Source organism: Psychrobacillus sp. Z16_25 (genome assembly GCF_056856695.1).
The window spans coordinates 230687-346029 of record NZ_JBXEOV010000002.1; the positions used below are offsets into that span (position 1 = coordinate 230687).

The 115343-nt window shown below is 38.7% G+C and carries 124 protein-coding genes, 2 pseudogenes, 1 riboswitch and 4 other annotated features (2 of these 131 running past the window's edge); of the genes and pseudogenes, 30 read left to right on the forward strand and 96 right to left on the reverse strand.

The features are described 5' to 3' along the window. Positions 1-193 carry the 5' end (the start) of an aconitate hydratase AcnA gene (acnA, locus tag AC1VU3_RS03820; protein WP_482982820.1) on the reverse strand. It extends 2516 nt beyond the left edge of the window, so the window shows 193 of its 2709 coding nt (coding positions 1-193); the start codon lies at positions 191-193; its stop codon lies beyond the left edge, outside the window. A 116-nt stretch (positions 194-309) separates the two neighbouring features. Beyond that, on the reverse strand, positions 310-813 hold the full coding sequence (locus AC1VU3_RS03825) for a DinB family protein (protein ID WP_480387972.1): 504 nt from the start codon (positions 811-813) through the stop codon (positions 310-312). A 130-nt stretch (positions 814-943) separates the two neighbouring features. Here AC1VU3_RS03825 and yfkAB point away from each other — a divergent pair, with 130 nt between their 5' ends. The 3 genes from yfkAB (at position 944) to AC1VU3_RS03840 (ending at position 3465) form a co-directional block, all read left to right on the forward strand. Beyond that, complete coding sequence (gene yfkAB / locus AC1VU3_RS03830; RefSeq protein ID WP_482982821.1) at positions 944-2053, forward strand: radical SAM/CxCxxxxC motif protein YfkAB; 1110 nt, start codon at positions 944-946, stop codon at positions 2051-2053. A 539-nt stretch (positions 2054-2592) separates the two neighbouring features. Then, positions 2593-3135 (forward strand): cysteine hydrolase family protein, encoded by a 543-nt coding sequence (locus tag AC1VU3_RS03835; RefSeq protein WP_482982822.1) that lies wholly within the window; start codon positions 2593-2595, stop codon positions 3133-3135. Between the two features lie 81 nt (positions 3136-3216). After that, positions 3217-3465: a GlsB/YeaQ/YmgE family stress response membrane protein gene (locus AC1VU3_RS03840; RefSeq protein ID WP_480387975.1), complete on the forward strand. Its 249-nt coding sequence runs from the start codon at positions 3217-3219 to the stop codon at positions 3463-3465. Positions 3466-3573: 108 nt separating this feature from the next. On the opposite strand, the gene AC1VU3_RS03845 is transcribed toward AC1VU3_RS03840, so the two are convergent. The 6 genes from AC1VU3_RS03845 to AC1VU3_RS03870 form a co-directional block, all read right to left on the reverse strand. Beyond that, on the reverse strand, positions 3574-4239 hold the full coding sequence (locus tag AC1VU3_RS03845) for a lytic transglycosylase domain-containing protein (protein ID WP_480387976.1): 666 nt from the start codon (positions 4237-4239) through the stop codon (positions 3574-3576). 15 nt (positions 4240-4254) lie between these two features. Then, positions 4255-5751 carry a putative bifunctional diguanylate cyclase/phosphodiesterase gene (locus tag AC1VU3_RS03850; RefSeq protein WP_482982823.1) on the reverse strand — a complete coding sequence of 499 codons (1497 nt, stop codon included), beginning with the start codon at positions 5749-5751 and terminating at the stop codon, positions 4255-4257. Positions 5752-6081: 330 nt separating this feature from the next. Then, entirely contained in the window at positions 6082-6687 is a 606-nt protein-coding gene (locus AC1VU3_RS03855) for an SCO family protein (protein ID WP_482982824.1), read from the reverse strand. Positions 6688-6783: 96 nt separating this feature from the next. After that, the gene (locus AC1VU3_RS03860) at positions 6784-6906 is read right to left on the reverse strand and encodes a YvrJ family protein (RefSeq protein WP_480387979.1); all 123 of its coding nucleotides are present in this window, start codon (positions 6904-6906) and stop codon (positions 6784-6786) included. Positions 6907-6955: 49 nt separating this feature from the next. Beyond that, on the reverse strand, positions 6956-7168 hold the full coding sequence (locus AC1VU3_RS03865) for a DUF2922 domain-containing protein (RefSeq protein WP_482982825.1): 213 nt from the start codon (positions 7166-7168) through the stop codon (positions 6956-6958). A 14-nt stretch (positions 7169-7182) separates the two neighbouring features. Next, a complete protein-coding gene (locus AC1VU3_RS03870; protein ID WP_480387981.1) occupies positions 7183-7398 on the reverse strand; it encodes a DUF1659 domain-containing protein in 216 nt (71 codons plus the stop codon). Between the two features lie 136 nt (positions 7399-7534). Between AC1VU3_RS03870 and AC1VU3_RS03875 the strand changes: the two genes are divergently transcribed. From AC1VU3_RS03875 to AC1VU3_RS03890, 4 genes are all read left to right on the forward strand, one after another. Beyond that, a complete protein-coding gene (locus tag AC1VU3_RS03875) occupies positions 7535-7993 on the forward strand; it encodes a DUF2621 domain-containing protein (RefSeq protein WP_482982907.1) in 459 nt (152 codons plus the stop codon). A gap of 616 nt (positions 7994-8609) precedes the next feature. After that, positions 8610-9272 (forward strand): TetR/AcrR family transcriptional regulator, encoded by a 663-nt coding sequence (locus AC1VU3_RS03880; RefSeq protein ID WP_482982826.1) that lies wholly within the window; start codon positions 8610-8612, stop codon positions 9270-9272. Then, positions 9208-9915 (forward strand): SGNH/GDSL hydrolase family protein, encoded by a 708-nt coding sequence (locus AC1VU3_RS03885; RefSeq protein WP_482982827.1) that lies wholly within the window; start codon positions 9208-9210, stop codon positions 9913-9915. Before AC1VU3_RS03880 ends, AC1VU3_RS03885 begins: the two co-directional genes overlap by 65 nt. A gap of 4 nt (positions 9916-9919) precedes the next feature. Continuing rightward, entirely contained in the window at positions 9920-10735 is an 816-nt protein-coding gene (locus tag AC1VU3_RS03890) for an SDR family NAD(P)-dependent oxidoreductase (RefSeq protein WP_482982828.1), read from the forward strand. 132 nt (positions 10736-10867) lie between these two features. On the opposite strand, the gene AC1VU3_RS03895 is transcribed toward AC1VU3_RS03890, so the two are convergent. The 12 genes from AC1VU3_RS03895 to AC1VU3_RS03950 form a co-directional block, all read right to left on the reverse strand. After that, complete coding sequence (locus tag AC1VU3_RS03895) at positions 10868-11353, reverse strand: CcdC family protein (RefSeq protein ID WP_480387984.1); 486 nt, start codon at positions 11351-11353, stop codon at positions 10868-10870. A gap of 27 nt (positions 11354-11380) precedes the next feature. Continuing rightward, positions 11381-11743, reverse strand: a complete 363-nt coding sequence (locus AC1VU3_RS03900; protein ID WP_482982829.1) for a response regulator — start codon at positions 11741-11743, stop codon at positions 11381-11383. Between the two features lie 17 nt (positions 11744-11760). Next, on the reverse strand, positions 11761-12471 hold the full coding sequence (locus AC1VU3_RS03905; protein WP_482982830.1) for a cytochrome c biogenesis CcdA family protein: 711 nt from the start codon (positions 12469-12471) through the stop codon (positions 11761-11763). A 95-nt stretch (positions 12472-12566) separates the two neighbouring features. Further along, positions 12567-14351 carry an ABC transporter ATP-binding protein gene (locus tag AC1VU3_RS03910; protein ID WP_482982831.1) on the reverse strand — a complete coding sequence of 595 codons (1785 nt, stop codon included), beginning with the start codon at positions 14349-14351 and terminating at the stop codon, positions 12567-12569. Continuing rightward, entirely contained in the window at positions 14351-16105 is a 1755-nt protein-coding gene (locus tag AC1VU3_RS03915) for an ABC transporter transmembrane domain-containing protein (RefSeq protein WP_482982832.1), read from the reverse strand. The genes AC1VU3_RS03910 and AC1VU3_RS03915 overlap by 1 nt, the downstream gene beginning before the upstream one ends. Before the next feature lie 463 nt (positions 16106-16568). Beyond that, positions 16569-17063 (reverse strand): GNAT family N-acetyltransferase, encoded by a 495-nt coding sequence (locus tag AC1VU3_RS03920; protein WP_482982833.1) that lies wholly within the window; start codon positions 17061-17063, stop codon positions 16569-16571. A gap of 60 nt (positions 17064-17123) precedes the next feature. After that, entirely contained in the window at positions 17124-18584 is a 1461-nt protein-coding gene (locus tag AC1VU3_RS03925; protein ID WP_482982834.1) for a protein adenylyltransferase SelO, read from the reverse strand. 34 nt (positions 18585-18618) lie between these two features. Continuing rightward, a complete protein-coding gene (locus tag AC1VU3_RS03930) occupies positions 18619-19155 on the reverse strand; it encodes a D-glycero-alpha-D-manno-heptose-1,7-bisphosphate 7-phosphatase (protein WP_482982835.1) in 537 nt (178 codons plus the stop codon). A 100-nt stretch (positions 19156-19255) separates the two neighbouring features. Continuing rightward, entirely contained in the window at positions 19256-19873 is a 618-nt protein-coding gene (locus tag AC1VU3_RS03935) for a S16 family serine protease (RefSeq protein WP_482982908.1), read from the reverse strand. 267 nt (positions 19874-20140) lie between these two features. Beyond that, positions 20141-21277 (reverse strand): DNA polymerase III subunit beta, encoded by a 1137-nt coding sequence (dnaN, locus tag AC1VU3_RS03940; protein ID WP_482982836.1) that lies wholly within the window; start codon positions 21275-21277, stop codon positions 20141-20143. A gap of 22 nt (positions 21278-21299) precedes the next feature. Further along, complete coding sequence (locus AC1VU3_RS03945; RefSeq protein WP_480387994.1) at positions 21300-21701, reverse strand: GNAT family N-acetyltransferase; 402 nt, start codon at positions 21699-21701, stop codon at positions 21300-21302. An 87-nt stretch (positions 21702-21788) separates the two neighbouring features. Beyond that, entirely contained in the window at positions 21789-23042 is a 1254-nt protein-coding gene (locus AC1VU3_RS03950; RefSeq protein ID WP_480387995.1) for a Y-family DNA polymerase, read from the reverse strand. Between the two features lie 654 nt (positions 23043-23696). Here AC1VU3_RS03950 and AC1VU3_RS03955 point away from each other — a divergent pair. After that, positions 23697-24707 carry an IS1595 family transposase gene (locus AC1VU3_RS03955; RefSeq protein ID WP_480387996.1) on the forward strand — a complete coding sequence of 337 codons (1011 nt, stop codon included), beginning with the start codon at positions 23697-23699 and terminating at the stop codon, positions 24705-24707. 29 nt (positions 24708-24736) lie between these two features. On the opposite strand, the gene AC1VU3_RS03960 is transcribed toward AC1VU3_RS03955, so the two are convergent. From AC1VU3_RS03960 to AC1VU3_RS03980, 5 genes are all read right to left on the reverse strand, one after another. Then, entirely contained in the window at positions 24737-24940 is a 204-nt protein-coding gene (locus AC1VU3_RS03960; protein ID WP_480387997.1) for a helix-turn-helix transcriptional regulator, read from the reverse strand. Next, the gene (locus tag AC1VU3_RS03965) at positions 24941-25240 is read right to left on the reverse strand and encodes a hypothetical protein (protein WP_482982837.1); all 300 of its coding nucleotides are present in this window, start codon (positions 25238-25240) and stop codon (positions 24941-24943) included. Positions 25241-25401: 161 nt separating this feature from the next. Then, positions 25402-26463, reverse strand: coding sequence for an ABC transporter permease (locus tag AC1VU3_RS03970; RefSeq protein WP_480387999.1), 1062 nt, complete (start codon positions 26461-26463; stop codon positions 25402-25404). Beyond that, the gene (locus AC1VU3_RS03975) at positions 26460-27299 is read right to left on the reverse strand and encodes an ABC transporter permease subunit (protein WP_480388000.1); all 840 of its coding nucleotides are present in this window, start codon (positions 27297-27299) and stop codon (positions 26460-26462) included. Before AC1VU3_RS03975 ends, AC1VU3_RS03970 begins: the two co-directional genes overlap by 4 nt. Positions 27300-27367: 68 nt before the next feature. Beyond that, positions 27368-27931 carry a hypothetical protein gene (locus AC1VU3_RS03980; RefSeq protein WP_482982838.1) on the reverse strand — a complete coding sequence of 188 codons (564 nt, stop codon included), beginning with the start codon at positions 27929-27931 and terminating at the stop codon, positions 27368-27370. Between the two features lie 228 nt (positions 27932-28159). Here AC1VU3_RS03980 and AC1VU3_RS03985 point away from each other — a divergent pair, with 228 nt between their 5' ends. Next, positions 28160-29575, forward strand: coding sequence for an HD domain-containing protein (locus AC1VU3_RS03985; RefSeq protein ID WP_482982839.1), 1416 nt, complete (start codon positions 28160-28162; stop codon positions 29573-29575). 39 nt (positions 29576-29614) lie between these two features. On the opposite strand, the gene AC1VU3_RS03990 is transcribed toward AC1VU3_RS03985, so the two are convergent. The 9 genes and pseudogenes from AC1VU3_RS03990 to AC1VU3_RS04030 form a co-directional block, all read right to left on the reverse strand. Then, a complete protein-coding gene (locus AC1VU3_RS03990; protein ID WP_482982840.1) occupies positions 29615-30451 on the reverse strand; it encodes an alpha/beta fold hydrolase in 837 nt (278 codons plus the stop codon). Between the two features lie 429 nt (positions 30452-30880). After that, complete coding sequence (locus tag AC1VU3_RS03995; RefSeq protein ID WP_482982841.1) at positions 30881-32113, reverse strand: hypothetical protein; 1233 nt, start codon at positions 32111-32113, stop codon at positions 30881-30883. Beyond that, complete coding sequence (locus AC1VU3_RS04000) at positions 32094-32633, reverse strand: sigma-70 family RNA polymerase sigma factor (protein WP_482982842.1); 540 nt, start codon at positions 32631-32633, stop codon at positions 32094-32096. Before AC1VU3_RS04000 ends, AC1VU3_RS03995 begins: the two co-directional genes overlap by 20 nt. Before the next feature lie 232 nt (positions 32634-32865). After that, a pseudogene (locus AC1VU3_RS04005) lies at positions 32866-34068 on the reverse strand (RtcB family protein). 18 nt (positions 34069-34086) lie between these two features. After that, positions 34087-34722 (reverse strand): HAD family hydrolase, encoded by a 636-nt coding sequence (locus AC1VU3_RS04010; RefSeq protein ID WP_482982843.1) that lies wholly within the window; start codon positions 34720-34722, stop codon positions 34087-34089. 10 nt (positions 34723-34732) lie between these two features. Then, positions 34733-35809, reverse strand: coding sequence for a metallophosphoesterase (locus AC1VU3_RS04015; RefSeq protein ID WP_482982844.1), 1077 nt, complete (start codon positions 35807-35809; stop codon positions 34733-34735). Between the two features lie 26 nt (positions 35810-35835). Next, positions 35836-36255 (reverse strand): NUDIX hydrolase, encoded by a 420-nt coding sequence (locus tag AC1VU3_RS04020; protein ID WP_482982845.1) that lies wholly within the window; start codon positions 36253-36255, stop codon positions 35836-35838. Further along, the gene (locus AC1VU3_RS04025) at positions 36248-36931 is read right to left on the reverse strand and encodes an HAD family hydrolase (RefSeq protein WP_482982846.1); all 684 of its coding nucleotides are present in this window, start codon (positions 36929-36931) and stop codon (positions 36248-36250) included. The genes AC1VU3_RS04020 and AC1VU3_RS04025 overlap by 8 nt, the downstream gene beginning before the upstream one ends. 276 nt (positions 36932-37207) lie before the next feature. Next, the gene (locus AC1VU3_RS04030; protein WP_480388013.1) at positions 37208-37777 is read right to left on the reverse strand and encodes a GNAT family N-acetyltransferase; all 570 of its coding nucleotides are present in this window, start codon (positions 37775-37777) and stop codon (positions 37208-37210) included. A 209-nt stretch (positions 37778-37986) separates the two neighbouring features. On the opposite strand from AC1VU3_RS04030, the gene AC1VU3_RS04035 reads away from it, so the two are divergent. After that, positions 37987-38400, forward strand: coding sequence for a hypothetical protein (locus tag AC1VU3_RS04035; protein WP_482982847.1), 414 nt, complete (start codon positions 37987-37989; stop codon positions 38398-38400). Between the two features lie 103 nt (positions 38401-38503). Here AC1VU3_RS04035 and trpA read toward each other — a convergent pair whose 3' ends face one another. The 7 genes from trpA to AC1VU3_RS04070 all read right to left on the reverse strand — a co-directional run bounded on the left by trpA (position 38504) and on the right by AC1VU3_RS04070 (position 46259). Further along, entirely contained in the window at positions 38504-39292 is a 789-nt protein-coding gene (gene trpA / locus AC1VU3_RS04040; RefSeq protein WP_482982848.1) for a tryptophan synthase subunit alpha, read from the reverse strand. Beyond that, positions 39261-40469 carry a tryptophan synthase subunit beta gene (gene trpB / locus AC1VU3_RS04045; RefSeq protein ID WP_482982849.1) on the reverse strand — a complete coding sequence of 403 codons (1209 nt, stop codon included), beginning with the start codon at positions 40467-40469 and terminating at the stop codon, positions 39261-39263. Before trpB ends, trpA begins: the two co-directional genes overlap by 32 nt. Further along, positions 40463-41080: a phosphoribosylanthranilate isomerase gene (locus tag AC1VU3_RS04050; RefSeq protein ID WP_482982850.1), complete on the reverse strand. Its 618-nt coding sequence runs from the start codon at positions 41078-41080 to the stop codon at positions 40463-40465. Before AC1VU3_RS04050 ends, trpB begins: the two co-directional genes overlap by 7 nt. Then, positions 41077-41865: an indole-3-glycerol phosphate synthase TrpC gene (trpC, locus tag AC1VU3_RS04055; RefSeq protein ID WP_480388018.1), complete on the reverse strand. Its 789-nt coding sequence runs from the start codon at positions 41863-41865 to the stop codon at positions 41077-41079. The genes AC1VU3_RS04050 and trpC overlap by 4 nt, the downstream gene beginning before the upstream one ends. After that, a complete protein-coding gene (trpD, locus tag AC1VU3_RS04060; RefSeq protein WP_480388019.1) occupies positions 41862-42890 on the reverse strand; it encodes an anthranilate phosphoribosyltransferase in 1029 nt (342 codons plus the stop codon). The genes trpC and trpD overlap by 4 nt, the downstream gene beginning before the upstream one ends. A 104-nt stretch (positions 42891-42994) precedes the next feature. Next, positions 42995-43209, reverse strand: a binding site (T-box leader). Between the two features lie 471 nt (positions 43210-43680). After that, positions 43681-45054: an argininosuccinate lyase gene (argH, locus tag AC1VU3_RS04065; protein ID WP_480388020.1), complete on the reverse strand. Its 1374-nt coding sequence runs from the start codon at positions 45052-45054 to the stop codon at positions 43681-43683. Beyond that, entirely contained in the window at positions 45051-46259 is a 1209-nt protein-coding gene (locus AC1VU3_RS04070; protein ID WP_480388021.1) for an argininosuccinate synthase, read from the reverse strand. Before AC1VU3_RS04070 ends, argH begins: the two co-directional genes overlap by 4 nt. A gap of 202 nt (positions 46260-46461) precedes the next feature. Here AC1VU3_RS04070 and AC1VU3_RS04075 point away from each other — a divergent pair, with 202 nt between their 5' ends. Beyond that, positions 46462-47487 carry an NADH:flavin oxidoreductase/NADH oxidase gene (locus AC1VU3_RS04075; RefSeq protein WP_482982851.1) on the forward strand — a complete coding sequence of 342 codons (1026 nt, stop codon included), beginning with the start codon at positions 46462-46464 and terminating at the stop codon, positions 47485-47487. Positions 47488-47832: 345 nt separating this feature from the next. On the opposite strand, the gene AC1VU3_RS04080 is transcribed toward AC1VU3_RS04075, so the two are convergent. From AC1VU3_RS04080 to AC1VU3_RS04090, 3 genes are all read right to left on the reverse strand, one after another. Beyond that, complete coding sequence (locus AC1VU3_RS04080) at positions 47833-48639, reverse strand: aminoglycoside adenylyltransferase domain-containing protein (protein WP_480388023.1); 807 nt, start codon at positions 48637-48639, stop codon at positions 47833-47835. Positions 48640-48838: 199 nt separating this feature from the next. Next, complete coding sequence (locus AC1VU3_RS04085) at positions 48839-49483, reverse strand: SDR family oxidoreductase (RefSeq protein WP_480388024.1); 645 nt, start codon at positions 49481-49483, stop codon at positions 48839-48841. A 61-nt stretch (positions 49484-49544) separates the two neighbouring features. After that, a complete protein-coding gene (locus AC1VU3_RS04090; protein ID WP_482982852.1) occupies positions 49545-51158 on the reverse strand; it encodes a catalase in 1614 nt (537 codons plus the stop codon). 243 nt (positions 51159-51401) lie between these two features. On the opposite strand from AC1VU3_RS04090, the gene AC1VU3_RS04095 reads away from it, so the two are divergent. Further along, entirely contained in the window at positions 51402-51995 is a 594-nt protein-coding gene (locus tag AC1VU3_RS04095) for an HD domain-containing protein (RefSeq protein WP_482982853.1), read from the forward strand. Positions 51996-52045: 50 nt separating this feature from the next. On the opposite strand, the gene AC1VU3_RS04100 is transcribed toward AC1VU3_RS04095, so the two are convergent. Next, positions 52046-52507: an NUDIX hydrolase gene (locus AC1VU3_RS04100; RefSeq protein WP_480388027.1), complete on the reverse strand. Its 462-nt coding sequence runs from the start codon at positions 52505-52507 to the stop codon at positions 52046-52048. A 214-nt stretch (positions 52508-52721) separates the two neighbouring features. On the opposite strand from AC1VU3_RS04100, the gene AC1VU3_RS04105 reads away from it, so the two are divergent. Continuing rightward, on the forward strand, positions 52722-52886 hold the full coding sequence (locus AC1VU3_RS04105) for a YjcZ family sporulation protein (RefSeq protein ID WP_480388028.1): 165 nt from the start codon (positions 52722-52724) through the stop codon (positions 52884-52886). Positions 52887-53257: 371 nt separating this feature from the next. Here AC1VU3_RS04105 and AC1VU3_RS04110 read toward each other — a convergent pair whose 3' ends face one another. Genes AC1VU3_RS04110 through AC1VU3_RS04130 form a run of 5 tightly spaced genes read right to left on the reverse strand, consistent with a single transcriptional unit; the run spans position 53258 to position 55429 of the window. Beyond that, positions 53258-53797: an NUDIX hydrolase gene (locus AC1VU3_RS04110; RefSeq protein ID WP_480388029.1), complete on the reverse strand. Its 540-nt coding sequence runs from the start codon at positions 53795-53797 to the stop codon at positions 53258-53260. Between the two features lie 31 nt (positions 53798-53828). After that, positions 53829-54248: a hypothetical protein gene (locus AC1VU3_RS04115; RefSeq protein ID WP_480388030.1), complete on the reverse strand. Its 420-nt coding sequence runs from the start codon at positions 54246-54248 to the stop codon at positions 53829-53831. A gap of 36 nt (positions 54249-54284) precedes the next feature. Beyond that, complete coding sequence (locus tag AC1VU3_RS04120) at positions 54285-54623, reverse strand: zinc ribbon domain-containing protein (protein ID WP_482982854.1); 339 nt, start codon at positions 54621-54623, stop codon at positions 54285-54287. A 24-nt stretch (positions 54624-54647) separates the two neighbouring features. After that, a complete protein-coding gene (locus AC1VU3_RS04125; RefSeq protein ID WP_482982909.1) occupies positions 54648-54896 on the reverse strand; it encodes a phosphotransferase family protein in 249 nt (82 codons plus the stop codon). Then, the gene (locus tag AC1VU3_RS04130) at positions 54833-55429 is read right to left on the reverse strand and encodes a phosphotransferase (protein WP_482982855.1); all 597 of its coding nucleotides are present in this window, start codon (positions 55427-55429) and stop codon (positions 54833-54835) included. The genes AC1VU3_RS04125 and AC1VU3_RS04130 overlap by 64 nt, the downstream gene beginning before the upstream one ends. Before the next feature lie 128 nt (positions 55430-55557). Here AC1VU3_RS04130 and AC1VU3_RS04135 point away from each other — a divergent pair, with 128 nt between their 5' ends. The 3 genes from AC1VU3_RS04135 (at position 55558) to AC1VU3_RS04145 (ending at position 57945) form a co-directional block, all read left to right on the forward strand. Further along, positions 55558-56619: a hypothetical protein gene (locus AC1VU3_RS04135; protein ID WP_482982856.1), complete on the forward strand. Its 1062-nt coding sequence runs from the start codon at positions 55558-55560 to the stop codon at positions 56617-56619. Between the two features lie 510 nt (positions 56620-57129). Then, positions 57130-57227, forward strand: a riboswitch (guanidine-I (ykkC/yxkD leader). A gap of 64 nt (positions 57228-57291) precedes the next feature. Then, positions 57292-57630 carry a DMT family transporter gene (locus tag AC1VU3_RS04140; protein WP_480388034.1) on the forward strand — a complete coding sequence of 113 codons (339 nt, stop codon included), beginning with the start codon at positions 57292-57294 and terminating at the stop codon, positions 57628-57630. Further along, on the forward strand, positions 57631-57945 hold the full coding sequence (locus tag AC1VU3_RS04145) for a DMT family transporter (RefSeq protein ID WP_482982857.1): 315 nt from the start codon (positions 57631-57633) through the stop codon (positions 57943-57945). Between the two features lie 138 nt (positions 57946-58083). Here the strand turns inward: AC1VU3_RS04145 and AC1VU3_RS04150 are convergent, their stop codons facing one another. The 4 genes from AC1VU3_RS04150 to AC1VU3_RS04165 form a co-directional block, all read right to left on the reverse strand. After that, complete coding sequence (locus AC1VU3_RS04150) at positions 58084-58821, reverse strand: HAD-IIB family hydrolase (RefSeq protein WP_480388035.1); 738 nt, start codon at positions 58819-58821, stop codon at positions 58084-58086. Then, entirely contained in the window at positions 58784-60007 is a 1224-nt protein-coding gene (locus AC1VU3_RS04155; RefSeq protein ID WP_480388036.1) for a glycosyltransferase, read from the reverse strand. Before AC1VU3_RS04155 ends, AC1VU3_RS04150 begins: the two co-directional genes overlap by 38 nt. 260 nt (positions 60008-60267) lie before the next feature. Next, positions 60268-60678 carry a VOC family protein gene (locus AC1VU3_RS04160; RefSeq protein ID WP_480388037.1) on the reverse strand — a complete coding sequence of 137 codons (411 nt, stop codon included), beginning with the start codon at positions 60676-60678 and terminating at the stop codon, positions 60268-60270. Positions 60679-60775: 97 nt separating this feature from the next. After that, positions 60776-61276, reverse strand: coding sequence for a TetR/AcrR family transcriptional regulator (locus AC1VU3_RS04165; protein ID WP_480388038.1), 501 nt, complete (start codon positions 61274-61276; stop codon positions 60776-60778). A 111-nt stretch (positions 61277-61387) separates the two neighbouring features. Here AC1VU3_RS04165 and AC1VU3_RS04170 point away from each other — a divergent pair, with 111 nt between their 5' ends. From AC1VU3_RS04170 to AC1VU3_RS04180, 3 genes are all read left to right on the forward strand, one after another. After that, positions 61388-61726 carry a VOC family protein gene (locus tag AC1VU3_RS04170; RefSeq protein WP_482982858.1) on the forward strand — a complete coding sequence of 113 codons (339 nt, stop codon included), beginning with the start codon at positions 61388-61390 and terminating at the stop codon, positions 61724-61726. Continuing rightward, positions 61719-62432, forward strand: a complete 714-nt coding sequence (locus AC1VU3_RS04175; RefSeq protein ID WP_480388040.1) for a Type 1 glutamine amidotransferase-like domain-containing protein — start codon at positions 61719-61721, stop codon at positions 62430-62432. The genes AC1VU3_RS04170 and AC1VU3_RS04175 overlap by 8 nt, the downstream gene beginning before the upstream one ends. A 151-nt stretch (positions 62433-62583) precedes the next feature. Further along, positions 62584-62733 carry a Spo0E family sporulation regulatory protein-aspartic acid phosphatase gene (locus AC1VU3_RS04180; RefSeq protein WP_480388113.1) on the forward strand — a complete coding sequence of 50 codons (150 nt, stop codon included), beginning with the start codon at positions 62584-62586 and terminating at the stop codon, positions 62731-62733. An 83-nt stretch (positions 62734-62816) separates the two neighbouring features. Here AC1VU3_RS04180 and AC1VU3_RS04185 read toward each other — a convergent pair whose 3' ends face one another. From AC1VU3_RS04185 to AC1VU3_RS04195, 3 genes are read right to left on the reverse strand one after another with little or no spacing between them, the layout of a single operon-like run. Beyond that, complete coding sequence (locus tag AC1VU3_RS04185) at positions 62817-63614, reverse strand: aminoglycoside adenylyltransferase domain-containing protein (RefSeq protein ID WP_482982859.1); 798 nt, start codon at positions 63612-63614, stop codon at positions 62817-62819. 10 nt (positions 63615-63624) lie between these two features. After that, positions 63625-64377: an SDR family NAD(P)-dependent oxidoreductase gene (locus AC1VU3_RS04190; RefSeq protein WP_482982860.1), complete on the reverse strand. Its 753-nt coding sequence runs from the start codon at positions 64375-64377 to the stop codon at positions 63625-63627. Beyond that, positions 64364-65308, reverse strand: coding sequence for an MBL fold metallo-hydrolase (locus tag AC1VU3_RS04195; protein WP_482982861.1), 945 nt, complete (start codon positions 65306-65308; stop codon positions 64364-64366). Before AC1VU3_RS04195 ends, AC1VU3_RS04190 begins: the two co-directional genes overlap by 14 nt. 119 nt (positions 65309-65427) lie before the next feature. Continuing rightward, positions 65428-65639: a binding site (T-box leader), on the forward strand. A gap of 51 nt (positions 65640-65690) precedes the next feature. Here AC1VU3_RS04195 and proC point away from each other — a divergent pair. Then, positions 65691-66506: a pyrroline-5-carboxylate reductase gene (proC, locus tag AC1VU3_RS04200; protein WP_482982862.1), complete on the forward strand. Its 816-nt coding sequence runs from the start codon at positions 65691-65693 to the stop codon at positions 66504-66506. 233 nt (positions 66507-66739) lie between these two features. On the opposite strand, the gene rnz is transcribed toward proC, so the two are convergent. The 7 genes from rnz to mce form a co-directional block, all read right to left on the reverse strand. Further along, the gene (gene rnz / locus AC1VU3_RS04205; RefSeq protein ID WP_480388045.1) at positions 66740-67687 is read right to left on the reverse strand and encodes a ribonuclease Z; all 948 of its coding nucleotides are present in this window, start codon (positions 67685-67687) and stop codon (positions 66740-66742) included. Positions 67688-68141: 454 nt separating this feature from the next. Next, the gene (locus AC1VU3_RS04210) at positions 68142-69002 is read right to left on the reverse strand and encodes a YitT family protein (protein ID WP_480388046.1); all 861 of its coding nucleotides are present in this window, start codon (positions 69000-69002) and stop codon (positions 68142-68144) included. A 90-nt stretch (positions 69003-69092) separates the two neighbouring features. Then, on the reverse strand, positions 69093-70334 hold the full coding sequence (locus tag AC1VU3_RS04215) for a DNA polymerase IV (protein ID WP_482982863.1): 1242 nt from the start codon (positions 70332-70334) through the stop codon (positions 69093-69095). Positions 70335-70397: 63 nt separating this feature from the next. Next, positions 70398-70871, reverse strand: a complete 474-nt coding sequence (locus tag AC1VU3_RS04220; protein WP_480388048.1) for a chemotaxis protein CheW — start codon at positions 70869-70871, stop codon at positions 70398-70400. A 16-nt stretch (positions 70872-70887) separates the two neighbouring features. Further along, positions 70888-72000, reverse strand: a complete 1113-nt coding sequence (locus AC1VU3_RS04225) for a M20/M25/M40 family metallo-hydrolase (RefSeq protein WP_482982864.1) — start codon at positions 71998-72000, stop codon at positions 70888-70890. Between the two features lie 16 nt (positions 72001-72016). Continuing rightward, on the reverse strand, positions 72017-73564 hold the full coding sequence (locus AC1VU3_RS04230) for an acyl-CoA carboxylase subunit beta (RefSeq protein WP_482982865.1): 1548 nt from the start codon (positions 73562-73564) through the stop codon (positions 72017-72019). A gap of 2 nt (positions 73565-73566) precedes the next feature. Then, complete coding sequence (gene mce / locus AC1VU3_RS04235) at positions 73567-73977, reverse strand: methylmalonyl-CoA epimerase (protein ID WP_480388051.1); 411 nt, start codon at positions 73975-73977, stop codon at positions 73567-73569. Between the two features lie 129 nt (positions 73978-74106). Between mce and prli42 the strand changes: the two genes are divergently transcribed. Next, positions 74107-74202, forward strand: a complete 96-nt coding sequence (gene prli42 / locus AC1VU3_RS04240) for a stressosome-associated protein Prli42 (protein WP_480388052.1) — start codon at positions 74107-74109, stop codon at positions 74200-74202. Positions 74203-74280: 78 nt separating this feature from the next. Here the strand turns inward: prli42 and AC1VU3_RS04245 are convergent, their stop codons facing one another. The 4 genes from AC1VU3_RS04245 to AC1VU3_RS04260 are packed head-to-tail and all read right to left on the reverse strand — an operon-like array spanning position 74281 to position 79615. Then, positions 74281-74721: a BrxA/BrxB family bacilliredoxin gene (locus tag AC1VU3_RS04245; RefSeq protein ID WP_480388053.1), complete on the reverse strand. Its 441-nt coding sequence runs from the start codon at positions 74719-74721 to the stop codon at positions 74281-74283. 36 nt (positions 74722-74757) lie between these two features. Next, positions 74758-75843 carry a methylmalonyl Co-A mutase-associated GTPase MeaB gene (gene meaB, locus AC1VU3_RS04250; RefSeq protein ID WP_482982866.1) on the reverse strand — a complete coding sequence of 362 codons (1086 nt, stop codon included), beginning with the start codon at positions 75841-75843 and terminating at the stop codon, positions 74758-74760. Further along, the gene (gene scpA / locus AC1VU3_RS04255; RefSeq protein ID WP_482982867.1) at positions 75843-77999 is read right to left on the reverse strand and encodes a methylmalonyl-CoA mutase; all 2157 of its coding nucleotides are present in this window, start codon (positions 77997-77999) and stop codon (positions 75843-75845) included. The genes meaB and scpA overlap by 1 nt, the downstream gene beginning before the upstream one ends. Continuing rightward, complete coding sequence (locus tag AC1VU3_RS04260) at positions 77996-79615, reverse strand: methylmalonyl-CoA mutase family protein (protein ID WP_482982868.1); 1620 nt, start codon at positions 79613-79615, stop codon at positions 77996-77998. The genes scpA and AC1VU3_RS04260 overlap by 4 nt, the downstream gene beginning before the upstream one ends. A 175-nt stretch (positions 79616-79790) precedes the next feature. On the opposite strand from AC1VU3_RS04260, the gene AC1VU3_RS04265 reads away from it, so the two are divergent. Next, positions 79791-80291 carry an SRPBCC family protein gene (locus AC1VU3_RS04265; protein WP_480388057.1) on the forward strand — a complete coding sequence of 167 codons (501 nt, stop codon included), beginning with the start codon at positions 79791-79793 and terminating at the stop codon, positions 80289-80291. Positions 80292-80378: 87 nt separating this feature from the next. Here AC1VU3_RS04265 and AC1VU3_RS04270 read toward each other — a convergent pair whose 3' ends face one another. Beyond that, a complete protein-coding gene (locus tag AC1VU3_RS04270) occupies positions 80379-80813 on the reverse strand; it encodes a hypothetical protein (protein WP_480388058.1) in 435 nt (144 codons plus the stop codon). An 87-nt stretch (positions 80814-80900) separates the two neighbouring features. Further along, positions 80901-82895 carry an ABC1 kinase family protein gene (locus tag AC1VU3_RS04275; RefSeq protein WP_482982869.1) on the reverse strand — a complete coding sequence of 665 codons (1995 nt, stop codon included), beginning with the start codon at positions 82893-82895 and terminating at the stop codon, positions 80901-80903. 201 nt (positions 82896-83096) lie between these two features. On the opposite strand from AC1VU3_RS04275, the gene AC1VU3_RS04280 reads away from it, so the two are divergent. After that, positions 83097-83954, forward strand: coding sequence for a manganese catalase family protein (locus AC1VU3_RS04280; protein ID WP_482982870.1), 858 nt, complete (start codon positions 83097-83099; stop codon positions 83952-83954). Between the two features lie 84 nt (positions 83955-84038). Here the strand turns inward: AC1VU3_RS04280 and AC1VU3_RS04285 are convergent, their stop codons facing one another. From AC1VU3_RS04285 to AC1VU3_RS04305, 5 genes are all read right to left on the reverse strand, one after another. Continuing rightward, complete coding sequence (locus AC1VU3_RS04285) at positions 84039-84509, reverse strand: DUF4188 domain-containing protein (protein WP_482982871.1); 471 nt, start codon at positions 84507-84509, stop codon at positions 84039-84041. Positions 84510-84558: 49 nt separating this feature from the next. Then, entirely contained in the window at positions 84559-85122 is a 564-nt protein-coding gene (locus AC1VU3_RS04290; RefSeq protein ID WP_482982872.1) for a TetR/AcrR family transcriptional regulator, read from the reverse strand. Between the two features lie 187 nt (positions 85123-85309). Further along, a complete protein-coding gene (locus tag AC1VU3_RS04295; RefSeq protein ID WP_482982873.1) occupies positions 85310-86113 on the reverse strand; it encodes a PP2C family serine/threonine-protein phosphatase in 804 nt (267 codons plus the stop codon). Continuing rightward, positions 86100-86534, reverse strand: a complete 435-nt coding sequence (locus AC1VU3_RS04300) for an HIT family protein (RefSeq protein ID WP_482982874.1) — start codon at positions 86532-86534, stop codon at positions 86100-86102. Before AC1VU3_RS04300 ends, AC1VU3_RS04295 begins: the two co-directional genes overlap by 14 nt. A gap of 223 nt (positions 86535-86757) precedes the next feature. Further along, positions 86758-86947: a binding site (T-box leader), on the reverse strand. A 95-nt stretch (positions 86948-87042) separates the two neighbouring features. After that, positions 87043-88278, reverse strand: coding sequence for an ATP-binding protein (locus tag AC1VU3_RS04305; protein ID WP_482982875.1), 1236 nt, complete (start codon positions 88276-88278; stop codon positions 87043-87045). 226 nt (positions 88279-88504) lie between these two features. Here AC1VU3_RS04305 and AC1VU3_RS04310 point away from each other — a divergent pair, with 226 nt between their 5' ends. Continuing rightward, positions 88505-88846, forward strand: coding sequence for a hypothetical protein (locus AC1VU3_RS04310; protein ID WP_480388065.1), 342 nt, complete (start codon positions 88505-88507; stop codon positions 88844-88846). Between the two features lie 89 nt (positions 88847-88935). On the opposite strand, the gene AC1VU3_RS04315 is transcribed toward AC1VU3_RS04310, so the two are convergent. The 4 genes from AC1VU3_RS04315 to AC1VU3_RS04330 all read right to left on the reverse strand — a co-directional run bounded on the left by AC1VU3_RS04315 (position 88936) and on the right by AC1VU3_RS04330 (position 93490). Beyond that, positions 88936-89517: a hypothetical protein gene (locus tag AC1VU3_RS04315; protein ID WP_482982876.1), complete on the reverse strand. Its 582-nt coding sequence runs from the start codon at positions 89515-89517 to the stop codon at positions 88936-88938. A 53-nt stretch (positions 89518-89570) separates the two neighbouring features. Beyond that, positions 89571-90389: a DUF2785 domain-containing protein gene (locus AC1VU3_RS04320; RefSeq protein WP_482982877.1), complete on the reverse strand. Its 819-nt coding sequence runs from the start codon at positions 90387-90389 to the stop codon at positions 89571-89573. A gap of 19 nt (positions 90390-90408) precedes the next feature. Beyond that, on the reverse strand, positions 90409-92091 hold the full coding sequence (metG, locus tag AC1VU3_RS04325; RefSeq protein WP_482982910.1) for a methionine--tRNA ligase: 1683 nt from the start codon (positions 92089-92091) through the stop codon (positions 90409-90411). A gap of 10 nt (positions 92092-92101) precedes the next feature. Then, positions 92102-92360 (reverse strand) — a binding site (T-box leader). Positions 92361-92422: 62 nt separating this feature from the next. Beyond that, positions 92423-93490 (reverse strand): citrate/2-methylcitrate synthase, encoded by a 1068-nt coding sequence (locus tag AC1VU3_RS04330; RefSeq protein ID WP_482982878.1) that lies wholly within the window; start codon positions 93488-93490, stop codon positions 92423-92425. A 100-nt stretch (positions 93491-93590) separates the two neighbouring features. Between AC1VU3_RS04330 and AC1VU3_RS04335 the strand changes: the two genes are divergently transcribed. Beyond that, complete coding sequence (locus AC1VU3_RS04335; RefSeq protein ID WP_480388069.1) at positions 93591-94472, forward strand: LysR family transcriptional regulator; 882 nt, start codon at positions 93591-93593, stop codon at positions 94470-94472. Here the strand turns inward: AC1VU3_RS04335 and AC1VU3_RS04340 are convergent. Beyond that, positions 94453-95103: a VC0807 family protein gene (locus tag AC1VU3_RS04340; RefSeq protein WP_482982879.1), complete on the reverse strand. Its 651-nt coding sequence runs from the start codon at positions 95101-95103 to the stop codon at positions 94453-94455. The genes AC1VU3_RS04335 and AC1VU3_RS04340 overlap by 20 nt on opposite strands. Positions 95104-95549: 446 nt before the next feature. Here AC1VU3_RS04340 and AC1VU3_RS04345 point away from each other — a divergent pair, with 446 nt between their 5' ends. Then, positions 95550-96488 (forward strand): sigma-70 family RNA polymerase sigma factor, encoded by a 939-nt coding sequence (locus AC1VU3_RS04345; RefSeq protein WP_480388071.1) that lies wholly within the window; start codon positions 95550-95552, stop codon positions 96486-96488. Positions 96489-97041: 553 nt separating this feature from the next. Here the strand turns inward: AC1VU3_RS04345 and AC1VU3_RS04350 are convergent. Next, positions 97042-97401, reverse strand: coding sequence for a YolD-like family protein (locus AC1VU3_RS04350; protein ID WP_482982880.1), 360 nt, complete (start codon positions 97399-97401; stop codon positions 97042-97044). Between the two features lie 100 nt (positions 97402-97501). Beyond that, positions 97502-98557: a M50 family metallopeptidase gene (locus tag AC1VU3_RS04355; RefSeq protein WP_482982881.1), complete on the reverse strand. Its 1056-nt coding sequence runs from the start codon at positions 98555-98557 to the stop codon at positions 97502-97504. A 469-nt stretch (positions 98558-99026) separates the two neighbouring features. Here AC1VU3_RS04355 and AC1VU3_RS04360 point away from each other — a divergent pair, with 469 nt between their 5' ends. Next, positions 99027-99464 carry a hypothetical protein gene (locus tag AC1VU3_RS04360; protein ID WP_482982882.1) on the forward strand — a complete coding sequence of 146 codons (438 nt, stop codon included), beginning with the start codon at positions 99027-99029 and terminating at the stop codon, positions 99462-99464. A gap of 170 nt (positions 99465-99634) precedes the next feature. Here the strand turns inward: AC1VU3_RS04360 and AC1VU3_RS04365 are convergent, their stop codons facing one another. From AC1VU3_RS04365 to AC1VU3_RS04425, 13 genes and pseudogenes are all read right to left on the reverse strand, one after another. Further along, the gene (locus AC1VU3_RS04365) at positions 99635-100645 is read right to left on the reverse strand and encodes a hypothetical protein (RefSeq protein ID WP_482982883.1); all 1011 of its coding nucleotides are present in this window, start codon (positions 100643-100645) and stop codon (positions 99635-99637) included. Between the two features lie 9 nt (positions 100646-100654). Continuing rightward, complete coding sequence (locus AC1VU3_RS04370; protein WP_482982884.1) at positions 100655-101605, reverse strand: hypothetical protein; 951 nt, start codon at positions 101603-101605, stop codon at positions 100655-100657. Further along, positions 101598-102470 carry a cell division protein FtsX gene (locus AC1VU3_RS04375; RefSeq protein ID WP_482982885.1) on the reverse strand — a complete coding sequence of 291 codons (873 nt, stop codon included), beginning with the start codon at positions 102468-102470 and terminating at the stop codon, positions 101598-101600. Before AC1VU3_RS04375 ends, AC1VU3_RS04370 begins: the two co-directional genes overlap by 8 nt. After that, entirely contained in the window at positions 102436-103131 is a 696-nt protein-coding gene (locus AC1VU3_RS04380; protein ID WP_482982886.1) for a cell division ATP-binding protein FtsE, read from the reverse strand. The genes AC1VU3_RS04375 and AC1VU3_RS04380 overlap by 35 nt, the downstream gene beginning before the upstream one ends. Then, positions 103107-103715 carry a hypothetical protein gene (locus AC1VU3_RS04385; protein ID WP_482982887.1) on the reverse strand — a complete coding sequence of 203 codons (609 nt, stop codon included), beginning with the start codon at positions 103713-103715 and terminating at the stop codon, positions 103107-103109. Before AC1VU3_RS04385 ends, AC1VU3_RS04380 begins: the two co-directional genes overlap by 25 nt. Beyond that, a complete protein-coding gene (locus tag AC1VU3_RS04390; protein WP_482982888.1) occupies positions 103708-104340 on the reverse strand; it encodes a phosphate starvation-inducible protein PhoH in 633 nt (210 codons plus the stop codon). Before AC1VU3_RS04390 ends, AC1VU3_RS04385 begins: the two co-directional genes overlap by 8 nt. After that, positions 104337-105128, reverse strand: coding sequence for an ABC transporter ATP-binding protein (locus tag AC1VU3_RS04395; RefSeq protein ID WP_482982889.1), 792 nt, complete (start codon positions 105126-105128; stop codon positions 104337-104339). The genes AC1VU3_RS04390 and AC1VU3_RS04395 overlap by 4 nt, the downstream gene beginning before the upstream one ends. Further along, positions 105112-106824, reverse strand: a complete 1713-nt coding sequence (locus AC1VU3_RS04400; protein ID WP_482982890.1) for a dipeptide/oligopeptide/nickel ABC transporter permease/ATP-binding protein — start codon at positions 106822-106824, stop codon at positions 105112-105114. Before AC1VU3_RS04400 ends, AC1VU3_RS04395 begins: the two co-directional genes overlap by 17 nt. After that, complete coding sequence (locus AC1VU3_RS04405) at positions 106824-107828, reverse strand: ABC transporter permease (RefSeq protein ID WP_482982891.1); 1005 nt, start codon at positions 107826-107828, stop codon at positions 106824-106826. Before AC1VU3_RS04405 ends, AC1VU3_RS04400 begins: the two co-directional genes overlap by 1 nt. 12 nt (positions 107829-107840) lie before the next feature. After that, on the reverse strand, positions 107841-109505 hold the full coding sequence (locus tag AC1VU3_RS04410) for an ABC transporter substrate-binding protein (RefSeq protein WP_482982892.1): 1665 nt from the start codon (positions 109503-109505) through the stop codon (positions 107841-107843). A 222-nt stretch (positions 109506-109727) separates the two neighbouring features. Beyond that, positions 109728-110612 (reverse strand): LysR family transcriptional regulator, encoded by an 885-nt coding sequence (locus AC1VU3_RS04415; protein WP_482982893.1) that lies wholly within the window; start codon positions 110610-110612, stop codon positions 109728-109730. A 189-nt stretch (positions 110613-110801) separates the two neighbouring features. Beyond that, positions 110802-111794: an LLM class flavin-dependent oxidoreductase gene (locus AC1VU3_RS04420; protein ID WP_482982894.1), complete on the reverse strand. Its 993-nt coding sequence runs from the start codon at positions 111792-111794 to the stop codon at positions 110802-110804. Positions 111795-111864: 70 nt separating this feature from the next. After that, positions 111865-112191: pseudogene (locus tag AC1VU3_RS04425) on the reverse strand (IS110 family transposase); the annotation flags it as partial. 560 nt (positions 112192-112751) lie between these two features. Between AC1VU3_RS04425 and AC1VU3_RS04430 the strand changes: the two are divergent. Further along, positions 112752-113171 carry a hypothetical protein gene (locus AC1VU3_RS04430; RefSeq protein WP_480388086.1) on the forward strand — a complete coding sequence of 140 codons (420 nt, stop codon included), beginning with the start codon at positions 112752-112754 and terminating at the stop codon, positions 113169-113171. A gap of 620 nt (positions 113172-113791) precedes the next feature. Continuing rightward, complete coding sequence (locus AC1VU3_RS04435) at positions 113792-114169, forward strand: hypothetical protein (RefSeq protein WP_482982895.1); 378 nt, start codon at positions 113792-113794, stop codon at positions 114167-114169. Between the two features lie 325 nt (positions 114170-114494). Here the strand turns inward: AC1VU3_RS04435 and AC1VU3_RS04440 are convergent, their stop codons facing one another. Further along, positions 114495-115031 carry a DUF6609 family protein gene (locus AC1VU3_RS04440; protein ID WP_480388116.1) on the reverse strand — a complete coding sequence of 179 codons (537 nt, stop codon included), beginning with the start codon at positions 115029-115031 and terminating at the stop codon, positions 114495-114497. A gap of 291 nt (positions 115032-115322) precedes the next feature. Here AC1VU3_RS04440 and AC1VU3_RS04445 point away from each other — a divergent pair, with 291 nt between their 5' ends. Further along, positions 115323-115343, forward strand: partial view of a helix-turn-helix transcriptional regulator gene (locus AC1VU3_RS04445; protein WP_480388088.1) — the beginning only. It continues 186 nt past the right edge of the window; 21 of the gene's 207 nt are visible here — the first part of the coding sequence; the start codon lies at positions 115323-115325; its stop codon lies beyond the right edge, outside the window.

Below are 115343 nucleotides of genomic sequence, written 5' to 3' on the forward strand. Positions count from 1 at the left end.
CAACATGCTCTTCTTTGATAACATAACCATCATATTGACGTAGCACAGATTCTAGTAATACTTTAATTGAATATGGAAGGCGTGAAATATTTGCAATTCCAGCTTCCTCTAAAGCAGCTAGACGATAATAGTTATACTCTTTGCCATTTAGCTCGAAAGAAGTACGACTGTTGTGTAAGCTATTGTTTGCCATTTGTGTTCCTCCTAATATCTATTGAAAAGACTCTATTCAAGTAACTTTTCTCCAAGGATAATAATACTCTAATACGAACGATAAGTAAATTACATTAAAATTATTATAAGTAATAATTATTTCTTATGACCTTTTATTTTTTTGATTATTTTTTCTAATTGTTTCACATGTCGCTTTTCATGTAGACCTACAAAGGGGAACCATTGACCTAACGGGACCCTTCCAAAAGCAGGATGAGAAAGCGATTTATTTTGAAAGGTTTGAAAATCATGCTTCGCATATAATTCCAGCAATTTCATGCGGGTTTGATGAAGCTCCTCCTTCATTACCTGCTTTGTTTCAAATGAGGATGTTGGTTGTGCGTACTTAGGTGCCTTCACTTTAAATATTCTAATTGTTGTAAGCTGAATAGGCTTTTTCTTTACCTTCGGACTAGATGGTTTTGCTAGCTCTAGCTTAATTCCTTCAATTATTTTGGACTCCAGCTTTATTAAATGCTCTAAAATCTGTTTTGGTGACCATGTATTTGTATCTGGAGCTGTATTGAATTCATCGTCTGTCAAAGAATCTATTAAACGAAAAAGATCCGCTCTAATTTGATTATTTTTTTCTAAAAACATATTATGCCCTCCACTTTTACTCTTTAGTATGGATATACCCATATCTCCCCTTATACAATCGTAAAAACCACACGTATTTTCATTTGATTCAAACTATGAGAGAATGGAAGATTGGAAAGGAAGATTAAAAATGCTTAAAGAAATGAAGATGAACCATTTAAACGATCCATGGGAGGCATACAGAGATATTGAGAAGCATGGTAAACTAACTCTTTCTAATATAGAATTTACTACCACCACACTTTGTAATATGAGATGTGCACATTGCGCAGTTGGATATACGCTTCAAACAAAGGATCCAGTAGCACTACCTATTGAGTTGATCATACAGCGTTTAGATGAAATCCCACATTTACAAACGATAAGTATCACTGGTGGCGAACCAATGCTATCGAAGAAATCTGTCAATAATTATGTGTTGCCACTATTAAAATATGCCCATAATCGAGGAGTTCGTACGCAAATTAACTCAAATCTCACTTTAGACCCTGAGAGATACTTGCTAATAGCTCCATATCTAGATGTGTTACATATATCCCACAACTGGGGAACGATTGACGAATTTGTAGAAACAGGCTTCGCTGTGATGGAACGCAAGCCAACCTATGAGCAGCGTGCAAAATTGTTTGAGCGCATGATAGCGAACAGTAGAATGCTTGCAGAGGCAGGTGTCATGGTATCTGCGGAAACCATGCTTAATAAAAAAACACTGCCGTATCTAGAACATATTCACAGACAGGTTGTCGAGGAAATGAAGTGCGCAAGGCATGAAATTCATCCTATGTATCCTTCCGATTTTGCTTCTTCTCTGGAAACACTCACATTAGAGGAGACAAAAAATGCGATTGAGGATATTTTAGATTTTCGCAATGAGGACGTATGGATGTTATTTGGAACGCTTCCCTTTTACCCATGTAACCCCGACCCTAAAGTTACTGCCCTCTTAAAAAGATTTGCTGCAGCTAAAAATGTATCCGTTAGGAATGACCCTGACGGTAGATCCCGTTTAAATGTAAGTATTTTTTCTGGAGAAGTTATTGTTACTGATTTTGGAGATGCTCCAGCGCTTGGAAATATTGTGTCAGACTCACTGCCTGATGTCTTTGATAAATGGCTAGCTTCTCCCCTGTCACAGTCCTTAAACTGCCATTGTCCTGCTGTTAAATGCTTAGGACCAAATCTCCTGGTGAAAAATATGTATTATAAGGATGCACAATTTATAAGTGGCTCAGTCAAATAAAGTTACTGGGACATATCAAATGAGGAGCACTTATGATTCTGTGATTAGAATCGTATGTGCTTTTTTAATTTTGAGACTAGGGTCTCCGCTGCATCGGACACATTCCGTGAGGCCAAAAGGATGTTGGTTAGAAAATTGTGGTCACACGATGTGACGTTCTCAGTTTTCCATCCTTAAAAGGATTCATAACCGAACGCTAGCGCGTGCCGTTGCCAGTTTCACCTATCTCCCTTCGACTCTGCTTCGCTCCAATAGTGTTTCTTACTGTAAATTTTGAACATAAAATTTTAAAAAGGTGGTTTTGTTCAAATCTTTCTTTTAAACACTTTAGTTTACATAATATTATTATTTAAAATAAATTGATTGTCTTCAAATTGATTGCTGTTTACAGGTAGGAATCTGTAGGGATTGTATCTTACCTGTTAGAAAGCATCATCTTAGAGTGACCTATCGATTCTTATTCAATCTTAAAAATAGCAGGTGAAATATTCGTTCTTTTCATTCATACTAGAAATAAAACTGATATAGGGGTGTTATGGATGAAGAAAGCATTATTAGTTATCGATTATACAAACGATTTTGTTGCCGATAATGGTGCGCTAACTTGCGGGAAACCTGGTCAAATGATAGAAAATTATATTGTTCAGCTTACAGAAGAATTTTTACGCAAGGGAGATTTAGTCGTATTTCCTACTGACTTACACGAAGAAGATGACATTTATCATCCGGAAACAAAGCTATTTCCCCCACATAACATAAAGGGCACGGAAGGCAGAACGCTATATGGGAAAATTCAAGACGTTTATACGCAAAACAGAGATCGAGTTATTTGGATGGATAAAACAAGATATAGTTCCTTTGCTGGGACTCCTCTACAGCAAATACTACGTGCAAGAGGAATAAATGAACTGCACCTAGTTGGTGTATGTACTGACATTTGTGTACTTCATACTGCAGTGGATGCATATAATCTTGGTTTTCAACTAGTTATTCATAAGGGTGGAGTAGCCAGCTTTAATGAGGTAGGTCATGACTGGGCGCTCAATCATTTTGCTAATTCATTGGGCGCTACTGTTATCTGAAAATAGTCTCATATGTTTAATATTTCTTTCTTTTGGATATATAACTAATGTCAAGTCATTTAGCCAAAGGAGAGAAAAGCTATGAGTATTATTTTATTTTTAATCATTGGTGGAGTTATAGGATGGTTAGCAGGACTTATTCTAGGTAAGGACGTTCCAGGAGGTATTATTGGTAATATTATTGCCGGAGTAATTGGGGCATGGATTGGAGGAATGATTTTCCCGGATATGGGTCCGGTAATCTGGGATATGGCCATCATTCCTGCTTTAATCGGTGCTATTATCTTTGTAGCGATATTAAGCTTGATCCTTAGAGCAATACGAAAATAATAACTGGAGATTGCGACTACGAAGGTAGGATTTAGCGTTACTACCTAAAAATCTTAGATTTTAAAAGATAAGGGATATTCCATAAGCCTCAGCTTATAGAATATCCCTTTAATTTCTTTTTGTTACTTTCTGTGATTCTTCGTGCTGAGAAGTATAAAGTTCATAGTAATACATAACGTCTTCGACATATTTTTCGCTTCGATTATAATTAAAGACTGCTTTTTCGATATCTCCGTCTGCTGCACCACTAGCTGCTAAATAATTTGCTGCACTGAAAATAGCATCCTCAATATCAAATGGATCAGCAATCCCATCTCCGTTTGCATCAATTCCGTATCCTCCGTACATTTCAATTACTTCCGGATTTACTTTATCTTCTTCAGGAATATCTCCTTTTCCTAAGTCACTACAGCTCGGATGAGACCAGCCAACAAAAGTGCAAGGCATAAATTGCATATGTCCCTCCGCTCCCACAGGCGATACGAGTGTACTCATAGAAGAAAATTTTGTTTCAATTCTATGATGAGCAGCCAATAATGTCCATGGAACCCCAAACTCTTCTTCCGCTGCCATATAAATTTCTAAATATTCTTCAGGGATTTCAACTTGCATCGTACTATCTTTAATTTCAAATGTTAAACGTTGGATGATGGGTACCTTTTGAAGGCTATTCCAGCTGATAATCAGTAAAACATATACTGTGATTGTAATAGGAAGGAGTAAAGCAATCATCCAAGCTTTTTTTTTCATGCTTTTATTGTTCTTTGCTGACATCCTATCACCTCACCTTTAAAGTTGCTTTTGATAAATACTTAATAGTTGATCAATGGAAAGTGGTTTTCCGAAATAATATCCTTGTAGATAATGGCATTCCAATTCCTTAAGACTAATAGCTTGTTGATTGTCCTCTACCCCTTCTGCCAAAACAGTTAGCTTCAAATTGTGGGCTAAGGAAATAATTGACTGAACAATTGCCTTCGTTTTCACATTATGTATAGAACGTGTAAAGCTTTGGTCAATTTTAATGATATTTACCGGAAGCTTTTCCAAATGCTTAAACGAAGAATAGCCCGTCCCAAAATCATCAATAGCAATTTGAAAACCTAAATCCTTTAACTCTTGTAAGGATTTTATTACAAACTCAGTATATTCCATTATAATTGACTCCGTTATTTCCAAAACTATTTTATTTGGATTTACATTCGTTTCTTGCAATATTCGTTTTGTTCTTTCGATGTAATCATGCTGATAAAATTGCCTTGCAGAAACATTTACACTAAACAGAAGTTCTCTTTCTAAAGCTTGTTCAATTATTGGGATATGTAAACAAGTTTCTCTTAATACAAAATCTCCAATTTTTATTATTAGACCACTTCTTTCAGCAATCGGAATAAATTCACTTGGAGAAATCATTTCATCATTATGTTTCCAACGAAGCAGGGACTCTACACCGACCATTTGATTTAGAGAAGATAAGACTTGAGGCTGAAAATGCAAAAACAATTCGTTTTTACCTAATGCATCCTTTAATCCATCCTCTAAGTAAAGTTGCCTATTTGCTAATTCCGATAAGGAAGACTGATATCTTTGATGCATAAATCCGCCTGATTTCTTCGCCTCTTCTACTGCTATTTCAGCAAATCTTATTAATTCAGAGGGATTTTGAGAATCAGATGGGAAATGTACAGAGCCTATGCTTACAGGAATGGTAATATCTTTTTCTTGTATATGAAGAGGAATAGAACAATCAGCTAAAATAATATTAATGAGGGCTTCCAACTCTTCATTGCTCCGGTTCTTTAATAAAACAATAAACTCATCTGCCACCCAACGTGCGATGATATCAGAGCTTTTAAAATTTACATTGTATCTCAGCCGATTAGCTACTTGCTTTAAAACATAATCTCCACTTTCATGTCCATATAAATCATTTATCATCTTGAAGCGATCAAAATCAATGAACAATAAATGGAATGGCTCTTTTTTCGAAAGAAAATTATTTAAATTCGTTTGAAGCGAGCTTCTATTTTCGAGGCCTGTTAGCTCATCCTTGAAATCTTTTAAAAAAAGATTGTTTTGTGCTCCCCATAGCTGTTTCAATAAATATAATAATAACAGAGCGCTAAGTCCTACATATATAAAACCCTTTGAAATAGAAATAGTTTTACCTTCTGGGAAATAATGAAATAACAGCGTATCGGAAAGAAAAATCCAAAGTATGCTTGCAAGCGCATAAATAACTACGATCCGAAATGAGATACTGCGATATGTTTTCGTTAAGGACATTTGGGTTCTCCTTTTCTTCTATCTCTATGAAAACAATATCATAATTTAATAGGGAAAAATATACAAAAACATAAAAAATTCTAAACATTTTTTATTATTTTTTCACCTATTTTTGGTATAGAAACTCTCTAGATAGGAAAACCTAAAACTAGAAGACAACAAAAAAAGGTTTTCGTGAAGAGGATGTGAAGGGTCGACAGCTTCCTACCAGTATCATTACATACGTGAAATACCCTTTATATCTTCAGCACTAAAAACCAATTTATACTTTAGAATCCATGTAAAAGGCTAATGATAATATATTTGCCAGTGCACTCTTTTCATTAGCTATTACTTATTTTCTTTCTTCTTTCCATCCTCAATAAGCGTTTCCACATCAATAACTATTTCTTCTTTAGGCACATTTTCATTTCCTACATAATTTTTGACTGCAATACCATTTTGGTCTACTAAATAAAACCTTACTCCATGAATAACTTGGTCAGAATTAGGGTTATTACGAACAAGCGCCTTGAAAGATTTTTCAGCAAATTGTGATATATGCTCTTGATCATAACCAGTCAATAGATTCCATTTTGATTCATCTGGAACATCATACATATCAAGATATTCTTGTAGCTTTTCTGGTGTATCTACTTCTGGATCAACACTAAAGGCCACTATTTTGTAGTCCTCTATTCCTTTTTCCACTAACATTTCTTGAATTTCTGTCATATTAAAGGTCATTGGAGGGCATACTGTCGTGCAATTAGTGAATATAAAGGTTGCAAGCCAAACTGTTCCCTTCAAGCTTTCTAAGGAAACTTCCTCACCGCGCTGATTATCATAGGCGAAATCACTAACTTGCCAATTTGTTTGAGCTTCAAAGTCACCACTACTTCCACATCCTACGAGAATCAATGTAGTAATAGAAAGTAACACGAAAAATTTTTTCATGGAATCCCTCTCTCTTCCTTTTATAGCATAATCTTATCGAAAGCAGACGAATCCATCAACTAAACTTTCCTGTATATTTTAACAGTTTTGTGTCCATCATCTTATTGCAAGTAGAGCGTTTTTTATCTCTTCTAGCTTGCTTTCTACTCTGTGCATTAAATAGAATGCAACAAAAATAGGAAAGCCCACATCTTGGATAACTGATAAAAATTCCTCCATTTATTATAGCTCCCTTTTTAAAAAAACTCTCCCGAAGGAGAGTTTTTTCTTAGATTATTTCTTCCACATTTCGTTCAACTATCTTTGCAGATTTAATTACTGTCAGTGCAGTTCCCTCTACATGAAAAACATCGCTTGAAAGAATTACCTGAGCACCAGTTTCCACTTGTGCCTGTGTCAATGTTTCCTTAGGGTCATCCACTGAGACTAGAAGACTTTTACCATTTGCTGCTTCAAATTGAATTTGTAACGTCTTTGCCATTTACTTTCCTCCTCTTATTGAATAGACATTGTTTGTACTCTTTCCGCCCCGATATAACCTTTTGCTGAAAAGCCTGCTAGAACATCCGACACTGCCAATAACTGGTCTGCAGTTGCAGCAGATCTCAAATTACGGTACGTCTTACTAGTGAATTTCATTTTTCCTTCCTCTGTGATACCTGCTTCAAACACCAACCTCAGTACTGCTTGCTTGTATTCGAAATTAGCCATTTTCTATCACCTCCTTCACTTATTAAATAGAAACTTTTTCTAAGAAAGGATACATTGTTGATGAAAAAGTTTTTAATAAGTTTTATACTAGATTTAGAATGAGGTGAATAGAGTGGTAACATTATCAGGCTGGTTTATGTGGTTTATCGTTTTCTGGGTAATCATTTTAGTTACTTTAATGGGGATCGGTGGCTTCTTCATGTTTAGGAAGTTTCTAAAATCCATGCCTAAAAATGACGGTAAATCAGACTTAGATTGGGAAGAATATTATGTAAATAAAACAATCCATATGTGGAACGATGAACAAAAGGCTTTGTTAAATGAGCTGACGGCTCCAGTACCTGAGCTATTCAGACCAGTTGCAAAACAGAAAATCGCAGGTAAAATTGGACAGCTCGCTTTAGAGGAAAAGGCAACTTCTATTACACAGGACTTATTAATAAGAGGTTATATAATAGCTACACCCAAGCGGGATCATAAATTTTTACGGAAGAAAATGGATCAGCTAGATATGGATGTGTCACCTTATGAAAAGTATTTTGAACTATCCGTTGACACGAGAAAAGAAGCGTTAGGTAAGCATGCGAAGAATTAAATAATATGGAGAATTCATGGCGTCCCCATTGTTAGATATACAAAACAATGGGGACGCCATTATATATGTATAAAAATTAGGGTTCTATAATTTTTGACGGGTTACATAATAAAAAAAGAACAAAATCACCCCTTTTATACTGTATAGTTGAAAAAAGCAATAGAATGGCGATTTCGTAAATGCTTTGGGTTTCCAATAAACCTCCGGTTCTCCGCTGCCGCGGACGCTTTCCGCGGGCCAACAGTATGTTGGTCAGGAAAACGTTGTCACACGATGTGACGAACTTAGTCTTCCATCCTTTACATGAGCCATAGCCGAACGCTTTCGCGCACCGTTGCTATGTCTCACCTGTCTCCCTACCCTTGCAGGAGTCGCCGACGCTACTACGTACCAATTAGTGTTGCCTACTAAAAATATAAGTCTTGATTAATAAACGATAAATATATTCCAACATGGATTAACCTATCTAGAAAAATAAGCACCCCCACTTCCTATATTTGAACCATTTATAAAAGGTCAGTTCCTTCTCTTTTTTGTCTTTTTAAGTATCCTTTATATGGAAAAAGAGTATAATATAATTAGAACAATCGTTCAATTTGTGGAAAGGAGCTTATAAGTGAACAAAAGGCGCTATGACAGTGAGAATGCTAAATACGAAATTATGGAACAAGCAACCCTTTTGTTTTCTCAAAAAGGGTATAACCAAACCTCTGTTGGAGATATTTCAAAGGCTTCAGGTTATAGCAAAGGACATATTTATTATCATTTTGAGAACAAAGAAAAGCTCTTTGTGCTTTTGGCTCAGAAAACCATGCAAGACTGGCATGACAAGTGGAAGGCAAAAGAGTCTAACTACTCGACTGCATCTGAAAAACTCTATGCAGTAGCAATGCATGTACTTTACAATTACCAAACACCCTTACTAAGCGGAGGTCAAGAGCTTGCCTCCAATCCTCATTCCAGTCCAGAATCTGTGAAGCAGTTATACGATTTAGCTATTATTCCAATGGGTACTTATCAATCTATTTTACGTGAAGGGATAGAAACCGGAGAATTTAAGCCCGGAAATTTAGACCAATGGACAGTTTTACTCGGAACATGGCTAGGAGGTTTATGTCAGCTTACAAATACACAGGATTTTCAGTCGCTTGAACCTTTGTTCAAAGAAGCAATTACAATTTTTTTAGGTTCCATTAAAAAAGGGGGAAATGTACATGAAGAGGACAATCGCTTTAATCGGGGACAGTTTAACGGAAGGACGCCCAGGGGTATCTTTTAGTCGCTTGCTAGAGGAGAAATATCCAAGCATTTCATTTGAGAATCATGGGAAGCCAGGTGAAACGATTAAAAGTTTACATACACGCTTATCTAAAACCAAAATAGACAATCATTATGATTTAGTCTTCCTTTGGATAGGTGTAAATGATGTTTATTCCAAACTGTTGAAAGTCCAGGCACAACCTATCGCAGAAAATCATGAAGAGTTTAAGGAATATTTTATCAAGATTTTGGATATATTAAATCCTTCTAAAACAAAGATAGTCATCGTTTCACCTGCAATAGTAGGCGAAAGTTTAACAAATCCATCTAACAATGAATTAAGGAGCTTATCTTCTATTATTCAATCAATCTCCAATAATTATCCATCAGTAAGCTTTTTAAATTTACAACCTATATTTGAAAATGCACTTTCCGGCATACCTACTTCTGATTACATCAGCACTAATGTGTTAAACGTCATGAAGGATGTGTTCTTTTATAAGCATCCTAACCGGATTGATCGACTATCGAAAAAACGGGGATTACATTTGACGATGGATGGAATTCATTTGAATAGTAAAGGTGCTTCCGTTGTCTCAGAACAATATGCATCAATGATAGATCAAATCTTATTTAGTGATAGTAGCAGCCTGGTGAACTAGTATGGTGGACAATATGAAAATTGCGCTTGTAACCGGCGGTGCCTCTGGAATTGGTAAAGCAATTTGCCAAGAATTAATCACTCAACATGTATTTGTCATAATCACTGATATAAATGAAGAAGCCGGAAAGATACTCGAAACTGAGCTTAATCAAGAAAGTCTTGCTAGTAGGTTTATCTTTTTGAACGTGACAGAATACGATTCTTTCAAGCAGGTAATGCAAGCTGTAATAGAGGAATTTGGTAGACTGGATTATCTATTTAACAATGCTGGTATTGCAATGTATGGTGAATTATATGATATGACGATAGAAGATTGGAAAGAAATTATGGATACTAACTTATGGGGAGTTATTCATGGAACGCAAATAGGCTATAACCTTATGAAGGAGCAAGGATTCGGACACATTGTAAATACCTCCTCTGCTGCTGGATTAGGTCCTACACCTATCTCTTCTGCCTATTCAGCAACAAAGCATGCAGTGGTGGGATTAACTACCTCCCTTCATTTTGAAGCAGAAGCCTTTGGAATTAAAGTAAGTACTCTTTGCCCTACTTTCGTTGATACTCCCATTTTCCGTCAAGCCAAAGCAATCAATATCAACAAGGCCATTTTACTCGATCAACTAAAAAAACAGCGAATGATTTCCCCTCAAAAGCTAGCGAAAATAGCTATTAAGGGTGTTCATCAAAACAAGGTAATCATCTGTCCTATGCCGATGCGTAAAACAATGGATGTCCTTTTTATACTTTTCCCTTCGCTTCACAAGTTAGTGATGAAGTTGGTTTGTAGAGTAAGTCGAGAAGGTCGTTTATCCTGAGCTTAGATATTTCAATAAATAATTTAACTACAAGTCGGTTTCTTGCTGTTAGAAATCGGCTTTTTTATGAATTCTTTTTGGACTAAAAAAACACAGTCAAACTCAAAGTTTCGAGTATGACTGTGGTATTCTTTATAAACCTTCTCTTTGTAGTTTTTTAAATTGTAAAAACATTGCGATTCGCCAGGGAACTATCATTCCGAAGGCTAAAATCCAAAACATGCCACTTAATGCCCCTACATCTATTGAAGAGCTAAGCACAAGTTTGGCAATGATTCTAATAATAAGCAAGCCAATAAGAATAAAGATAAATGCTTTGGATTGCTTTAAATAAATTTCTCCATCTCTTCTTTCAAACTTCGAAGTCCATATAAGAACTCCCGAAAATACAATTCCTGCCACTAACGCTTCTATTATTTGCGCTCCTGTTACGCGGAAAAATGGAAATAGAAACATTAAAGCTCCTGTAGACATAAATAATGGAGGCAATAGAATTTTCTTTGCGCTTGCTGGTCGTTTTGCAGATTTAGCACGTAAAGTCGTCACAATAATTCCCATTCCAATTGCAAACACCGAAGTGACAATAATCATGGTATTGGCTGGAATTGATTCAAACATATAATTACTCCATCTCCATTTTATTTCTTAGGAATCTATTACGTTACGTAATACCTGTACTAGCTGATTCGGATCAAAGGGCTTTGTAAGAAAATCCTTGGCACCGGCATCTAAGGCATCTACGATTAGCTTTTGCTGTCCGAGTGCTGTTACCATCACAATCTTGGCAAGTGGGTCTATTGCAATAATCTCTTGAACCGCCTCAATCCCCGATATGCCAGGCATTGTAATATCCATCGTAACGAGATCAGGCTGTAGTTTTTTATATTGCTCAATAGCCTCTATGCCATTTGCAGCTTCACCAATTATTTCGAATTGGTGTTCCTCCAGCATTCTTCTCATTGTAGCTCTCATAAACATAGCATCATCCACTACTAGCACGGTTGTCATGGAAACTCTCCCTTCTGTTAGAATCCAGTAAAGTCGCCGAATAGAGGACTCAAGATTTGAATAATATAAGTCATTCCATCAAAGAATAATAGAATTCCAAGTGCTATCATTAAGTAACCACCTATTTTCACAATTAGGTTACTATTTGTTCTAATCCACTTCAAACGTGTAACAAAGAAGGAGAGAACGAAGAATGGAATGGCAAAACCAAGAACGTAGGCGAGCATATAGAATACACCAGCGTCAGGGTTTGTGACTCCCATCATTAAAACAGCTGCCAGGATAGGTCCTGTACATGGCTGCCAGCCTGCTGCAAAGGCCATCCCTATTAATATAGTCCCTATAAAACCGGTTGGTCGATTCTTAAACTCTAATCTCTTTTCTTTCATTAAGAATTCAGGTTTAAATATTCCTACAACGACTAACCCAAATATCACAATGAATATTGCTCCAACCTGACGTATTAAGTCGCCATACTGAATAAAGAAGGTTCCAATAAAGGAAGTTGCGTATCCCAATGCGATAAAGATAATTGAAAACCCTAGTAAAAAAAACAAGGTATGAAGCATTCCTCTTTTTTGCATCAGCTTTTTATCCGTTTTTAACTCTTCCAGTGACATCCCTGTTATATAGGATAAAAAAGCTGGGTAAAGAGGAAGGGTGCATGGAGAGATAAAGCTCAAAAAGCCTGCACCGAATGCTAAAAGCAAGTTTACATCAGTACTCACGACAGTCTCCCTTTCCGAATTGCTGTTCCTATCGTATCAAACTTTTAGTCAATTTACTCTATTAAAGCTTGTGACAGCTTTTCGAATCTTTGTGCCTAGGCAATATCCTCTACTACTCCATTTTGCAATAAATACATTTTATGATAAAGGCCTTTTTGATTTAGCAATTCTTGGTGAGTTCCTCGTTCCACAATTTCTCCGTGGTGCAAGACTAAAATGAGCTCTGCGTCTTGAATAGTACTTAATCTGTGTGCAATCGCGATAGTAGTTCTTCCTTTTCTCATTTTTTCTAGACTATTTTGAATCGCTACCTCTGTTTCCGTATCGATGTTAGCCGTGGCTTCATCGAGCACTAGAATCTTTGGATTCGTAGCTATTGTTCTGGCAAATGCGATTAACTGTCTTTGGCCGCTGGAGAAGGTAGATCCGCGCTCTGTCACCTTTTGCTTATACCCATTTGGTAAGTTCTCAATAAAATAATGAGCTTGAACAAATTCAGCAGCAGCCTTTACCTCATCCTCACTCATATCTTTTGCATGTAGCCTTATATTACTTACTATATCCCCGTAGAATAAGAATGGATCCTGTAAAACTAAGCCTATCTTATTTCGCAGCTCCTCTGCCTTAAAGTCCTTTACAGAGTATCCATCAATTTTTATATCTCCATGCTCAAACTCATAGAATCTCATTAATAGATTAATAATTGAGCTTTTCCCTGATCCTGTGTGACCAACTAATGCTACCGTCTGTCCAGGCTCTGCGGTAAACGAGATATTTTTTAATACGTCTGTTTTTCCATCATAAGAAAAGGTGACATTTTGAAATTCAATTTTTCCTGATTGAATAGTTGCTTTTTCTTTGTCCTGTTGAGCAGGAGCAAGGGCCTCTTCATCTAATAAGGTAAATACGCGAGATGCTGCTACAATCGCTTGTTGGAATAAAGACAGCCTTTGCATCACTTGATTGATAGGCTCGAAAAAGCGGTCTATATAAGTTACGAAAGCATAAATAACCCCTATCTCTACTACATTATTCATGGAAGTGATTCCAAAATAACTTAACAAGATGATGATACCCAATGCATATACAATATCAATAGCTGGTCTCAGTAAAAGACTATCTAATTTTATATTTCGTTTTCCCGCGTTCCAATGACGGTCATTTATCTCATTGAATTCATCCTGCAAACGTTCTTCCTGTCTAAATGCCTGTATCATCGTCATTCCTTGTAATGACTCCGCTAGTTTTGCATTTAGCTGGCTTAGTCTTTCTCGAAGATCTTGATAAACAACGGAGCTATATTTTCGGTAATTAACCATAATGACAAAAAGGATAGGCAATAGCACTGTGGTAATCAACGCCAGCTTGACGTTCAATAAGAACATAGCGATGTAAACCCCAATTACCAATACCCCACTTTGAATAAAGCCAACCAATACGCTGACAAACATATCCTTAATAGCTTCGGTATCATTCGTAACACGTGACACGATACTTCCAGCAGGTGTTTTATCAAAATAACGTATACCTAGCTTATGAACCTTTGAGAATACGTCAATCCTCATCTGCTGAATTATCTTTAAAGCGATTTCTTGGAATTTTAGTAGCTGGAAATAGCTAACAATGGTATTAGTAATTTGTATAAATACATAGCCTAGTGCTAGCCCGACAAGTGGACCAGTAGGGAAATACCTAGGTGTCAAATAATCATCCATAAACACACTGATTAAATATGGCCCTAAAATATCAACCGTTACTGTAATAACCAACAAGAATAACGCGATTGAAATTTTCTTTTTATGTGGCTTCAAATAGGTAAGTAAGCGTTTGAATACCTTCCACTGCGCTTTTCCAGTTAGAAGTGTCTGTTTTTCTTCCATTATGCTTCCCCTCCTTGCTCCACAAGCGTTTCTAGCTGCTGCAACTCATACATTTCTTTGTATATACCTTGTAACGCTATCAACTCATCATGCGTACCTTTTTCTACAATTGTTCCGTTTTCCATTACGATAATTTGATGTGCATGTTGGATTGCGCTTAATCTATGAGAGGTGATAATCGTCGTCTCTCCGGTTCTCGTTTCCTTCAAAGCTTCTAGAATAGCTTCCTCAGTTCTTGCATCTACTGCAGATAGAGAGTCATCAAGAATAAGCATCTCAGGTTCCATCATCAGTGCTCGAGCAATCGAAATACGTTGTTTTTGCCCACCAGAAAGGGAAACTCCTCTTTCCCCTACGATTGTATTATAGCCATTTGTGAACTGGAGAATGTCTTCATGAATATTAGCTAGCTTAGCAGCTTCGTAAATTTTCTCCATCGAAGCACCGGCATTAGCAAATGCAATATTACCAGCTACTGTTGTAGAGAACAGAAAATGATCCTGCGGCACATAGCCAATCGCTTCACGTAGAGCTTGCTTTTTATAATCATCAATCGGATGGTCGCCATACACGATTTTCCCTTTATAGCCTTCAAATTCTCTCATCAACAGCTTCAAAATAGCTGTCTTACCTGATCCTGTCTTCCCAACTATTCCAAGTGTCTCTCCCTTTTTAAGCTGAAAATGAACATTATGTAATGCAACACGATCGTCTCCAGGAAACTTAAATTCATCAATTTCAAAATGCAAGTCACCGTGAGGTTTCTCTGTGATTGCGTTTGGTTTATCATCAATTTCAATTTCTTCATCTAAAATGTTACGGATACGATCATAAGAAGCTCTTCCTCGCTCCATTATGTTAAATAGATAGCCAAATGCTAGCATTGGCCAAACAAGAAGTCCTAAATAAGAAGCAAAAGCAAACAAATCTCCAATCGACATTTCTCCATTTAAAATAAATCTTGTTCCAAAAGTAATGGTAAGGAAATAACACATACCTACGATTAACGATATGGTCGGATCAAACAATGAGTCGATTTTGGCTACCGTAAGATTTTTCTTCACTACTTCCTCTGACAGGTTTACAAAGTCCTCTGTATCTTCCTTTTCCTGTCCAAACGTTTTGATAACCTTGACACCTGAGATGCTCTCCTGTGCTTTATCATTTAAATCAGAAAAGGCTTCCTGTGCATATCGAAACCTTTGATGTAGCAGCTTTCCATAATAACTCGTGGATATCGCCATTAAGGGTAGAGGAAGAAGTGCAATGATTGTAAGCTTCCAGTTAATTGTAATTGCCATTGCAGCAATTACAAAGCCTCCTGTTGCCAAGGAATCTACTAGCGTCAAGACACCCGACCCAGCAGTCTGTTGCACTGCGGATAGATCATTTGTAGCATGGGCCATTAAATCCCCTACTCGCTTTTTTTGATAAAAAGAAGGAGCCATCTTTGTAAAATGACGAAATAACTTTTCTCTTAAAAGTCTTGCTAAAAAGATAGAGGATCCGAAAATCATGATTCTCCAGTAATACCTTAATACATACATCCCTATTGCGGCTGCAGCTAAAATGCTTAACCACTTTATCAGGAAATCTCCTGTGAGCGTTCCACTACTAATCTCATCTACAACAAACCCTATAATTTTAGGTGGTATCAGCTGCAAAAAAGCAACGAACAGCAACATCAATATACCTATAAGATATTGCTTTTTCCTAAGCTTAAAATACCAACCCAAATCAAAAAATACCTTCATTTTGATCCCCCATTTACAAAATCAGACTTTTCCATTTTATCAAAAGTTTGAACATTAAGAAAGATAGGAGAAACAAATAATTCGGGAATTGAAATAATTTTTATACTGATGATTCTGTAGAATAATAAAATAAGTATGGCTTTTTACATTTCTATCCACTTCAGACGGAAGAGCAATTTTTATTCATGCTCATCTTGAATCTCAATGTTACTTCTAATAGTTGATGTACGCTATAGGCGGACGCTTTTCGAGGGGGGAGCGATGAGCCGTTGCCGAACGCTAACGCGTACCGATGCAATGTCTCATCTGACTCCCTTTCTCCCTCAGGAGTCGCCGCCTTCCGCTCCCATCAACAGTATATGTAAGTGTAAATTTATCATATTAAAAATCATATTCATAGATGGCAATAAAAAAAGAAATGAGCTCAGAATAGCATCTCTAAGCTCATTTCTTTTTTTAATAGTTAATGTAAAACTTCAAAGGTTTGGACGTAGCATTCCTCTTCCTCGACCATTTTCTTCTCCTCTTTATACTCAAGTCCAAGCTGACTTAGTGCTTTTCTCCAAAATGTCACAGCTGGTTGATTTTTTGCAAGCTCCATTATGACATATTTGCCTTTATTTTCTTGAAAAAGAAGAGTGAGCGCTTTCTTGCCAATGCCCTTTCTCCGGTAGTTCTTGAGAATAAAGAAATCATTTATACAAATATCGTGATCCTTTTTTAAGAACGGTCTTTTTAATAGTAAAAGAAACCCTACTAATTTCTCCCTATCTTTTATTAAGTAGGGCTCGATTCCTTCATTTGTCCATAACATATCAATAGAATCATATACATAGGAGCCATCTGAAGAAACTTCTATTTCCTCTGTATACTCGGAGAGATCATGTAAATAAAGAGAGTACATGTTCTCTAGAGTCTTTTTTTCCATTAACTGGACTTTTTCTATTTTCAGTTCCAATTTAGCACCTCTTTATTTTTGTAAGGGGCAAAGCAAGCTGCTTCGCCCTCTATATTATTTTTACGTACCGCAATAGGTTTGGTATGGAATCGCAGATGGTGCTGGCGGAGAGGTTAATTCTCCATAATCCTTGGTATAATCGTATGGATTTTTTAGCGCCTCTAGTAGCTTATGCATGACGGAATAATCTCCTTTATCAACCGCCGCTTCTAGCGCTTCCTCCACTCGGTGATTACGAGGGATTATCGCTGGATTATGCTGCTCCATTAGTTCACGCACTTCTTCTTGTGTTTGTCCTTGGCTGTCCAACCTTTTCTTCCAGCGATCATACCAGTCGATAAAGGCTTGGTATCTGAATAGATTTGTTTCATTTTTATTATCTAACGTTAATGCTCGGAATGTATTGGTATAGTCCGCGTCGTTTTGATGCATAAGCTTGAGCAATTCGTTTATAAGCTCCTCGTCGGATTCCTCTTCCTGAAACAGACCCAATTTAGCTCGCATACCTGCCAGCCAATGTTTCTTGAACAGCTTTGGAAACTGTTCAATCTTTTCTTGTGCAAGGTGAACAGCTTCCTCTTGATTATCTGAAATAAGTGCTAAAAGGCTCTCTGCGAATCTTGCTATATTCCAGGCAGCCATTCTTGGCTGGTTCCCATAAGCATACCTTCCTTGCGTGTCGATGGAGCTATAAACAGTAGCAGGATCAAACTCATTCATAAACGCACACGGTCCATAATCGATTGTCTCTCCACTGATGGTCATATTATCTGTGTTCATGACACCGTGGATAAATCCTACTAGCTGCCAATCGGTCAGTAGCTTGGCTTGTTTTTTAAAAACTTCTTCTAATAAAGACAAATATTTATTAGGAGCAGATTTAATAGCAGGATAGTGCCGGTCTATTGCATAGTCTGCTAAAGCTTTCAGGTCCTCCTGCTCTCCCCATGTTACTGCAAATTGAAAGGTTCCAACACGTAAATGACTAGCTGCAATCCTTGTCATAATTGCTCCAGGCAACTCTGTCTCTCTATAGACGGTTTCACCAGTTGTAACCACCGCTAGACTTCTAGTCGTTGGAATCCTTAATCCAGCCATTGCCTCACTAATAATATATTCCCGAAGCATTGGACCAAGTGCAGCTCGTCCATCTCCGCCTCGAGAATACGGCGTTCTTCCTGCTCCCTTTAACTGAACGTCGTATCTTTTCCCATCAGGTGTTACTTGCTCTCCAAGGAGGATTGCGCGACCGTCTCCTAGCATCGTAAAGCCACCAAATTGGTGCCCTGCATAGGCTTGCGCTAATGGGATACCTCCTTGAATCGGTTCATTTCCAGCAAGAATTTCTATGCCTTCAGGACTTTTCAGCATCTCTATATTTAAACCAAGTGACTCTGCCAACGATTCGTTTAAAATTTGGAGCTTTGGTGAGCGCACCGGGTTTAACTCCATCTCCGAATAAAAGATAGGTGGGAGTTCACTGTATGTGTTCGTTAACTTCCAGTCTTTGTTGTTTTTCATCTTCTCGCTCCTTTCAAACACTTCTGTCTATATCTTACTTTGTTTCTCCTTTGCTATCCATTATTATCCACTCGGCAGCAGCTCGTAAATCTGGAAAAACAGCATCGGCAAGCGAATCGCTTTTTCCTAGGAAAACACCCTTCGTACCTGCTCTCTTCCCTGCCATAATATCCGTGTCCGTATCTCCGACCATATAGGATTTAGCTAAATCTATCTGATATCGTTCGGCTAAGTCTTCAATTAATTTACTATTAGGCTTTCTACAAGCACAGCCAGCCTTTGGTTTATGTGGACAATATACAGCTTCATCAATGACAGCCCCTTCTTTTTTCAACTCACTAATCATGTACTGATGAATTTTTTGAAGCTGCTCCTCCCTCATATAACCTAATCCTATACCACCTTGGTTCGTAACGACAAACACATGGTCAAAATGAGCATTTAGCATCTTAATTGCTTCTGCTACGCCAGGCAAGAAGTACAGCTGCTTCGGATGATTTACAAATTTGACTCTCTTTGTCAGCACCTCATTAATAACTCCATCTCTGTCCAAAAATACTGCTGTTTTCATGGTTGTACACCTCTTTTTGATCGATGTAGTTACGTTACCCATCTATTTAAAAAGTCATGTACCAAATAAAAAAACCGATAATTTCTTATCGGTCTAAACTCTATTTATTATTAATTTCTTTAATTGTTGCTAGCGCTTCTTCTACACTACTTACCCCGTAGATATTCATTTGAAAATTATATACCTTCTTAATTTTCAATGCCTCTTCTCTATTCTCTTCTGGGAGTATAATATTGTCGATTTCACTAATTGCCGCAGTGAACACCTTTTCCCTAATCATCCCCACTTCTTTCACTTTTCCTTTTTTAGTAACTGCTCCAGTAATGGCGATCTTTTCATCATTTCTTATTTTATTTTCATAGACTAGCTGTGACACTACTAGCATGAGGCCAGCACTATTTCCTTTGTAATTAGCTCTTTTTAAAAATCTCTGAATTGCAGGATGGTTCACTTCTCCTAAGTAAGCGTTAATATGATTAGTCATCATCTCAAAATCCTCTGCACAAATGGTAAGCAGCTGACAATATGCTTTGTTTTTAGCTGTATAAATCTCTAAAGGAGATTGTTTGATTTCTTCTTCTGGAAAATAAGGAAATGTATTCAGCCTTTCCTTCTCTACATTTTTCCTCGGGACCGTTCCCACTGGCAAGCTGAATATGTTAGTTCCCGCAATTATTTCTTCCGGCTCTACGTAATAAGCAACTTCATCTGCCACCATCAAAAAAACACCCTCATAAAGTAATAGGACAAGAATAGCGATTAACGGAAGGAAGAGAGATCGTTTTTGAAAATATTTCTTATTTCTAAGCATTATCAGTAAGTGGCATACCATCAATAATAGGATTGCCGCCACTAGTATATCGCTATTGATATATCCAAATAAATAGGAGAGTAGACAATAAAAATATAAGAAAATGCACAGGAATAGCGGTAGAATTTCATATTTTTTCTTGCCTGTTAATATATTGTTCCTCTCCTTTTTCCCCTAATATGTCCTTACCGGTACAATTAATTGAAGCAACCGATCATCCTCCAGAGAATGAATGACAAATGGTCGCATACTACCGGTAAATTGTATTTTTATCGGCTGATCTCCAAATGCCTTTAGTCCATCCATTATATATTTAGCGCTAAAAGAAATGGTGATATCTTCTCCAGCCAGTGTAGACGCAGGAACCTCTTCCTCTACATGTCCTACCTCAGGTGAATGAGATGATATTTCAATAGACCCTTCACCTATAGCTTTCAAACGAACAATATTATTTCTTTCTTCTCTCGCCATTAAGGATGCACGATCAATCGCTTGAAAAAGATGCTTCCCATCAACCTCAAGTGAGGTTTGAAATTCATGTGGGATTAGTCTAGATGTGTCTGGATAATTTCCCTCTAATAAACGAGAAATAAATACAATTTGAGGAGTTTTAAACATTACCTGCTGTTGATTAAAGGTGATCCACACTAACTCCTCCGTATCCTCTATCATTTTATGTAACTCATTTAGAACCTTTCCAGGAATCACTAGATTATATTCTGTCTCATGAACACTACTTAAGGATATCTTTGTTCTTGCAAGCCGATGACTATCTGTTGCCGTGCAATTTAGCTCATTCTGTTGAAGGCTCCACTTTACTCCTGTTAATACAGGTCTAGTCTCTGAAGTCGACACTGCAAATACAGTTTCTCGTATGATTTTACGAAGGTCGTGTCCCTTAATTGAAAATAATTCTGTATCTTCCGGTTCTCCGATAAGAGGATACTCACTTGGATCCATACCATTCAAATGAAAATCTGACTTTCCAGCACGAATGTGGGTTTGATAATTAGCACCGACCGTAATCGTTACATCATTCGAAGGTAGCTTCCGTATAATTTCATAAAACATCCTAGCAGGAACGACAATAGAACCTTCTTCTACTACTCTGATTACCTGGTCTCCGTTCTTTTCAGCTTTAATGAAGGATTGGATAGTCTTATCTGAATCACTTCCCGTCAACAGCAGTCCTTTCCTATTCAACTCCATTTTTATTCCTGTCAGTATTGGAAATGTCGTCTTCGAGCTAACCGCTCTCATCACGTTATGTAGTGCCTCTACTAAATGATCGCGCATAATATCCAATCTCATATGTATGTCCCCCTAGTCACTTTTATAAGTCTTTCGTACACAAAAACCTTTCGATTCCTGGATATTTTTCGCCTAAACTGGTGATAGTAAATCCGCAATTTTTATAAAAGCCCACTGCATCCTTATCTGTTTCCGCTTTTATTCTTGCAGGCTTGCGTTGCTGACTTATTTGTCGAATCATTTCCCTACCGGTTCCTGTTCCTCTATATTCTAAAGCAACGGCAATATGGAGAATTTCTATTTCTCCCAATGCCAATTCTCTTATTCCGATACACCCTGCCCATCCATTCCTCTTTTTTATTCCAAACAGCAGTCTTTCTTGTTCTGTCTGATAACGCTTTATTTCGTTTTGAGCATCACTTGCCGCATATGCCAGTAATTCTTCTAGCGATCTATCTATTTCATTCTTTTTTATTTCCTTCATAGCTTCCCTCCCCTTTATTAATTCGCCTAAATTTGGTAAATTCCTTTCTAATAAAAGAAGCCAACTATCTTTACTAGTCAGCTTCCGTTACTTCTTATGTCCTCCAAGCAATCCTGCCCTATTGATTGCTGTGCCGGCATCTGTATAAGAAACGGCTCGCAGAATCGCAGTTGGACCGTATTTATTTCTTAAATAATCCATCGTCTTTCCAAGCTTGTGCTCCTTCCACTTTCTCTCCTCAAAAAAGCTAAGCTGAACGGAGCTCTCGGGCTCTAAGTTTGTAATAGAAATAGCCAGCCTACGAACCGGACGATGATCATAAAATTCATCGAAAATCTTCTCGCATACTCGATAGATTTTCATTGTCGCATTCGTCGGCTCTTCTATAGAACGAGAACGGTTAAATCCTCCTCCAAACGCATTTTTACTATAGCCGACCGATAGATGAATCGTTCTTCCAGCCATATTTGCCTCGCGCGCACGCTTGGCTACGTCCTCACACATCTCCAAAATAACCGCCATTACCTCCTTCTTTGTACGATAGTCGCGGTATAGGACTTGCCCTTTTCCATAGCTAATTTGCCCGTCTACAATCGGCGCACCGAGCTCTGACAAATCAATTCCCCACGCATGGTGATAAAGCTGGTTTCCCATCACCCCAAATTTATCCTCCAAAATGGAAAGCGGCGTCTTTGCCAGCTGTCCCACATTGAAAATCCCCATATTATTTAACGTTTTCTCCAGTCTAGAGCCAATCCCCCACATCTCACTTAAAGGTGAAACTGGCCATAGTTTTTTCGGCACATCCTCGTAAGTCCACTTCGCAAATCCTGTTTTTTTGGCTTCTAGGTCGAGAGCAAGCTTTGCCATCAGCATATTGGGTCCCATTCCCACTGCGCAGGGAAGCTGAAATTGATAATGCAGCCCATCCTGTATATGCTTGACAGTTTTCTCTACTGGTCCCCAGAGCTTTTCAGTTCCTCCTAAGTCAACAAAACATTCATCCACGCTATACACGTGTATGTCCTCCATCGGCACAAACTGATTTAAATAACGCGTAATCTCCATGGACATCCGAACAAAGAATTCCATTTTCGGCTCAATTAAATGAATAGATGGATCGTTTGGAATCTCAAAAAGGCGTGTACCGGTTTTGACACCAAATTTCTTTTTCATAGGTGGCGATGCAGCCAGGACGACACTTCCCTTTTGCTCGAGGTTCCCAATGACCGCTATCGGAGTAGTCATCACATCTAATCCCCTGTCTGCTGCCACACAGCTCGCAAAAAAGCTTCGCATATCAATACAGATAATTTTTCGACTTTCCAATCCTTCATACATCCTCATAACCTCCATAGAACATCTGTTCTTATATTATACCCAAAACATTTGTTCTTATTCAATGGATATTTCAGGGGGAAAGATGACTGTTTTCCAATCTGTGGGAAAATAAAGATAAGCGGTGACCAAATCACCAGTAGGCGTTTCTAACATATTGACAATCGCAAGTAAATTGGCAAAGAGTGCAAGTAAGCAGCTCGTTATCGCAAGTAACTCTTTTGGAAACGCAAGTATTCATTCCACGACCGCAAGTAAGTTTCGTAAAATCGCAAGTGTTTCCTTTTTATTGGTAATGCATTTGAATGTGAGTAGAGCTCCCAAACTTTATTTTCCAATATAATCCGTTTTGCAACTAATTTAGCGATAAGTGCAACTAAATCCGTAGTCACTACGAGTAAATTTGTTGACAAACGCAACTAAATTAACCGAGAGCGCAACTAAAGGAAACGACAGCGCAAGTAAGCACTCCCAATTCGCAAGTAAATCCACAGCAACCGCACGTATTTCCTTTTCACTGGAAATATCACTTAACGGTGAGCCAATCTCTCGGACTCATGTTCCAGTTTCAATGATAAAATAGCTAAAAGCTCACATCTGATACCACCAATCCCCCCTTAAAACAAGGCTGTTATAGGCTTTAAGGAGGCATAGATTATGTGGTTAGACGTTTATGAGGATTTTAGCGAATTAAGTAAATCGGAACAGTTAGCACTATTTGAAGCGATGAAACAAGACTTATTCCCAGAAGAACCAGATAAAATCAATAAACTTCTAAAAAGTATTCGTGAAGCACGATTTTCATCGGGATTAGGCTGTGTTCATTGTGGTAGTACATCTGTTAAACGAAACGGCAAATATCGTAGTCGCCAACGCTATCTGTGTAAGGATTGCAATAAGACGTTCAACGATATGACGAATACTCCATTCTCAGGCTCACGTTATCCTGAAAAATGGGTTAAATATATTGAACTTATGGTTGAAGGATATACGTTACCTAAAATTGCTGACAAACTTCAAATACACATTTCTACCGCATTTTATTGGAGACATAAAATCTTGTACGCATTAGGTAGTCTTGGTTTTAACCAATTACGAGGTATCGTTGAAAGTGACGAAACCTTCTTTCGTGAATCCTTAAAGGGGCATCGTCAAATAAACCATAGAAAACCAAAAAAGCGTGGAGAAAAAGACGAAAAAAGAGGGATTTCCAATCTTAAAATTGCCGTTGTAGTGGCGCAAGACCGTAATGGCAATATAATTGCTCGAAAAGCAGGCACAGGTCGTGTTAAAGCAGAGGAAATCGACAATGTGATAGGTGAGTATATCCACCAGTCTTCTTTGTTGTGTACAGATACAGCGACTAATTATAAGAAGTTTGCAAGAATCAAGGGGTTAAAACACGAAACGGTAAATGAACGACTAAAACAACGTGTGAAAAAAGGGATTTTTCATATTCAACACGTAAATAATTTTCATAATCGCTTAAAAGGCTGGATGGAACGCTTTAAAGGTGTAGGAACTCGTTATTTAGACAATTATCTATACTGGTTCCGTTGGCTTGAAATAGGGAAACATTTAGCATTTGATAAAAGAATAGAACAAATGCTTATTTCAGCGTGTCAAAAATCAAATTATACAACTGTGGAATTATTAAAAAGTGCATAATAAAAGACCTCGATATGAGGTCGATTTTATTATTTTCTAACAGTATCGTTTATGAAAAGCTCGTCTACTGTGGTATCCAGTACAGAGGCTATGTTAAAAGCTAATTGTAAAGTGGGGTCATATTTATCATTTTCAATCGCATTTATCGTTTGTCTTGTTACATTACAAAGTTTAGCCAGTTCTTCCTGAGATAGTCTTACCGATTTCCTTAATTCCCTAATACGATTTTTCATTTAACCGCCATATTTCTTCTTAGATAATAGTAACGAGATTAAATATATAACCGAAATCGTAACAAGAAAACTAAATGGATTCATACCTTCATAAGAACTGTCTGTCCAAGCTGTTAAATAAATAGATTCGATAATTTCTAACAACAAGACACCGATTACAACTGTAAACACGTATGATTGTGCTTTCATTTTAATGTAATTCGTCCTTTCATCACCTAATTTAGGTAATGAAACAAGAGTCGTCACAATTAAAATGAGACATATTGCTAAAATAATTAAAGATAAAATTATCCAATACATATTTCAATCCCCTCCTCATAAATGTAAAAAGTTTTTTACATTTATTATTGTATCTTTCTTTTTTGAAATGTCAAATCATTTTTACATTTTGTTTATTTATTGATTATGACCAATAGCAACAATCTTTGAGAAAACAGCCTAAAACAAAAAGGTCTCGGAACTTAATCCGAAACCTTTTCCTTACTTCTTATCAACTTGTCCTCATCCTGTTTTGTCAACAGCTCCAACTTTTCCTTAAGCTGCTGTCTGTTCCACTCAACAGTCTGCTCAGAGACCATTAGCTGATTTCGTCGTTTTGGAATTTTCACTTGGCCATTCATTGCTCTTGTATAGCCTTCAATCATGCAAGCTACGGAAAGTATTAATAGAGCAAAGCAGATTGCTGGTGCCAATGCGAGCCATGGGACACCCTGCAGATAGCGGAAGGAAGCACCAAAAAGTCCCGCCCATTCGAAGGCAATGGACTTCGGTGGATCACCAAACATCGGGTCGTAGCTCACGTGTGTGCCACCAATATATAGCTGCAGGAGCCCTAAATGTGCAAATACAACAAGCGTTTCCACTACCTGTTGGCCGTATAGCACAAATAACTTTTCTCGCATCAATGGATACAAATGCTTTCGTATGATGCGGAAGCGACTAGCACCAAGCGTACGAGAAGCCAAAATAAATTCATTATGATAAAGCAGATTTGCCTCGTTGCCTATTAGAGCGGCAACAATAGGTACTGTGATAATTCCCATTAAAATAACTTGATAAAAAATACGCTCCCAAAGGGTCGTCGTAAAGCCGCCGGGCGGTTCCCAAAGTATTGGGAAAAGCATAAGATACGAAAAAATCGTCATCGGGATATAATGCAAAGGATCAATAAAGCTATTAATAAGCGAGCGTCTTCTCTGCCAATAAGTACCGATGGCATAACCAAGCGGTATTGCAAACAGCATTCGGACCGCTGCAACACCCATGGCGGAAAGAATGGTAACCTTTGCTCCAACCATGATTTTACTTAGCATCTCATATCCATCCTGATCTGTACCTAAAGGATGCTTAAGGCTTGGGGAAAGAGGTGCGGCCTCTAGTAAAATCCCATTTTCATCGTAGAGAAAGAATGTTTGCTTCGGATCGGGACCAAAAACCCATTCGTATACAAAGCTGCCTACTAGAAAAAAGCTAAATATGAAAAAACCAAACACAAAATAAGGCTGTCTCCAGATAGATTTCATTCTAACGCACCTCCCTTACTCACTTTTCGAAGGAAGTACCATTCCCCAACACTATACATGATAAAAACCGGGAAGAAGAAGCTGATTACGGTAATTAAAAAGAGCTCGCCGGATAGACTGGAGCCTAGATGAAACATAATTCCTGGCATATTAAACATTCTTTCTAGAATAAATAAGTTGGAAAGCATAAACCACATAGTCTTCTTTGATTGAAAAAATACGCTGATAATGGCATTCCGAAAAATATGTCCAATTAGGATAGCAAGCTTACCATAGCCCAATGACCTAGCAAGCTCCACATACATTTTGCGTTCTTCGGCCTCGAAGGTCAGCATACTCAAGCGATAAAGCTGAACCATCGGTAGAATCATTAAGCAAAATACAGGCAGAGCATATAGCTTTTCTCCTCCAGTAACTGCAATAGATAGCGAAATACCGGTGTTCTTATAAAGAAAAATAATAGCCAGTTGCACAAGCATAATGACCAAAATATCAGGTATAGCCTCTAAAAAGAAGAACAAAGACTTAATACGCTGACGAGTTTTTTCGGAAAAAAGCATGGTAAGTATAGTGAAAATCAAAGCAAAAACAACAGCTGCCAATAGAGATAGAAACAAAATCTCTAAAGAGTAAAATATATATTCCCGTATGTGTGTACCGAGATGGAGCGATAAAAAATCAGAAAGTGGGAAAATCCCTGTAATTTGTTCTATGTATTCCTTCCCTAAAAATTCTCTATTTTGAAAGCCTGCTATAAGAGTTGGTAAACCACTGATTAATAAAACACCAATAAGAGCGACCAACAGCTGAAGCATCCATCCTAAAAACTTATTCATGGTCCTTCCTCCTGCTATTGTCAAAACAAGATGCATGTGTTAACAAAATATATTGAATGAACGGCTATTTATTCTAAAAAATTTAACTTGTAGGGGGTTTCTAGCTCTGATAATTTACTTTCTATCTTTGAATGCACCTCTGAGGTAACATAGCCACTTTGGTTTAATCTCCAGCTAGACCCATCCTTGAAATAAAACATAAAATAACGGTCATTCCTATGCTCCTTATAAAGATAATAATCTACCTTTTCTACGTCTTCCCATGCATATACCTGCTTTTCAAAGGAAAAAGGAGACTTAATTGTTATTGCGCCAGGCATGATCTTTTCATACGAGGAGGAAGCTCCGAACAATAAAACAACACATGCCACTATTAGTATGCCAGCAAAAAGTACAGATTTTTTATTGACATCCTTTAACCAAAGGATAATGGATGCACCAGTCAAAAGGATAAAACCAATTGTAAAAAGAATGTAATTTACTGAAGGTGCTTGTATGAGCCAATATCCCCTCTCATAAAATAGGGTTTGAGCGATAAATATTGGTCCAATAATAATGATAAGCGGAGATAATAATAGTGTACAAACGCTAATCGCCAAAAACATATGACGGTTTTCTATAATACCTTCCATTGGTAAAACTCCTTTCATTGAATTTCCTATCTATTTGGATAATTATAACATCTTTCCATGCTGTGTAAATATTTAATTTGGTTAAACTTTTCTATATCCTTTGGACGAACACATACTAACCCGCTCTAAATAAACGGAAAAGTGTATATTTAGTAAATTTTTAAAGTATTCTTTTTATTACTCTGCTACAATGAAAAAAAATGTATTTTCCCATAGAGGAGTAAGACGATGGTCGAGGAACTAAAGAGACGTTTATTAGAAAATAGTAAATACTTGCTAGAGGAAGAATTACTAATAATTGCAGAAGCCATTCAATTTGCAGACATGGCACATAAGGGACAAAAGCGAGCTACTGGAGAGCCCTATATCATTCATCCTCTGGAAGTATGCTACATCCTTACGGAATTTCAAGCAGATTCTGTTTCTTTGATATGTGCTTTGCTTCATGATGTAGTTGAGGACACAGCCATTCCCTTGCTTAGTATTCAAGAAAAATTCGGCAAAGAAGTAGCGTTTATTGTGGAGGGACTTACGAAGCTAGAAAAAGGCGAACTACAAAAAGAAGAATACAGTGCCGCTAACATGGAGAAGTTGCTCACTTCCGCAATTCTCGACATACGAATTGCCGCAGTAAAATTAGCAGACCGGCTACATAATATGCGAACGCTTGAAGTAAAAAATACGGAAAAGAAAATACCTTATGCCAATGAAACACTACTATATTTTTCCCCCTTGGCGGAAAAGGTTGGCTTATTCAAGCTGCAGGAGGAGATCGAGGAGCTAGGTTTTCGTTACTTAAATGAAACGAGATATACACACTTCTACCAATTGATGCTCGAACATTCTACTAACTATCAAGAGCTGTTTGAATTATTTACGAGAAGCTTGATTCAAAAAGATCTACAAAAGCTTGTGCAGCAGATTGAGTGGAAATGTACACCGATTTATAAGGCATACAATCTATTAAGTGAGGATGGAAAATGGGAGGATTTATTTACCATCTACATTTCAACCAAGTCCAGCAAGGAATGTTATACGAGCCTAGGAATCGTTCATTCTATATTTGAGCCAATTTCAGATCATTTCAAGGATAGTATAGCCATCAATATTCACCCATATATGAAGTATTTAAAGACGAAGGTGAAAATGGGAGAAAGAGTGATCAACGTCACGATTCAGGACGAAAGCACGAGCATTTTTAGAGAAAGTGGCCTTTTTGAGAAAATCAAGCAAGTGGACGTCCCAGCTCTTAGCAGTGCCTTATTAGGGAACACGATTCGCACCGTCCAATCAGTAGCAGATAATTCCATCGCCTTTTGTGATTTAGTATCCTTTGAAATGTTTCAGAAGGAGATTATTGTCTTTACCCCTAAAATGGATGTGATTAGGCTCCCTAAAAACTCGAATATTATTGATTTTGCCTATGCACTAAATCCTGAGCTTGCCAATAAGCTAGTGTTTGCAAAGGTGAACGGAGTAGCAAAATCTGTACAGAGTCAGCTGCAGGAATTAGATATTGTGGACTTATATGTGAAAGAGAAAATTACGGTAAACGCCAAATGGCTTCATTATGTACAGACCTCTAAAGCAATCAAAGAAATAGGAGATGCCGTAAGTAATGAAAAAGGCCTGTCGAACGATTAAAAGGTGCGACCACTCAAACAGCTGGTCACACCTTTTTTATTAATCTAACGTTGATTTCACAAAGACTTTAAACTTTTCTGGTTCCTCATCATAAGGAAAATGGTTGCTCTCCTCAAACTTTGTAAACATGGAATTGGGAAGTAGTGCTGCTATCTCTGCCCCATATTTAAAAGGACACTGTGCATCATGTCTACCCGCATACACATATGCAGGTAGATGAACAGCTTTCAATTCCTCACGTAGATCAAATTCCGGAAACTCGACTTTTCGAAAATATTCTAGTCTTGCCCCAACTGTTTTACCGCTATTCGGCGTTTCTAAGCTCTTTTTCAGCTTCTCCTCTGATTGAAAGGACATTAATGCCCATTCATATCCGAGCTTCTGTCTTTCCTCCTGCGAAGTATCCGGGTCACTTAAAAGGTTCATAATCTCTTTCACACGTGCTGATTTCGGGTTTAGGTCATTGTAGATGCTCGTCACATCATAGGCATATTCCCTACTGGCGGCAGCTCCACCTACGATAATTTTTGTCAAACCAGCCGGAGCATCAATAGCATACTTTAATCCAAGCATCCCGCCTGCAGAGTGACCAGCAAATGCCCACCGATCAAATCCTAACGTTTCCCGAATAGTCTCTAAGTCGAGCACCGCGTCACTCATGCTATATTGCTTTTCTTCCACCACGTTTACAGATTCCCCTGCTCCACGCAGGTTTATCAGAAAAACTTGATAATCCTCTATAAATTGATTGGCAAAATGATTGCCTCGCTCATCAAACGCACTATAAAGATGAGTAACAGCTAATGGCGTCCCTGCACCATTTATAAAAACCTCAAAGGCTCCTCGTTGTGTTTGAACAAATTGCTTTACCCACATACACGACATCCTTTCCACTTTTACCTTCTTCTAGTAGTTCTCTCTATACTTGCAAATACCCTTTCTAGTTAGAGAAAAAACGCCTGGGACAAAACAATAGAACAGCTCTTGTGATTTTGAAATCGTAAGTGCTTTCTTACTTTTAAAATGTGTAGTTCTTCACTGCGTCGGAGGCCAACAGGATGTTGGTCACAAAGGCATTGTCACACCATGTGACGTTTTTGCCTTTGTTCCTTTGTCGCTCCGCTTTCGTCGCAAATAAATTTGCTGTTCCCGCAGGAGTCACCGACGCTGTTCCGAACCATTGGTGCTAACTTCTAATAAATAAATCCTGATAAGAATCTTGTAAAAGAATGTGTGACAAATCATAAAAATTGATTTGTACTATTCTCCTTCATGTAAGAATTCACTTCTGTCCCAACCTCTTCGTTATTCCTCTATTAAAAGCAGTTGGTCTGTACCTGCAAATTGATACAGGTACTCAGAAACACCTTCTAGGTTCTCAAATTTCACACTAATCGTTGACTCGCCAACACCAAGGCTTGTAGTGATTTCCTCAAATCGATAAGCGTTAACAAATGGTTCATTGACAAATGCAATGTTAAATCGACCATCTTCATATTGAAGAATACTTACTTGCTTGTCACCAAGTATAAATAATTCATAGATTCCATCATTATTTAAATCATTCACAAGTGGGACCTCCTCTACTGTTTCCACCTGGTAGACACCGTCTGTCTCATTCCAAAAAACAAGCAACCAATTAGATGGTCCCCCAACTGTTACAGTCCATTGAAGATTATCAAAGTATTCACTTTCAAATAAAATCTTCACGTCTTCCATGTGACTATAAATCTCTCCTAAACTAAACACTTTCTCCTCTTTTTCAATGAAGACATCGATGCTACCTTGGCCGCTTTCCACTAGCTTTAAAGTAGACTGGTCTGGAAGCTTCTCCGTCATCAGGATGTCCTCTTCTTTGATTGCAGGGTTGGTGCTTTCGACAACCTGTGGTGGATAGTCTTTATAGGTTAACTGAACCTCTGGAGGAGCAATCATTTTATCAAACGCATGCCATTCCTCGGTAGGATTTTCATAGATTTCTACTTGAACTCCATCCAGTGTATCAAGCCAAATAGAATGAATATATTCGCCTGTTTGTTCTTTGTTTTGATGCACTAGCTTTACCGTAAAGCCAGGTTCTCCCCTACTAGGGATAATTGATTCTATCCGTAAGCTTTGGAAATCTACTTGTTCATATCTCTCCAATAGTATGCTAAGAGAATTGTCCTCTCCAAAGAAAACAGATTGAAGCAACTCCTTTTCACCTTCTTGAAGTCCAATTAGGTAATCTCTAAACACTTGTGCAGCTTTCTCTGATTCCGTTCTTTCCCCAACTACTTTTGCAAGTTCTTCTATATGCGGATATTCATCCTTCGAGGGAGAAGCTTGTTCTGTGGATGGTTGGAACAATTGATAGTAAGCAAAACCTCCAGCAAGTAAGAAAAGCATTACAAGGACAGGGACTAATCTATTGACCGTCTTTTTTGGTTTCTTCTGCTTTTTTCTAGCTTGGACAAACCGTTTTATCAATTCATCGTCCAGCCATCGTTCTTCCCCGATCATTTGATCAATTCCTTTTTTAAATGGAGAATTTTTCATGCAAATCGCCTCCCTGCTCCATCAGATGGTTCTTTAGTAGTTGTCGCCCTCTACGGAGTCTTGTTTTAACCGTGTTTCCAGAGCAATCTAGCAGCTTTGCAATCTCCTCTATCGAAAAATCTTTATAGTAATAGAGCACGATAATTTCCCTATATTTAATCGAAAGCTGCAAAACAGCCTTCCCCAATATAAGCTCGTCATTCCGAGTCTGCGCTATTTCTTCAACCGAATTAGTGCTTTTAAACACTTGTTGAATAAAGGAAGATACTTGCGTATTTTTATAAGACCAGCTTCTAAAATAATCATGACACTTATTAATGGTTATCCGATATAAATACGTTTTATAGCTAGCATCTCCCCTAAAATCATTTCTTTTCTCAAAAGCCTTGATGAATACCTCTTGAACAACGTCCTCTGCAAGTGTCCGATCTTTTAGGTATGTATAAGCCAGCCGTAGCAAATCTTCTCCATACGCTCGAACTACTTCCTCGAACTGTAAGTCATCCTCTATCCCTTTCACTTCATCACCTCTTTAAAATCGATAGTTAGACGGAGCGCTCATTAAAAAGGTTTCATATAAATTCCAAGTTTTCATTTATCTGCACAAAAATCGAAGCATATGAAAAGCACTCACGATTATAGTTTGTTCATCATCGTAAGTGCTTGCTTAAATATTCAACCGGCTGGTTCTCGTTTGCCGCGGAAAGTTATTTATATAAAAAACAAAACCTCTTTGACGCTTCTTTCATCTACTACTCCGTTGCTTTAAAGTTGTAAAGTGGTTTAAGGATGGATGATATTTCAATGGTATCTTTTGTGTTTTCAATAATTTCTTCCATTGTTTTATAAGCAAAAGGAGATTCATCTAACGTCTCCTGTTTAACGCTAGTGGAGTAAACACCCTTCATCGTTTCTGCGAAGTCTTCCAACGAAAGAGTTTGTTTAGCTTTCGATCGAGAAAGAATGCGTCCTGCTCCATGAGGTGCTGATTGATTCCAGTCGTCGTTTCCTTTTCCTTTTGCTAATATTGAGCCGTCTCTCATATTGATTGGAATAAGTACTTCCTCTCCTGCTCTTGCAGAAATGGCTCCTTTTCGCAAAATCATATGCTCTAAGTCAATGTAGTTGTGAATCGTATCAATACGTCCAACCTCTTGAAAGCCCATTGCTTCCATTATTACTTGAATCATGGCAGCTCTATTCCACTTTGCAAAGTTCTGTGCAATCTTCAAGTCATTTAGATATTCATCCATTAAGCTTCCTTCTAAATATGCTAACTCGTCTGGTACATTCGGCTTAGTTGTTTTAAATGATTTAATTGCCTCTTGGATTTCTCTGTGTCTTCCTTCCGCTTTTAATTGTTCAATCACTTTTTCCAAGCCATCTGGATCATTCTTCAAATAATGAATGGCCCTATTTTGATGATAAGTAGCAACCTTCACCCCTAAATGACGAGAGCCTGAATGGACTACTAAGAAAAGACGCCCATCCTCACTTGTATTCATCTCTAGAAAATGGTTGCCTCCTCCTAAACTTCCTACAGAAAGCACTGCTCTATTTTCAGAAAAAGGGGCAATCACTTTCTCTAACTCGATTTGCTTTGCAAATGCATGCGCTTTTCCTCTCACCGATTGTCCAGCAGGGACAAGAGCTCGTAATGCTTCATCTAGTTTTTGAAAATCAACCTTTTGCTTTCGGACTTCCACACATAGCATCCCTCAGCCGATATCCATTCCCACTAGATTTGGTACTACTTTATCCGTGATTTTCATCGTCGTGCCAATGACTGCTCCCTTTCCCGCATGAGTATCAGGCATAATGCGAGTGTTAGCCCCTTTTGCGAAGGGTTGATTTAAAAAATTGGTAATCTGTCCAACCGTTAACTCATCAATATTTTCAGTGAATACCTTTGCGTTATCATATTTTCCATTTAATAAAATCTCCCCCACGTACATTCCTCCTTAGATTGTAGACTAAATTAATAGCAGCTCCATTAATTCTTGAACAGATTGTATCTGTTTATCCGGCTTGATAGTAAATTCAGCAGAATGATATTCAGGAAGCCATTGTACCCCAACCGTAAACACTCCTGCCTCCTTGCCTGCAAGAATATCCGCATCGCTATCTCCTAAAAAGATCGTCTCTTCCTTTGAAACCCCTAGAAGCTCCATGGCCCGCTGAAGACCTTCTGGATGTGGCTTAGGTTTTTGTACATCATCCCCGGTTATCCTCACATCAAAGAAATGCTTCATGTTAAGCGCAGCTAAGGAAATCTCCAAGCTTCTGCTCGCCTTTCCTGTAAATATCCCCAAATGATATCCAGCAGCCTTTAAATCAGATAACAACTGGAGCATTTCTTTATTGGACGGTACCGCTGCTTCGTGATTCTCTGCGTAATGAAGATAGAAGTCCTCAATGGCTTCCTCTACAGACGAATGCAGCAAGTTGTCCTGAATAATACCTACCTCTGACGGACCAAACATCGCTTTAATATCCTCTTTCGTTAGATCTCGTTGGTCATATTTTTTAAAAACCTGCTGAAAAGAATGAAAACAAACAGGCAATGTATTTGCAAGTGTTCCATCAAAATCAAAAATGATTGCTTTCACTTGACCCCTCCTAAACTAAATCCCTTGAAATCCAGCCTACTTCTCCGCTTTCGTTTTTCACTAGTAAGTAACCCTGACAGTCTTGATCGATAATGGAAACAACTTCTCCTGCAGATACAGACAAAAAGGTAGTGCTAACATCTGTTTTACATCTATTATTTTCTTTATCAATATATTCATTTTTCACCCATTGCTTTGTCTGTGCTTGGATGTTCTCGCATAGGGAGAAATGCTCTTCCTCTTGTAGAATACGCAGCTCATAGTTTGGATAGGTAACAGTACCGAATCTATTTAAATTCTCCTCGTAGTCTTTCTTTATGGTGATTTGTTCCGTTAGATCATCCACATATGTATAGCTGAATGCCTTCTGATGATAAATAAGTGCGTTTAGCTGACCTTCCTTTTTTAGTTGATTGCCACCGTCAATTGCTATGATGTTTTTCTCCAAATCAATAAGAGGATTATTTGTACATATTTCCGTTTCTCGATAATTGATTACTGGCCAGTGCCCCACGATAACCGGCTTTGGTGCATGATGGTGCTTTTCATAAAAAGCATCTATGTATAATGCCGTATCCTCATCTGTTTCCTTCCAATTTTCTTTATCGCCTATGCCGGCGTGCACTAAGATAAAATCCTCCGTTTCATAGGCAATCGGAAGGCTTTCTAGCCAATCTAGCACATCCGAGAAATGTTCCTTATAGTAGGCTGATAAATCCTTTAAGGATGGGAAATCGTCTAAGCTCATCCCCTTTATCTCAAGCATTTCCTTTAATATTGTTTTCCTGTTTTGAATATAAGGGCGGATTCGCTCGTTTTCATCCCAAACGTATCGGTGCACCACATCACAATTTCCTTTTGTGATATAGATATTGGAATTGTTCGCTTGTAGCTCGCGAATATAGGCAACTGTTTCAAGAGAGTTTGGTCCCTTTTCGCATATATCTCCATTGATAAATAAATAGTCGTCCTTCGTGAAGTTCACCTTTTCTAGTAATCGTTGAAATAACGCAAGATTTGCATGAATATCGGAGGTGATAATGACCCGTTTGGCAGGATCAACCTCCAGTGTTTCTATATGTATCACTGTTTCATCTCCATCAGCTATAAAATTTATGACTGTTCCCATTGTTGCAAAGAGAAAATATTGTTTTGTTCAAAATCCCGTATGATGTTGGCTGGTAATAATGACCGAGCTTCCTCTTTGGTCGCCCATTTATATTCAGAGTGCTCCTCAGATAGGTTAACTGTCCCTTCCTTTACTGTAGCTAGATAAACCAACATCACCATCTGACGAGCTGGATCAGTTAAGAAGGTAGTAGCATACAAAAGCTCCGTTGGGTTTATTAGTAGAGACGTTTCTTCTTGCGCTTCTCGTACTAATGCTTCCTCTAGTTTTTCTCCAAAGTCTAATTTCCCACCAACTGTTTCCCATGTTCCCCCACCAACTTTATCGCTCGGGACGCGCTTTACTAATAACAATCTTCCTTCTTTAAAAATACAAGCCTTTAAAGCAATCACCATTTTAGACATTACCCATCGCCTCCACTAATTCACTAAGTTCCCTCGGATGACCAAGCTTTGGAAACTCATTTGTTCTATTCCTAATATCTTGCGGCAGGAACCAAGTAGCATGATAGGGGTCCAAGCCAGCCGCCCTTGCTCCATGAAGCTCGTTGGATCCCCCATCTCCTATAAACAGGCATTCAGTAGGATTCACTTCCAAGTGTTCACAGCCAAGTAGGTAAATGGCTTTAGAGGGCTTCGCACATTTAACCTTGTAGGAAAAAATGACATCGTCGAACAGTTCAGCAAAAGGGGAATCATGCCAACCCCCTACCTCCTCAGGTGCGCAGTTGCTAATTAAACCAAGCAAAATATTATGTTCTTTTAACCTAGTAAGCATGTCGAGGATATCCTTCTGTATTTCTCGGAAGGATAAACTTTTACCATGGATCCTTTCCTGCAATAACTTGGTAAGCAGATTCTCGTCAATTGTTAGTTGATAAGCCTGCAAAATATCTCTAATTGCAGATGGATAATTAGGAATAGTTCCATCCATGCGAAAGGGAATTCGTTTATGCCACTCATCTCGGAAAACCTGTTCATCAAGGCCTAACTCATGAGTAGAATAAGTGCCAAGTCTTTTTCCGTCCTTCCATTCGGTAATCAGCGTTTCAAACAGATCAAAAAAGATAGCCTTCACCATGTGCCTACCCTCATCTCCGAAATATTTCGACATATTAAGTTTACCATTAATTACATTTTAGCTAATAGCAATTTTTCCTTTTCAATGAAGATGAATAAGCGCCCACCATAGTCAAGAACGAATGACATCCAATCTACAATAAAAACTCACATAATTTTATCGATGAGTGAGATAAATTTGGCGAGAAATAAGGCTAATAAATATCTTAATACCAATAACCAGGCTAGTTAAGCTAATAAAAATGACAAAAAAATGAGTTGGGATGTATCTCCCAGCTCATGTGGTTACTGTTGTTTGATTATTTACTAATGCCAATTCTGTTCTTAGTAAGGAAAAAATGCAGGCATCGTGCGTTTGATTATTTTGATAGAGGTATCCTCTCAACAAACCTTCCTTCGTGAAACCTAAACGAGTTAATAATTGTATAGATGACTCATTTTGCGGATAAGTCACCGCACCAATTCTAAACAACTCCAAATTTTCGAACGAGTATCTTAATATTTCTTTTACTGCTTCTGAGGTAATCCCTTTCTTCCAGTGTGCAGGATGCAACTCAAATCCAATTTCGGCTTTTTTACTATACATGCTAAGGTTGTTTAAACCTAATGTACCAACAAAATCACCTGTATCTTTTAATACTATACCCCACCTTATCCCTCTTTTACTCTCATACGTGCTTTGAAAGGACTCAACTATTTTGGAAGCCTCTTCTATACTTTTCAAGCTATCCATTCCGTAATACTTCGTCACTTCATCTTTTGACATAATGTCGAAAAAGCTTTGTGTATGTTCCGCTTTTACTTGAACTAAATGCAGTCGATTTGTTTCTAACTCTGGAAATCCCATAAAATCCCCCTCGATTTATCGTCGTTTATCATACTTTTGGTGTGAAATCGGTGTAATTCATCATGAATCTTACACTTAATTTAACATAAATATCCATTAAAAGTTGAAACAATTTTATTAGAAGGGTAAACAAACTGGATATTTATGTTAAAATCAAAATATATTTAGATGGTTTACCATAAGAAAATAAAATTAAGGGGCATAGCTGCTTGAAAAAAATATTATTAATTCTTTCTTTAATGGGTGTCCTGTTAGTTACTTCAGCATGTGTAAATGAAATGATCGGGCAAAAAATAACCGTGCAGAAGCGTACAGGAGAAGAAAATATTTTTGAGGAATTTAGAGAAGTAACTAAACGAAAACTGGTGACGAAAGCGATAGATATAGTGAAAAATGCGAAGTGGGAAGATGCAAAAGGAGAAATGGAGCGTTATGCTGACTATCAATTTCAATTTCCATCTAAGATTAACAGAGAAAACAAAATAGCCTCTTATCAGCTATGGATTAGCCCAGACGGTGAACATTTAGAGATAGTTACCGATAGCGATCAATATGCAAAACTATCCAAAGAGAATTCAGCGGACTTATACGAAACACTAACAGGTGAAGAGCTCATAAAATAATCACCTAGCTTCCTATACTCGCTGCACTTTGTAATAGCCAAGCTAAGTCTTCTCGAAGCACTAAAAAAAACAGATCAGAGGATCATCCCTGATCTGCTTTCTCTTATCGCCCTATCACTAACGGAGTTTTCTTTGCATGAATGAGCTCTTTAATAAAGGCTTTATCCCCTCTATGAAAGGCCTCTACAATAGCACTACCTACTACTACTCCATCAGCGATCTTGTTCATCTCCTGGACATGCTCAGGTGTAGATATGCCGAATCCTGCTAAGACTGGAATGTCACTATATTGTTTTATTGCTCGAAAATGCTGCTCAAGCTCTTCGACAAATCTTTCTCTTACTCCCGTAATCCCGTTAATCGTCACCGCATAGACAAAACCTTCACTTGCGCGTGCAATAGCTTTGATCCTTTCAGGAGGACTAGTTAAAGAGACTAATTGAATCATACTTATATCTGTATCCTGAAATATCTCTCGGATTAATTCACTTTCTTCCAGCGACAAATCAGGAATAATCAGACCGGAGATACCAATTTGACAACAAGCATCTTTGAATCTTTCAAGCCCATATTGCAGGATTGGATTATAGTAGCTCATAAGGATAATAGGTACAGTGAGTCTTTCTTTATTAGAAAGAAGCTCGGACAGTATCTTCGTTAGATTCACACCCAAATCCAATGCTCTTTGACCAGCCGCTTGAATGATTGGTCCATCAGCTACTGGGTCAGAAAAAGGGATTCCTAGTTCCACGGCAGTTGCACCTTGCTCTTGAAGAAATTCAAACCGTTCCATTAAAACTTCGAGCCCTCCGTCGCCGGCCATTATATAGGGGACGAATGCCTTTTCTCTACGTAACATGCTAGTCAGCGATTTTTCTGCCAATGTCTCCACCTCCTAAAGCTTCTCTAACTGTGTGTACATCCTTATCACCGCGACCAGAAAGACAGATGACGAGCACTTCCTCTTTGCTCATTAACTGTGCTAATTGTGCAGCATAATAGATGGCATGGGCGCTTTCTAATGCCGGGATGATACCTTCTGTTTGGGCAAGAAGCTGAAGCCCTTCTAATGCTTCCTTATCTGTAACAGAGGTATAGTGGACTCTCCCAATCTCATGCAAATAGCTATGCTCAGGTCCAATTGCCGGATAATCAAGTCCTGCAGAGATGGAATGGGCCTCCTGAATAAACCCATTTACATCCTGAAGAAGATACATATAAGCTCCGTGCAACACTCCTTCTTTACCAGTAGCTATTGCGGAGGCGTGCTTACCAGAGCTGATTCCCTCACCTGCAGCCTCGACTCCATATAGTGCGACATCTTGATCATCAATGAAAGGATGAAACATGCCGATCGCATTGCTTCCTCCACCAACACAGGCAACGATTGCATCTGGCAGCTTTCCTTCCTTTTGGAGGATCTGTTCCTTCGTCTCCACTCCAATAATCCGTTGAAAATCACGAACAATTTGCGGAAATGGATGTGGTCCTAGCGCAGACCCTAAAATATAGTGGGTGTCCTCCACATTAGCTACCCAATATCGAAGTGCCTCGTTAACTGCATCCTTTAGAGTTCCTGCACCTTGTTCAACAGGTATGACCTTAGCACCCAATAGCTCCATCCGGAATACATTCAATTGCTGGCGCTTGATGTCTTCAATACCCATGAACACGACACATTCTAAATCAAAAAGGGCACATACTGTTGCAGTTGCAACTCCATGCTGGCCGGCTCCTGTTTCCGCTACGATTTTTTTCTTTCCCATACGAACTGCAAGCAAGGCCTGACCGACTGTATTATTAATTTTATGAGCACCTGTATGGTTTAGGTCTTCTCTTTTTAAATAGATTTTCGCTCCGCCTAGCAGCTTCGTCAGTCTTTCCGCAAAATATAAGGGGGTCTCTCTGCCGACATAATCCTTTAAATAATAATTTACCTCTGCAAGAAACTCTGGATCCTCTTTTGCTGATTCATATGCCTCTTCCAGTTCAATCAAAGCCTGCATTAAGGTTTCTGGCACATATTGCCCTCCAAAGCGTCCATATCTTCCTGTTTTTGTCACTACCATACTAAGCTCTCCTCCTTCACTGTTCGAATAAATGCTCGAATCAGTTGCTCATCTTTTCTACCATCTCTCTCTACTCCGCTCGACACATCCACCATGTATGGCTGAACCTGTTGAATCGCCTCTCTTACATTTCCAGCGTAGAGTCCACCTGCTAAAATAAGCTTATCCTTTTGCGGGATTCCCTGTACGTGCTGCCAATTAAAGCTTTTCCCACTGCCACCAGCATACTCCTCACCAGGCGCATCTACTAAAAGATAATCTGACTGGAAAGAGGAAAGCTTCTCGACGTCGCTCTCATCCTTTATTGAAAAAGCTTTTATAGAAGGAACTCCTGCTTGTTCAATAAATTCTGGTGTTTCATTTCCATGGAACTGAGCAAAATCTAATGGAACTGTTTGAAATATTTCTAGCAGCTCAGCTATAGTCGGATTAACAAACACACCTATCTTTTTTACATGGCTTGGTACATGCCTTGCAAGGCTAGCCGCTACCTGGGGAGAAATCCTTCTTTTACTAGGAGCAAACACAAAGCCCACAGCGTCAGCTCCAGCTTCTACAGCAGCACGGACATGTTCCTCTTCCATTAATCCACATATTTTCACCTTGGTCATCGTACAGAGACTCCTTTTGATACCTGCAACTCGCTAATTGCTCTTTCTTTATCACTAGATTTCATTAGGTATTCTCCAACTAATACGCCACTTGCCCCAGCGTTTGCTACTCGAACAGCATCCTGCTTTCCATGCACACCACTTTCACTAATTAATACACGATCTTCATGAAACGGAAAATGAGCTGCTATTTCCTCCAAAGTGGATAGGCTAACTTCAAAGGTTTTTAAATTTCGATTGTTCACCCCAATTAGTTGAGCATTTAATTGAAGTGCTTTTTGTAATTCCTCTATGGTATGGACCTCCACTAATACCTCTAACTCTTGATTACGAGCATACTCGTTGAGCTCTTCAAGCTGAGTGTCCGTTAATGCAGCTACAATGAGTAGGATTACAGAGGCTCCGGCTTGCTTTGCGATGTCTATTTGTATGGGATGGACAATAAAGTCCTTACAAAGGATTGGGATATCTACCGTATTCGCTACTAACGTAAGGTCTTCAAAGCTCCCTTTAAAAAACGTCTGGTCGGTCAGAATAGAAATAGCAGCAGCTCCTCCTCGCTCGTAATGAGATGCAATTTTTTTCACGTCTACCTCGGTGGAAATAATCCCCTTGGAGGGAGAAGCTCGTTTAATTTCTGCTATTACCTCTAGATTGGATGAAGTGCGTAGCTTTTCCAATAAGGATGCCCGCTTTTTATTTCTGAAAGCTAGTTTCGGTTGTTGTAGGATATATTCCTTTATCTCTTGTTTTTTTACCTGAAGGATCTTCTCCAAAATAGTCATGAGACAAGCACCTCTTTCAAAGAGGAGGTAAGCTCCACGATTGCTTCTAATTTTTTCATTGCCTTACCAGAGTTGATAGTATCTCCGGCCAGCATTACCCCTTCTTGAATAGAACTCACGATCCCACTTGTAAATAAACCAATTCCAGCATTTAAAAGGACTGTATCCAAATAAGGTCCTTCCTCACCCTTTAATACTTTTTGAAGTATGCTCGCATTTTCGATAGGGCTCCCTCCCTTAATAGAGGAATTTGAAAAGCTTCTTAAACCTACCTCATCAGGTGACAGCTGAAAGGGAATAAGGTCTCCCTTCTCCATTAGGACAAGAGAATTTTTACCAGAGAGGGAGGCTTCATCTAGGCCTCCACACCCGTTAACCACAACCGCTCTCTTTCTGCCTAATAAATGCAGGACCTTTGCATATTCCATTAGAAAATCAGAGCGATAAACTCCTACATACTGAGTGTTCAAGTTGAAAGGGTTCGTCAGTGGGCCAACCAAATTAAAAATAGTTGGTCTACCTATTTCTAAACGAATTTCACCTATTCGTTTCAACATCGGATAAATAGTTGGCGCAAACAAGAAGGCTAAATTTTCCTCCTGAAGTGTGTGAATAGCGGATGACAAACCAAGATCAACCTTGATGCAAAGAGCTTCTAAAATATCAACGCTACCTGCTTGACTGGATATTTTTCGATTTCCATTTTTCACTACCGGCACCCCAGCTGCAACTATGACAAAAGCAGAAGCCGTGCTTATGTTAAAGCTATTACTTCTATCGCCACCTGTTCCGCATATATCTAGCACTTCTATGTCGGGAATATCCAGGCTTTGTGCAAAAGAGGTAATAACATTTGCCAGTCCCGCTAGCTCATTTGCCGTTTCTCCTTTTTTAGAAAGAGCTATTAAAAAATCCTTTATATTCTGCTTGCTTGTTTCCTGTTTAAATAAAAGCTGTGATGCTGCTATCATCTCTTCCATGCTTAAATGCTCTGCTCTGCTCACTTTTTCAATAAAGTCTCTCAAAACTCATCTCTCCTCTGCTATTAATAGAAATGCGCAAGCGCCTAGGTCTGCTGATATTTGACTTCTAGGAAAATAAAAAAGTCCTCTCCAAGAGAATATCTCTTGAAGAGGACGATCGTTGCCGCGTTGCCACCTCTGTTTGGAGCCATTTTGACTCCCTCTTAGTTCCCTGTAACGTGGGAAATACGTCTTCCCCTAAAGCAACTGCTCTCAAGGAAGCTCTCATAAGTCCATTCACAGCTGCTGCATATCAGTTCTCACCGACCACTGACTCTCTAGCATGCTACCAGCTGCTACTACTCTTATTCAACCAATTTCTCAGCTATTCTCTACTCGGCTCTTCTGCTCTATGGGCGATATCAGCTCTCCGATATCTTCTACCCTTATCCGAACATAAAAGTTATTGACTATATTAATAGGTTAAATCCGAATTGTCAAACTATTTTAACGTATATTTTAATGTTTAGGGAATTCTTTTTGGAAAGCGAGCATCTCTTCACACTTTCTGCCTTTAAAATAGCTGATTTCATTTGATGGAAAGAAAATGTTGTAAAAATGACCACTTATGTTGTAAAAACTAGCATGTATATTGTAAAAATGACCTTTAATGTTGTAATTTAGATGGCCTGCAAATAAAATGTTGTAAAATAAGCGCCATATGTTGTAAAAATAAGCCGTTATGTTGTAAAAATAGGCATTAATGTTGTAATTTTATTCTTTCACAAATGGTAAGAGGATTCCAACAAATAAACGAACAGGCAAACCGCAATTGGTTTGCCTGTACCGAGTGCTATGCTAAATTTCCTTTTGCCTGTTCAATTTGTTGCTTTACTTGTTCAAAGCCAGTTCCACCGAGTGAATTCCTTCTACGGACAGCAGCTAGCGGAGAGAGTACCTCGTAAATATCCTTTTCTATTAGCTCACTTGCCTCCTGCAAATCTGAGAGAGGAAGATCGAGCAAATAGTAGCCACGTTGTATGCATAAATATACAAGCTTTCCTGTTACCTCATGTGCCTCACGGAAAGGAAGCCCCTTTGCAGCTAAATAGTCTGCGAGCTCGGTTGCATTAGAAAAATCCTTATGCACTGTCTCATGTAGACGCTCCTTGTGAACAGTCATCGTACGAACCATGCCCTCAAAGATCTTCAGTGATCCTACTACTGTTTGGACAGTATCGAACATTCCTTCCTTGTCCTCCTGCATATCCTTGTTATACGCAAGTGGCAGGCCTTTGATAACGGTAAGCAGACTCATGAGATTTCCATATACTCTACCTGTTTTCCCACGAATCAGCTCTGCCATATCTGGATTTTTCTTTTGTGGCATAATACTAGAACCAGTCGAGAAAGAATCATCCAGCTCTATAAAATGAAATTCGCTACTGGACCACAAGATAATTTCCTCTGCAAATCGAGACAGATGTGCCATTAATATAGAGGAATTGCTTAAGAATTCCATAATGAAATCACGATCACTAACTGCATCCATACTATTTGAATATACTTCAGCAAATCCCAAATAATCAGCAGCTACTTTTCGGTCAATCGGAAAGGTAGTTCCTGCTAACGCACCAGCTCCTAGTGGTGAAATATCAATACGCTTTAAGGAATCTTGGAAGCGCTCCTTGTCTCTTTCAAGCATCCAGAAATAAGCCATCAAATGATGAGCAAAAGAGATTGGCTGTGCTCTCTGTAGATGCGTGTATCCAGGTGCTAAGGTTTCGATATGCTCTTCCGCTTGATTCACAAGCGTTTGCTGAAATGCTTTAATTAGCTCTATAATCTCCTTTACTCTAGCTTTTAAGTAAAGGTGCATGTCGGTTGCCACTTGATCGTTTCTACTACGTCCAGTATGAAGCTTTCCTCCCACTGGTCCAATCAGGTCGATCAACATCTTCTCTAGGTTTAAATGAATATCCTCATTAGCTACCGAAAACTCCAATTGGTTTTCAGCAGCTAATTTTTTCAGCTTGATTAAGCCCCCAAGAATTTGTTGAACATCCTCTTGAGGTAAGATGTTGCAATCTGCAAGCATTTGTACATGCGCCATACTTCCTTGGATATCTTCCATAACAAGTGCTTGATCAAATCCGATGGAAGCGCCAAATTCATCTACCCATTGCTCAGCAGATTTTTGGAATCTTCCGCCCCACAATTTTGTCATACTTCCACCTTCTTTGCTCCCTTGTTCACCATGGAGTGCACCTTCGTCGGCAGACCCCACAACTCAATAAATCCAACTGCAGACGCATGATTAAATTCATCCTCTGCTGTATAAGTTGCCAGCTTTTCATTATATAAAGAGTTTGGAGATTTACGTCCTTCTACGATTGCGTGACCTTTGAATAGCTTCACACGTACTGTTCCGTTCACATATTGCTGCGTTTCTTTTAGGAAAGCCTCTAATGCTGTTTTTAACGGAGAGAACCATAGCCCTTCATAAATTAGTTCTGTCAACTTTTTCTCCATTACAGGTTTGAAGTGCGCAAGCTCCTTCACAAGCGTAATATCCTCTAGCTCCTTATGGGCAAGCAATAAAGTATGTGCACCTGGGATTTCATATACTTCACGAGATTTAATACCAACTAGACGGTTTTCCACGTGGTCGATACGTCCAACCCCGTGCTTACCAGCTAAATCGTTCAGCTTTAAAATAAGCTCATACAATGGATATTGAACACCATCTAATGCAATCGGCACGCCTTTGTCAAATTCAATTTCAATAATGTCTGGAGTATCCGGGGCATTCTCTAGAGAAACAGTTAAATCATATGCATCCTCTGGTGGTGCTGCCCAAGGATCTTCGAGAATTCCACATTCATTTGCTCTTCCCCATAGATTTTGATCAATAGAGAATGGGCTGTCTAAATTGATAGGAATGGGGATATTTTTTTCCTTTGCATAGGCAATTTCCTCTTCACGGCTCCAACTCCACTCACGCACAGGAGCGATGACCTCCAAGTCAGGATTCAAAGCCTTAATGGATACTTCAAATCTCACCTGGTCATTTCCTTTCCCAGTACAGCCATGCGCAACAGCAGTTGCCCCTGTTTTTTCAGCAATCTCCACTAATTTTTTGGAAATTAAAGGTCTTGAAAGAGCAGATACTAATGGATATTTATTTTCATACCATGTATGTGCTTGTAGAGAGATTAATGCATATTCATTCGCAAATTCTTCTCTTGCATCAATCATATAACTTTCAATTGCCCCAACTTCTAAGGCTTTATTTTTAACAAACTCTAAGTCTTTTCCTTCACCAACGTCCAGACAAACCGCCACCACATCATATCCTTCGTCCTTTAACCAGGTAATTGCAACGGATGTATCAAGTCCTCCAGAATAAGCTAATACAACTTTCTTTTTCATGATGAATACGCCTCCTAATGTATTTATATACGTAATGTTCGAATTAATATACATAATGTAACATGGGTAAAGTATAATTACAACTAATAATTTATTAAATATACAAATATTTTTATATAAATACACTTTTTACATTAAACAAACATATTAATTGATTCATTTCTGGAAAAAAGACATAATATTTTCAAAGGAGTGAGGATGAATGTCTAATTTATTTACACCATTTGAAATAAAGAACTTATCATTAAAAAATAGAATTGTCATGGCGCCAATGTGTCAGTATTCTGTAAAAGCCAAGGATGGGATTCCAAATGACTGGCACTATGTCCATTATGTATCCCGTGCAATCGGTGGAACTGGCTTAATCATTGTGGAAATGACAGATGTGGAACCTGATGGTCGTATAACCGATTACGATCTTGGATTATGGTCTGATGAACAGATACCAGCCTTTGAGCGCATTGTAAAGGAAGTACATAAATACGATGCAAAGATTGGTATCCAGATAGCCCATGCGGGAAGAAAAGCGACAGATGCGGAAGTGCCGGTTGGACCATCCAATATTCCTGTGGAAGCTGATGGCACTTGGAAAGAACCAAGACCGCTTTCGACCGATGAAATTCAAGAAATGGTGGTAAAATTTAAAGAGTCCGCACGTAGAGCAGTAGAAGCAGGCTTTGATACAATTGAAATCCATGGAGCCCATGGGTATTTGATCCACCAGTTCCACTCCCCTGCAATAAACAATCGAACCGATGAATATGGGAAAGACTATGCCAAGTTCGGAGTAGAGGTAATAAAAGCAGTGAAAAGCGTGATGCCAGAGGATATGCCGTTGTTATTTAGAATATCTGCAGTTGAGTATATCGATGGCGGATATGGTCTTGAGCATTCACTGGAAATAGCAAAAAAATATAAGGAAGCTGGCGTCGACGTCTTCCACATTTCTAGTGGTGGAGAAGCGAAACCAGGAAAAAATAAACCCGCAAATACACCAGGTTATCAAGTTCCTTTCGCACGAGCATTTAAACAAGCACTAGAAGTACCTGTCATTGCTGTTGGTATTTTAGAGGATCCAAAGCTAGCAGAGAACGTTCTAGAAGATGAGGATGCTGAACTAGTAGCAATTGGCCGTGGAATGCTGAAGGACCCGTATTGGGCACTACACGCACAAGAGTTGCTAGATGAAAAAGCCCTTCCACCAAAGCAATATGAAAGAGGATTTTAAAAAAGCGTTAGCTGGATGTTCTCTTTTTAATCCTGAGGGATTAAGTGCTGGGGCTAGATGAATATAAATTAAATAGCTTTATTTATAGAGAGTCAACATACCGCGAAAGTCAGGTTTTCGCGGTATGTTGTTATTTCTCCGAATGGCATCCATTGCAATTAGAATGAGCTTCTACAACGCCTTCCGATAAACTATCCTCTCGAACTAGTTCCATTCCTCATTTAATAGGTCTAAATGTATTATTTTCAATGGATTAAACTATCCGTAGGAAAGTCAAACAGATTATTTATGAGTTTTACCTTATATGTTTTCAAGAAGTACTTCCTCTTCACATAGCTTCTTATTCTACCGCACACTTTCCCGTGTATCGTATATCTCATTGCACATTTGGATAAGAAAATCTATATATGCTATGGCATCTTCACTTCTTTCTTCCTTGGAAGCATAGGAGGTAACTAGGTTTCCATTCCTATAACTAATTGCTTCTTGTAAAATTGGATGCCATTTTGCAGGAAGATTCTTCATTGCATACTCCCCTGCTCCTACCTTTGAAATGATATCTCTCTCTTGAAAGGTGTAAAAAAGTCTGGAAATCCCAAGGACACCCCATTCAATGTCTTCTATATTTTCGATAGTGGTCATCCTGCTTCTGTTTAGAAGATTCACCCAATAGCTATTAACATTATCCTTCATATTGGACAGGAGAATGCGCCAATCTGGTGTGAACGGCAAGTCTGAAGCCTGCTGACCCTTTATCGTAATTCCGTAGGTTTTTAACTGAAAGGCATCAATGGAATCCTTCTTATAAGTGACACTGCCTAAAATTCTTCCTTCATTGACCCGAAGTCCGATTGAAGGTTTTTCCTGTAATAAATGAAAATCCTCTTGGAAGAAGTACCAGCCATCAAAAATGAGGGAAGGATTCTCAGCTTGTAGCTCTCCATGGATTTGCTGCAGCTTTGTCTGTTCTATATCTGATAATTTTCTATGTATAATTCCTACAAAATCAATATCACTGTATGTATCTTGAAATTCACCTAAAGATATGGATCCATATAAATAAAAGGAATGAAAAAAAGCAGGAAATTGACTATCCATTTTGTCAAAATAACTTTTTAATGCTTTCTGTACCTCTATTGGTATATCCTTCATTTTACCCATCCCCTTTTTGGTTCATATTAACATATAGCCCAAGAACTTCATATATTATTTTATTTCTTAACGGATTGTTATGTGAAGCAATAATAGATTTACTTACGAGGAGTTATGAAGTATCAATTTTAAGATATAGATAGGAATAGAAAAAGCACTCAGAATCTAATGTTCTGAATGCTTTTCTAGATTATCTGTATCAAGACGTTTGGAGAGCTTCCTTAATATCCAACGGCCCATTTACTAGGTTAAAGGACTTTTGAAACGTATTCGGCTCTTCAATTGATTGAACTAACACGCTGGCAACATCCTCCCTAGAAATGGTACTTGGCTCTGCATTGACCCCAACCGTTATTTTCCCTGTTGGCGGTTCATTTACTAATCCACCTGGACGCACGATTGTGTAGTTTAAGCTGCTCTGCTTTAAGATCTGGTCAGCATAGTGCTTAGCGACATAATAAGGTCTCATATCTGCATTCCACTTTTCACGCTTATCCGCATCATATGCACTGACTATAAGAAAGCGCTCCACTCCTGCTGCCTCAGCAGCTTCTATACATTTGACCGCTCCGTCCAAATCGATCAAAAGTGTTTTATCAGGACCAGTATGTCCACCGGAGCCTGCTGTAAAAATAACGCAATCAGCTCCAGTAAATGCTTGAATGATGTCCTCTACCTTCCCTTCAAGGTCAAGAAGTGCAGTATTAATGCCTTTCTCCTGAAGCTCAGCCGCTTGCTCCTGTTTACGTACAACTGCTGTTACCGAGTGTTGATCACTCTCCTGTAATTGTTTAACTGTAAGTTTTCCAATCTGACCATTTGCACCCACTACGACGACCTTCATCAAACCACTCCTTTTGGTAAAAAGATAGCCCCTTCCATTTGAAGGGGCCGTAATTTTGTTATTAATATGGATCTGCTTCGCGACCTACATCTTCGGCACGGTGTGCAGCAGCATTTGCTCCTGGTGTGCTTTGGGACTCAGCACGCTTTTCTTCTTCCATTTCTTTCATCTTTTGTGCAATACCTTCTTTTACTCTGCGTCCGTAATCCTCATCCGCTTGTGTAAAGTGATAAATCATTGCTTCCTGGATTTTAGGATCACAGATAGATAAAGCTGCGGAAAGGTTTTTAATTAGCTCGTCTCTTTCCCAGTCTTCAAAGCTACGGTATGTCTCACCAGCTTGGCCATAGTTGTTTGTACGGTCAATTGGAGCGCTCACTACTTTATCATTGTAATGATGCTGATGTGGAACTCGGTCGGATGCATCCGCTTCCTTCAGTCCACCAATCATGGAAGGCTCATAGTTGATATGTGGATCGCCTCCTAACTCCTCTACCACATTTGGGGCCATTTGACCTCTATGCTGATTGGAGCGAACCTTAACCTTTGGTGCATTCACAGGAAGTTTTAAGTAATTTGCTCCTACACGGTAACGCTGAGTATCAGAGTAAGAGAATGTTCTTCCTTGAAGCATCTTATCTTCTGAGAAGTCCAGTCCATCCACTAATACTCCTGTTCCAAAAGCTGCTTGCTCGATATCTGCATGGTAATCAGTAGGGTTTCGATCTAACACCATTCTTCCGACTGGTAAGAATGGGAATTTATCAGTCGGCCATAATTTCGTGTCATCTAGAGGATCAAAGTCTAGCTCTGGATGCTCATCATCACTCATGATTTGAACACATAGTTCCCACTCTGGGTAATCTCCTCTTTCAATTGCTTCATATAAGTCTTGTGTTGCATGAGCAACATTTTTGGCCTGAATAGCATCCGCCTCTTCTTGTGTCAGATTTCGGATACCTTGCTTTGGCTCCCAATGATATTTGACAAGGACAGATTCTCCTTTATCATTTACCCATTTATAGGTATTTACACCAGATCCTTGCATATGGCGATATGTAGCTGGAATACCCCATGGTGAGAATAAGAAAGTAATCATGTGAGTTGCTTCAGGTGTTCTAGAAACAAAGTCAAACATACGAGCAGGGCTTGGTATATTAGAAGCTGGATCCGCTTTAAATGCATGAATCATATCTGGGAATTTCATTGCATCGCGGATAAAGAAAATTTTAAGGTTATTACCCACTAAATCCCAGTTACCGTCCTCCGTATACATTTTTACTGCAAAGCCACGAGGGTCTCTGGCTGTTTCAGGAGAGTCCTTTGAACCAGCTACTGTTGAAAATCTAACTAATACTGGTGTTCGTTTCCCAGCTCCTGAGAATACCTTCGCACGTGTATATTTTTCTACTGGCTCATCGCCGACTTTTCCGTAGGTTTCAAAATATCCAAACGCTCCAGCTCCACGGGCATGTACAACTCGTTCTGGAACTTCTTCCCGGTCAAAGTGTGAAATTTTTTCTATAAAATGATAGTTTTCAAGGAGTGCAGGTCCTCGGTTGCCGATTGTTTTAATATTTTGATTGTCTGTTACGGGATGTCCCTGTCTTGTAGTAAGGGATTCTCTTTCTACTTCTTTTTCCATTTCATTTCTGATTTCTTTCTCATCAGCCAAAATGAAAACCTCCTTCGAATAAATGTCTGTTCCACTCCTTTAATTACCCTTTGAATAGTCTTTGAAACTAAAAAATAATAAAAAAGTATTTTTTTATTAAACTTTTTACTAGAATCAGGCATACCGTTTATGCAAGCTTCTCAATGCTTTTGACCTTTCCCATTACAGTAACTAATAGTAAAATGAAACCATTGGCGGAATTTACACGAAAGCATCAAGGAAAGGTGGAGGAGAGACTGTCCCATGGAAGGATTGAAGAATGCTTTACAACTAATCAAGCTTGGTGAAAAGCTGAAAATGGAAATGCGTCATAGCTGGCTATCGAATGGAAGAAATGAAAGTGTTGCTGAGCACACATGGCGTGTTTCATTAATGGCGATGGCAATTGAGCCTTATCTATCAAATAAAATGAATAGCGAAAAACTATTAAAGATGATTATTATCCATGATTTGGTTGAAGCTTACGCAACAGATATACCTGCATTTGACACAATGAATAATCCAGACGTAAAGGAGTTGAAGAGAAAGAACGAAATACAAGCAATTGAACAAATTCGTGATTTATTGGGTGGAGATCACGGCAAACGATTCTACGACCTTTGGTTTGAGTTTGAAGAGAAAGAAACATATGAAGCAAAGGTTGCCAATGCGCTTGATAAACTTGAAGCACAAATTCAGCATAATGAAGCTAATATTGATACATGGCTTCCCATTGAGCATCAAATGACATTCATGCTTGGTAAACACACAGCATTTGACCCCATTTTAGAAGAACTGAAGACGTTGATAGAAGAAGAAGGAGCAGAAAAATTAAAGAATGCGGGTATAGTGATTTAAATAACTGATCCGAGTTGCATAATTATCAGCTCGAATCAGTTAAGTATACGTTATTTAATAATTGGAGTTGAAGTAGCATTTACCCAATCTTCTATAAATGGAGCTTGGTGAGGATTAATATTGCTTGGGAGATCATTTTTACGGAAAAAACGAAGCTCTTGTCCTTCTCCTAGCTTTATATCTCCAGTAAAATCAGTAGCTAAGAAAATGATTTGCACACTGAAAACTTTGTCACCATTTGCATATTGTGCATAACCAGCACTACCTGAATACAGACCAAACAAGGAAATTTCTCGTAGCTGCAAATTAGTCTCTTCTAACACTTCTCGCTTAACCGCTTCCTCAAATGTCTCTCCCAAATCAAGCAAGCCGCCTGGGATTCCCCACTCATCAAAGTCCTCTCGCTTTAATAATAAAATCTGTCCTAGAGAATTTTCTATCATTGCTCCACAGCCAATCGTAAGCAATGTATCATTCCCGATCTTTTTTCTCATCGACCTTATATAATCCATCTTCAGCCACCTTTTTCTAATATAAGTAGGTCCACAGTGGTTCTTAGCACAATAGGTGGACATCTTTCATTTTCTCACAACCCACATTACCAGTTCCATCCTTTTATAAAAACGTCAGTCTTACAACAAATTTTCGAAAAAAACTAAGCAAATGAATCAGTTCATTTTTTCTGTTCTTCATAATATGGATTATGAAATGAAGGAGGTGTGCAGGATGAGTAATGGTGGATACTATGGACAAGGCGGATACGAAGGTGGATCTGGTGGTTATGGTCTAGGTTCTGGGTTTGCTTTATTGGTTGTTCTATTTATCTTATTAATTATCGTGGCAGCAAGCTTTGGATACGGTGGCGGTGGTTATGGTGGAGGAGCTTACTAATCTATGCTCCAAAAGACAGGTTTTTTAACCTGTCTTTTTTTAATGGATAAGAATGGACCAGAAAGGGCTTGGTTATTCTCTCTTATTTTACTTAGGGTTGCCCATTGAAACAGAAATAGAAGACATAAAAAAGCGAGTATGTAAGCCCCTTTTATCCACATACCCCTGAAGCAATCTCCTGTTACTAGTTACTTAAGCCCAAAAGAATCTCCTCAAAGCCTAATGAATCGATTAAAAAAACAAAAACTAATAGCATTAGTATTAGGTTATTGTCAATTTCTCTTGCACTAAAAACATATGACATTATGGCAAGGTTAACAGCTATAAGACCTATATTCATAGAATCACCAAATGTAACAGAGATATCTGTGCTAAGCAAATTTACTTTTTGCCAACATGTATGCTTGCACACTAAATAGTTGAGTAAGCTTTCCTTCTTCTATCTGACTATCCATCTCTTCCAAAGGTATACGCAGTACTTCGATTTCCTCTGTATTGTCCAATTCTTGTTCAAATGCTTGATAAGCGTCTTCTATCAAATAGCTAGTAACCTTGTTGTTTTGGGTAGCCGGATTTACAAAAAAGGAACCTAAGCAAATGGGTGTTTTAGAGGAGATATAACCTGTCTCTTCCTTCACTTCTCTTACAATTGCCTCTTCTGGCAATTCTCCTTCTTCAGGTGCTCCTGCTGGAATTTCTAAAAAGAAGTCATCTGCGCCATATCGATACTGTTTAATTAGAATGATTTCTCGATTTTGAGTTATGACTACAGCATTGACCCAGTCGACAAATTCATTCACGTGATACCCCTCTATCACAAGACCATTAGGTAGTTGACAAGTATCCTCTCGCAAGTTTCCAAACGGTGTTTTATATAAATAAGATGTTGCTAACGTTGTCCACTTTTTCATTTGTTTTCTCCTTTACTGATAGGTCCCATTACTAGTCAAACGAAGACCTTTTCCCGCCACTTGCCCATGCATTCCCGATAATATAAAAAAACATGATGTAAAATGGAAAGACAAGCTGCTGACTTAAGACCAAAAATCCTTGCCAAGGGAGTGGATCATCCATTGGATTCGTCAATGGAAATAAACTTTCAAATAAAAAGACGTAAAAGGAAAAGTATGGTATCCATAAGACCGCACTCCAAAATCTAGCTAATCGCCCCTCTAAAAAACGACCACTTAAGAAGGAAATCATGATAGCAAGTGTTATTAATAAGACACACTGTCCTATCACATTAATCCACATTGCATTTTCTTGATCCCACCTAAATACACGTAGGATACGATAAAAGTTTAACTGAAATTCGACCGCTACGAATAAAAAGAAACCGTAGACAGCACTTACTATATTCAACTTAACAAAATAACCTATTTTATTTGCTCCTTTTTCTCAAGCTTGCTTACTCCCACACTCTGGACAAAAATTGGCATGTAAAGGAATGGAAGCACCACATTTCATACAAAATTTAGTTTCTGATAAGCCTTGCTTGATCCCTTCACCTGCTGCCTTCATCTGTTCACGAATCATATCATTATTTGATTTTCTAATTTCCTTTTCGAAGCCAAAAGCCGTCAGAATAAACCCCATAAATATAACAGGAAAAGCGATAAATAAGAGCCAAAAAGAATTAGTTTCTTCGTAAAAATCTGCTGTAACAAATTGATAAAAAACAAGTATGGACGTTATTATTCCTACCAAGACAAAGGTTGGTCCAATAATCTTCAGCATCGTTACCCTCCCGATATGATGAGCTTAAAAAAATTCATATAATCCTTCTTCAAAATATGAAAACTCTTCGTTTGACATTCGTTTCGCTTCATACCCCAAATAAAAAGCATCCAAAAGAACAGGATCAGACAAGAATGCTCTAATCCCAAGTGCAACATCATAGCGTGGGTCTCCATAAGTACAGCCCGATAAATCAATTAAGCTACTAACTACTCCTTCACAAACAAGTACATTGTCGATTGTGCAATCTCCGTGAATGATTGTTTGTGGAATTGGGCTCGGTTTTTCCCTTTCAACTTATCAAGCAGTAACTGATCTCCATCGACTTCAAAGTTAGCCAAGTTATAAGTGGCAGCAGCAAGTTGATCTTCAAGCCAGTTACGGGATAAATCCCAGCTCTTGGGTGGCTCAGTATGATGAAGTCGCTTCATTAATTGTCCAAATGACCGAGCTAGCTTAGACTTTTCCTCTACCGATGTACTTTCCAATAACGCCTGTCGAAGAGGGACTCCATATATTCTACTCATTAGTAAATAGCTATTATCCTCTTCCTCTATAAACCCATAATAGATAGGAGTGGGCAAATTTGTCTCTTCATTTAACACTCTTAACACTTCTGATTCCTTTCGCAACCAATTCCGATAAAGCGCATCACTTGCACGTTTGCATACGAATTCTCCTAGAGTTGACGTAAAAAAAGTAACTTCCGAAGTTGCACCTTGTTTTCTAGGGTAGCTAAAACTATGTATAGTTCCTATACGTTCTTGGAACAATACAGGAATATTCTTTTTATTATATATATTCACTCAAATCCCCCTCTCCTACATTATCCAACTTTTAGCAGACAGAAACAATAGATGTTTGTTTTTGATATAGAAAAATAGGGTATGGTCGAGTGACAAGAACGCTCACAAATTGGAAATGGAGGCTGACTATGTCCACTAGGAAATGGATTTACCTTATCGGAATTGTTATCTTGTTGACTGGCTGCTCAAACTCTCCTGTTAGCATGGCAGAGGATGAAGCAGAATTCACTTTAGAAAATATTGTTACAGACAACAAAAACTTGTTAAATGAAAGAGCACAAGTAGAGGAAGCGTTTAAAACGATTAAATCGTTAAAAAAATTTAGCTTTATCACTCCGGATGATTATTTAGAAAAAGCATCTTTTATTTATTTCCCAGAAGAAAACCATTTGGAGTTCTATGAATCCTACAGTATTGAAGGAATATACAATACCATTGATTTAAGAACAAAGACTCGATACGACTCCAAGAAGGACTATGAGTTTAAACGAGATTCGTTAAACAATATACGCTCAGTGGTCCATCCAGAACTGTTAATTGAAATAGGTAAGTTTAAAGAGGAGGATTTTAGTATGATGCTTGCCAAGGAGCAGGATAACATTTTATATGAAAGCACATACTCCCACAAAGACTTTACCAATGATTTAATGGACCAAGTAGCTCATTCCTTAAAAAATGAGCAGGATGGTGTTTATGATTTATATTTTGACCGTATCTTAATTGATTATAGTAAAGTGAAATTTCCTAAGTTAGCCCCTAAACGAATTAACATACGTTCTATCTCCTCTTCTTTTAGTGAAGTAAGCGGCTATAGCTTAGAGCTAACCTATACGACTCCAGACGATATAGAATTTATCTATACCATTCGGGATACAGAGCAGATAGAGGATCAATATCAGAAACAAGTAGTAGAGCTGGTTAAGGATATAGAAGTGACTCAATATTTTAATGAGTATAATGACGGCTTCCATGTTTATATGTGGACCGATGGCATTCATTTTTACGAATTAAAAAACAGCTTACAAACTAGCCCTACAGAAAAGGAGCATATATACAACATAATCGAGTCCTCTCTAACTGATCGTCGAGAGTTCAGTGACCCCTCGGTATTTAAACCGACAAATACCCAACCAACTCTAACGAGTGAGGACCAAGAGATACGTGATAAAATAAAAATGTTTAGTAAATAAAGTGAAACTTTGATTGGTGGGGGTTTTCTTTTATCCTCCACCAATCATTAGTTGAACCAATCGGGCTTTTAGGGACAGTTGATCTCCCACTTAGCTGTCTCATTTCTTTTGCCATCTTGAAGTGGGAGTCTTACTATCCCTTGATGCGGGGTAAAGTGAAACTTTGATTGGTGGTGGGGTATCTCTCATCCCCCCACCAATCATTAGTTGAACCAATCGGGCTTTTAGGGACAGTTGATCTCCCACTTAGCTGTCTATTTCTTTTGCTATCTTGAAATGGGAGTCTTACTGTCCCTTAATGCGGGGTAAAGTGAAACTTTGATTGGTGGGGGTTTTCTTTTATTCTCCACCAATCATTAGTTGAACCAATCGGGCTTTTAGGGACAGTTGAGCTCCCACGTAGCTGTCTCATTTCTTTTGCCTTCTTGAAGTGGGAGTTTACTGTCCCTTAATGCGGGGTAAATTTACTAGCAAGCTTACTATATTGTATAATGGAAAGTAACATACTATCCAAATGCTATCTAGGGTTCCGCAATTCTATTGGTCTGGACCGAGAGAAAGCTCACAGCTATCATGCTGTGTCACGGAGGGATAAAAGCCCGGGAGAAACTGACAATACAGTTTTCTCTCTGGGCTTTTTTGTTTATCAATTTGGAAAGGTGGCGTCAAACGATGAAGAAAGAATGGATAAAGGTGGTTATAGCAGCATGCTTTGAGGTACTATGGGTCATCGGCTTAAAGCATGCAGATAACATTTGGAGCTGGAGCGGCACTATCCTTTCCATCGCAGTCAGCTTCTATCTTCTGATAGCAGCAGGGAGAAGACTTCCCGTAGGAACGGTATATGCAGTATTTGTCGGGTTAGGAACAGCGGGCACCGTTCTATCTGAAAGCTTAGTCTTCGGGGAGCCATTGCAACCTGAAAAAATATTGCTGATTCTAGTTTTATTAATCGGAGTGATAGGCTTGAAGATTGTCACGGAAGATAAAGAACAAAAGGAGGAAAGTTAGATGGCGTGGTTCGCGTTATTAATAGCAGGTATATGTGAGATGTTTGGAGTTGCAATGATTAATAAGCTTAATAAGGAAAGAAAATGGCAATCTCTTGTTTTATTAGTATTGAGTTTTGGAGCAAGCTTTTTACTTCTGGCGTATTCCATGAAGACATTGCCAATGGGAACAGCATATGCAATCTGGACTGGGATAGGTGCTTCTGGAGGAGCTATTTTAAGCATGATTTTTTATAAGGAAGCAAAGGATTGGAGACGTCTTTTCTTTATAGGTCTTGTTCTCGCTTCCGCAATCGGCTTGAAGCTAGTTTCTTGATAGTAACTAAAAAATCCTGCAGGTAGGATATCTTTCCAAGCTGCAGGATTAGTTTTACTAGAAAATAATGCGCATTTTAATACCTTCCTCGTGCTCCAAAGCAAAAAAACTATCGAGTTTCATCTCGATAGTTCATTTTCAACTAATGGTACTAGTTTTCTGGGAATAGAAATATAACCATGCTTCTAAAATACCTGCTGCACAATTTTTAGACGCACGAAAAATCATCTTATGATTTGGCACCTCTAATAGCTCAGGCTGTGCATTCGCCACAATGACAGACGGATAGCCTAGCGTAAGCATTTCTTGATCGTTACCTGAATCACCTGCAATTAAGATGGAAGCATCCGGAGTAACATAGTGATCAATTATATATTGAATAGCGGAACCCTTTCCGCTACCCTTTGGTAATATATCTAAATCTCTTCCTGAACTAAATATTAATTTGTGAGACAAGCCTTTATCGTTGAGTTGTTGTTTGATGGAAGGTATAACTTCTTCATTGGACACATAGAAGGATACCCTGCAATCTGTTGGAAGTGTTTGTGGAGATATACTAGGATACTGTAAGATGAGTTGCTTTATAGCATTTGGCTCCCAATCCTCATTCATTTTTTGGGTCCACTCTTTATCCTCCTCAAGCTGTGGACCTTTGTATATCCTTGTACCAACATCCGTAATTAGGAATGCTGGAGTAGGCAAGCCTTCCGCCTTCATTAGCTCAAGGGCAGAATCACGATGCCTGCCAGTAACATATACGATTGTCACCTCATCTGGGAGCGTCTTATAGTATTCTAGTAAATCTAGTAAACCTTGCTTGTCCCCGACAAGGGTTCCATCAAGATCTGTGAATAGTACTTGCGAAATCATTTTCATGTAGCAATTCCTCGTATGTTTTATCCATATTTTGTGCAATTGATGTCCAATTAAATAATCTCTTTGCTCTTACTGCCGCTTCTCTACCTAAACGTCTAGCAAGTAGGTTATCATTCACTAATGTAGAGATAGCTTCTGATAACTCCTCAGGATTCTTCGGTTCCACTGTGAGCCCCGTCTCGCCATCAGCTACTACATCCTTTAATCCACCAACAGCTGAAGCAATAACTGGAGTACCGCATGCCTGTGCTTCTGCAGCTACCATACCAAAGGATTCATAATAGGAAGGCACAATAACCGACGTTGCTTTTTGGAATAAACCACTCAGTCCATCTTGAGATTGAGGACCAATAAAGCGAACTGAATCCTCCACCCCTTCAATTTGTTTACGCAAGGCTGGATTTTTAGGCAATCCACTTTCCAAATCAATTTCCTCTTTATTACCACCTGCTAAAATCAAATCAACTTCCAGGTCCGGTGATTCTGTCTTCAGCTTTTTATAGGCTTCTAACAATGTATGAATGCCTTTCGTTTCTTCTAATCTACCCGCATAAACGAGCAAGGGCTTTTCGGTATTTTTTTTCTTAGGTGCTTGTTGGAATTGTTCGGCTACCCCAATAGAAACAACTTCCACATTTACTTCTTTACCAGCAAAATCTAAGATAATATTTTTCTCTGTTTCCGTAGTCGCAATTACCTTGTCTGCAGATTTTAACACTGCTTTTTCTGCCTCTAAACGATTTTCTTCCACTTTTCCAGTAGCCATCTTCTTTGCTATTCCAAGAGAATGTGATGTGTGAACTAACGGAATACCGTATTCTCTTTGTATTCTCATCCCAAGTAGCCCTGACATCCAGTAATGAGAATGAATTACATCATATCTGTGTAATGGTAATGTCTTTTCTAGCTCTTTATAAAAAGCGGGAAGTAAGTGGTATATCTCTGCTTTCGGCACATATCCTTTATGTCCAGCAGCTATGCGGAATACTCTTGATAATTTCCCTATTTTCTCCACCCTTGGGGCATCTGGGTTACACCAATGAGTAACCACATCCACAGCAATACCTCTTCTTCCAAGAGCCAGTGCCAGTTCTTTTACGTAATTGTTTTGACCTCCAGCTTGTTTTCCACCTAACTTTTCAAGTGGGTCACCGTGCTCTGAAATAAATAGGATTCTTTTCCACATATTTAGCCTCTCCCCTCTTAAAATAGCTCTTACTATTACGTACCCGAGAGAGGAAAGACCTAAACGTTACATTTTCATTACAATTCATTTTGGTCGATGCACCTATTCATAAAGATATTAAAAAGACTTTAGACCTAAATATAAAATTTATCATAATATTTTTTTGAAATAATTATATTTTTTGTCGAAGAGCGAAGTTTTCATCACTACACTCAAAATGAATAAGATTTTAATAATAAGTTCAGCGCTTCAAAGAATCATTATATGCCATTTGTATTCATAAGCACTATTCTCCATCCATCTGGGTCTTCGATTGTAAATCCGTTTACAGCCCAGTATGGATTTTCTGGCTCTGTACATTCATATCCCATTTGACGTAAGTGAGCGATTTTTATCTGAATCTGATCCAAATTAGGCATATAAAATACGAGAAGATTATCTTTACTAGGCGGAGGAAAAAATACTTTCTCCTTATACTCCGTAAATTCTAAATGGTAGTGAGAATTAGGTAATCCTATCATGATTCCTGAATAACCATCATGGTCCTTAAACCTATCGATAATAGTTAATCCTAATCCATCCACGTAAAATGAAACAATCTCTTTTAATTGATTAGTCGGACGTGCAAATCGTACCTGAACTGTATCCATGCCGGCTGGCCATTTATCCATAAAAAGACACCTACCTTTTTCTAAATATTACAAAGAAAAAAGGTAAGTGTCTCTACAACAAATGGATGATATAAAAGTACTCCATACTAAATATGCTTTACCGGAACAATCGGTTGAGGAGCTTTTTACCTTCCTCATGGGTAATCACTTTCTTGTGAATGCCTTTCAAGATAGCTTTCCAGCTTGCTAAGATGACTATGTAAAGATGGCCCTCATTTGCAAAATCCTTTATGATCTCCTCAAAATGATGATTCCGCTCATAAGGCTTCTCTTCACTAAGCAATAAACAGAGGTCTTTTTGTACTGCAAAATTAAGTGCAGTGATAAGGGCGGCCTTTAAAGCCTCTTCCTTATCATCAAATAATGATGCTGCTCCCTCCATTCGATCGATTATCCTCTGCTCCATCTCGGTCCTTATCAACTCATATAAGTTCGCTTTAGAGCCGAAATGATGGTAGATTGCTCCTGTTGTTACCTCAGCCTCCCTTGCAAGCTCTACGATATTCGTTTGTTCGTATCCGTTTTGACTAAATTGACTGATGGCAACTTGAATAATTTTATCTTTGGTTGTACCTGGTATCGGAATCCAATTTTTCATAGAACAAGGATAGCATATTTTTTTACATACGTAAATAAATTATGATTGACATAAACGGTTTATGTAATACATAATTAATTGACTGAAAATTTAAAGTAGGAGGAATAAAAGATGAAATTAGCATTTATAGATTACCCAGTAAAGGATTTAAAAAAATCTATCGCATTTTACAGAGATATCTTGGGCTTGGAAGAGGCCTGGAGAGAAGGAGACCATACAGTGGCCTTCAAGCTACCAGGAAGTGATGTTCAGCTGATGATTGAAAATGACGAATATGGAACTGAACCAGGAGCAGTATTCCTAGTGGATAGTGTTGATCAGTTCTTTGAAGAACGCAAGGAGCAATTACAGTTTGTAAAGGAGCCCGTAGATATACCACCTGGTCGCTATGCAATTTTTCAAGATGCAGATGGCAATTTAATCAGAATACTGGACTTTACAAATGAATAGACCAGATAAACAAATTATAGCAATGGGTGGCGGAGGATTTTCCATGGAGCCAGACAACCCTTTGCTAGATCAATATATACTTGGATTGGTAAAAAAGAAGCTGCCAAAAATATGTTTTGTTCCTACTGCAAGTGGAGATCAGGACAATTACATAGAGCGCTTTTATCGTTTTTTTCGCCAGCAGCCCTGTACTCCAACCCATCTTTCCCTGTTCGATGCAAACTTTGAAAACTTAGAGGAGTTTATTATGGAGCAGGATATTATCTATGTAGGGGGTGGCAGCACACGTAACATGCTGGTCCTCTGGAAAGAATGGGGCCTTGATAACATCCTGGAGAAAGCTTATCACGCTGGAATTATCCTAGCAGGCTTAAGTGCAGGAGCTATCTGCTGGTTCGAGGAGGGAGTTACTAATCCAAAGAATGGAGAGCTTTATCCAATTAATGGACTTGGTTTTCTATCTGGGAGTGTTTGTCCGCATTACGATGGTGAAAATGAAAGAAGACCAGCCTTTCACAAGCTAATAAGTGATCAAACAATTGGGAATGGCTATGGGATTCAAGATAGTGCAGCGCTTCATTTTGTGAACGGCACGCTTTATAAGATCATCTGCTCTAAAGAACAGAAAACGGCATATTTAGTCAAGAAAGAGTCGGATTTTGTAATAGAAATACCTTTAAACATGGTATTTTTAGGCGATATATAGCGAAAAGTTTTTATTATTTCTTGCATGAACTGACAAACTTCTTAAAAAAAGTATTTTATACTAGGAAAGTTGCTTCTATTTCTTTCACTTTACTGACTTTATTCGAAGCTAAATTTCATGTATGGAGGAACTTTTGGTGAAACAAAGCGTAATGTACAAATCTCTTCTTACAGAGATAGGGATCAAACAACAAGACATGTATAAAAAGGCTAACGACCTTGGATTATCGCATCCTGCTGTCGTAGCCTGTAGTCAAGAGCTTGACAGATTATTAAACAAATACCAGCAAAGAGCAAGCTAATAAATTTACATGTCAAATTAGGTTCTTTTGTATAAAAGAACCTAAAGAGTGTCGATAAAGCAAAGTCGCTGGTACCGACACTCTCATACATAATTTCGGTTTTTCTTCGCTTGTAAAAATGGGCTTAGTAGTCTGCTCATTTCCTGTTGAAAGGCCAGCAGTCCATTCTTATTTATGCAGCTATCCTTCCCCTCATATATTGCTAATGCCTCTTTTATCGTTTGACTATGTGAAGGAAATGCTGATATCCCCCATTTGCCACCTGCCCTCTTTCCGATAATAGATCCATCACATAAGTACTTATATACCCGCAACAAATTCAGCACATAGTAATTCGGATTTTCCTCTATCCTATGTAAGCCATCTTGAAAATCATGGAGAAGTGCATCTACGTAATCCTCTCGTGGAATCAAAGGAAATATCGACTCTATTTCTGGCCCCTCTAATACGATTCCAGCATGTTTTACAACTGTTAAGTGAGCTGCCAAATCAGGATCTTTCTGTACAGGGATATCCTGATACGTTTTATTGCCTTCGTAAAATGCTCTCCAGTATTCACTAAAATGATAGGTAAACGATGATGGATGCGTCCAGCTAGTTAGATGGTTCACCGAAAGGATACTTACTTCAATTGGAAATGTTTTTGTAGAGCGTAGAAGAAAAAGCTTAGTGATATTTTCTTTTACTTGCTTGCTTGATTCATCTTGAACAACAATTAGCAAATCCAGGTCACTAGAGTTAAGCTGAAACCCACCTAAAGCGAGAGAGCCATGTATATAGGCTCCCACATACTGACTCCCTATCTTATCTTTCACTTCCTTGTTTAATTCGTACACTTGTTTTCGAAAAGACTTAGGCAGGTCGTTCCAATAAAAACTCATATACTCCTCCTTATTTTTTAGTGAAAAAGCTTTTTCCTAAGGTTTCCACTGTCTTTGGCATGACTGCATATAGCCTACTCGTTATGCTCATATAGAAAGGGATATCTACTTCTCTTTTTGGTTTTTCTATCACTTTCACGATTGCTCGCACTACTTGTTCCGGCTGCAAGAGATGGCTCTTCATTCTGTTTCGATAGGTAGAGGTTTGATCTGCCAAATCTAAGAATGGCGTGTCAATCGGACCTGGATTAATAGTAGAAACAAAAATGCCATGCTCCTTAAGCTCCATCCGCGCTGCATTTGCAAAGCCCAATATCGCATGCTTGGTAGCAGCATAGACAGAGGCCTTTGGGGTTGCTACCTTACCGGCTTGCGATGCGATGAAAATTAAGTGTCCCCTACCCTTATCCTTCATTTTTTCCGCAAAATACTTAGATAATTTGATAGGAACAGACACATTAATCTGTAGCATATCATCTATTTTGCTTTCAGGCAGATCGGTTAGATATGCAAAGGTTCCGACGCCCGCATTTAGGACAACTGTATCTGGCACACCAACTCTTCCAAAGAGCTCCTCATAGGATTCAACAGATGCTAAATCAGCTTGTATTGTTTGGATTCCTTGCTCTTGGAGGTTCACTAACACTTCTCTGTTTCTACCAGTAGCCCAAACCTCATGCCCCTCTTGCTTTAGTCTCTGTACTAATAACAAACCAACGCCACTAGTGGCACCAGTCACTAAGATTTTTTTAGCATACTTCATAATAAAGGATACCTCTTTCATCTCGACGTTCACGTATAAGCTGCTCATCCATTAAAAAATCCAGCTGGCCAATGGTTTCCGATAGCGTAAGGCCCAGCTCCTTTTCATAAACCTTTGGAAAAAGCTGCTGGGTAAGCTGATAAATCGTTTTCTCTCCTTCTTTCACCATTTCTAACACCTTCAAAGCTCTCTCCCTTTGTCGCTCTAATCGGTAGGAAATGAGACTAGAAACCCCTTCTACTTCGTCTCCATGGCCAGCATACACCTTTCGAACATCCAATAGCTGAACCTTTTTCAAGGAGGCGTTGTATTGAAGCATAGATTTCGGTCTTGGCGCGCCTATAGGAAGTGGTGGTTCAATTAATGGATTAGAGGATATTTTATCTAAAATATGATCTCCTCCTATGAGAACTCCTTCTTTTTCATTCCATAAGGAAATATGACTTTGCGCATGTCCTAAAGTTTCTATCACCTTATAACCAGGTAGCCCAGGCACAGAATCATTTTCCTTTAAAAAACTATCTAGCTTTCTATTGCCTATAAAATGGATGGGCCTTCTCATCTTCTTCACCCAATTCAGATATTCGGTGGGTACCCCTTCCTCTAGCAAGCATTTGGTATAAAAATCATCATGATATTGAAAAAATGCTTCCTCTTTTTCCAGCCAAACTTGGTTATAGCTATGACCAAAAAGCTTTGCTTTTGGAAAATAATCGACTAAACCAGCGTGATCTGGATGATGGTGCGTCAGTATTACCTGCTCCACATCACTTATTTGATAGCCAACCTCTTCTATTCCTTTTTGAAGAGCCAGCAAAGCCTCCTCTGTCTTTGTACCCGTATCCACTAATGTTAGAGAGTCACCCTTCATCAAATAAGCGTTTACATCTCCAACTGCAAAAGGGGTAGGTAATGTAATTTTATGTATCATCGAAAAACTCCTTACGATATGAATGACTATTCATTTTATTGTACCTTTTTTTATGGAGACAGTCACTAACTAGTATTGACTTTTCTATCTCAGTTCTCTATAATTTCATTAATCAAAAAATTTAAGCCAAGACGAAGACTAGTATACAACTTGATGGAGAAAAGAGAGTGAAATGACCCGCTGAAAGTTTCACCTCCCGCTCATTTGTAGAACCTGCTTCTGAGCTACTATGAAAACATAGTCGTGACTTCGCGATAAGGAGACAAGAGATGTACTGGTTATTCCAGTAAATGTAGGTGGTACCGCGGAAGTAGACGCTTTCGTCCTTATAGATGAGGATGATAGCGTCTTTTTATGTTCAAATAGAAAAGGAGGAATTGGCTTGAGAAGGATTGTTTTTGTGGGAGCAGGCTCTATGGCAGAGGCAATAATCAAGGGAATACTGAAGGAAAAAAAGATAGCTCCCAAAGATATGTTTGTGATGAATCGATCTGATGTTGATCAGCTGAACAAATTAAAACAAACGTATCAAATACAGATTGTTTGCCCTAAAAGGATAGCCCTCAAAGAGGCTGACTTGGTCGTACTAGCAGTCAAACCAAAGGACGTGAACAGTGCTTGTCAGGAAATCAAACCTTTCCTCTCTCAGAGTGCAGCTATCATATCTGTCGTTGCTGGTGTGTCTATTCAGACACTTTCCTCTCTTTTAGGAGATAGACCAGTTGCAAGAGTGATGCCAAACACCTCCGCTTCTGTAGGCTTGAGTGCTTCTGCTATCTGTTGGAACAAGCTGGTGACTGGTGATCAACAGCAGCTAATCACAGACCTTCTACAAGCAATTGGCACCGTAGAGCTTGTTGAAGAAGAGGATATGCACATAGTAACAGCGCTATCCGGAAGTGGGCCTGCCTACTTATATTATTTTGCAGAACAATTTGAAAAGGCAGCAGTGCAGCATGACCTTCACCCTAAAATTGCACGGGATCTATTCATCCAAACGATGGAGGGAGCTGTGGAAATGCTGAAAAATGGAGAAGCGGAGCCTAAGGAGCTGAGAAAAAGAGTTACCAGCCCAGGAGGTACAACAGAAGCTGGAATTGAACAGCTTATTCAATATAAAGTTGATGAAGCTATCTTTGCTTGTATTGATGCTGCCCAAAACAAATCGAGAATTCTTGGTAAACAATATGATAAATAGAAAGTGTGGTTGAACAAATGGATAATTCGTATGCAGTTGGTTGGGGTACTCTTATGCTGATCAATGCAGGAATAGCACAGGGTAAAAACAGAAGTGGATTAAATTGGTTTCTCATATCCCTGTTTTTAGGTCCTTTTGCTACATTTTTGCTAGTAATTCTTGAAAAAAAGTAACAAAAAAACTCGGTAGCCGAAAGTTTTCGACACCGAGTTTTACACTTAGTAAAAGTGGCTTTACGAGTTATTTTGTTTTATGAGCGTTTGATCCTTCCATTCAAATTGCTGAAAATCCTCTGCTAAAAATATAGGAAACGGATAATGCTGTACCTGTGCAAGTATTTCTTTTATGTCCTGAGGAAGGAAGCGTGCACTGATATGATTAATAATTAAATTTTTTGCCTCTGCTTCTTTACAAACATTGGCAGCATCTATAATGGTGGAATGTCCATATTGCCCCGCTAGCTCGGAGGTCGTTCGATCAAATGTTCCCTCGTGAATAACAATGTCAGCACCTCGACTAAGCTTTATCGAATTTTCACTATACTTCGTATCTCCCAGTACAGTTACCTGAAAGCCAGGCTTTTCCTCACCTGTTACATCCTTACTTCGAATCACACGACCATCCTCTAACTCTATATCATTTCCCGCCTTCAGTTCCCGTAAAAGCGGACCCCTCGGTACTCCCAAGGCATCTGTTTTTTCAATTAATAACTCTGGAGGAAGAGGCTTTTGCGTTACTTTATATCCGAAGCACGGGATAACATGCTCTAAAAGCAAGGATTCTACGATAAAAGAAGAATCCTCAAAGACAACCCCTTCCTCTATCTCTTCAATATGTAAAGGATATTTCAGATGAGTTTGAGATATATCCAATGATAGATCAAGCCAACTCTTTAATCCTTTCGGTCCATAAATAGTGAGTGGCTCCTCCCCTCCTAAAAAAGAACGAGATCCTATTAATCCAGGCAGCCCATAAATATGATCACCATGTAAATGTGTGATAAATATCTTCTCTAATTTTCTTGGCTTTAAGGTCGTATGAAGAATCTGATGCTGGGTTGCTTCCCCACAATCAAACAACCAGAAAGTTCCTCTCTCCTCTAAAAGCTTCATCGCTAGTGAAGAGGTATTTCTATGCTTAGAGGGCATCCCAGCCCCTGTCCCTAAAAATTCTAACTCCATTTACCCTACATCCAATCTGTATGTCACATATATATTTATAAGTGTAGAACAAAATCCCTCTGCTTTCCACTTCTTTCATCGCTTCTTCTCTAAATACTCCTTTTAGAGCAATAGGTTTCTTCTTTCAAGAATTTATTAGTCAAAATCAATTTCTAGTAGGAAATACTATTGGTTCGGAGCAGGTGACAGGCAAGACAGCACAACCACGCGCGTAAGAGTTGGGTGCTGGCTTGCCTAGGGGAGGGAAAACTAAGAACGTCACATCCTGTGACAACGTTTTCCTGACCAACATCCTGTTGGCCTCCACTCCAAGCGTCCGACGCAGCGAAGAACCGAAGGCTTCAAAATAAGAAAGCACTCATGATTCATATCCTTAGATAGAATCACAAGTGCTAATCTTTCTATTTTCCCTGCCCCTTTCCACTTAAAAGAAAGGTTTTGTTAACTTCTACAATTAGTGAATATCTCGTTTCTTGAAGCTTCCACCACGTACCTCTGCAACATCTGTAATTACCACAAACGCACTTGGATCAAAATGCTTTACAATAGACAATAGCTTATTCTCTTCCATTCTCGTAATCACACAAGTAACAATATCCATCGTCTCATTCGAGAAACCACCTCGACCTTGAGAATAGGTAACTCCACGCCCTAGACGATCTTGAATAGCTGATCCGATTTCTTCCGAATGCTTGCTAATAATACGTACAGATTTCGATCTTTCTAGACCAACCTGAACAACATCTATCACTACTTTTGCAATGTAGTAGGTTGTTGCCGAATAAAGGGCACTCTCTAAGCCATAAATAAAGCCTGCTCCTATAAAGATAAAAGCATTAATAAATAGAATAACATCTCCAACGGAAAAAGGAATTTTACGTGATATTAATACCGCTAAAACTTCTGCGCCATCTAGGGCACCACCATTACGTAAAACTATCCCGATCCCTAATCCTAATAGCACCCCACCAGAGAGAACAACCAGTAGCGGATCATTTGCGCTTAAGATTGGATTAATATGATGCATAAGAGTTGTCGAGATGGACAAAGCCCCAATCCCAATCACACTCAAAATCGCAAAAGTTTTCCCAACTTGCTTATATCCCAAATAAACAAAAGGAATGTTTAAGACAAATAGTAATATACCAAGTGGAATATCAAATAAGTAATTCCCCATAATACTAACACCAGTTACTCCACCATCGATGACAGCGTTAGGGATAAGCACTGCTTCAAGTGCATAACCCGCTAACGCTGCCCCTATAACGATTGGGATAATTCTTCGAACTAATTCTAAAACTTTATTTTCTTTCATCACAATACTCCTATTCCTATTATTTGGATATATTTACTGAAATTGTTACCAATTCTTTTTAACGAACAATAAAACTAAACATATCCAAGGTTATTCCTTATCATGATCATCTAAAAAGTCTTTGCTAAAGCTTGTTTTCGATTCCATGGAAGGCTTCTTTTTTAATTTAATACCTCTTTTAATAGTTTCCTTTCCATACTTACTTTGAAGCTGCTCGACTAGCTTTAATATCGGCTCTTCCTGTGCATGCTCCTCGTAGTTAAAAATAGAAAGCTGTTCAACTGTTTCTTCTAAATCCACCACATTATTGACCGTTACTCCTAACAGACGAATAGGCTCACTATTCCAAGCAGACAAGAACAGTTGCTTTGCTAAATTAAAAATATCTTCCGTTTTGTACAAATTACTTTGTACTGTCTTACTTTTTGTTTTATTGTTCCAATTACTATCTCTAATTTGAACAGTAAGTGATTTTCCTGCTAAGCTTTTTGCCTCTAGTCTTTCTGCTACTTTTTGAGAAAGCCTTTTTAATACTCTTTCTAATTCATCCTGATTTGTTTCATCAAAGGGAAGGGTGGTGGAATTCCCTACACTTTTTGTATCATAGATAGATTCAGGATCAACAGGTCTTTCGTCGTTTCCCTTTGCTCTTTCAGAAAGCCGTATACCATTCTTACTGAGTTTATTCTTTAGAAGCTCGGGAGTTGCATGAGCCAGTTCCCCAATAGTATAAATTCCAAGCTCGTTTAATCTTTGAGCTGTACTCTCACCAATTCCATGCATCTCTATAACCTTTTTAGGCCACAGCTTTTCTGGTAGCTCTCTTTTCCGCAAAACCGTGATTCCCATCGGCTTCTTCATATCGGAAGCTGTTTTTGCCAAAAACTTATTTGGGGCTATCCCGATAGAACAAGGTAAATCTAGCTCTCGCAAAATTCTTCTTTGAATAGATTCCGCCAGCTCGATCGCCTGGTTACCAGAAATTTGTGTAACATCCATATAGCCTTCGTCAATGGAGACTGGTTCAACTAGTGGAGTATAAGAACGAAGAATATCGAACATCGCTTTAGAGGCAGCTCGATATTTTGAGAAATCAGGTGGGAGAAGAATCAAATCTGGACACTTACGTTTGGCTTCCCAAACAGACATAGTGGTATATATTCCTTTAGCCCTTGCCTCATAAGAGCAGGTAACCAATATACCCCTTCGTTGCTTGGGATCTCCAGCAATAGCTATAGCCTTTCCTTTTAGAGATGGATTGTGAGCTTGCTCGACAGAAGCATAAAAGCTATTCATATCAACATGAAAAATAATTCTACTTGTCCGCTTCATCCCATCACCTCATTGAAAAGAAGGCAGCCTTATAGCTACCTTCTCCAAATTTGGAAAGTTAACCTATTGTTTACTCTTTTCCTCTTCTAAATAAGCTTGAATCTCTTTAATTCCATCCAATGATCTTACTAAAATACTCGGGTCTACAACTGTAATCATCCGATTTTCTAGATTGGCTATACTGGTGAAATACTGGGTCTTTGAGTAATTCATTAAACCCATTTGTTTCAGATTCTCATGAGGTATGTCTAATATTTCTTTTGCTTCTCTTACTAGGATACCATAACTTAGGTCTTTCGTAAGCATTGTAACGATTCGAGCATTCTCATTTTTCAAGCCACTGCGGTTGTATAGTATTTGCTCAAAATCCAGGATTGGCATAAGCTCTCCTCTTATTTTCATTAATCCAATTAAATACTCAGGCATATGAGGAATTGGATTAATATGATCAATTTTTTCAATGGATACTACGTGCTCTACTCCTACAGCATAATCTTCATTGCCACATTGAAAGACAACTACTTTTTCACTAGACATAGCGACCCTCCGTTCCTTATTCTGCAGCTACCTTTATAATTTCTACCAATAGATCAGCCAATTTTTGTAGCTCTGCCACAGGCATACGCTCGTTCGTTGTGTGAATTTCTTCATAGCCCACTGAAAGGATAACTGTTGGAATCCCAAAGCCTGCAATCACATTCGCATCGCTGCCTCCACCACTAGTTTTAATATCTGGAGTTCTTCCAATTCGCTCTACTGCTTTTTTGGCTACTTCTACTACTTGATGGTCTTCTTCAAAACGGAAGCCTGGATACATAAGCTGTGTTTCCGTTTTTGCTTTTCCTCCTAGCTTTTCTGCAACTTCAGAAAAGGTGTTAACCATATGCTCAACCTGCTGATCTAACTTATTCTTATCTATCGAACGAGCCTCTGATAGTATGTGAACTGTATCACAGACGATATTTGTGGCCTGTCCACCCTCAAATCTACCGATATTTGCCGTTGTTTCTTCATCAATTCTACCAAGCTTCATAGCTGAAATAGCTTTTGCAGCGAGAGTTATCGCAGAAATACCTTTTTCTGGCGCTACTCCAGCATGTGCTGTCTTTCCTGTAATGGTAGTCCATAATTTGGCTTGAAAAGGAGCTGCATTTACAATTCCACCAACTTCTCCGTCACTATCAATTGCATAGCCATACTTTGCAGTAAGTAGAGAAGGGTCTAATTCCTTTGCTCCTACTAGTCCGCTTTCTTCACCGACTGTAATCACTGCTTGAATGTCTCCGTGCTCAATTCCTTCTTCTTTTATTCGTCTAATTGCTTCGAAGAATGCGGCAATTCCAGCCTTGTCGTCAGCTCCGAGTATAGTTGTTCCATCAGAATAGATGTAGCCATCTTCTTTTATAACTGGTTTAATACCTTTGCCTGGAACAACTGTGTCCATATGCGTGGTAAAGTATATGGCATCTTTATCCTGCTTCGTTCCCTTTAAAGTTCCAATGATATTTCCAGCTCCATGACCCGTTTTTGCTGCGGAATCATCCTGAAGGACGGAAAAGCCAAGATTTTTTAGCTTATCCATTAGTACAGGAGCTATTTTGTCTTCATGCTTTGTTTCAGAATCTATTTGTACTAACTCTATAAATTCTTTTACTAAACGATCCATTTAGGATAACTCCTTTTTATAATGGGATGTTCCCATGTTTTTTCTTTGGTCTTTCTTCTTTTTTATTTCTCATCATTTCTAACGCTTGAATCAGTTTAATCCTTGTTTCCCTTGGATCAATGACATCATCGACCATTCCCATTGACGCTGCAACATATGGATTCGCAAACTTTTCACGATACTCCTCTATTTTCTCTGCTCTTGTTTTTTCAGGATTCTCACTTCCAGCTATCTCACGAGCGAAAATAATGTTAGCTGCTCCTTGAGGACCCATTACAGCTATTTCCGCATTTGGCCAAGAAAATACAAGATCAGCACCAATTGATTTAGAGTTAAGTGCTACATAGGCCCCGCCGTATGCCTTACGTAGAATTACTGTCATCTTAGGTACCGTAGCTTCAGAATATGCATAGAGAATTTTCGCACCATGTCGGATTATTCCACCATGCTCCTGCTTAATGCCTGGGAAGAAACCTGTCACATCCTCAAATGTGATAAGAGGGATGTTAAATGAATCACAGAAGCGAATAAATCTAGCTGCCTTGTCGGAAGAGTCAATGTCTAATCCGCCAGCCATCACTTTTGGCTGATTACATACCAAGCCAACTACTTCTCCTTTGATACGCGCTAATCCAACCACAATGTTTTTAGCAAATTCCTTATGAACTTCTAGAAAAGACCCTTGATCTACTACTTGATTAATAACATTGCGAATATCATATGGTCTAATTGCCTCAAATGGGACAATATCTGCTAAATCTGGACGGTAGTCGTCCTCCACATCAACTGAAGCAACTGGTGGCTTCTCTTCTGCGTTCTGCGGAAGATAGCTTAAAAGCTCACGAACACTTGCAAGCACTTCTTCTTCTGTTTTGCCTCGGAAATGGGCATTACCACTAATCGTATTATGTACTTTTGATCCACCTAGATCCTCAGATGAAATTTTTTCACCAGTTACAGTTTCAATAACCTTTGGACCTGTGATAAACATTTGACTTGTCTCATCTGTCATAAAAACAAAATCCGTAATTGCAGGGGAATAAACAGCTCCTCCTGCGCATGGTCCTAGAATAACAGAAATTTGCGGGATAACTCCAGAATAAATTGCATTGCGGTAGAAAATTTGTCCGTATCCATCTAAAGATACTACCCCTTCTTGGATACGTGCCCCACCTGAATCATTTAATCCGACAAATGGCGCCCCATTTTTTGCAGCAAGGTCCATTACATTGGATATTTTTAGAGCGTGCATTTCTCCAAGCGCACCACCGAAAACGGTAAAATCTTGTGAGAATAAATAAATAGGTCTCCCATTTACTTTACCATAACCAGTTACAACACCATCTCCAGGACCCTCTTGCTTGTTCATGCCAAAGTCCGTGGTACGATGCTGGATAAATGGATTTAGTTCCACAAAGGTTCCTTCATCCACAAGTAACTCGATTCTCTCACGGGCAGTAAGTTTTCCCTTTTCATGCTGCTTTTCAATTCGAGCATCTCCACCACCAAGCTCAATCTTACGCTTACGATCATATAAATCATTAATTTTTTCGTAGATATCCATTGTTATTTTGCCCCCTTCGATTTGTCACATAACTCGTATAACACACCACCAGAAGATTTAGGATGGATAAAAGCAACTTGTGCTCCACCAGCACCGATCTTTGGTATTTCTTGAATGAGGCGTACTCCCTTGTTTTTCAGCTCATCTAGTCTCTCCTGAATCCCTGTCACGCCAAAGGCAATATGATGGATTCCTTCACCTTTTTTTTCTAAAAAGGAGTGGATGGTACTTGTTTCATCCATTGGCTGTAAAAGTTCTAGCTTTATATTTCCGCTATCGATAAAGGCAACTCTTACTTTCTCAGAAACTACTTCTTCAATATGTATAAGTGAAAGCCCTAACACATCTGTGTAATATGGAAGACTTGCTTCAATACTTTTTACTGCTATTCCAATATGATCTACTTTGTCCATTTTTTCCACTTCCTTATTTGTTAGATTATTCACTACTCTATTGTACATATTTCAAAAAGAAATCTCCACCTCTTGTAGTTTTTTTCGTTTTTGATAAAATAGAGTTACAATCAGGAGGAGAGAATTTTCATGCGCAATCAAACATTTCGTAAAATCGTAATCTATATGATGATTCTAGTAATGGTCATGTCGACACTATTATTCGGTTTAAGCTTTATTCTCTAATTAAAAAGACAGCGGGAGCAAATTGCTTCCGCTGTTTCTTTTTATCCATTTCAGCATTTCTCATGCCAAAGGATGCTCTTAAACCTCATCACAATATTCTTCAAATAAAGCCTGTAAGTGATTAATAACAGAGGTAGGCGCATGTCCTTCTATTTCATGACGTCCGATTTCCGCAACAGCTTGGCCATCCTTTAATAACACAAAAGATGGTGATGATGGTAAGTGATCATCTCCAAATAAGTTACGAGCTTGCTGAGTAGCTAACTTATCTTGGCCTGCGAACACCGTTACTAAATGATCAGGTCTCTTATCATAATGTACAGCGTTAGCAGCAGCTGGACGAGCAATTCCGCCTGCACATCCACATACAGAGTTAATCATTACAAGTGTAGTACCAGGACGAGCAAATGCTGCGTCAACCTCTTCTGGAGTTGTAAGCTGCTCGTAGCCGCTCGCTTCCATTTCATTTCTTGCTTGTATAATCATATCGTTCATGAGTAAGTTAAAATCCATATTCATTAAAAACACTCCTTTTCCAGTTATTATCTTAGCAGATTATTGGTTAGAATTCGAGGAAAATAACTCTTCCACCGCCTGGGAGACTGTCATCTTCTCTTCACGTACCATATCCTCTAAAGCACTCATTTTCTCTTTCTTTTGATTCGACGAAAAAAAGTCCTCGTATAGTTTATCGACAATCATTGTTTTAAACCATTCGATTGTCTGCTCTTTTCTTCTTTTATCCCAATAATTTGCTGATTTCATTTCTCTCTCAAACTTTCGGATTGTCTCCCATACCTCTTCCAGCCCTGATTTATATAAGGAGGAAACAGCGAGTGCGGGAGTAACCCAATTTGGAGAAGCAGGAGCTAGGAAATGAAGGATTTGTTCAAATTCTGCTGCTGTTTTCTTGGCTAAAGCTTCGTTTGAGCCATCTGCTTTGTTGACGACAATTGCATCGGCAAGCTCCATGATTCCCTTTTTCATGCCCTGTAGCTCGTCACCAGCACCTGTTAAAGCAAGCAGCATAAAGAAGTCTACCATTCCTCGTACAATCGTCTCGCTTTGGCCAACACCAACCGTCTCGACTAGAATGACATCGTAGCCTGCCGCTTCACAAAGGAGCATGGTCTCTCTCGATTTCTTGTGCACACCACCTAGTGTACCGGCTGATGGTGAAGGCCGAATAAATGCATTCGGATGCTTTGCAAGCTCTTCCATTCTTGTCTTATCACCCAAAATACTCCCCCCTGTTAAGGAGGAGCTAGGGTCAATTGCAAGCACCGCAACCTTGTGCCCTTTGTCACACAGTAGTTTCCCAAAAGCCTCTATAAATGTACTTTTCCCAACACCCGGAACACCCGTAATCCCTATTCTGATACTGTTTCCGGTAGAAGGTAACAGCTTTTTTAGTAGACTCTGACCGATATCTCGATAATCAGGTGCTGTGCTTTCTGTATAGGTTATTGCCTTTGCTAAATGAAGCCTTGATCCGGCTTGTAGCTTTTCGATAAATTCTTGTTCATTAATTTCAAGCTTACTTTTTTTCTTAAATATCTTTCTAGGAGACTTGTTCATGCCATCATGTTTAGAGACTACTCCGTGCCGAACTTCCAGGGAAGATTTCTCCTCTTCTGTCATTATTCGCTCACTTCCTCATAACCCAGTCTTCTATAAATTTCTTCAATCACTCGTTGAGCTGAAACTGGAATAACTGTACCTGGCCCAAATATTGCACTTGCTCCATTCTCACGCAAGAAATCATAATCCTGAGCAGGAATTACACCACCAACCACGATAATGATATCCTCTCTTCCAAGCTTCGCTAGTTCCTCTTTTAAAGCCGGCACTAATGTACGATGCCCTGCTGCAAGGGAGCTGACCCCAACAACATGCACATCATTCTCTACTGCTTGCTGTGCAGTTTCCGCAGGTGTTTGGAATAAAGGACTGATGTCCACGTCAAAGCCCATGTCAGCAAATGCTGTCGCTACTACCTTTGCTCCACGATCATGTCCATCCTGCCCCATTTTAGCAATGAGAATTCTTGGACGTCTTCCTTCATTTTCTTTGAAGTCCTCACACATCTGCTTTACAAGACGTAGCTCTTCCTCATCATTAAAATTCGAACTATAAACACCACTCACTGATCGAATCACCGCCTTATGTCTACCAGATACAACCTCAATCGCATCAGAAATTTCCCCTAATGTTGCACGTCTTCTTGCTGCCTCTACTGCTGCTGCAAGTAAATTCTCTTCTCCGGTTCTTGCTGCTTCTGTAAGAGAAGCCAGTGCTTCTTGAACAGCCTTTTCGTCTCGCTCCGCCTTCACCTTAGCCAAACGTTCCATCTGTTTTTGACGCACCACTGTATTATCGATGTCTAAAATATCTATAGCATCCTCTTGCTCTAATCGATATTTGTTGACACCCACGATTGTTTCTTTCGCCGAATCAATTTGTGCTTGTCTCTTAGCAGCCGCCTCTTCAATTTTCATTTTTGGAAGGCCAGTTTCGATAGCCTTTGCCATTCCACCTAGGTTCTCGATTTCTTCTATCAGCTTCCACGCTTTTTCCATTAGTTCTTCTGTTAGCTTTTCCACATAATAAGAACCACCATATGGATCAATCACCTTTGTCATGTTTGTTTCTTCTTGAAGGAAAAGCTGAGTGTTTCTAGCAATACGTGCAGAAAAATCTGTAGGCAGGGCAATCGCTTCATCCAATGCGTTTGTATGTAGTGATTGCGTGTGACCCATGGCAGCAGCATTTGCTTCAATAAGTGTTCTCGTTACATTGTTAAATGGATCCTGCTCTGTCAAGCTCCAGCCAGAAGTTTGGGAATGTGTACGCAAAGCCAACGTCTTTGGATTTTTCGGGTCAAAGCTTTGCATCATTTGTGCCCACATACGTCTCGCTGCTCTCATTTTTGCAATTTCCATAAAGTAGTTCATTCCGATAGCCCAGAAGAAAGAAAGTCTTGGTGCAAACTTATCTATGTCTATCCCTGCTTGAATACCAGTTCGAACATATTCAAGCCCATCTGCTAGTGTATAAGCAAGCTCAATATCCGCAGTCGCCCCTGCTTCTTGCATATGATAGCCGGAGATAGAAATGGAGTTAAACTTCGGCATATGCTTAGCCGTATAGGCAAATATATCTGCAATAATTTTCATCGACATTTCTGGTGGATAAATATAAGTATTTCTCACCATGTATTCCTTCAAAATGTCATTTTGTATAGTGCCAGCAAGCTGTTCAGGTGATACACCTTGTTCTTCAGCTGTCACGATATAAAATGCCATAATAGGTAGAACAGCACCATTCATCGTCATAGAAACGGACATTTGGTCTAGCGGAATTCCATCGAATAATATTTTCATATCTTCTACAGAATCAATAGCTACCCCCGCTTTTCCAACATCCCCAGTAACCCTCTCATGGTCTGAGTCGTACCCTCTGTGAGTTGCAAGGTCGAATGCGACGGATAAACCCTTTTGTCCCATTGCAAGGTTTCTTCTATAAAATGCATTACTTTCCTCGGCAGTAGAAAATCCTGCATACTGTCTGACTGTCCATGGCTTGGAAACATACATAGTAGGGTATGGTCCTCTCGTATTTGGGGCAATACCAGGAAGATCCTTCAAGTGTTTTACGCCAGCAATATCGTCTTTTGTATAAACAGGCTTTAATGAAATCCCTTCATTCGTTCGAAAGCTTTTATCCTCCCTAGAAGGATTGGCTGCTTTCTCTATTACTTTGTCTATGGAGATTTGCTCATACTTAGATGTTTTCATTTTTGTAATCCTCCCTGTGCAAGGTCGAGAAGCTCTTTCCCTTTTTCTAGTAAAGATTGACCAGCGAATATGCGTCCAGAAAGACCTGCCTCTAGCCAGTCCTCATATTCCTCAAACTTACCTGCTACATCTAATGGAATAGTGATTTTTTCGTTCAGAAGTGCGGGAACTAGTCCTGCTGTTTGTTCATCATTTCCTACGAATACCGCGTACTGTATGTCATTTTCGTTTATCCAAGCCTGTAGATCGAATGGCTTCATGTTGGAAGGAGAAACAATTGGTACGACACCAATGGAAGTTAAAAAGCCACTAACATAATCTAATCGAGCTTTATATTCCTTAAGCGTGCCATAAGGTAAAATTGCTGCCTTTATGGGGTTATTTTGAAAGCCTTCTTTCAAGTTTTCAAAAGGCTCCGCTAGTCTTTTGTAATCTTCACCCTTTTGAACCTTTGTAAACTGATCAGACGGGTTGGCATAAATATTCGTTCCAATTAACGATTTCTTCCTTGTTGCTACAGCCGATAATTGCTCTTCCCACTTTTGTTGTGTTCGTTGTTTTAGCTTCTCTTCACGTATAGAAGGCTCGTCTTTCACAAGCTCTATAAACAAATTCCAACTCTTTCTTACAAGCTCATTTGTAATAGTTTCTATATAATAGGAGCCGCCGACTGCATCTATCACTCTACCTATATGCGTTTCCTCTTTAATCATCAGCTGGATATTGCGAGCAAATCTTTTAGAAGCTGCTGTTTCTCCTGTTAAATAATCATATGGCAGCACAGTAATATAGTCGGCTCCACCTAATACTGCCGAAAGTGTACTGTTACCTGCTCTTAGTAGGTTAACATACGGGTCTAACACGGAAAATGAACGTAGAGAAGTTTCCGCTAGGATAGGGATAGCTTTCATATGATCTTCCCCATTTGCTTCTCCAAATGCTTTCCATAGAATGCGGAACGCACGAAGTTTCGCAATTTCCATAAAGAAATTTGTGTCCATTGCAAAGTGCACCAGACTGTTATTAGTAAGGGTAGCTATGCCTGATTCGTTCAAACGTTCATCTGCTTGTAGCAAGACACTTACTAGCTCACTAACAGCATCTCCCCCATCTTTATGTACCTTTACCCCATCTATATAGGAATGTTCTTCACTCCCACCTATTACAAAGCATTGTAGTCCTTTTATTTTACTTACAAAGGAAGGGTTTTCCTTTACATCCACGATGATTTTTGTCTGCTCTGTATACTTATGTAATTCTGTAAGCTGCTCCTCGCTCCATAAGTGGTCTTTTTTCACTTTGTAGCGAATTACCTCATTACCTCTATCTAAACTATTCTTCATATCTTCTAAAACTTGATCTACGGTGTTACCGGAAACCTCTTGTGCAATAGACCAGTTACCGGATACCTTAGATTCTCTAATAATAGTTACTTGGTTTTCAGAAACAGATTCTAAGTCTGTTAATTGATAAAGCGGTTTCAAAATAATCTCTTCAATTGTTTTCGTAGTTAGAGTATCTAATGATTTCCCTTTAAGTGATTTTAATGCTACTTCTTCCCATTTTTCCTTTGTAGCCTCTTGGAAATTCGTTTGTCTCATGCTTTCTATTGTCATGAAACCCGCCTCCCCTTCTATTATTTTGTTACCTATACGCTCTATTCTACATGAGATAAGTTTCGTTATAAAGAATATTTAGAGCACTTTGAACACAATTGATATATTAATATAAAATTGCGAATAAATAAACAGTGCTGGATAATGAATATAACGATAACTTTAGGAGGTATTTATGGACACATCTAACGTCTTTATTACAGAAGAAATTACCGTCTCCTCTTCCAAGGAATTAGTATGGTATGCTTGGACCATCCAAGACCGTGTAACTCAATGGTTTGCACCTGCAGCTAATATAGAAGCTTGTATATCTGGACGCTACGAGCTTTATTTCATTCCAGGGAATACGGAGCAAATGAATACTAAGGGATGCAAGATCCTTGAGATGATTGATAAGGACTCCCTCAGTTTTACTTGGAAGGGACCAGATCAATTTAAAGATTTAATGAATACTGAAGACCATTTAACAGAAGTACAGGTAAAGTTAGAGGAGTTAGATGAGCAAAACACGCGAATAATGATTCAACATACTGGCTTCCAGAACAATGAATTATGGAAGGAAGCAATTGATTGGCACAAAAGTGCTTGGAGAGGTGTACTAAGCAGTCTAAAGAGTGCTTTAGAGTCTGGGGAAGGGAAGCTCTGCTGCCAGCCTAGCGATGAAAAAATGGCATGATAAAGGAAGAGCACCTACGATTCTTCAGAAAGAATCATAAGTGCTTCTTTTTTATCCAACCGAACGATTAAGCGGACTACTAAATTTCTAATCTCCCGAGGTTGGATTATCGCTAAATATAAAGCTCTTTTGTGTAATTGTTACGAATTTTGTTTTTTCATGTATCCATCCATCTTTTCCTTCCACTCCGCCACCGATTAACATATAATTTTCTGGGTCTTTGGGCTTCATCGAATAAGTTAAGAGGAACACTTGTTGGTCATCCTCGTCGATGTGACTGAATTCTACATTCCCTATTTTGAACTCTTCAATACTTCCTTCATCCCCCAATACCTGTTCAGCTGCGATTTTAATCTGATCTATTATTTTCGCATTTGGTACTGCCTTTTCTTCTTCGATAATTTCTACAGAAGCTGTTCGCCCTGAAAAGACAACATACAGTATCAATAATAATAGGATGATCGGAATCCCTATTATCAGCAAATTGGGAACTCTGTTTCGTTTTCTTGCAATCATTCGCAATGAATGTTGACTCCCCCCATTCTACGTCCTTTTTCTCCTATTTCATTGATACGTTTCACCATTCTTGAATATGAATGACTTTGCTTCTTAGCTTTTTTTCATCAATCGTATCGCTTGGATAGATAGTCGGACTAGCAGCACGGCACATAAGAATAAACCTACGTAAGCCGCAGTATTTAAATAGATTGCATAAGCCGTTTCAATAAATTGAGCAATTGCTAAGAGCGAGACTGATATAATACCAAATGTTATGCCTACCATTAATAAGATAAATCTCGAAAACAAATGGGTAATAAATTTTGAATTATTTTTGTCAGAGAATATGTCATGATGGAGAGTAATCTTCCCCCCTTCTACTCGCTGTACCAGCTTATCAATTCTACGTGGTATCTTTCTAATAGTTGGTAGTAACAAGGCAACTTCTTCTTCTATACGGTTTATTACCTCTTTTGGCTCCTTAAATGGTTTTTTCATCTTGGATAACAGATAATCCGTGGAATACTCCTGTGCCTCAGAAAAAATATCGAAGTCTGGCTTTATTAGTTTTAACGTTCCATCCAAGGTCACCATGGATCGCATGGCCATACCAACAGACGGATAAAAATTTAACCCAAACTTTCGAACGACCTTAAAGAAGTGTTGAATAAGCTCCTCTGTTGGTATTGTAGGAATATAAGAGATTCTCAGTAAGACTTGTGCCATCTCATGCTCCATCTTTATACGGTCAATATGGTCATGCTCCTCAACCAGCAAAGTTAAAGCATCGTATAGCATATCTGCATCCTGATGCTGTATCCCAATCAGGAACATTTTCATCCCTTCTTGCTGCGGCTCTGCAAGTCTTCCTACTGCGCCAAAGTCTAGTAAAACAGGGATACCATCCTCTTTATCGATAAAGATGTTACCAGGATGTGGGTCAGCATGAAAAATCCCTGCATGGAGCATCTGGTCGAAGAATGAATATAGAACCGTCTGTGCAAATTCCTTCCGGTCAATTCTTAATTGATCATATAATAACTCTCCTGTAGCTACACTCTCTCCATCAATATAATCAAAAACAATTATGGAATCATTGCTCAGTTCTGTATAGACATGAGGAATCTTGATTTCATATTTACTTTCCTTCAAGGAATTTCTTATTTGAAGAGCATTGCGAATCTCTATTTCAAAGTTAACCTCTTCTCTAAGGCTGTCTGCAAATCCCTGCGCTAGCTCGCACAGTCCCAAGCTATCTGCCCAAGTGGATTTATCCGAAATCCACTGCACGAATTCCAATAAGATGTTTAAATCATCTCGAATCATTTCTTTTACTTCAGGACGCAATAGTTTCACAACCACCTGCTGATTGCTCTCCTTTAAAGTCGCCTTATGTACCTGACCAATCGATGCAGAGGCAAGGGGAATCATATCAAAATCTTCAAAGATATCTTCTATCTTTTCTGGAAAGTGTAGTGCAAGTATTCCTCTGACTTGTTCCTCGCTTAATGGCTGGACTTGTTGCTGTAGTTTCCCTAACTCTTCAATAAAGACTGGTGGAAACAAGTCCTTTCTAGTGGATAATACTTGCCCGAACTTTATGAAGATACCACCAGATTGCTCCAATGTATGCCGTAAAGCAATGGCAATCTCTTTCTCATTATCTTTCCTTGCATACTTTAAGGTTCTGGTTATACCATTTTTAAAGGCTATTTGAAAAACTTGCCTCATTCTTCTTTGGCTTCTCCATCGGCTTCTAACCTTTAGCAAAAATGTCTTTTGTTCTCTTTTTCTGCTTTTTTCTTCGCTACCATCCATCGGTCCAAATAATTCAAAAAATAAATATAGTAGCATCGATATAAGTAGCGTACTACCTATCCAAATAATCGTATTCACGTCCATATAGGCATAGGCAAAGTTCTCGGAGAAAAAATCTGTATTCCTTAAATATGCATACCAATAAACAAAGAGGGTGATAAAGACACTGATAAAAACAGAAAGTATACGCTTGAAAAAATTAATTTGAGAGCCCATCAGCTTCCCGCTGACGTAATAGATAAATAGGGCAATGATCATCACTTGAATACCCATCTTTACATAGATCACAGGCTAGCACCTCATTCTTTTTATTATCTTTCTCTTTTATTCCCCTAAAAGAGCAAAACACTAACCTCTTTCTTCTTTATTATTCGCAGATGGGAATATCTTAGTTTTTATTTCCTATTTTTCTTCTTTAGAAGTTTTAAAGTTTGTAAGTTAGGCTATTTAATGATTGTGCAACACTAAATTTCAAGGAGGTACTTGTTTATGTTTTTTAACAAAAAAGAACTAAGTTTCCATGCTAAACCTGACCGTCCAGATCCAGTATTAGCTAAGCACCTGCAGGAGATTATTGGTGGTCAATTTGGAGAAATGAGTGTGGCAATGCAGTATTTATTCCAAGGATGGAATACTCGTGGAAATGAAAAATACAAAGACCTATTAATGGATACTGGCACAGAAGAGCTAGGCCATATTGAGATGATAGCAACGATGGTTGCTCGATTATTAGAGGGTGCACCAGTAACAGAACAAGAAAAAGGGGCAGCAAATCCTATCATTGGAGCTTTTATGGGTGGTATGAGCCCGAAAGATGTATTAGTAGAGGGTATGAATCCACAGCATGCAATTGTTTCAGGTTTAGGTGCCATGCCAGTTAACTCAGTAGGCGTACCTTGGAATGCTGGATATATAGTTGCTTCCGGTAACTTACTTGCAGACATGCGTCACAATGTAATGGCAGAATCCCAAGGACGCTTACAAGTTGCTCGCTTATATAATATGACTGACGATAAAGGTGTAAAGGACATGCTTTCCTTCCTATTAGCGCGTGATACCATGCACCAAAACCAATGGCTAGCAGCAATTAAAGACCTTGAGGAAACAGAAGGTGGAGTGATTTGCCCAACTACTGTTCCACCTGAATGGGAAGCAACTGAATTCTCTCATACACTTTACAACCATTCAGAAGGTGAAGATAGTGCAGACCTTCCATGGTTAAAAGGAAATGCTCCTGATGGGCATCCATTCTCTTATGACCAAGGTAAAGCATTTGGTGAAAAACCAGTCTTAAGCCCAGCACCACCTTCTTTACACAACACATTACCAGCCGAAGATAAAATGTAAGTAATAGACAATACTAGGACAAAACAAAGTGAAGCACTTACGATTATGTGAATAGTCGTAAGTGCTTTCTTCTTTACCTTCCCTTTATGTTGCTGATTGTTTGCAAATTCTATCTCTAGCTCTGTTAGTTGCTTGGTTCACTTTTATATGATTCAGTGCTTTTCCTAGTCCGTGTTTTGGCATATTCACATACATAGCCTCATATTGCTGAGGTTTTACCTGGTAGGTCTCATGAAATATTCCCACGCTTTCATTCTGATAGGCATGCTGATAAAAGTTTTTCCATATCTTTGAGTGAGTTTTACCGCTCGCATAAGCCTCCAACTGATCAAAATTACTCCAGTATTGAATAAGGCTAACCCCCTTCCAACTTAACAGTATCTCTCCTTCTAAAAAACCAAGGTCTCTATTTTGATACAATTCCTTCATCATTGGTCCCATTGCTTTCATCGTCGGAATCCACTTATGAAGCATTAGCAGCTTGTGTATTTTCATCCCAATAATAAATACAACAACCTCCGAATCATTCTCCACTGTATATCTTCCCTTGAACATAGAACTCCCCCTCTTTATTTACCATTGGTCAATTAATATCAAAAAAACTCTAATGAACTAGAGCTTTTACTAAAAATTCGCAGTAAGCTTTTGCTGCCTCCTCTGCTTCTTTAAAATTTATGGTGCGTCCAATGTAGTGAGAAACGAAGCCATGCAATGCGATGAAAGTAGAGTGAATATCCTGTACCCTTAGCTCGTAATCATTTAGATATTGAAGGCTTTCATGAAATTTTTCTAAGCTAATATTCGGAGCACTAAAAAGGAGTGGATCAAGATTTTCGTCTATTTTCATAAACATGAATTGATACGGGGTTTGATAGGTTAACCCAAACTCTATAAAGCCCAATAATACAAAAAATGTCCCATCTGACCCTTTTAATTGCTTAGACTCCTCTAACTTCTTGTTCAGCATATCAAAGTACCTTTCTACAATTGCTTGGAACATTTCCGTCTTACTATCAAAGTGATAGTATAAGGCTCCGTGACTAACCCCAAGCTTTTGCGCAATACTTCTCATAGAAACGCCATGAAATCCTTTCTCTAAAAATAGAACGTTTGCTTCCTCTACAATCATCTCTTTCGTTAACTCTTCAGAAACTTTTTTTCTTGCCAAACTATACACCTCACTAATTGACCATTGGTTAAATAATATATTAATTCACTTATAACGGAAATTCAAATAAATTTTGGTATTTATAAGTTCATTTATATAACTTGTTCCAAATGAAGCATAAATATCATCTTGTTGAGCTTTATGTTCAATACAAAAAATCATTTATCATCAGCGTTTCTCATTTTCCTTATACCTCATCACTCGGCCTTGTACCCTCCTCCTCCACTTCTACCGACCAAGTGACAATGGTCGTGCTGTCTCTTACGTGGTTATTTTTTATCTCCTCCAGAAGATAAGTGACACCCTGCTCTAAGCTTTTATTTTGTAACGATTTATATAAATTAGCTCCGCTAGCGAAATCAGTATTCGGGCACTCTAACAGTCCGTCCGTGGTTATAAATAGCTGACTCGTTCCCTTTCGCAACTCCTTCGTTCCTATGCTATAGCAGGGGACTGCTAAAGAAAAGGTATTGCGTCTTCCTATCCATTCAAAAAAACTACGCTGATTTTGCATAGATTCTCCCAAACGCATTAGTTCCGGATGGAATAAATAAAAAGCGCAGTCTCCTACTGATAGCCAGTGGACAAATTTATCTTTGCGGATGACACATAAATAAGCGGTTTCTCCTTTTACTTGCTCACACTTCTTTCGGAACTCCTCTTTTTGAAAGCAATCTAGTATGATTTTATCAATAAATTGGAAGGTGTTGTATTCCATTGGTCGATTCAAAACAGGCAAAACAGAATCCTTTATGCTATCAATTTCCTTCATTAGTAAATCTGCACTTTCTGAAGAGTCGTGCGCATCCATTAGCATCACGAGCTCCCACTCTTTTTTATTGTCTGCCCATATAAGCAAGGCATCCTCGTTCTTCCACTGCCCTGCACTAGAGTTACCGCCGAATCTCCCTATACATATATGCCCCAAGTTCTCCCTATTCATCTCATCTACATAATGCTTTTCTGATCCTATCCAGCTATACTGTTCCATTGGACTCATCCTCTATATACCTTCTGATTCGGTTGCATATCTCTGTTACTTCCTCTTCTCTACCCATTTTTGCATTTGGTGCATCGTAAACCGGAAATGGTCCCCAAAACTCTTGTGGTGTTCCGGGAAACCTTGGAATGACGTGCATATGTAAATGAGGTACTTGATTACCAGAAACGACCGCATATATATGTTCCGCTTCTAAGACCTCTATTAGTGATTTACTCACGAGCGCCATTGCCAAGGCAAATGCTTGTGCCTCTTGCTCATTCATGTCCCCCAAGGACAGGATATGTCGCTTCGTATCAATCATCAGATGCCCCAGATACGAGGCTTCCTTTCCATTGTCTATATGACCAACATAGATATAGTCATTTTCATAAAGTGAAACTTGGATTGGTGGGGGTTTTCTTTCCCCCACCAATCCTTAGTTGAACCAATCGGGCTTTTAGGGACAGTTGATCTCCCACTTAGCTGTCTTATTTCTTTTGCCTTCTGGAAGTGGGAGTCTTACTGTCCCTTAATGCGGGATATATCATTTCTCCAACTGTTTTTATTTCTTGACGATGCTTCTTACAAATAAAGCATTCTCCCATCTCTCTTCCCCCTAGATTGATAATAAAAATAGCCCACCGTCTCTACCTAATAGAGACGATGGGCATCGTGGTACCACTCTAATTCACTAGCATCTGCTAGCCTTCATGATTGTTATCGAGAATCACTCGTTTAGACCGCTCCCAGGCAAGTTCAGAGAAAGAATTGACTGCCTATCACCTTTTAGCAGCTCTCTATACAATTCTACTAGCTCTTACTACTCCTATTCATTGCGTTTAAACTGGTATTTATTTTGCAATAACATACCATATCTCCCCACTGAATAAAAGAATTTTTTGAATATACCTAGAATAATTTCGTATCTATTTACCACTTTACGTAGGAATGGAAATGGTAAAGGTTGTTCCTACCCCTTTTTTACTTTCTATCTCTAACACACCTTGCATCTCGCTAAGTGATCCATAGACCATGAGCATCCCCAGGCCTGTCCCCTCTTTTTTGTTTGAGTAATAGGGTTTACCTAGCTGATCTAGCTCTGCACGGTTCATTCCTACTCCTGTATCTGTTATAAGAATATGAATATGAGTTCCAGCTTCACAAACTTGGACAGAAAGAGTTCCGCCCCTATCACTCATCGCCTCGATACAGTTCTTCGTTAGATTTAGCAAGCATTGCTTCATCTGATTCTGATCGAACCTCTTTTTTAATGTATTGGTGAATTGGTAGTTGATTTCCACATTATTCATACTTGCGAAGGGCATAATGATATTGATCACATACTCCATCTCATCTTGTAAGTTGGAGTATACCATATTTGCTGACTGTGGCTTTGTAAACGCAAGATAGTCAGTTAGTATATTCTCTGCTCTTTTTAATTCCTCTAAGGAATAGTTAATATACTTCCTGTCCTCCGGGGTAATATTCTTGGAGACGCTTAGTAGCTGTAAGAACCCATTAGCTACAGTCAAAGGATTTCTTACTTCATGTGATACGCTAGCAGAAAGCTCATTCATTACATGAAGTCTTTCCATCCTTAAGTAGTTTTCTCTATTTTTAATATTAGAGCGTAGTTTTTCATTTAGAATAATTGTAATGTTAATCATTAACAGATTGGAAAAATAGATATACAAAGCTATTGTCCAGAACTCTTTGTTTAATTCTTCGAAAAACAACATTAGTGTGGATAAATAGCTTGTGACAATCCAAAATATCACAAGATTTGCCAAGAGGAGCCTTTCCTTTGTCGTGGAGCGGTTAAATCGTTTACTCAACCACGGAATAGTTAAGAATATGAGCGTAGAAAAAAGAAAGGATTGAATGATGCCTTCGCCACCTACGTAAAACCTAAATACGTTTAGGACAATATATAAAGGAAATGCCATTCGATATCCTCCGTAAAGTGCCACTATCGTAAACGGAACATACCGCAGGTCCACTATAAATCCAATTTCTAATTGAACCGGATAGACCATACATAATATTATCGCAAGCGAATGAAATATCACGGTGAATTTCGAATGATACTGTTTTTCATGGTGGTCAAAAAAGATGACAAAAAGAAGAACCGGTAATACTAAAAAAACAAGGTTTATGAAGAAAGTCTCTATCAAATTTGTTCTCCTTTCTGTCTTTCCTGCAATATTTAGAATGTGTAAATTATAACATACATGTAATTATTGTAATAAAGTTTTTTCAACCCTTTCATCATCTAGGTTCCTTTTCTTAACATTTGTTACATTTCCTCGTTTGCTATTGTCATGGGTTTAACCTGTAAGTCTAGAGGTATAAAAAGAGAGAGCAACAATACAGTGATGAATTTTGAATGGAGGAATATGAATGAAAAAGAAAATGTTCGCTTTACCAATCGTGCTAACTTCCGCGCTAATTTTAGGTGCTTGTGGTGACGATGAAGACGGTGATGTAAATGAAATAGAAGTGGAAGATCCAATGTTAGAGCAAGAGGATCCAAATGATACTGGTATTGATACGGAAGACAACGAGGGTATTGAAGAAAATGAAGACATCAATACAGAGGGAGACGGAGCAGCTGATGAACAAGGCGACACCGGTACTCCTGGAACAGACCCATCAAGCTCAACTGATACAGAGGATGGTACTGACGGTACTGACACTGAAGGTGGAGCAGACGGAACAAACACGGATGGCTCCGGATCTTAATAACTACTAATAAAGAATGAATTAGTTTCATTTTATACAAAAGAGGAGTCCCTAAATATTTTTAGGACTCCCCTTTTTGCTTAAAATTGTTATTTCCTGCTTTTTTTCTTCTGTACGAATAGAAAGCCTATGAAGATAAGTGATAATAGGATGGGTATATAGAGATAACGTGTAAAGGTTTTGCTTTCTTCCTCTAATGTTTCCTTGGATAAGGGTATTGCCACTTCTTCAGAAGGCTTTTCACCTGAACCGAGCTCGCCTATTATATCTGTTGCCTCGCTTAGCTGCTTGGTCATCGTACAATAGCCAGTAGATAAAGAATGCTCCTCTTGACTTGCAAATACTACGTATTCCCCGTCTTCTATAAATTCATATCCACAAGAGGCGCTGTCTCGGACAGAGCTTACAATTACCTGTGATTTTTCAATCCCTTTCCAGACTTCTGTTACTTGAAAAAGATATTGTATTTGGTCATCCGAGCTTATGCTGTGACCATTATTGTTCGAGTCTAGGCTGTCTAGTACTTTACCTAAAAAAACTACATCAGCTTGCTCCAGCTCTTCTTGAATGCTTCCAGGCTCCACACAGCTGCATGCCGAGGATGAAATGGGCATAAAAGTAAGCAGTATGGCGAAAATGCTGAATACAGCTAGATAGCGGAAGTACGGCATAAATGTTAGCCTCCTTTACCAATTAGACGAGCGATTCAGAAAATTCGTTTCATTTATTTATACACTTCTACATGAAAGCGATGCATGAGTGATAAGATGTCCTCTCTCCCAGCAGTACTTACTCCTTTATAAGAAAGTCGGAAGTATAAAGATTTAATAAAGGAACCAACATTTCTCCGGTATTTAAAATAAGTTAGTGAGAAGACCTCCACCTGATTTATACTTTCTATTAAGTCTTTTACCCAGTCAACAACATGCTCCTCTGATAAGCCCTTCTCCATCATCGCCTCTATCGCAAATATCAGCCTCTCATCCTCATCGTCTGTGTACACACTTTCTCGCAATAAGCAGCAAGCAATCGTATCCAAGCATTCCTGAAATAGCTCTTGCTTATAGGTTGGATGCTCTACTACCGCTGTTAACAGATCAGCTCCATGTGCAATGCTGTGAGCCCACCCCTTTCCCTCTACGTAGCCTCGTAGATCTTTTTCTTCTTTTAGATAGTGAACAGTTGCATAATATATGTCTTTCCATTCTGACGAAGAAAGAAATCCTCTTTCTTTATCCTTCATTAGAATAAGTACAATTACTAAAGATGAAAAGGATCTCGTAAATACAGAATCGGTATCCTTCTCTCCAAGCCTATATAATAAATGCCGCTCCCCTATACACTTTAAACCTATTTCCCTCAATTGCTCATTCGGAACATGGTCCCCTAATATTAGCTGACAAAACTTTTGATAGATAAGCTGATCTCTCAGTTCCGCATCAATTGACCCAATCTGTTCAAGCATTTCCTCTATTAATTGCGGAAGATTCTTTACCTGAGTAATATCTTCTGACATGTTTAGTAGCTTTGTTTTTAGTTCCATCTATTTTCCCCTATTCACTTTACTTTCTTGATTCTGCTTGCAATCTCGCAAGCTCTTCCTCTATAACTAGCGGGTCGATTCTTTGAAATAAAGGCTCCACTTTACCAAGAGACTGCGCTTCTATTTTTATCGGCTCCCAGCACCATTCCTTTATGGAAAGCATCTCTCTAATCCTTTCGCTGGAAAATGGTAAAAATGGAGAAAGGAGCTGTGCAGCATTTACAATGATAAAAGCCATTTCGGATAGTGTTTGTTTGCACTCACTAAGGTTCTCTTTTACAGATTTCCAAGGCTTCTCGTCATCAAACTGCTTGTTCCCTTGTCTTATATAGACAAAGATTGCTTCTAGCGCCGCTTTCATGCTTCCTTTTTTAATAAACTCCCCTACTTTGTTATATAGCTCCTCTGTTTCTTTTACCAGTCTCTCATCTACCGGTTCCTCCGGAATAACACCATCAAAGGATTTCTCTAAAAATTTGAACGTTCGATTGACAAGATTGCCATAAGCACCAAGCAGCTCCGCATTATGACTGTATATGAATTCTCTCCAAGAGAAGTCTGCATCTCTACTTTCCGGGGCATTGATGGTTAAAAAATAGCGAAGCGAATCAGGGTCATATTTTGTTAGTGCATAAGGGACCCATACAGCCCAATTTTGACTAGTAGAAAGCTTTCTTTTCTCAAGTGTTAAATATTCATTCGAAATAATATGGGTAGGTAAAGGCTTTTTCCCTGTCCCTAGCAAAATAGCTGGCCAAATCAACGTATGAAAGGGAATATTGTCCTTTCCATGTACGTAGTAAGAGGTTGTTGTTTCATTCCAGAAAGCTTTCTCATCTTGCTGTTGCAGACTTGCCCATTCCTTACTAGCAGAATAGTAGCCTGAAACTGCCTCAATCCACACATATACTTTTTTATCCTCATAACCCTTTACCGGAACGCTCACCCCGTTTGGTAAGTCTCTGGAGGCAGCCCGATCCTGCAGACCTTCTGAAAGATAGCGTTCGGTCAGTTGTACCGCATTGTCTCTCCATGCTCCTGTCGCCTTCGCTTGTGAGACATACTCCTCTAATTCCTCTTGAAAATCGCTTAGTGCCAGATAAAAATGCTCGGTTGTTTTGATGGTTGGCGGGTTCCCACATAACTTACAGATCCTGTTCTTCAAATCTAGTGGGTCTAAAATGGTTGAACAGCTATCGCACTGATCTCCTCTTGATTTACTGCCACAAACCGGACACTCTCCCTCGACATAACGATCTGGTAGGAACTGCTCGTCGTATTCACAATAGGTTTGCTCAATTTCTTTTTTATACAGCCAATTTTGTTTTAGTAATTCTAAGAAGAGAGATTGCACGGTCTCGTGATGATTTTGTGTGTCTGTCCTTGTATATAAATCATAGCTAAAACCTAATTGCTCGAAAGACTCTTGAAATTCCTCGTGATATCGATCGGCAATCTCTTTGACGGTGACTCCCTCTGTGTTTGCCCTAATTGCGATAGGTGTTCCATTGCAATCGGTCCCTGATACGTATAACACTTTCTCTCCCTTTAAACGATAGTATCTTGCTAGGATATCTCCAGGTAATAACGCTGCAATATGCCCTAAATGCAGGGAACCATTTGCATATGGCCATGCTCCTCCTATAAAAATGCTCATCAAACTCTCTCCTTTATTTTCAAAATAAAAAACCTCGCCCCATATCGAACTAATCGATAAGGACGAGGTTATAAACTCGTGGTACCACCTTTGTTTACAAATGACTTACATCATTTGCCTCTATAAGTACGAAGCTTCTATGCTTGATACTTTGACATGGATAACAAGTGTCAAATCTTGTCGTAGCCTACTAACCAGAGGTTTTCAGTACGAAGCTCCGAGATCATGTTCAAATGACTAGTTTGCTTCTTTTCCACCATCCGAAGCTCTCTTGAAAACATCCTCATTTTACTTTTCCTCTTCAACGCTATTATTTATAAAATTGTTACCATTATATCGAGAGAAAAAATAATAATCAAGTGAATTTTTTGAATTTTTATTTCATTTCTCCCACATAGATCGACTGCGGTCTAAATATCGTGTTATCACGGATTTGTTCTATTGCATGCGCCGTCCAACCAACCATGCGAGCAACACTAAAGGTCGGTGTAAACAATTCAGGCGGCATGTCAATGGAACGCATAATGGCTGCCGCATAATATTCCACATTCGTGTAAAGCTTGCGACCTGGCTTTAACTCAGCAAGTAGCTCGATAATTTCCTTTTCGGCAATCGTTGCAATATCCAACCATGCGTCTTGCCCTTGAAGCTCTATACATTTGTCTCTTAATAGAATGGAACGAGGATCCTCGGTTTTATAAATACGATGACCGAAGCCCATTATTTTTTCGCCGTTTTCTATCTTTTCTCTGACGATATCTCTGATTGTCGCTGGATTTTTGAATTCATTTAATAAAGCAATAACACCAGATGGTGCTCCACCATGAAGCGGTCCCTTCATTGTCCCTAGAGCGGAAGTAATCGCTGCCGTTAAATCGGATTCCGTAGAAATAGTCACTCGTGCTGCAAACGTCGATGCATTTAGACCATGTTCCATCGTAAGCTTTAAATATGTTTCTAATGCTTCTACTTGCACGTCTGTAGGTATTTCACCCGTTAGCATCCATAAATAATTAGCAGTATGGGATAGTTCGCCGTTCGGTTCAATAATTGGTTGGCCCTGCTGGTTTCTATAATGTCTTGCCACGATTACAGGAAGTGCAGCTGTTAACATGGCCGCTTGCTCCTCCAGGCTTTTTTCTTTAAATTCATCGTGAACAAATGCCGAAATTGCTGTTCTCATTGCATCCATTAGTGCAGTTTCTTTTGGTAGTAAGTCGATGATTTGCTCCACATGAGTTGGAAGCTTTCTATAGTCCTTCAATTGGTAATATTCCCCTGTGTTATCACCAGTCCATAGAAGCTGAGCAACCTTTTCAAAATTCCCCTCGTTTATTAGCTCCTCTACCTTTACGCCACGGTATCGAAGCTCCCCTCTTTCACCGTCTACGGAAGCGATCTGTGTGTGTACTGCTACTACATCTTTTAGTCCCTTTTGAAACATATGAACTCCTCCTTTTTTTATAGTTTAATATAAAAGATTGATAAAAAAAATTAAATATATATAATTGACTTAATTATTTTATTTAATCGAAGGTGATTGTATGGAGTATCAATGGTTAAAAACATTTTGTATAGCAGCAGAGACACTTAATTTTCGTAAGGCTGCAGAGATTTTGCTTATGTCTCAGCCGAGCGTAACTGTCCACATTAAGCTTTTGGAGGAGCACATCGGCATCCAGCTCTTTGAACGCAATAAAAACCGAGTAACCTTGACGGCCGAAGGAAAATTTTTTCTACAGGAAGCGAAACAACTAGTGCGTTCCACGGAAGCAAGCATCACAAAAGTCCAGGCATACGCCCAAGGCTTTCGAAGAAGATGGACGATTGCGATTACCCCACTGATGGCAGAAACGATCTTGCCTTATTTTCTTCGAACCTTTTTACAGAATCATCCCGACTTAGAGGTTAATATTCGTGTGGAAGAGTCCCATGTGATAGAGCATTTAGTGAATGAAGAGGAAGTAAATATCGGGATTGCATCCACTGACGCAACGTTCAAAAGTCTATACTCGACTCCTATTTATGAGGACCCGATTATTTTTCTCATGCCCTTTGATGGCTATGATGAAGAAACTGGGCCACCTATTGATGTGAAAGAGGTACTGCAAAACAATTATTTATTCACTCACCACCATCCTTCGTTTTGGGATAGCCTTCTTGTCAAGCTCCATCAGCATGTCCATGGACTTCGTACGATGAGGGTCACGCAGGCACATGTGACCAAGCGGTTTATCCAAGAGGGGCTTGGAGTATCCTTCCTTCCACATTCAATCGTCAGGAGAGAGCTTATAGAAGGAAAGATTATGCAGCCACACTTTGATTTATTCGAGCTTCCAACCGTTTCTTCCTATGTATTGGTCAAAAAGATGGGAAGCCTAGAAGAAGAATTTATCGAGCAAATTTCTAAGCATTATTTTGGCTGAGAACAGGAGCCGTTTCCTTTGATTTTGTTATGCTCTTTATTTCTTTTAAGACGGCCAAGTATAGGAAAAGCCCAACTATTCCGAAAGCCCAACCGACTAGCTGTCTATAAATCAAGAGTGAGGTATAAGCCTCTACTCCATATCGATTTAACATCCAGGCTTTCATGGCAGCCAAGGTGAGTCCACGTACTACAAATAAAACCGTGATCCACTGGAACCACTTGAAAATCTCTTTTCGGTAAAACAATTTTTTGCTTCCGCGACGGTCATATCCTTGGAGATAAGCGACATCCACAAAGAAATAGAGCGGAAGTGGCTTCTTTATCATCAGAGAAATGAGATATATACCACTGAACACGAGACCAAGATACAACTGATTCCAAAGCATTCTTTCAGCTGTGCCAGAGAGCAAGTCAACAATCGTGCCAATTAATAGGCTCGATAATATAAACAAACCAGTAACATTAAATTCCCTCTCTGTAATGAAACGAACGATAGTATAGATGAAACCCGGCACAGTAGATAAAAGCATCGCCCAATAATCACCTAATGCCTCCCTGCCGTTCGTCCAAATAAGATAAGGAAGAGCCACATAAAACACGATTTCTAGCACAATCATGTATTTTTTCATTTTCTTGCTCCCTTTAGTAAAGTATCGTTTCATACTTTACGGCACACCTCTAGAAAAGTTCCAGATATTTGAAAATGTTTTTTTAGGTCATATCTATAAGGTGTGGTTGATTTCCGTTCTGGCTGGACGCTTTCCTGGGAGCGCAGCTTCGGGACAATAGGATGTTGTTCAAGAAAACGTTGGCACATGATGTGCCATTTTTAGTTTTCCTTCCTTTTCGGATACTTACGAAATAATACATTTGCTTAGCGTATTGAAAAATGGGAAGTGATTGGCATAATCATCTATTTTTCTAAGACGTTCTTTTTACGTAATATGTATTAACAACCTCCATAATTTAGTCATCTTGCAATTGCTCGGAGTATCTTTAATTTTTTTTATTAAGCCGTATAATTTTTCTATTCTCAAACGTCTATTAATTGTAAGAACATTAGGAGGGGAACAATATGGAAACAAGTACTAACATTAACAAGACATTTGTAGATGAAGCTCGAAAAATAAGAGATGAATTTGAAGAAATAGTTTCGGGATACTCAACAGACCTGTGGAATTATTGTAAATATGTTACTGGTTCTCCTTGGGATGGTGAAGATCTTTATCAAGAGACTATGATAAAGTCCTTTGGTTTGCTACCACAACGGTGGAGTGAAATTACTAACAAAAAATACTTTCTCTTCAGAGTTGCAACAAACACTTGGCTTGACCAATGTAGAAAACTCAAACGTGAAATAGGAACATTAGATGAAGTACCTGAGCCAAAATTTGATTTTTCAGACCAACTATTATTGGAAGAAATTCTAATATCGTTGGAGTCAAATTTGACCATCAAACAAACAGCCGCATTTTTACTGATGGATATTTTCCAGTTTAGTGCAGATGAAGTAGCTGGGATTGTCCAAAGCACTCCAGGTGGTGTATATTCTTCTGTTCAACGCGCGAGAAGAAAAATAGAGTCTTTGGATTTTTCAAAATCAAAAACTAAGATAGTTTCTCAAAGTCATAACGTAATCATCCAGGCATACTTAGAAGCCTTTAATAATGGCAATTTAAATAGTATGTTAAGGTTATTTAGTGAACAAGCACAAAATGAAGCATTCTTTGGATTCCAGGAATTCTCTAAAGATGAAATGCTGAAAGGTTCTTTAAAATTTGGTTTGCCTGGTCATACAGCTCGTGAAATCATCCTTTGGGGCAAACCAGTTATTATTGTATTAACTTCTAATGACACTAGTGCTGAAATTCATGACATACAAACACAAGAAATTGAAAACGGAAAAATAGTTAGCCATAAAAGTTATTTCTTCAGAAAAGAATTTATTTTTGCTGCCGCTGATGAGCTTGGAATAAAGGCACAGCTAGTAAAACCACCTGTATTTTGGAGTTGAGTTTTTAGGGATGACAATTGTTGTCCCTTTTATTGTGTTTGTACCACTTCTCTCAACTTTCCTACTTCACAGTTTGGTTCTAGTGCGTCGTATTTTTATAGAAATTGAGTAACTACTTTTCGGTCTTTTTGAGTCACTCGTCGATATTCAACACTTCTATCTTTTTTACCGATGACCTTATCCCGGTATTCCGCTCTCCAACTCAGCGTCTGTAATTGGACCTTCAGGAGTGTAATCAATAGGAGTATCTGTTTTACTTCTATAATTGGTACTAAGGTATATGCATCACTAGTCAGTTTTTCTTGATATGTTATATTCTTTTTGAAATTTATTGCTCAAATTTTAATTTTAGTAGAAAACACTATTGGTTCGGAGCAGCGTCGATCACTCCTGTGGAAATAGCACGAGGGAGAGACTACAGGCTCGACCCGTGCCCACGGAAAGCATCCGACGCAGCAGAGAACCTAACACTTAAAAAATAAGAAAGCACCTATGATTTGTATCATAAGTGCTTCTCTTTCGATTTTTCCCACCTTCAGGCTCCCACAACAAGTCATTCCATTATCGTTGCGTCCACTATTTCATCCAGTGACAGTTTATAGCACCGGAAAGGGTCTTCTAATTCAATCGTTCTTTTTGCTACATCAATCCACTGAATGACTCCGCGATTGTAGAGAAATTCTCCTTCTCTCCATCGTTTCACCTTAATTTCCACGTTTCGCTTCATTGCTAGCTCTAGCTGCTCTTGAATAAATTCATAGTCAAATTCATTTAACTCTGGTCGAGGCTCCTTTTTGACTTCCTCTTGGTAATCCCTAAGCATCTTCACATGCTCCGGCAACATCATGGCCACCCATTTTTTTGATCCTCTATCTTTTATTTTAGATAAATCAAGTTGTTCCCATTCTTCCATGTTAGCCATCTCCATTACCTATCTTTTTTATTTATTATATACGAACAAACGTTCGTTATACAACTGGGAATTTATAGGTTTAGGAGAATGAATGAAAAAATTAAATGAATACTGGCTCCTTCGCTGCTTTAAAAATTTTATGAGTCAGCATTTCTTCAGCATAAAAGAAGCCAAATTGCTTTTTCCCTTTTTCTATTTCTGCATAAACCTCTTTGCGTTTAGCTTCCGCAGTCTTCTGATCACCAGTTAAATGAGCAATCATCCATTCACTGCGTTTATAGCTGACCGGTTCAATGGGACTTAGATATGTATGCAACACCTTGATTTCTTCTACATTTGGCTGATGAAGAAAGCAATCTACCTGTCTGATATGGGTGATGAATTGCATCGCTATCTTATTATCCTTACGAATTGGAATGGTTTTATACGCTTCAATCATGCGAGATGCACAATCATAATTTTCCATTACGATATAATAATAAAAGAGCAGATAACTATTCATAAGTGTATCCTCAGAGACAGCAGCTAGCTTCGTTTGTTCAATTAAGGAAGCTGACCAATCTGCTGGATGCTTTGGAGACATCATTTCTTTTAGCAGCAATATACTACCCAAAAATACTTCCGCTTCCTTACCACCTCTCCTGAGCTCTAACAGAACGCGTCCATCCGATTTCATGGCTCCTTTGAACGGAATGATAGTCACTGCAAAGATAGCCAAGTTTAAAATTCCCAAAAACTTTATATACGATTGATCAAGGATAAAACCAATAGATAACCCAATAATGGCAACAAGGAGAGAAGCAATTGGTCCACCTGCTGCAAACCATTGATGCTGCTTCATGATCCTATCAATATTTCCACTAATAGGTGCGCAGCTTGCGACACCACCAAACATTGCCCAGCTTTCGTTTGCTCTAACCTTTATCTTGTCAGTCTTCTCTATCAGAAAAGGCCCTGCTATTAAATAATGAAAACGGTATCCAGCCAAAACACCAAATAAGGCATGACCCACTTCATGAATAAAAAACGTTAGCATAGCTAATGTAACGAAAATAGCTAGCTCCAGCATCGTCTCCGCATAATCGGTAAATTGTAATGCGATCACCACAGCAAAAAAAATCAGTGTGACACCCATTGGACTTTTCCAGAATTTCATTACTCTATCTCCTCTACTATGTGCTGGTTATCTCAAGCACCCTTGAATTACTCACCTTCTAAATAGGAAAAGTAAACTTTGCAGATAATGCACTTTGATTAATATAAGTTTTACCCACTAAAACATCCCCATTTATTTGTATATTTTCACAACAATTATATCACGTTTAATGGTTTATCATTCATATTTTGGAAATGGATAATCTGGTCCTAACAGCAGGATCAATAGACTTTACATATAAACAAGAATCGTTATGATTCCCATAAAAAAACAGCATGGCACCAATGACCAGTGCAATGCTGTTTTCTCTATTTTTCTTTATTTAATCAGTCAATATATTATATGCAAATTTGATAAGAACAACAATCTTTTAGAAAACAGCCTTGCATTAAAATAAATCTGGATATTATGACTGAAGAAACCGTTACTATTTTGTCAGTCATTACGTCTTATAATTGAGGTGAAATTGATGAAAAGATTGTTTGTTTTAATACTTGCAATTGGACTTGTTTTAGTTGGTTGTAACCAAGAAGTAACGTTGAGTAATGATGAAAAAACCAATACAACGAAAGACAGAGTTTATAGCGTTCCTTGGGATGGCAGACCCATGATTGTTAAACAAAAAAACGTTAATGGGGATTACGAAAAAGTAAATGAAATAACTGATAGTATTGAAATAGAGAAAGTAATAGAAGCCTTGGGAAACGCGGACTGGCAAGAGAATATTCAAGTAGATATTGGCCCCCCAGATTATCGTTTTACTTGGAATTCATATAACCACGACGCATGGATAAATGAAGAGTCTCATAGAGTTGAACTTAAAATTGAAGGGCAATCAAATTATGGAACTTTATCTAGTGAATCTTCTAAAATTGTATTCGAAATCTTGACTGGCAAAGAACTTTAATTGGCAATAACCCGGGTGACTTATTCAACTAACCGGAGCTTTCTTTTAAAAAAAGAGAGCAAAACTCATGAGCTTGGAGATAATTTCTCCAGCTCATGAGTTTTGTGCATTTGTTTTCTATGATACAACATGAGTAATTTTCCATTTAGAATGCCAAGTTTCTCTTTCCTTTATCTGCGTGCTCGTTTGTTTTTATTTTGGAAAATCTTCACGATAGCTATAATGAGAGAAAGGACAGCAATTCCAATAACAATCAGCTTCAATTTACCAGTATCTTGCCCTTCAGGTTTAGTGGCTTTTTGCTGTTCTACACTAGTTAAGGCCTGCTCTATTTGTTGGTTTTCTTCACCGCTTGATTCATTGGCTAATAGATTGTTTTCTTGCTGTTCCTGTAACGTGTACGGCTCATCACCAACGACAACAAGCTGTAGAGCCATTGATGCACCAGGCTCTCCGTTTTCACTTTCTACCTTTTCCTGAGTATGTTTCCCCGCATAATCATTTACAGCATTCGGTCCAAAATAAGACTCGGAAATTGTCTGTCCTACCCAAACGGCTGGATCTCCACTTTCAGCAATCGCCCTCGGATGCATGCCCATTTCATAAACTTCCCCATCAATTGTCAACGTATATATATTCGCCGTACTACCGGTTTCTGTTGATTTTTGTACACGCTCGACCGCTTCCACTTTTCCTGTCGGCCCCTTGGTATAGCCAGACATTTGCAATAAAGTCTGTCCGTTAATGTCCGTATGTATGTGTTTAGCAACAAATGCCGCAAAATCATCACGTGTCAATGTTTCTGTCGGATTAGGTATGTCCAATTGATTCTGGAAAAAAGCTTCATTTACCAATTGATACGTGGCATCCCCTTCGGTAGTGGAAACTATCTGCTGTTCTAGTGCTTGTTGTGCCAGCTGTGCGGATGTGACGCCATCAATCCCATGATATTTGGCTGCCCATGCCGCTAAATCCTGTGCGGTTAATGTCTTTTGGGGCTGGTAATCGAGGCTTTCATCTAAACTAGAGACGATTCCTAAAGAAGATAGCACTACAATATCGTTTGCATTTTTACTTAAGCTTAGATCACTAAAGGCATTATTTTTATTCAAAACATGTGCAGACGCAGTTGTTGTAAAGAAAAAGCACATGAAAAGACATAGTACAATTCTTTTCTTCATGATAACCTCCTATTTTGTAGTAAGCTGCAAGCTACCGTTTCTTTGGATTACATAAGGCTCAGTTATCCCATCCATTGTTTTCAATGTCTCATAATTGATAGAAAAGCTCGGCAGCTCAACTAACAACTCCTCCGGTAAAAAGAAGCCGTTATAAAAGCCTGCTTCTATGTCAAACTCTGCTGCAGTACCCTCTTCATTTTGCAGAATTTGTCCGAGGATCAATACATGAGCATATTCAAGTTCGTACTCTACGTAAATATGGTCATGTCGAAAATAATATCGTGCATTACTGTGTTCATTGAGCCATTCTTCGGATAGATGAAATGAACCGGTTGGGCTTTTGCTAACCCAATCTAGTAAATTTTCCTCTATTGTGTCTGTATCTTTTTGGAAATCTGCAATAATTTCGTCTTCCACTTCCGCAGTCCAATCAATATCCAAATAGTTCGCAATGGTTTCAAGCTCCAATCCGGCTGTTTCTGCCAAAAAGTCTTCCCTAGCCTGTAAATTCTTTTCAATAGCCTGTAGCAATTGCTCATGTCCTTTTAACGTGTTTTGACTGCTAAGCAATTGCTCATATTGCAGATAAAGTTCGTTCAACTGTTCTGCATACGTAAGAATTTTTTGTTCCATTACCCATTGGCTGCCCATAATATCCACAATATCTGAACCTTGCTGCATCAATGCCAGCCATGTATCCAAGCCCTTTTCCGAGTAAAACTGCAGCTGCTCGACAGCGACTTGCTGATCTTCTTTAAAAGCTGTTTCTGCTTGCTTTACTTGGGGTTCCAATTTTTCAATCTCTTCGCGTGTTTGGTCCATCTCCTGGTGCAGCTTCGAAACCGTCGAATCATCGTATACAATTCCCAAGAAGTTCGCAAAAGCACCTGTTAAATGGGCATAAGCCGGTAATGCAACGGCACCTGCTAAAAGCAATACGAGTCCCATTTTTTTATACATAGCGGATCATCTTTCTTGTTGAAAAGTAGCTTGCTGCCATTCCCAATGCAGCACCCATTACCAATTGAATGACACAAACAAGGATTACTTGATTGGTGTCTAACTGCCCCAAATAAGGAATTGCTGCTTGAATTGGTTTAAAAATAAATCCATATAATCCACAAATAAATACGATGGCTAACAAGGCACCAAAGAAACCTAATAATATGCCTTCCAGTAAGAACTGCATACGAACGATTTTCGGGTCCATCCCTAAAAATAGCTTTATTTTCAGCTCTTGAGCTCGTTGATATAATGCAAGGCGGAATGAACTATAGACCATTAAAAATGCGACAGCAACAAATAGCGCAATTGCTAACGTACCGTATAATTCAATTTTTTTTATCCATGTTGATAATATTTGAGCCATTTGCTGCGGGTAAATAACTTTTACGATACCGTCCACTTGTGCTAAATTTTGCTGAAGGGATTCGACATAATCTTGATCACTCACTTGAAACTTGACGGCATCTGTCATACTCCCATCTGTAAAGGCATGCAATAAGTGCTCTCTGCCTTCGAAGATGAAGGATATATGATCGAGCATTTGCTCACCTGTCTCGATTTCTACGTTTTTGGCATAGGATTGCTCCGATAAAATTTTAGCAACCCCCTCAGCCATTCCATCTTCTACGTATACTTTCATCGCTAGCTGTGATTCTACATAGTCAATCGCCTCGTCAACGTATGCCCTCACCAATAAAACACTTCCCACTAGGCAAAGCGCAATAAAAAGAAGCGTGACAGAGGCACTTACACTTCCTCTGTTGCGCTTGATTCCTAGTTTTACATCATCTAGCATGTAGATAATCTGATGTTTGTTCACTTATATCACCGTCTTCCATCACCCAAATGGTTTCCCCGTGTTGGAGTAATTGCTCTGCGTGCGTAACGACTAGTACTGCAATTTTCTCTTCCAAATGCAATTCATACAATAATTCCATTATTTCCATTGCTGTTTGCTGGTCTAAATTCCCTGTTGGCTCGTCTGCTAATAACAGCTTCGGTTTATTTAACAATGCACGCACAATTGCCACCCGTTGCTGTTGCCCACCGGAAAGCTGCATGGGATACGCATCTATTTTGTGAAGAAGGCCCACGCGCTCTAGTAAACGCATGGCCTCCTCTTGTATTTTTTCAATGGGATGTCCAAGTGCCTTTCCTGCCAACAGGATATTTTCAAGCACTGTCTTCTGCTCAATCAGTTCAAAACTTTGAAATATAATGCCCATTTTCCGTCTCAATTCAAATTTCGGCATGGATGTTATATCCGAACCATCAATCAAAATTTGACCGGTATCGCAATCTATTTCTCTATACAATAATTTTAGAAGTGTACTTTTTCCTGAGCCCGAGCGACCTCGCAAATAGGCAAATTGACCATGATGGAGTTGAAAATTCAACTGTGACAATACAGCAACTTCATCGTAGTTTTTCGTCACTTCCTTCATTTGAATCATGATTAAATCTTTCCTTCTTTTAGCCATGGTAGGAAGCCTCGCAAAAAGCGCTCGGTTGCCGGCATAAAATAGGAACCGAAGTGGTAATCAGGATCTAAAGTTGTATTCACCCAAGTCCCCTTCGTGTTCACACGGTCAATATATAATACAGAGCCACCATCTGCTGTTGATACAAGTGTTTCACAGCCTTCCGCAGGCCAATATACCCCGTGTTGATGCCAAGTAGCATCAGCTAACGTTAAATAATTCGTGAATAAATCATGTGATTCACCTGGTAGGCGTAGCCCGCTATCTGCACCTGGCTCCAGCCACCACCAGAAGTTCGTCGGACGGAATTCCCATTTATGTTCTGGCAACCAATCTCTGTGCTGTGGACCAAACGTGACGACTACTTTGCCTGAATTCGCAAAATCGTATATTTTATCAACATTTTTCTCTAATAGGTCAATATGTGTTTGGGATGGGATAATCAGTACATCATAATCATCCAATGAAGCTTCTGCGAATTGTCGAATCGGTATCAACTTGGAAAAATGCTGGCCAAATTCAGATGTTTTATATGTTCGGTGATGGTGAGAGCTGCCACCATACATAACGGCAATTTTACGCATGTACTTTCTCCCCTTTCTGTAATCGTTTAAATTCGTCTTGTACCCATTGCTCCATTTGTGCCGGAATACGGTCTGTTGTTTTGCTAATCTCCGGCTGCATTCGAGCACTCGTTTGCAGCAAACTGCCGCCAGCGTGTACAAAGATGGTACCGTTAGTAGAGTTGCGATCAATGTATGTAATTGTTTCTCCACCTGGTAATGTTAATAATACTTCTGCGCCTTCTGGGGCCGGGTGATGCCCCCGTGCAAAGAAACCTTTTACACCTCGATTGATCGTCATATCGTCTTCTGTGACGCCTTCAAAGATAGGATGTGGCTTAGCAATCGACACATTATAGTCTCCATGCCATTTAATTTCTTTGGGAATGAACATTTCTTGACCCGGCAGCCAAGGTGTCACTAGGTTTCCGAAGAAGCATACAATTTTGCCAGCTTCTAAAAACTGTTCAATACACTGCTTTTCCTCTAATAAATAATCCTGGTCTACAAAAGGCAGAATCACCATGCATTTATATGGTGCCAAATCAATTGTGTGCAGCTGATACATGTCCACAACTTCATAGCCTTCTACCGTTTGTCCTTCTGAAAAAATGTTACGTGGATGTACTACTAGAAAATCCTTCATTTTTCATTTGCTCCTTCCAATAATAAGAGTGCATCGATTAAGGCTTGCGTAAATGGATGCGTTGGATGATTCATGACATGTTCAGTCGTACCTTCATCCACAATTTCTCCCTCATGCAGCACCATAATCCGATCGCAAAACCCTTTCGTTAATGCAATGTCATGTGTAACAAACACATAGGAAATGCCGAATTGCTCATTCATGGATTTTAATAAAGCAATTAATTCCATTCTTAATGAGGTGTCCAGCATGGAGGTTGGTTCATCTGCCACGATTAGCTGCGGCTTTGTCACAAAGGCGCGTGCTACTCCCACCCGCTGGCGCTCTCCTCCCGACAATTCATGTGGATAACGCATCATATACTTGTCCGGGTCAAGCGATACAACCTGCAGCGCTTCACGAACAAGTGCTTTTCTTTTCTCTGGATCCGATTCGATTTTCTGAATGATTAATGGCTCTTCAACCAATTGAAAAATTTTCATGCGGGGAGACAAGGATTCATAGGGATCCTGGAAAATCATCGAAATATCTTTTCCATATGCCCTTCTTTGTTTTTTGGATATCGTTGTCAAATCGGTCCCATGAAAGGTAAGAGAACCTTTCGTCGGTGTTTCAAGACCTACTATCATTTTTCCGATAGTACTTTTCCCTGCTCCTGATGCCCCTATAAGTCCAATAATTTCTCCTTTTTGAAAAGACAAGGAAACATCTTTTAAAACAACAACTTCATTATGTTTGCAACGCTTATAAACTTTCTTAATGTTTGTCAGTTCAACGAACGGTTTCATAAAGCTCCTCCTCGCAAACCTCATTTTTCTTTTTAGGCTTCAATCGTGGAATCGCATCTATCAAACGTCTTGTATATGGATGACTCGACGTACGTGCTAGCTCTTTTGATGGACCACCATCGACGATATAACCATATTTCATAATAAGCAGACGGTCTGTAATCGTTAATACTGCCGGCAAGTCATGGGATATGAAAATCATCGAAAGGTTCATTTCCTTTTGAAGCTTTCTCAGCAGCTGTAATATTTCTACTTGCACGAGTACATCTAAACCAGTCGTAGGCTCATCTGCGATGACAAAACGCGGCTTATTTATAAGCGCCATCGCAATAATGACACGCTGTCGCATACCGCCAGATAATTCATGAGAATAGGCATAGCGCCATTTCGGATCTAATCCAACTTGAATGAGCACTTCGTCAATACGTGTATTTATTTCATGTTTCGGTAGTCTCTGATGCGCTAAAATCGCTTCTTTCAGCTGCTTTTCTACCGTATGCACAGGGTTCAGCGCATTCATTGCAGCTTGTGCAATATAACCGATCTGCCTGCCGCGCACTTGACGAATTTCTTCATCGCTAAATAATTGCAAATTCCGTCCCTCATAATAAATAGCTCCGGATGCTATATGAGCTGGCGAGCGTAATTGCTGAATAATAGCTGAGGCTACGGTTGTTTTACCGCTTCCCGATTCCCCGACAATCCCTAATACTTCGCCTTCCTTCACTTGAAAGCTGACTTCATTCACGACAGTCGAGAAGCGATTATTCTTCGGATATTGAACAGTTAAATTTTCAACAGACAGCACTGTTTTTTCTTCTACTAATTGTGTATTCGTCTCGATAAGCTGCTGTCGCCGTTTTTTTGCCACCGTATAGGCACCTAAACGTGGGTTGACCTTTTCTTCTAAAAAATAGCCGATGAACGAAAAAGCCAAAACGACTATTACGATACATACGCCGGGAGGGATAATCCACCACATCCAAGCGTCTGTTAAAAACCCACTTCGACTGTTGGCGTAATATAAAATACTACCCCAGCTTTTCATTGTTGGATCTCCTAAGCCTAAAAAGCTTAAAGAGGATTCCATTAAAATGGCTCCATTTACCGCCCCTACAAACTGAGGGATGAAGATTGGGAAAACACCGGGCAAAATATGCTTATAGAAGATATAAAAATCATTGGCTCCCATCGTTTTTGCTGCCAGTACGGAACCAGCTGATTTAATAGCCAATGTTTGTGCACGAATCTGGCGGGCTTTCCCCGCCCACATCACTAATGTAATAACAAAAATTTGTGTATATATTCCAGGACCTATGTATACAGCGACTACAATCATGAGCGGTAAAAACGGAAGCGTCATAACGACATCAATCATGCGCATTACGACCATTTCAAATCGCCCACCAATATAGCCTGCCAATACACCGATAATGCCACCAATAGCCGTAGCCAAAATTGCTGTTGCAATACCGATGAATAAAGATGTACGTGCGCCTACCGCTAATTCCGTTAAAATATCTTGTCCCATATCATTTGTGCCAAGCCAATGAGCTGCGCTTGGAGGCTGAAACGAAGGACCCACTTGTTTATAAGCATCATACGGGCTCAGGATAGGACCTAACAGTGCAAATAATAAAACAATCATTAACATGGCAAGCCCGGTAATCCCTATGATTTTGGTTGATTTCCGCATTATCGTCCCACCTTTTCTGTAGAGGTGCTTTTTGCTTGTGGATCAATAAGAGGATACGTCAAGTCCGCTAAGATATTGGCAATGATAATTCCTAAGGTTATGATTAGAAATACACCTTGCATCATCGGAAAATCCCGTGCAATGACGCTTTCATAAAGTAATCTGCCAATACCGGGATAAGAAAACACGGTTTCAATTACGACTGCGCCACCGATTAGCGTCCCTAGTGACATCGTAAATTGTGTATAAATAGGCAATAATGCATTACGCAATGCATGGTTGAAAATTAAGCCTTTCTTCTTCACGCCTTTTGCTTCTGCCATTAACATATAATCTTGGCCAAGTGACTCCAGCATGGACGATCGTGTTAATAAATAATTCGAACCAACTGTTGCGATGCTTAGTGTCGTAATCGGCAATACTAAGTGCCACAGCACATCTTTTATAAAACCCCATATCGTTCCGTCTTGGATAATCGATACAGCCCCATAAGTCGGAAACCAATTGAGCTGTACGGCGAAAATCGCAATAAATAACATACCAATCCAAAATCCTGGAATCGCTTGAAGTGTCAACATCGTTGTTAAAAACGTAACATCTCGCTTCTTTCCTCTGTTCCAAGCAGAATACGCACCAATAATGACGCCAATAACCGTACTAATCAGCAATGCAGGTAAAACTAATGTGATTGTCCATGCTAATTTATCTGCCATAATTTCAGTAACGGGTTCTGCATATTTAATTGACAAACCAAAATCCCAAGTGAGTATCCCTTTTAAATATTCAATATATTGTTCCCACAACGATCCACCCAAGCCAACCGACTCTAGGGCCGCTTGTTTTTGTTCTTTCGATAATTCTTGTAATGTGGATTCATCGAAAAAGTATAGCAATGGATCTCCAGGTGCCAGCCGCGGCAATCCGAAATTAATCGTGATTGCCACGAATAGCACAAGTACATATTGGAACAGTTTTTTTCCTATTACTGAAAAACGTCTGCCCATTTTTACGCCACCTTACTCTACAATTACAGGTGCTGTCGCTGAAACAGCCTCTTGTGTTGATTCAGGTAAAAATGAAAATTTGTGAATGACACCGTAGCCTAATGACTCAACATAGCCATCATAAACCTCCGCATTATAGGCATACACTTCTTCTGGATAATACAGAGCAATTGCAGTTGGCTGCTCGTTATATAACTCTTGCATGTCAAATGAGATGTATTTGCGGTCTTTAATTGTTTTAGATGCCATCCAATCTTCAATTAATTCATCCAATGCTGGGTATGGCAAATCCTTGTTCCAAAGATAGCCTGAGCGGTGAGACATGATAAATTGGTCTGGATCAGCAACACCATGAGGACCGATAAGACCTACATATGCTTCAAAGTTATCCTCTGAAATAGCAGCAGAATACGTTGTAGGATCCAGTGTTTCTACAGCAACCTCAATCCCTACTTCTTTATATTGTTCAGCTAGCATTTCTGCGACACGAACATAAATAGGTTCACCTGCTGATACTTTAATTGCAATTGATAATGGTTCCCCTTCAGGAGTTTCACGGAGACTATCACCATTTGTATCTTTGTAGCCTAAACGGTCAAATAACTCATTTGCTTCTGTGACATCATATGGGGTTGAAAGGTCTGGATTTGTCCACGGAGAATCAGGATGTGGGTAACCTTTATCCCCTGCACGACCTTGACCAAGTAATACTGTGTCAACAATTGCCTGGCGGTCGATTGATAACGACATCGCTTGACGAAACTCTTCGTTATTGAATGGTGCCATTTCAAAATTTAAGCCAAACTGAACAATTGATAAGTTTGTTGCAGAAGCTAATTTAAATTTGTTATCACCCTTAAAAGTGGATAATAGCTCCGCTGGTACCGTACGTGAAGACACATCGATTTGCCCTGATTTTAACGCGTTGAACATAGCTGTTGCATCCGCAATGATTGGCAACGTCAATTTTTCCACTGTTGGTGTACCCATGAAATATTCATCATTAGCTTCTAATGTATAATGTTGATCTGCTATATATTCTGTTAATTTATAAGGTCCAGTACCAATTGCTAGCTCTGAATATTTACGTGGGTTTTCAACATTGCTCCAAATATGCTCAGGTAATATCGGTAAATCAGCAAATGTAATTGTTTGAAGTGAAGGGCATGGGTAACCACATTCAAATGTTACTGTTTTATTATCTTCTTTAATGGAAATCTCATCGATTTGTGGGACCTCACTTACGTGGTGTGTATGTCGGTTTGCTGGGCCATCACGGTAATACTCGTATGTAAATTTAACATCTTCGGCTGTGAAATCCTCACCGTCATGCCATTTGATACCATCACGAATGACAACCTCCCATGTATCTTCATCAACTTGTGTTGCTGACTCTGCAAGCCACGGTGTTGGTTCATCTACGTATGGTGAAGGGGAGAATAGCTTGTCATACACCATATCCGTCAACCAATCCAGATTTCCTGTGTAAATGTTCAACGGACCTACATCACTTTGTAAACCGATTGTTAGGTTCTCCACACGGTTTTCTATTGTCGCACCACCCTCTACTGCCTGTGCGCTTCCTTCTTTCACTTCTTCATCACTCGATGAGCAAGCAGCAAGCCCGAAAGACAGAGCTAATATAGGAATAAGTAGTCGCTTTTTAAAAAATTCCATTTTTCTTCCTCCTAAATAAAAATAATGATTACAATTTGAAACTATACAGTCATTGATAATGATTATCAATATCATAACTTGTCGCTCATTTGGATTTAACGTTGATATATTCATGCTTTTACCAACATTATTAAAGTTTTAAATATACTTATTAAAATCTCTTATAACTTGCACACCCATGGCTAGCTCAGGAACTATTTTTTAAATAAAAAAACATCTGCATCAAATTGATACAGACGTCCCTAATTTTGCTTTAAGATGATTGCAAATCTCTTGTTCATTTGGTGTTAATGCAGTTCTATCGCTCATTACGATCCCGAGCTGCCGTTTAATACGTAGACCTTTTACTTCTTTACTTTCCAGTCCTTCTTGCTGAATCACTTTATCAGGTAAAAAGGCCATCCCTACTCCCTGCTGAACCGCTTTCGTAATCAAGAAGAAATTCGACATTTGTAAATAATCCGGAAAAATATTTTTCTCCTGAAGCGATGTTTTAATTTGCTCCGAATAGAGCTTTCCATTAGGTAAATAAACCGAGTAATCCTTTAAATCCCGCCCATAAAGGACCTGCCTTTTCGCCAATGGATGTGTAGATGAGATTGCCAAACTTAGCTCTTCTTCAAATAAATAATCCACGTCAAACTGTTGCGATATCGTTGGATCCAACTCATACAATGGCATCACAGCAAAATGGATTTTTCCTTCCATTAATAGTTTTTTCAATTCTGAATAGCAGTAGCAATTGATTTCATATGGATAGTTCTTTGAAATAGTACTGCCCTCACCGAAAATATCCTCAAAGTAATGATTGGCTATGTAATTAGATAAAAATAAATTGGTTTTTTCTTGTTGTTCCACTTGCGTTAATGCATTCTTCATTTCAAGTTCTTTTTGATAAATAATTTTTGCATAAGATAAGACAACCTCTCCTTGCGCTGTTAAATCTACTTTTCTTTTATTTCGATTAACAAGGCGACAAGATAAGTTTTTCTCTAGCTGTTGTATATGTTGTGTTACGGTTGGCTGTGAACAGTACAACCTTCTTGCCGTTTCCGTATACGACCGACAGTCCGCAAGCACGATAAAAGTTTTATACCAGTTATTCATGTTACAATTCCCTTTCATCTTATTGAGAATGAATATCATTATCTATACTACTATTCATCACCTTCCTTGTAAAACACCTTGATTTATTTCAGTAAACTATGCCTAACTTTGTCACAATAAAAAAAGCATAAACCTTCCACACGGAAAGCTTATGCTATAAGTTACATTATCTCAGGTATACCCAATATACTACATCAATTCTTTCGCCAACAGACGATACACCTCAAGTCGCTTTTCTTGTGAATGCGGAATACTACAAATCATTGCTTCGTCAAATCCATAATACTCCTGCTCCTCTTGCAGCGTTTGAGCAACCTCTTTTGCTGATCCTACCAAATGGATTTTTCGATTCTCTTGAATCATCATTTTATCCATTTCCGTAAGCGGATAATTTTGTGCGTCCTCCGGTGTCAATAATTGACCGATTTGTCCTCTCATTAAGAACAATCTTGCAATATCCTGCGGAAGTGCTTCATACTCTGCCTCTTCCTTCGTCTCCGCCACTGTTACCAGGTAGGAAACACTGATTTCTGGCTTTTCCATGAATACGGAGGGTTGGAAGTTCGAACGGTATGCATCTAAAATAGTCGGTGACATGCTACCTTGGAAAAATTGCGCGAAGGAATATCCAAGACCCATACGACCTGCTTTAATAGCGCTGTTTCCACTGGATCCAAGCAACCATGCTTCCGGCAATACGACATTGGAAGGAGTCGCTATGGTATGGCTGTATAAGCTATCAGAAGGCACCTCATCATTTATTAGCTGTAAGGCAACCTCTAGCTTTTCATACATATTATTAATCTGTGGCGGACGCCCTTCGGAAAGTGCATACATCGAATAATTGTCCCCACCAGGCGCTCGGCCTACCCCAAAATCTATTCGCCCTGGAGAAAAAGCGCTTAATGTCTTGAAAACCTCCGCAAGCTTAAGCGGTGAGTAATGCATCATCATTACCCCGCCAGTACCAATTCGAATATTCTCTGTCTTAGCCGCCAAGTGGGCAGCAATCACCTCTGGAGCAGAGCTAGCAAAAGCACCTGTCCCGTGATGCTCCGCCATCCACATTCTATGATATCCTAATTTATCTGCAAGCACTGCAAGCTCTTCTGCTTTTTTTAGTGCATCTACTGCTTTATTGCCCGATGTAATCGGCGCTTGATCTAGTACACTTAATCTCATTTATTGTCCATCCTTTCTTTCCTACCCTTGTTAATAAATGCTATATGACAGGGAAAGAAAAGTAAAATAAATGAGCTTGTATTGCATCTGTTTTTGTTTTTCTTAAGTTAGAGCTTTTAGCTCGATAAGATACTAATGGATTAACGATAATGACAATATACTCTCTTCCTTCTAAAAACTGAACAACTGGGGCGTGATAGTGACCCGTTGATTCCAATACAACTGGTGGTTTCATCCCTGTTTGACGCTCTAAATCTAGTAAATAAGCGTGTAACTCTTCTAGACCCTCCACCGTATGCTCAACCTTCACACTGCTTTTATAGGGCATTTTTTTATCCAAGAACATTTGAACCTGACTTTCACCTTTTGCGACATCCAGACCAACAACTGGATTCATAAATTATCTCCTCCTAAACGTAGTGGATTGACCGGTAACCTCTATCTACCTTGTCATTCATATCTTCGCTTGTTATACGGGATCACGATGTCCCAACCAGCCTAATCATGTGTTAACAAGTAGAGGGTGAACAGTTTAGTTGTCGGGATCAAGTCCCACGGGTGCGTACGTTCTACCCCGGCTACTATCAATCTATAAATTGAATAAAAAATAGTCAACCAGATTTCTCTGGCTGACCTTATAATACGAACGGGGGCGTTAGTTCAATATTCGCTTACCGAAATAATCAATCTTTATTACAAAATCCCTATAAAAGAATAAAGAATAGCCCCTATTTTGATCAATCTTTGTTAAAAACAGGGGCTATGATTTTCTATTAGAAACAGTGTTTGTAGCTATGTTTTAATCAAACTTTATTCCAAACAATAACGCATCCGCGAGTTCCACTAACTATATAACATATTAACATAAATGACCACTTTAGGAATTCTGTGTTAAAATTAAAGGGTTCGATTACGATTTAACTAAATTATTTTTTAACATTTTGAGGAGGAAAAGCATTGGGGGATTATACATTAGAACGTTTTTTGCTTAGTATTATTATATTTATATTGTTAATATTATTAATGATTTTAAGAGGAAAAAGGAAAATTATAATTGGATTAATAATAATAGTTTTATTTGGTTATGGAGTTTTTTTCTACATAAGGGGACAGGTTTATGAACATCAATATAAACGGTCGGTTGAAATTGTGAATGAATACCTTGAAAAAAAGTATTCAAATGAGGAATGGATTGTGAACGACACATTAGAAGAAGGTCGGAAGCGTAAGAAAAATAATGTAGATATTATTTTTTTAAACGAAGAGGAAGTTATTTATTCTTATAAAGTTATAAATGAAAATAAAGTAGTACAATGGTCAATTTACTCTGGCGGGAAAAATTCAGATGATTTATTGCATTATGAATTAGAAAAGTAAGTTTTTAAATAGTGCCGACCTATTTTTAGGGGTGCTATTTAAAAACTTATTTTAGTTTTTTTGGAATGGAGACTGGTTTATAGGTTTTCTATATAACTGTTTTAGTCAAAAGGCATGAGCCATAAAAAAGCTCATGCCTTTATGTTTTCCCTAGAATTTATATTTTTGATTTAAATATAGGTATTAACGACGTACTCAAATGACTTTGCATTACACGTTAGAATTCAACTTAATATAGGTCTATGATAAAATGGAAAAGAACAAGAACCAATCAAATTAATCCCTACGACGTCCTATGTTGCACATAGTCGTCGAAGTAGCTATTGTTAGACAGCAGCGAAGGCGGGGGAAAGTGAGCACCAGATCATGCACCCGACCAGACACAAGCAATCGAGTTCCCTCCAACGGGATATCAAGCATGGGGTTATAGTTAATGAAATAACTAAATTGGGGGAAACGCCAGCTGATTTCATTGGATTTTTCGTAATTTAATTGAAAATATTTTTAAAATTTAGAAGAAATTCATTTAAATTAGCAGTGGATTATATCCTTATACGATAGTTTCAGGAAGAAACTTAAATTGGAGTATTTAAGCTAGAAAAAAAGAGGGGGAAAAATGGTTGAAGAAGCACTTAGTATTTATATTATTTTTATTATTATTGTTAACTGGTTGTAGCGATAAAGAGAAACTAAAACCAGATTCGCCGATGAATGCTGCTAACTTGATGAAGTATCAGATTGATAATCAAAATTACAAGGAATTTCAATCGTTATTCTATGAGGATGCAGAGAATACAGTATCAGAAGTTGAATTTACGCGATTAAATGAAATATCTACAAACGGTGCAAATTTTAAAGACTATGAATTAATCACTATGGACAATGGAGAAATGTTTTTGGTTGAATTTGCACCTCTTTTAGAAAATCAAACAGAATACAAAATTGTAAATGTTAAAATTGTCCCAAAAGAAATGAGAGCATTATTTTTTAATAATTAATTCTTTAAATATCGAGAGGTTTAGTTAAATATTCAATTTCTAGTATTGTCACTTTCCAAAATAACAGTATAAACTGTATTTAAAGACGCACAGTAATCATCTGTGCGTTTTCACTTGCCGTATTGACTCTGTTAAATAATAGCAAAGGTTAAATAAAAATTATAGTAGTAAAGCTGTTAATTACCTCCGCTCGTATTTAGATATAAAGGAAATAAAAGACCTTAATCAAGGTCTAAAAGTGCTCGGAATATAACTTCCTCCAAGCTCATTTTCTTATTTTAAGTTTCTCTTTGAAACAGTATTTAATCTTCTAACATTAAAGTTTTCACAATGCTGGTTCTTGATGTAAGCTATCCGCTTGGCGCTTCATTGTTAGCATTTTAATACCAAAAATGATTTTTAAAATGCCATCTATGACTGCCAATATAAGAAAGGGAATCTCGAACAGGAATAGTCCTATTAAAGAATTGAGTGTTGTTAATGCTCCTAAGTAAAGCATAACTTTTCCTTGAGAAAAATAAAAACCCAAGAAATGAATACCAATAACAAGAAATATAGATAACCAAACTAATCTAGATTCATCAAAGCCGATTAATAACCCACAAAGCGTACAAAGAATAACAGTAACTACTATATTAATATTATCCATTCTATCTTGAAACTTAGAATTCTTCCCATAAGCTAATTTATTATTTACATAAGGTAATCCAAAGATCAAGAAATACCCAACAAAATAACCAAAACCCATTAAAAATGGCTGTATCAATAATTCTCCCCCGGTAATTGCAGAGAGAATAATTATGATACCAATATAAACTAACCATACCCCTACCGTTCTCTGATTATTATATTCAAGTTTAATTGCTTCTCCCCCCTATTAAGAAATAATTTGAACACTTAATTGCACCTATCTGTCACACCCTAATTAAATATTATTTTACATAATTTTCAAATATTAATAAATAATTTTCTGAATAACAATTGAATTTGAGTAGCAGACCTCCTTCAATGCGCGATGCCATCGCCACCAAGAATCCTAGTCTTCTAGAAACGCTTATGAATAATCGAATCTGTAATATATTATTTTCATTTTGACAAATATCATTGTCATTTTGACATATATAGTATATATTGGTAAAAGAGGTGGTAATAAATGAAAACACGACTAAAAGAA

Excerpts from the sequence above, each read along its gene's own strand:
- AC1VU3_RS03945 (WP_480387994.1), bottom strand. The coding sequence starts at position 21,701 with ATGAAGGAAATAAAAAAGAATGAAATAGATAGATCGCTAGAAGAATTA.
- AC1VU3_RS03865 (WP_482982825.1), bottom strand. The coding sequence starts at position 7,168 with ATGGCAAAGACGTTACAAATTCAATTTGAAGCAGCAAATGGTAAAAGT.
- mce (WP_480388051.1), bottom strand. The coding sequence starts at position 73,977 with ATGGACAAAGTAGATCATATTGGAATAGCAGTAAAAAGTATTGAAGCA.
- AC1VU3_RS04075 (WP_482982851.1), top strand. The coding sequence starts at position 46,462 with ATGTCTAATTTATTTACACCATTTGAAATAAAGAACTTATCATTAAAA.
- prli42 (WP_480388052.1), top strand. The coding sequence starts at position 74,107 with ATGCGCAATCAAACATTTCGTAAAATCGTAATCTATATGATGATTCTA.
- AC1VU3_RS04370 (WP_482982884.1), bottom strand. The coding sequence starts at position 101,605 with ATGTATAAAAAAATGGGACTCGTATTGCTTTTAGCAGGTGCCGTTGCA.
- AC1VU3_RS04360 (WP_482982882.1), top strand. The coding sequence starts at position 99,027 with ATGAAAAGATTGTTTGTTTTAATACTTGCAATTGGACTTGTTTTAGTT.
- AC1VU3_RS04350 (WP_482982880.1), bottom strand. The coding sequence starts at position 97,401 with ATGGAAGAATGGGAACAACTTGATTTATCTAAAATAAAAGATAGAGGA.
- AC1VU3_RS04195 (WP_482982861.1), bottom strand. The coding sequence starts at position 65,308 with ATGATACATAAAATTACATTACCTACCCCTTTTGCAGTTGGAGATGTA.
- AC1VU3_RS04390 (WP_482982888.1), bottom strand. The coding sequence starts at position 104,340 with ATGAAGGATTTTCTAGTAGTACATCCACGTAACATTTTTTCAGAAGGA.
- AC1VU3_RS04330 (WP_482982878.1), bottom strand. The coding sequence starts at position 93,490 with ATGTTTCAAAAGGGACTAAAAGATGTAGTAGCAGTACACACACAGATC.
- AC1VU3_RS03900 (WP_482982829.1), bottom strand. The coding sequence starts at position 11,743 with ATGACAACCGTGCTAGTAGTGGATGATGCTATGTTTATGAGAGCTACA.
- AC1VU3_RS04215 (WP_482982863.1), bottom strand. The coding sequence starts at position 70,334 with ATGAAGCGGACAAGTAGAATTATTTTTCATGTTGATATGAATAGCTTT.
- AC1VU3_RS04135 (WP_482982856.1), top strand. The coding sequence starts at position 55,558 with ATGTCCACTAGGAAATGGATTTACCTTATCGGAATTGTTATCTTGTTG.
- AC1VU3_RS04110 (WP_480388029.1), bottom strand. The coding sequence starts at position 53,797 with ATGAAAAAGTGGACAACGTTAGCAACATCTTATTTATATAAAACACCG.
- dnaN (WP_482982836.1), bottom strand. The coding sequence starts at position 21,277 with ATGAGATTGGATATTATGCGCGATCATTTAGTAGAGGCACTACATAAC.
- AC1VU3_RS04100 (WP_480388027.1), bottom strand. The coding sequence starts at position 52,507 with ATGGATTATATAAGGTCGATGAGAAAAAAGATCGGGAATGATACATTG.
- AC1VU3_RS03915 (WP_482982832.1), bottom strand. The coding sequence starts at position 16,105 with ATGAAGGTATTTTTTGATTTGGGTTGGTATTTTAAGCTTAGGAAAAAG.
- AC1VU3_RS03980 (WP_482982838.1), bottom strand. The coding sequence starts at position 27,931 with ATGGAAGGTATTATAGAAAACCGTCATATGTTTTTGGCGATTAGCGTT.
- AC1VU3_RS04220 (WP_480388048.1), bottom strand. The coding sequence starts at position 70,871 with ATGTCTAGTGAAAAAGTAGTTGTCTTTCAATGTGGCAATGAAGATTAT.
- AC1VU3_RS04225 (WP_482982864.1), bottom strand. The coding sequence starts at position 72,000 with ATGGATCGTTTAGTAAAAGAATTTATAGAGTTAGTACAAATAGATTCT.
- AC1VU3_RS04230 (WP_482982865.1), bottom strand. The coding sequence starts at position 73,564 with ATGGATATCTACGAAAAAATTAATGATTTATATGATCGTAAGCGTAAG.
- AC1VU3_RS04315 (WP_482982876.1), bottom strand. The coding sequence starts at position 89,517 with ATGCCGTACTTCCGCTATCTAGCTGTATTCAGCATTTTCGCCATACTG.
- AC1VU3_RS03825 (WP_480387972.1), bottom strand. The coding sequence starts at position 813 with ATGTTTTTAGAAAAAAATAATCAAATTAGAGCGGATCTTTTTCGTTTA.
- AC1VU3_RS04160 (WP_480388037.1), bottom strand. The coding sequence starts at position 60,678 with ATGGATAAATGGCCAGCCGGCATGGATACAGTTCAGGTACGATTTGCA.
- AC1VU3_RS03875 (WP_482982907.1), top strand. The coding sequence starts at position 7,535 with ATGTGGTTTATCGTTTTCTGGGTAATCATTTTAGTTACTTTAATGGGG.
- AC1VU3_RS03930 (WP_482982835.1), bottom strand. The coding sequence starts at position 19,155 with ATGAAAACAGCAGTATTTTTGGACAGAGATGGAGTTATTAATGAGGTG.
- AC1VU3_RS04285 (WP_482982871.1), bottom strand. The coding sequence starts at position 84,509 with ATGTTCAAGGGAAGATATACAGTGGAGAATGATTCGGAGGTTGTTGTA.
- AC1VU3_RS03850 (WP_482982823.1), bottom strand. The coding sequence starts at position 5,751 with ATGTCCTTAACGAAAACATATCGCAGTATCTCATTTCGGATCGTAGTT.
- AC1VU3_RS04395 (WP_482982889.1), bottom strand. The coding sequence starts at position 105,128 with ATGAAACCGTTCGTTGAACTGACAAACATTAAGAAAGTTTATAAGCGT.
- AC1VU3_RS03895 (WP_480387984.1), bottom strand. The coding sequence starts at position 11,353 with ATGTTTGAATCAATTCCAGCCAATACCATGATTATTGTCACTTCGGTG.
- AC1VU3_RS04335 (WP_480388069.1), top strand. The coding sequence starts at position 93,591 with ATGGAGTATCAATGGTTAAAAACATTTTGTATAGCAGCAGAGACACTT.
- AC1VU3_RS04265 (WP_480388057.1), top strand. The coding sequence starts at position 79,791 with ATGGACACATCTAACGTCTTTATTACAGAAGAAATTACCGTCTCCTCT.
- AC1VU3_RS04140 (WP_480388034.1), top strand. The coding sequence starts at position 57,292 with ATGAAGAAAGAATGGATAAAGGTGGTTATAGCAGCATGCTTTGAGGTA.
- AC1VU3_RS04085 (WP_480388024.1), bottom strand. The coding sequence starts at position 49,483 with ATGAAGGTCGTCGTAGTGGGTGCAAATGGTCAGATTGGAAAACTTACA.
- AC1VU3_RS04185 (WP_482982859.1), bottom strand. The coding sequence starts at position 63,614 with ATGAGTTTTTATTGGAACGACCTGCCTAAGTCTTTTCGAAAACAAGTG.
- AC1VU3_RS03910 (WP_482982831.1), bottom strand. The coding sequence starts at position 14,351 with ATGGAAGAAAAACAGACACTTCTAACTGGAAAAGCGCAGTGGAAGGTA.
- AC1VU3_RS04030 (WP_480388013.1), bottom strand. The coding sequence starts at position 37,777 with ATGGGATTTCCAGAGTTAGAAACAAATCGACTGCATTTAGTTCAAGTA.
- AC1VU3_RS04210 (WP_480388046.1), bottom strand. The coding sequence starts at position 69,002 with ATGAAAGAAAATAAAGTTTTAGAATTAGTTCGAAGAATTATCCCAATC.
- AC1VU3_RS03855 (WP_482982824.1), bottom strand. The coding sequence starts at position 6,687 with ATGAAAAAATTTTTCGTGTTACTTTCTATTACTACATTGATTCTCGTA.
- AC1VU3_RS04345 (WP_480388071.1), top strand. The coding sequence starts at position 95,550 with ATGGAAACAAGTACTAACATTAACAAGACATTTGTAGATGAAGCTCGA.
- AC1VU3_RS04280 (WP_482982870.1), top strand. The coding sequence starts at position 83,097 with ATGTTTTTTAACAAAAAAGAACTAAGTTTCCATGCTAAACCTGACCGT.
- AC1VU3_RS04095 (WP_482982853.1), top strand. The coding sequence starts at position 51,402 with ATGGAAGGATTGAAGAATGCTTTACAACTAATCAAGCTTGGTGAAAAG.
- AC1VU3_RS04260 (WP_482982868.1), bottom strand. The coding sequence starts at position 79,615 with ATGACAATAGAAAGCATGAGACAAACGAATTTCCAAGAGGCTACAAAG.
- AC1VU3_RS04365 (WP_482982883.1), bottom strand. The coding sequence starts at position 100,645 with ATGAAGAAAAGAATTGTACTATGTCTTTTCATGTGCTTTTTCTTTACA.
- AC1VU3_RS04170 (WP_482982858.1), top strand. The coding sequence starts at position 61,388 with ATGAAATTAGCATTTATAGATTACCCAGTAAAGGATTTAAAAAAATCT.
- AC1VU3_RS03835 (WP_482982822.1), top strand. The coding sequence starts at position 2,593 with ATGAAGAAAGCATTATTAGTTATCGATTATACAAACGATTTTGTTGCC.
- argH (WP_480388020.1), bottom strand. The coding sequence starts at position 45,054 with ATGACAAAATTGTGGGGCGGAAGATTCCAAAAATCTGCTGAGCAATGG.
- AC1VU3_RS03970 (WP_480387999.1), bottom strand. The coding sequence starts at position 26,463 with ATGAAATCTATCTGGAGACAGCCTTATTTTGTGTTTGGTTTTTTCATA.
- AC1VU3_RS04175 (WP_480388040.1), top strand. The coding sequence starts at position 61,719 with ATGAATAGACCAGATAAACAAATTATAGCAATGGGTGGCGGAGGATTT.
- AC1VU3_RS03975 (WP_480388000.1), bottom strand. The coding sequence starts at position 27,299 with ATGAATAAGTTTTTAGGATGGATGCTTCAGCTGTTGGTCGCTCTTATT.
- AC1VU3_RS04155 (WP_480388036.1), bottom strand. The coding sequence starts at position 60,007 with ATGTGGAAAAGAATCCTATTTATTTCAGAGCACGGTGACCCACTTGAA.
- AC1VU3_RS03955 (WP_480387996.1), top strand. The coding sequence starts at position 23,697 with ATGTGGTTAGACGTTTATGAGGATTTTAGCGAATTAAGTAAATCGGAA.
- AC1VU3_RS04340 (WP_482982879.1), bottom strand. The coding sequence starts at position 95,103 with ATGAAAAAATACATGATTGTGCTAGAAATCGTGTTTTATGTGGCTCTT.
- AC1VU3_RS03990 (WP_482982840.1), bottom strand. The coding sequence starts at position 30,451 with ATGTGGGTAAAGCAATTTGTTCAAACACAACGAGGAGCCTTTGAGGTT.
- AC1VU3_RS04145 (WP_482982857.1), top strand. The coding sequence starts at position 57,631 with ATGGCGTGGTTCGCGTTATTAATAGCAGGTATATGTGAGATGTTTGGA.
- AC1VU3_RS04245 (WP_480388053.1), bottom strand. The coding sequence starts at position 74,721 with ATGAATATGGATTTTAACTTACTCATGAACGATATGATTATACAAGCA.
- AC1VU3_RS03870 (WP_480387981.1), bottom strand. The coding sequence starts at position 7,398 with ATGGCTAATTTCGAATACAAGCAAGCAGTACTGAGGTTGGTGTTTGAA.
- rnz (WP_480388045.1), bottom strand. The coding sequence starts at position 67,687 with ATGGAGTTAGAATTTTTAGGGACAGGGGCTGGGATGCCCTCTAAGCAT.
- AC1VU3_RS04355 (WP_482982881.1), bottom strand. The coding sequence starts at position 98,557 with ATGAAATTCTGGAAAAGTCCAATGGGTGTCACACTGATTTTTTTTGCT.
- AC1VU3_RS04400 (WP_482982890.1), bottom strand. The coding sequence starts at position 106,824 with ATGCGGAAATCAACCAAAATCATAGGGATTACCGGGCTTGCCATGTTA.
- AC1VU3_RS04150 (WP_480388035.1), bottom strand. The coding sequence starts at position 58,821 with ATGAAAATGATTTCGCAAGTACTATTCACAGATCTTGATGGAACCCTT.
- trpC (WP_480388018.1), bottom strand. The coding sequence starts at position 41,865 with ATGACTATTTTGGAGAAGATCCTTCAGGTAAAAAAACAAGAGATAAAG.
- AC1VU3_RS04420 (WP_482982894.1), bottom strand. The coding sequence starts at position 111,794 with ATGAGATTAAGTGTACTAGATCAAGCGCCGATTACATCGGGCAATAAA.
- AC1VU3_RS04105 (WP_480388028.1), top strand. The coding sequence starts at position 52,722 with ATGAGTAATGGTGGATACTATGGACAAGGCGGATACGAAGGTGGATCT.
- trpB (WP_482982849.1), bottom strand. The coding sequence starts at position 40,469 with ATGGTAGTGACAAAAACAGGAAGATATGGACGCTTTGGAGGGCAATAT.
- AC1VU3_RS04120 (WP_482982854.1), bottom strand. The coding sequence starts at position 54,623 with ATGCTGAAGATTATTGGACCAACCTTTGTCTTGGTAGGAATAATAACG.
- AC1VU3_RS03925 (WP_482982834.1), bottom strand. The coding sequence starts at position 18,584 with ATGAAAAACAACAAAGACTGGAAGTTAACGAACACATACAGTGAACTC.
- AC1VU3_RS04385 (WP_482982887.1), bottom strand. The coding sequence starts at position 103,715 with ATGCGTAAAATTGCCGTTATGTATGGTGGCAGCTCTCACCATCACCGA.
- AC1VU3_RS03985 (WP_482982839.1), top strand. The coding sequence starts at position 28,160 with ATGGTCGAGGAACTAAAGAGACGTTTATTAGAAAATAGTAAATACTTG.
- AC1VU3_RS04025 (WP_482982846.1), bottom strand. The coding sequence starts at position 36,931 with ATGGTGAAGGCTATCTTTTTTGATCTGTTTGAAACGCTGATTACCGAA.
- AC1VU3_RS04405 (WP_482982891.1), bottom strand. The coding sequence starts at position 107,828 with ATGGGCAGACGTTTTTCAGTAATAGGAAAAAAACTGTTCCAATATGTA.
- AC1VU3_RS03950 (WP_480387995.1), bottom strand. The coding sequence starts at position 23,042 with ATGTATGAAGGATTGGAAAGTCGAAAAATTATCTGTATTGATATGCGA.
- yfkAB (WP_482982821.1), top strand. The coding sequence starts at position 944 with ATGCTTAAAGAAATGAAGATGAACCATTTAAACGATCCATGGGAGGCA.
- AC1VU3_RS04165 (WP_480388038.1), bottom strand. The coding sequence starts at position 61,276 with ATGAAAAATTGGATTCCGATACCAGGTACAACCAAAGATAAAATTATT.
- AC1VU3_RS04070 (WP_480388021.1), bottom strand. The coding sequence starts at position 46,259 with ATGAAAAAGAAAGTTGTATTAGCTTATTCTGGAGGACTTGATACATCC.
- scpA (WP_482982867.1), bottom strand. The coding sequence starts at position 77,999 with ATGAAAACATCTAAGTATGAGCAAATCTCCATAGACAAAGTAATAGAG.
- AC1VU3_RS03885 (WP_482982827.1), top strand. The coding sequence starts at position 9,208 with ATGAAGAGGACAATCGCTTTAATCGGGGACAGTTTAACGGAAGGACGC.
- AC1VU3_RS03960 (WP_480387997.1), bottom strand. The coding sequence starts at position 24,940 with ATGAAAAATCGTATTAGGGAATTAAGGAAATCGGTAAGACTATCTCAG.
- AC1VU3_RS03840 (WP_480387975.1), top strand. The coding sequence starts at position 3,217 with ATGAGTATTATTTTATTTTTAATCATTGGTGGAGTTATAGGATGGTTA.
- AC1VU3_RS03860 (WP_480387979.1), bottom strand. The coding sequence starts at position 6,906 with ATGGAGGAATTTTTATCAGTTATCCAAGATGTGGGCTTTCCTATTTTT.
- AC1VU3_RS03995 (WP_482982841.1), bottom strand. The coding sequence starts at position 32,113 with ATGAAAAATTCTCCATTTAAAAAAGGAATTGATCAAATGATCGGGGAA.
- AC1VU3_RS04415 (WP_482982893.1), bottom strand. The coding sequence starts at position 110,612 with ATGAATAACTGGTATAAAACTTTTATCGTGCTTGCGGACTGTCGGTCG.
- AC1VU3_RS04050 (WP_482982850.1), bottom strand. The coding sequence starts at position 41,080 with ATGACCAAGGTGAAAATATGTGGATTAATGGAAGAGGAACATGTCCGT.
- AC1VU3_RS04190 (WP_482982860.1), bottom strand. The coding sequence starts at position 64,377 with ATGAAGTATGCTAAAAAAATCTTAGTGACTGGTGCCACTAGTGGCGTT.
- AC1VU3_RS03935 (WP_482982908.1), bottom strand. The coding sequence starts at position 19,873 with ATGGTGGCAGATGAAGTTGCTTATTACGTAGAGCCGGAAGAAATAATT.
- AC1VU3_RS04295 (WP_482982873.1), bottom strand. The coding sequence starts at position 86,113 with ATGGAACAGTATAGCTGGATAGGATCAGAAAAGCATTATGTAGATGAG.
- AC1VU3_RS03845 (WP_480387976.1), bottom strand. The coding sequence starts at position 4,239 with ATGTCAGCAAAGAACAATAAAAGCATGAAAAAAAAAGCTTGGATGATT.
- meaB (WP_482982866.1), bottom strand. The coding sequence starts at position 75,843 with ATGACAGAAGAGGAGAAATCTTCCCTGGAAGTTCGGCACGGAGTAGTC.
- AC1VU3_RS03965 (WP_482982837.1), bottom strand. The coding sequence starts at position 25,240 with ATGTATTGGATAATTTTATCTTTAATTATTTTAGCAATATGTCTCATT.
- AC1VU3_RS04020 (WP_482982845.1), bottom strand. The coding sequence starts at position 36,255 with ATGTCTAAAATGGTGATTGCTTTAAAGGCTTGTATTTTTAAAGAAGGA.
- AC1VU3_RS04410 (WP_482982892.1), bottom strand. The coding sequence starts at position 109,505 with ATGGAATTTTTTAAAAAGCGACTACTTATTCCTATATTAGCTCTGTCT.
- AC1VU3_RS04380 (WP_482982886.1), bottom strand. The coding sequence starts at position 103,131 with ATGGCTAAAAGAAGGAAAGATTTAATCATGATTCAAATGAAGGAAGTG.
- AC1VU3_RS04180 (WP_480388113.1), top strand. The coding sequence starts at position 62,584 with ATGTACAAATCTCTTCTTACAGAGATAGGGATCAAACAACAAGACATG.
- AC1VU3_RS04320 (WP_482982877.1), bottom strand. The coding sequence starts at position 90,389 with ATGGAACTAAAAACAAAGCTACTAAACATGTCAGAAGATATTACTCAG.
- AC1VU3_RS04310 (WP_480388065.1), top strand. The coding sequence starts at position 88,505 with ATGAAAAAGAAAATGTTCGCTTTACCAATCGTGCTAACTTCCGCGCTA.
- AC1VU3_RS04080 (WP_480388023.1), bottom strand. The coding sequence starts at position 48,639 with ATGAAGGATATACCAATAGAGGTACAGAAAGCATTAAAAAGTTATTTT.